The sequence below is a fragment of the Streptomyces sp. NPDC034037 genome, from assembly GCF_055575715.1.
Genome location: NZ_JBVISC010000004.1, coordinates 553,777 through 669,119 on the forward strand (window position 1 = coordinate 553,777; position 115,343 = coordinate 669,119).

Consider the following 115,343-nt stretch of genomic DNA (forward strand, 5'->3'; position numbering starts at 1 on the left):
GCGCGGGTGGGGCGCAGGGGCCCGCCGGGCCGTCCGTCCCGCCTCCGCCCGGGGTGCCGGATGCTTCCGCGTACGGGTATCCGCAGGGGCCGGTCGCGGGTGGGCCGGGTTCGTCGGCGGCGCAGGGTGCGGGTGGGTCCGCCGGGCCGTCTCTTCCGCCTCCGCCGCCGCGGGTGCCGGATGCTTCCGCGTACGGCTACCCGCAGGGGCCGGTCGCGGGTGGGGGCAAGGGGCCGCAGGCGTCGTCGGGTTCGCCCGTGCCGCCCGCGCCGGATGCTTCCGCGTACGGGTATCCGCAGGGGGGCGACGGTGCCGGTCCCGGCGCGGCGCAGGAGGAGCCCCGGCCCGCTGGAGCGACGCCGCCGCCTTCGGGGCCCGGCGCTCCCGGTACGCCCGCCGGCGGTTACGTCCCGACGCAGCTCGTCTCCTCGCTCGGCCCCGAGGGGCCCAAGCCGCCCGCCGCCCCACAGCCCCCCGGGGCCCCCGGTACGCCTCCGGGCGGGGTGCACCATGCCGCGACGATGTTCGCTGACCCGAGCCTCGGCGGCCCCGGCGGAATCAAGCCGCCCGGCGCCCCGCAGCCGCCCGGGCCCCCCGGACCGCCCGGCGCTCCCGGCGCACCCCAGCCTCCGGGACCGCCCGGGCCGCCCGGTACGCCTCCGGGCGGGGTGCATCACGCCGCGACCATGTTCGCGGACCCGAGCCTCGGCGGGCCCGGCGGGATCAAGCCGCCCGGTGCCCCGCAGCCGCCCGGGCCCCCAGGGGTTCCTGGCGCGCCCCAGCCCCCCGGGCCCCCCGGCGCTCCTGGCGCCCCCGGCACTCCGCCGCCCCCCGGCGGCGGTGGCGTCCACCACGCGGCGACGATGCTCGCCGGGCCCGCCGTCGGCGGCCCGGGCGGCCCCGGGATGCCGCCTCCGTCGGCGCCGGTACCGCCCGGGCCGCCCGGACAGCCGTACGGCTATCCGCAGCCGCCCGTCGGCCGGCCCACCGTGGGCCCCGGCTACCAGGCCGTACTGCGCTACCGCGCGGGCGACGGCTCCGAGCAGCAGCTCATCCGCCGCTCGGCGCCCGGCACCCCGCACCCGGAGTGGCAGATCCTGCACGAGCTGCGCGGCATGAACGTGCCGCCGCAGCAGGTGCTGGAACTCCACACCGAACTGGAGTCCTGCGAGCTGCCGGGCGCGTACTGCGCCCGCATGATCCGGGAGACGTGGCCGCAGGCGCGGATCACCTCCATCGCCCCGTACGGCAGGGACCACGCGTCCCGCCAGCAGGGCATGCGGGAACTCCTCGCGCACCAGGGCGAGTTGCACCAGGTGGCGGACGGCCCGGCCCGCCCGGCGCCGGTGCGCGCGCAGGTGCGGCAGCTGCCGCCCGTCCCGGCGATCCCGCCGGAGGGCGTCGCGCAGGAGCTGGCCGCGGCCTTCGGCCCGGGCATCTTCCGCTTCGACCAGCGGGCGGTGTCCCGGCAGGGCGTGCCGGACCTCGTGGCGCACACCCTCGTGGTGGCGGGGCTGCCCGTCGACTTCGGGCCGTTCTTCTGGGCGCAGGCCCAGCCCGGCCGGCCGGTGCCGACGCTGGCGGAGCTGGCGCAGGAGCGGGGCGTGCGGCCGGCGTCGGACGCGGGCTCGTACCTGGTGATGGGCAGCGACTTCGGGCGCGCGCTCTGCGTCCAGTACGGCACGGCGAACATCGTGGCCGTGCCGGTGGAGGCCGGTCCCGGCGGCGCCCCCGTGCCGCCGCAGTTCGTGAACACGGGGCTGCCCGAGTTCGCGCGCTGCATGGCGCTGCTCGGCCGGATGTGGCGGCTGCGCTTCGGTCTCAACCAGGAGCAGGCGGGCCGCTGGACCGTCGACTTCCAGGACCAGCTGGCCGCCCTGGACCCGGCGGCGCTCGCGTCACCGGAGAGCTGGTGGTCGGTGCTCCTGGAACAGATGTGGGACGGGCTGCTCTAGACCGGCGGCGCACGAAGACCGCGGAAGGCGCTCGGCCCGTACGACGGGCCGGGCGCCTTCGCGTGCCGGGGGCTTTCGGGTTTCCGGGGCGATTACCGCATCCTTGACCGGGTGGAGCGGGCGGAGTGTCGCGTTATGAGCGCTTCCGCTTGATCCATCAAGATGTGCGCCAATCGCGCTGTACGCGTGAGGTACGTCGGAGAGGGGTTCCCAGGATGAGCAGCAGCGGTGCATCGCCGTCGCCGCACGGCTTCACCACCGTGCGTGGGCGCGGCTACCGGCCCCGGCAGGTGGAGGCGTACGCGGCCGGTCTTTCCCGGGAGCGGGACGAGGCGTGGGAGCGCGCCGCCCGGCTGACCGTACTGGCCAAGGACATGGAGGCCCGGGCCGAGCAGCTGCGGGACGCGGTCTCACGGCTCGCCCCGCAGACGTACGAGACGCTCGGCGAACGGGCCCGGCAGATCCTGGCGCTCGCGGAGGCGGAGGCGGCCGCGGTGGGGGAGGCGGCGCGGGCGCAGGCGCGGGCCGAGACGGAGGAGGCGGACGCCGAGGGGCGCGAGGTGCGGGAGGCGGCCCGCGCGTACGCCGACGAGGTGACCGCCGAAGCCGACGAATGGGTCAGGCGGCGGCTCCTGGAGGACCGGGCCACGGCCGACGACGCCCGCATTTCCGCCCGGCGGGACGTCAAGGAGTGGCGCGGCGAGGCGCTGGCCGCGCTGCGGGAGACGCGGCAGCGGTGCGAGGGGCTGCTCGCCGAGCGGGAGAAGGAGCAGGCCGAGCGGTGGGAGGCGGCCGAGCGGGAGATCGCCGAGCGGGAGACGGCGGCGGACGCGCGCGACACGGAGCGGATCGCCGCCGCCGAGGCGCGGCTGGCCGCGGCCAAGCGGGCCTTCGCCGAGACGGAGGAGGCCGCGCGGCACGGGGAGGAGGACGCGCAGGCGCGGGGCGCGGAGATCGTCGCCCAGGCGCGGCTGCGGGAGGAGCGGATCATCCGGGAGACGGAGCGGGTGCTGCGGGAGCACGGGGAGCGCTGGGACGAGGTGCGGGCGCACATGGATCACGTACGGAGCAGCCTCGCGGCCCTCACGGGCCGGGCCCCGGCGGAGGAGACGCCGTAGCCCCTCCGGCGCGGGGCCGCCCCGGCGCCACACGGCGGATCTCTCCGCCGCCCGGCCCGTTCCCCGTGCCCGGCCCCTCCACCCCGTCCACACCATGCGGGCCAGTCCACCCCGTGGCGGCCCGTCACCCATGCCCGCCCGTCAACCCCCCCGCACGCCCGTCACCCCGTGCTGCTTCGGTGCTGGAGGTCCTTTTGTGGGCGCGGGTCCTTGAGGACCGGGAAGCGGCGCGGGGCGACGAGGAGCAGGGCGAGCAGGGCGAGGGCGGCCGCGCAGGCCGCGCCGATGTAGACGGCGTCGACCGCCGCGTCCACCGCCCGGCGCAGCCGCTCCGGGTCGGCGACGGAGCCGGGGTCCTTAAGGGCGCGGGCCACGGAGTCGAGTGAGCCGGAGCCGCCCAGCCGTGCGCTCAGTACGCCGTTGGCCACCGCGCCGAAGAGGGCGGCGCCGAGGGTCTGGCCGATCTGGCGGCAGAACAGGACGGACGCGGTGGCGGTGCCGCGCTCGGCCCAGCCGACGGTGGACTGCACGCCGACGATCAGCGGCAGCTGGACGAGGCCGAGCGCCGCGCCGAGGAGCAGCATGACCAGCGCGGGCTGCCAGGCGCTGCCGGGGTAGGGGAGCAGGGGGAAGGCGCACAGGATCAGGGCGGCCGCGAGGATGCCGGCGACCGCGGTGTCCCGGAAGCCGATCCTGCGGTACACGTGCTGGCTGAACGCGGCGGAGACCGGCCAGCTCAGGGTCATCACGGAGAGCACGAACCCGGCGGCGACCGGGGCGAGTCCGAGTACGGACTGGGCGTAGGCGGGCAGGAAGACCGTGGGGGCGACCATCAGCAGGCCGAGCGCGCCGAGCGCGAGGTTCACCGCGGCGATGGTGCGCCGCCGCCACACCCAGCCGGGGATGATCGGCTCCGCGGCCCGCCGTTCGACGAGGACGACGACGGCCACCAGCGCGAGCCCGGCGGCGAACAGCGCGAGCGAGGGCGCCGAGAGCCACGGCCAGGCGACGCCGCCCTGCACGAGCGCGGTCAGCAGTACGCCGCCGCAGGCGAAGACGGCGAGCGCGCCGGGCCAGTCGACGCGGCCCCGCGCCACCGCCTCCCGGGCCGGCTCGTGCAGGTGACGCGCGATCAGCCAGAGGGCGAGCGCCCCGATCGGCAGATTGACGAGGAAGATCCAGCGCCAGTGGGCCGAGGAGGCGATGAGGCCGCCGAGGGCCGGGCCCGCGACCGACGAGGCGGCCCACACGGTCGACAACCGCGCCTGGATCCTGGGGCGTTCCTTCAGCGGGTACAGGTCCGCGGCGAGCGTCTGGACGGTGCCCTGGATGGCGCCGCCGCCGAGGCCCTGCACGACGCGGAAGGCGATGAGCGACTCCATGTTCCAGGCGAGCGCGCACAGGGCCGAGCCGAGCAGGAACAGCACGCAGCCCGTGAGGAGCACGGGCTTGCGGCCGAAGGTGTCGGAGAGCTTGCCGTAGACGGGCAGGGTGACCGTGGCGGCCAGGAGGTATCCGGAGAAGAGCCAGGAGAAGATCGGGAAGCCGCGAGCGAGCCCACGATCTGGGGGACGGCGGTCGACACGATCGTGGCGTCCACCGCGGTCAGCGCCATGGCCAGCATCAGCGCGGCGACGACCGCGCCCCGGTTGCGTATCGCGTGCTGCGCGTCCACGGCGATCCCTTCCCCCTGCACCCAGTTGCTGCGGGCCACTTTCTCACCCGTGGGGGGTGGAGGGCAGGGTGGAGCGAACCCTGAGGCGACCTCCACCAGCGGGTGGAGATCCCCTAGGGGAACCTCCGTACTACGGACCGGGGAGGGCTCGTACTGCCGGAGGATGAGCGGGCCCCGGCCGGTCCTTAGATTGGCTTTATGGCGCACCGCACCCGTGGGGGTGGGGTTTTCCCCCGCAAAAGACTGGGCCGAGCACCAGGGCGCCGGACCACTCGGGGGCACCAGACTTCTTCGTACGGCGAAGACTTCACGACATCCGCTTCACCGCATGACCGACATAGGAGACGTACCGTGACATCGGCTGTGACCACACCCAGGCACGGGGGCACTGGAGGGCGTACGGCCGTGGCGGCACGGGCACGCCAGGTCGTGAAGGCGTACGGCTCGGGGGAGACCCGGGTCGTCGCGCTCGACCACATCGACGTGGACATCGCCCGCGGGCAGTTCACCGCGATCATGGGCCCCTCCGGCTCCGGCAAGTCCACCCTGATGCACTGCCTCGCCGGTCTCGACACCGTCACCTCCGGGCAGATCCACCTGGACGAGACCGAGATCACCGGCCTGAAGGACAAGAAGCTCACGCAGCTGCGCCGGGACCGGATCGGCTTCATCTTCCAGGCGTTCAACCTCCTCCCGACGCTCAACGCGCTGGAGAACATCACGCTCCCCATGGACATAGCCGGCCGCAGGCCCGACCGTGCCTGGCTCGACCAGGTCGTGGAGACCGTGGGCCTCGCCGGGCGCCTCAAGCACCGCCCGACCGAGCTGTCCGGCGGCCAGCAGCAGCGCGTCGCCGTGGCCCGCGCGCTCGCCTCCCAGCCGGAGATCATCTTCGGTGACGAGCCGACCGGGAACCTCGACTCCCGTGCCGGGGCGGAGGTGTTGGGCTTCCTGCGCCGCTCGGTGACCGACCTGGGCCAGACCATCGTGATGGTCACGCACGACCCGGTCGCCGCCTCGTACGCGGACCGGGTGCTGTACCTCGCCGACGGCCGGATCGTGGACGAGATGCACCACCCGACCGCCGACCAGGTCCTGGACCGCATGAAGTCCTTCGACGCCCGGGGGCGCACGTCATGACCGTCCTCAAGACCTCGATGCGCAACTTCTTCGCGCACAAGGGCCGGATGGCGCTCTCCGCGGTGGCCGTGGTCCTGTCGGTGGCGTTCGTGTGCGGCACGCTCGTCTTCTCCGACACGATGGGCACCACCTTCGACAAGCTCTTCGCGGCGACGTCCGCCGATGTCACGGTCTCCCCCAAGTCCGCCGAGGACCCGAACGAGGCACCGCGCAGCGGCAGACCGGAGTCGCTGCCCGCCTCCGTCCTCACCGAGGTGAAGAAGGCCGATGGCGTCCGGGCCGCCGAGGGCGCGGTCGCCAGCCAGAGCGTGACCGTCGTCGACTCCGACAACAAGAACCTGGGCCCGAGCAACGGCGGCCCGACCATCGCCGGCAACTGGACGCGCAACGAACTGCGTTCGATGGACATCACCTCGGGCCACGCCCCGCGCGGACCCACCGAGATGATGGTCGACGCCGACACGGCCGACAAGCACGACCTGAAGATCGGCGACAGGCTGCGCACCATCGCCGCCACCGGCGAGCACACCGCGAAGATCTCCGGCATCGCCACCTTCAAGGTCACCAACCCCGGCGCCGCGATCGTCTACTTCGACACCGCCACCGCCCAGCGCGAACTGCTCGGCGCCACCGGCCGGTTCACCCACCTCAACCTCACCGCCGCCGCGGGCGTCAGCGACACCCGGCTGAAGGCGAACGTGGCGGCCGCCCTGGACAGGAGCGCCTACGACATCAAGACGCAGAAGGAGACCGCCGACGACAACCGCAAGTCCGTCAGCAGCTTCCTGGACGTCATGAAGTACGCGATGCTCGGCTTCGCCGGGATCGCCTTCCTCGTCGGCATCTTCCTGATCATCAACACGTTCTCGATGCTGGTCGCCCAGCGCACCCGCGAGATCGGCCTGATGCGCGCCATCGGCTCCAGCCGCAAGCAGGTCAACCGCTCCGTGCTCGTCGAGGCCCTGCTGCTCGGTGTGTTCGGCTCCGTCCTCGGTGTCGGCGCGGGCATCGGCCTCGCCGTCGGACTGATGAAGCTCATGTCGGGCATCGGCATGGAACTGTCCACCGGCGACCTCACCGTCAACTGGACGACCCCCGTGGTCGGCATGGTCCTCGGCGTCGTCGTCACCGTCCTCGCCGCCTACCTCCCCGCGCGCCGGGCCGGCAAGGTCTCCCCGATGGCCGCCCTGCGCGACGCGGGCACCCCGGCCGACGGCAGGGCGGGCGCGCTGCGCGCCGTCATCGGCCTGGTCCTCACCGGCGTCGGCGTCCTCGGCCTCTACACCGCCGCGCGGGCCGACGAGGCCAAGGAGGGCTCGCTCTTCCTCGGCGGCGGGATCGTCCTGACCCTCATCGGCTTCGTCGTCATCGGCCCGGTGCTCGCCTCCGGTGTCGTCCGGGTCCTCAGCGCGGTCCTGCTGCGGGTCTTCGGCCCGGTCGGCCGGATGGCCGAGCGCAACGCCCTGCGCAACCCGCGCCGCACCGGCGCCACCGGCGCGGCCCTGATGATCGGCCTCGCGCTGGTCGCCTGCCTCTCGGTGGTCGGCTCCTCCATGGTCGCCTCCGCCACGGACGAGCTGGACAAGTCCGTCGGCGCGGACTTCATCGTGCGGCCCACCCAGCCCGGCGGCTTCATCACGGAGAAGGCCGCCGCGGCCCTGGGGAAGGCCGACCACATCGGCCACATCACCCGCTACAAGGAGGTCGAGGCGGACCTGACCACGCCCGGCGGCAGGACGGCGGACGGCATCGGCCTCAGCGCCGCCGACCCGACGTACGCCGAGGACCTGCGCCGCGAGACGGTCGCCGGCGAACTGTCCGCCGCCTACGGCGAGAACGCCATGTCGGTCGGTGACGACTTCGCGAAGAAGTACAAGCTGAAGGTCGGCGACGAGGTGAAGCTCGCCTTCGAGCACGGCAGGACGGCCGAGCTGAGGCTCGCGGCGATCACCTCGGACGAAAGCTCCGTCGACAAGGGCGCGATGTACACGAACATCACGACCGTGGCGAAGTACCTCCCGGCGGACCGGATGCCGCAGAACTCCATCATGTTCGCCACGGCCGACAAGGGCCAACAGGACGCCGCCTACAAGTCCCTGAAGGACTCCCTGGCCACCTACCCCCAGTACAAGGTCATGGACCAGACGGACTTCAAGGAGGACCTGAAGAACCAGGTCGGCCAGATGCTGAACATGGTCTATGGCCTGCTCGGCCTCGCGATCATCGTCGCCATCCTCGGCGTGGTGAACACCCTGGCCCTCTCGGTGGTCGAGCGCACCCGCGAGATAGGCCTGATGCGCGCCATCGGCCTCTCGCGCCGCCAGCTGCGCCGCATGATCCGCCTGGAGTCGGTGGTCATCGCCCTCTTCGGGGCACTGCTGGGCCTCGGGCTCGGCATGGGCTGGGGGGCGACGGCCCAGAAGCTCCTCGCCCTGGAGGGACTGAAGGTCCTGGAGATCCCGTGGCCGACGATCATCGCGGTCTTCATCGGGTCGGCGTTCGTGGGCCTGTTCGCCGCACTGGTCCCGGCCTTCCGGGCCGGCCGGATGAACGTCCTGAACGCGATCGCCACCGAATAGCCTCCGCCACGGGGGTGCGGGGGGAGACCGGCCCCGGCGGACGCGCGACGCGCGTCCGCCGGGGCCGTCTGCCGTCCGCGCCCCCGCCCGTGCCCCGCGCGGGGGCCTTGCCTCAGACCCTGCGCAGCAGGACGTAGCCGTACGCGGCGTCCTCCGCCACGTAATGGGTGCCGGGGTGCAGCTTCTCGGCGTACGCGACCGGGTCCTTCGTCCAGCCCGAGCGGATGTCGAGGGCCACGTACCGGGGGACGACCGGGCGGGCTGCGCCCACCCAGAAGACGCGGGCGCGGGAGGTGAGCCGGCTGATGGGCCCGATGTTCGCCTCCACGGTGGCGTCGTCCGGCACCCGCTCCAGCATCCGCTCCACCGCCACCACCTGCCCGCTCTTGCGGTAGGTGCCGGCCTCGGTGAGACCCGCGAGCGGCAAGGACGTGGTCAGGGCGAGCGCGGCGGCCGCGACACAGGCCGGGAGCCGGTCGGCGTACTGGCGCAGCCACGGCCGCCCGCTGCGGCGGGAGACGTCCACGGCGTCGACGAGGGCGAGCAGCAGCACCGGCATCAGGACGGCGCTGTAGTGCCAGTCGGTGCCCCAGTAGTGGTCGTCGCCGGACAGGAAGCGCCAGCCGAGCGTGGGCAGCGCGACCAGCAGCAGCGGTGAGCGCAGGGCGAGCAGCCCGGTGGTGGGGATCAGCAGCCAGGCGAGGGTGCGCAGCTTCGTGCCGAGCCCGTCGAACGCCCCGGAGGCCGCGCCGCCCTCCCCGACCTTGTCCCAGTAGTCGTACGCGCCGCCCGAGTTGAACGCGGGAATGACCAGGGTGAGCGTGACCAGGGCGGCGACCGCGCCGAAGGCGGCCACGGCGAGGGCCTCGGGCACCGCCTTCGCGTGGCCGCGCCGGTGCGCGCGGAACGCCACGACGAGCGCGATCGCGGCGAGCGTGAGCCCGAGGTCCTCCTTGACGAGGACCAGCGGCAGCGCCCACAGCAGCGCGGCCCGCCACCGCTGCCGCAGCAGGGCCTCCAGGGAGAACGCGATCAGCGGTACGGCGAAGCAGATCTCGTGGAAGTCGAAGTCGACGGCGCGCTGGATGCCCCAGGACAGGCCGTAGGCGACCCCGACGGCGAGCCCAGACACCCGCCCGAGCAGCCGGGTCGCGGCCCGCGTGACGGGGATCGCGGAGAGGGCGAGGAGCAGCGCCTGCGCGACGAGCAGGGTGACGGGCGAGGGGAAGAGCCGGTAGGCGGGCGCGAGGAGCGCGGTGACGGGGCTGAAGTGGTCGCCGAGGATGTTGGCGCCGGGCCCCTTGAGGTCGGCGACCGGCGCCCGGAGGTGCGCGTAGGCCCGCACGGCCTGCTCGAAGATCCCGAGGTCCCAGGAGCGGGTCTCCATGCGCCGGTGGCGCCCGATGGACACGACGGCGTACGCGAGGAACAGCGCGCCGGCGAGGAGATGCGGGACGCGGTCCCAGACGCCGCGGGTCCCTGGGCGGGGGCCGGGACGGGCCTGGTCCCGCGACGGTATGAGCTCGTCGCCGCGCTCCTGCGCGGGGGCGTCGGGCTGTGCTCCGGGCATGGGGGTGACTTCCTGGTCGGATTCGGCTCCTCCGGCGTCCGAGGAGCGGGTCCGGGGCGGAGCCCCCGTGGCGGGGGCCTTCCCATCCCGTTGTCGCAACATTGTGCGCCAGAGAGGGCCCCGCCCCACCGGGCACCCCGGGCCAAGGGCCCGCGCCGGCCGACCCGGAGTCGTAGGCTGGAGGCCCCCCGGCCCGAGAGAAAGCCTTCCATGAGCCTGCACGGTCTGCTCGACGCTGTCGTCAAGGACGCGGCACTCGCCGAGGCGGTCAAGGCCGCCACCGACGGCCACCGCTCGCACGTCGACCTGGTCGGGCCGCCCGCGGCGCGCCCCTTCGCCGTGGCGGCACTGGCCCGCGAGAGCGGCCGCCCCGTCCTCGCCGTGACGGCCACGGGCCGCGAGGCGGAGGACCTGGCCGCCGCGCTGCGCACGATCCTGCCGCCGGACGGCGTCGTGGACTACCCCTCCTGGGAGACGCTGCCGCACGAGCGCCTCTCGCCCCGCTCCGACACGGTCGGCCGCCGCCTCGCGGTCCTGCGGCGCCTGGCCCACCCCCGCCCGGACGACCCCGAGACCGGCCCGGTCTCCGTCATCGTCGCGCCCGTCCGCTCGGTGCTCCAGCCGCAGGTCAAGGGCCTGGGCGACCTGGAGCCCGTGGCTCTGCGCGCCGGGCAGAGCGCTGACCTGGGCGAGGTCGTCGGCGCGCTCGCGGCGGCCGCGTACGCGCGGGTCGAGCTGGTCGAGAAGCGCGGGGAGTTCGCCGTGCGCGGCGGCATCCTCGACGTCTTCCCGCCGACCGAGGAACACCCGCTGCGCGTGGAGTTCTGGGGCGACGACGTCGAGGAGATCCGCTACTTCAAGGTCGCCGACCAGCGCTCCCTGGAGGTCGCCGAGCACGGCCTGTGGGCGCCGCCCTGCCGTGAGCTGCTGCTCACCGACGACGTACGGCAGCGGGCCGCGGCCCTCGCCGAGCGCCACCCGGAGCTGGGCGAGCTGCTCGGCAAGATCGCCGAGGGCATCGCCGTCGAGGGCATGGAGTCCCTCGCCCCGGTCCTGGTGGACGAGATGGAGCTGCTGCTCGACGTCATGCCGAAGAACAGCATGGCGGTGGTCTGCGACCCGGAGCGGGTGCGCACGCGCGCGGCGGACCTGGTGGCGACCTCGCAGGAGTTCCTCCAGGCCAGCTGGGCGGCGACGGCCGGCGGCGGGGAGGCGCCGATCGACGTGGGCGCGGCCTCCCTGTGGGGCATCGCGGACGTCCGGGACCACGCGCGCGACCTCGGCATGATGTGGTGGTCGGTGAGCCCCTTCGCCGCCGACGAGGAGCTGGACGCGGACACCCTCAAGCTCGGCATGCACGCCCCGGAGTCCTACCGCGGCGACACCGCGAAGGCGCTGGCCGACACCAAGGGCTGGCTCGCCGACGGCTGGCGCACCGTCTACGTCACCGAGGGGCACGGCCCCGCCGCCCGCACCGTGGAGGTCCTCGGCGGCGAGGGCATCGCCGCCCGTCTGGACGGCGACCTCACCGAGCTGACGCCGTCGCTGGTGCACGTCTCCTGCGGCTCGATCGACTTCGGCTTCGTCGACCCCGCGCTGAAGCTCGCCGTCCTCACCGAGACCGACCTGTCGGGCCAGAAGGCGGCCGGCAAGGACGGCCGGCGCATGCCCGCGCGCCGCCGCAAGACGATCGACCCGCTGACCCTGGAGGCCGGCGACTACATCGTCCACGAGCAGCACGGCGTCGGCCGCTACATCGAGATGGTGCAGCGCACCGTCCAGGGCGCGACCCGCGAGTACCTCGTCGTGGAGTACGCCCCCGCCAAGCGCGGCCAGCCCGGCGACCGGCTGTACATCCCCACCGACCAGCTGGAGCAGATCACCAAGTACGTCGGCGGTGAGGCGCCGACCCTGCACCGCCTCGGCGGCGCCGACTGGACCAAGACCAAGGCGCGCGCGAAGAAGGCCGTCAAGGAGATCGCCGCCGACCTCATCAAGCTGTACTCCGCCCGCATGGCCGCGCCCGGCCACGCCTTCGCCCCCGACACGCCCTGGCAGCGCGAGCTGGAGGACGCCTTCCCGTACGCGGAGACGCCCGACCAGCTGACCACGATCGCCGAGGTCAAGGAGGACATGGAGAAGACGGTCCCGATGGACCGCCTGATCTGCGGCGACGTCGGCTACGGCAAGACGGAGATCGCCGTGCGCGCGGCCTTCAAGGCGGTGCAGGACGGCAAGCAGGTCGCCGTCCTCGTGCCCACCACGCTCCTGGTGCAGCAGCACTTCGGCACCTTCTCCGAGCGCTACTCCCAGTTCCCCGTCAACGTGAAGGCGCTCAGCCGCTTCCAGACGGAGACCGAGTCCAAGGCGACCCTGGAGGGGCTGCGCGACGGCTCGGTGGACATCGTCATCGGCACGCACCGCCTGTTCTCCTCCGAGACCAAGTTCAAGGACCTAGGCCTGGTCATCGTCGACGAGGAGCAGCGCTTCGGCGTCGAGCACAAGGAGCAGCTGAAGAAGTTGCGGGCCAACGTCGACGTGCTCACCATGTCGGCCACCCCCATCCCCCGTACGCTCGAAATGGCGGTCACCGGCATCCGGGAGATGTCCACGATCACCACCCCGCCCGAGGAGCGCCACCCGGTCCTGACCTTCGTGGGCCCCTACGAGGAGAGGCAGATCGGCGCGGCCATCCGCCGTGAACTGCTGCGCGAGGGCCAGGTCTTCTACATCCACAACCGCGTCGAGTCCATCGACCGCGCGGCGGCCCGGCTGCGCGACATCGTGCCCGAGGCGCGGATCGCGATCGCCCACGGCCAGATGAGCGAACAGGCCCTGGAGCAGGTCGTCGTGGACTTCTGGGAGAAGAAGTTCGACGTGCTCGTCTCCACGACGATCGTCGAGTCCGGCATCGACATCTCCAACGCCAACACCCTGATCGTGGAGCGCGGCGACAACTTCGGCCTCTCCCAGCTCCACCAGCTGCGCGGCCGCGTCGGCCGGGGCCGCGACCGCGGCTACGCCTACTTCCTCTACCCGCCGGAGAAGCCCCTCACGGAGACCGCCCACGAGCGCCTGGCGACCATCGCCCAGCACACGGAGATGGGCGCGGGCATGTACGTGGCGATGAAGGACCTGGAGATCCGCGGCGCCGGCAACCTCCTCGGCGGCGAGCAGTCCGGGCACATCGCGGGCGTCGGCTTCGACCTGTACGTCCGCATGGTCGGCGAGGCGGTGGCCGACTACCGCGCCTCGCTGGAGGGCGGGGTGGAGGAGGAGCCGCCCCTGGAGGTCAAGATCGAGCTGCCGGTGGACGCGCACGTCCCGCACGACTACGCCCCCGGCGAGCGGCTGCGTCTCCAGGCCTACCGGGCGATCGCCTCCGCCACCACGGAGGAGGACGTCAAGGCGGTGCGCGAGGAGCTGACCGACCGCTACGGCAAGCTGCCGGAGCCGGTGGAGAACCTCCTGCTCGTCGCGGGCCTGCGGATGCTCGCGCGGGCCTGCGAGGTCGGCGAGATCGTCCTGCAGGGCAACAACATCCGCTTCGCGCCGGTGGAGTTGCGCGAGTCGCAGGAGCTGCGGCTCAAGCGCCTCTACCCGGGCACGGTCATCAGGGCGAACGCCCACCAGATCCTGGTGCCGCGCCCCAAGACCGCGAAGGTCGGCGGCAAGCCGCTGGTCGGCCGCGAACTCCTCGGGTGGGTCGGGGAGTTCCTGACGACGATCCTGGGCTCGTAGCGCGGGTCCGGGGGCGGGGGAGGGCCGGGCCGCCGCCACGGTGGCGGCCGCCGCTACGGTGGGGGCCGGTTAGTCAGCCCAGGGGAGGGAGAGCGCCGTGTCGTTCACGGTTGTCGGTCTGGCCCGTTTTCCGGTGAAGTCGATGCTGGGGGAGGACCACGAGCGCCTCGACCTCGACGCGCGCGGCGTCGTCGGCGACCGGCTGTGGGCCCTTCGGTTCGCGGACGGCAAGCTGGGCAGCGGCAAGAACAGCCGGCGCTTCCGCCGCGTCGCGGACCTCATGAAGTACCGCGCGGTGTACGAGGCGGACGGCGCCCCCGTGGTCACGGCCCCGGACGGCACGACGCTGCGCCCCGGCGACCCCCGGGTCCCCGAGCTCTTCGGCGAGGGCGTCGAGCTGGCGCGCGAGGGCGAGGCCGGCCACCAGGACGCCGCCGGGGTCTCCCTCGTCGGCACCGCCTCGCTGCGCGCGATCGGCGACCTGCTCGGGGACGCCGACCCCCTCGACGTACGGCGGCTGCGCAAGAACATCGTGGTCGAGACGGACGAACCCTGGATCGAGGAGAGCTGGGTGGGCGGTGAGATCACCCTCGGCGACGGTTCGGGGGAGCCGCTGCGGCTGCGCGTGGACGCACGCGTCAAGCGCTGCGTCATGGTCACCCAGGCCCAGCACGGACTGCCCGCCGACGAACGCGTCCTGAAGACCCTCGCCGAGGCCCGCGGCATGTGCGCGGGCGTGTACGCCGAGGTCCTCGCCCCCGCCCCGCTCGCCCTCGGCGCGAAGGTGGCCGCCCGGTGAACCGCCGTCTGACCTCCGCGCTGCTCGCGCTGGCCGCCGTCCCCGCGCTGCTCACCGGCTGCGGGTCCGGCGTCGGGGAGGGCGGCGGGGGCGCCGCGGGGCCGGACGCCGGGGCGGGCTCCGCGCTGGCCGCCGTCGACACGCTCACCGTCAAGGGCCGGGCGCCGAAGACCGGGTACGACCGGAGCCGGTTCGGCAGCGCGTGGGCCGACACGGACTCCAACGGCTGCCCGACCCGGGACGACATACTCAAGCGGGACCTGAAGGACGTCGTGTACCGGGGGAAGGACTGCCAGGTCGCCGCCGGCAAGCTCGCGCCGGACCCCTACACCGGCCGGGAGGTGACGTTCCGGCGCGGTCGCAGCCAGGTCGACATCGACCACCTGGTGGCGCTGTCGGACGCCTGGCAGAAGGGCGCGGCCCGCTGGGAGCCGAGCAAGCGCATCGCCTTCGCCAACGACCCGCTGAACCTCCTCGCCGTCGACGCGGGCCCCAACCGCGGCAAGGGCGACGGCGACACGGCGACCTGGCTGCCGCCGAACAAGGCCTACCGCTGCACGTACGTGGCCGGTCAGGTCGGGGTGAAGAAGAAGTACGGGGTGTGGGTGACGGCGGCCGAGCGGGACGCGATGAAGAAGGTGCTGTCCACCTGCCCCGACAAGAAGCTGCCGACCGGTCCGGCCCCGACGACGGCCCCGAACCGCTTCCACGCCCGCTGACGGCAACGCCGCCGGTGACGAGCCCTGGGCTTTACGGCATGGGCCTTACAGCTTGTCGAGGTCGAGGACGTCACCGGTGGGCGGGGTCGCCTTCACCGGCTTGTCGTAGTCGGTGAACTGTAGGGTGTCGACCTTGCCGCCCTTGTGCGTGTCGATCCGCAGCAGGTAGGGCTTGCCCTCGGTGGCGACGTAGAGGGTGTACTTCTCCTTGCCGTCGGTCTCCGTGAGCTTGATGGCGGGGGTGCCGTCGACCTTGGTCGTTCCGCCCCTGCGGGCGTCGGAGCTGACGTCCTTGAAGTCGGCGAGGACGACGTCGAGGTCGCAGAACGCGGCGATCTCCTTCGCGTCGTCGCTGGTCGCCTTCGTCTTCACCCAGTGGTCCGCGAGCATGTCCACCGAGGCCTGCACGTCGGCCTTGGGCTCCCCCTTGCCCTGCGCGCGCAGGAACTTCTCGTCGTACTTCATGTACACGGTCTTGCCCGGGACGATCAGTTCGACCGTGCCCTCCTTGTTCATGCCCATGATGCCCGCGCACTTGCCCTTGGTGTCCATGGCCATGTCCAGCGAGATCAGGCCGGCCGCGCCGTCCGGGACGTCGCCCTTGATGCGCAGGGACGTGGCGCCCGAGGTCGCCTTGACGGCCTTGTCGGCGATCTCGCCGCCGGACAGCCCGGCGAAGGGGCCCTTCGGGGCGTCGGCCTTGTCGTTCTCGCTGCCACAGGCCGTGAGGCCCGCCGTGGCGGCGGTGGCGAGGCAGACGGCGGCGATCGCGGTACGGCGCAGACGCGGGTGGTGACGCATGGGAGTTCCCCCCGGGGAAGTCGGTTGATGGAGACATCACAACAGATTCGTGTGAACCGAGTCAACACGATGCCGTGGAGGTCGGTGGTTAACAACCGTGAAACCGTCCGTGCCGGTGATCGGCTGGGTATGCTCGACGGCGCGCGACTGACCCCGCGCGACGAGGGGAGCTGCTGGATGAAGCCGCGGGACGACGCGACCGAGGTGACCGCCGCCGGGATCGCCCGGCTGGCCGGGGTGGGCCGCGCCGCCGTCAGCAACTGGCGCCGCCGGCACGGGGACTTCCCCAAACCCGTCGGCGGCACGGAGACCAGCCCCTCCTTCGCCCTCGCCGACGTCGAGCGGTGGCTGCGCGCCCAGGGCAAGCTCGTCCAGGTCCCCCTGCGCGAACGCGTCTGGCAGCAACTCGCCGGACACCCCGCCGGGCCCGTCACCGCGCTCCTGCACGCCGGCTGCGCCCTGCTCCTGATCCGCGACAGACCGCCCGCCTGGCTCGCCCTCGCCGCCGTGTCCGACGAACGGCTGGCGCGGCTGCTGCCCGGCGAACTCGAAGACGTCGTCACCGCGCGCCTCGGGACCCGCCGCGAACGGGCGGTCCGCGTCCCCGGCCCCACCGAACTCCTGCCCTCCGCACCGCTGTTGCGCGCCGTCGCCGAACTCGCCGCCGAACTGGGCGCCCAGCAGACCTACGAGTTCCTGCTGGGCCGGCAGACCGACGCCAACCCCCGCCAGTACACCCTCACGCCCCCGGGCCCCGCCGCCCTCATGGCCGAACTCGCCGGCCCCGCCCCCACCGTCCTCGACCCCGCCTGCGGCACCGGCGCCCTGCTGCGCGCCGTGCCCCAGCGCCCCGGCCGGCACCTGTACGGGCAGGACAGCGCGCCCGAACTCGCCGCCCTCACCGCCCTGCGCCTCGCCCTGCACTCCGATGCGAGCGTGCGCACCATGGCCGCCGACACCCTGCGCGCCGACGCCTACGACGACCGCAGGGCCGACGCCGTGCTCTGCCACCCCCCGTTCAACGACCGCAACTGGGGCCACGACGAACTGGCCTACGACGCCCGCTGGGAGTACGGCTTCCCGGCCCGCGCGGAATCCGAACTGGCGTGGGTCCAGCACGCCTTGGCCCGCCTCGTCGACGGCGGCACCGCCGTCCTGCTGATGCCGCCCGCCGCCGCCTCCCGCCGCTCGGGCCGCCGCATCCGCGCCGACCTGCTGCGCCGCGGCGCCCTGCGCGCGGTCATCGCGCTGCCCGCCGGCGCGGCCCCCCCGTACAACCTCCCCCTGCACATCTGGGTGCTGCGCAGACCCGGCCCCGCCACGCGGCCCGCGCCCGAGCTGCTGCTCGTGGAGGCCGCCGGGGTCCTGGCCGCCGATGGCCGCGACAGACAGCCCTGGTCCGCCGTGCGGGACGCCGTGCTCGACGCCTGGCACCACTTCGACCGGCACGGCACCGCCGAGGAGCGGCCCGGCCTCGCCCGCTCGGTGCCGGTGCTCGAACTCCTCGACGACGAGGTCGACCTGGCCCCCGCCCGCCGGTTGCCGCCCGCCACCACCGGCGGCGACGCCCCGGAGCTGGCGAGCGTGCGGGAGAGCCTCGGCGAGGCCCTGCGCCGCGCCGCCGACCTCACCCCGCCGCTCGCCCCGAAGGAGCCCGCGGGCACCCCGCACCCCCCGGTGACCACCGTCGGCGAACTGGCCCGCGCGGGAGCCCTCACCCTGCACACCGGCACCGGCGCGGGAAGCGCCGGCACGCCCGTGCTCACCGACCACGACGTCCTGACCGGCGGCGCGCCCTCCGGGGCCGCCCTCGACGGCACGCCGGACGACACGGTCGTGCGCACCGAGCCCGGCGACGTCGTCGTCCCCGTCTTCGGCGGCGGCGCCGCGGCCCTCGTCGTCGACGAGGCCACCGCCGGCGCCGCGCTCGGCCGCGGCCTCACCCTGCTGCGCCCCGACCCGGCCGCCCTCGACCCGTGGTTCCTCGCGGGCTTCCTGCGCGGCACCGCGGGCCACCGCCGCGCCAGCAGCTACGCCTCCACCGCCGCCCGGCTCGACGTGCGCCGCCTCCAGCTGCCCCGGCTGCCGCTCCCCGGGCAGCGCGCGTACAGCGAACGGTTCCGCGAACTGGCCGCCTTCGAGGACGCGCTGCGCCTGGTGGGCCGGCTCGGGGAGCGGCTGGTGCGCGGCATGCACGACGGCCTGACGGAGGACGCGCTGCCACCGGAGTGAGGCCCCGCCCGCCCCGCCCGCGTGAGCAGTACGGCAACGGTTCGGTACCACCCGGGACCGCTTCCCGGAGTCGGCCTATACGCTCGATCCGCGTTCGTTCGTCCTTCGGTCAGTCACCAGGAGCAGCCATGCACGGCCACGGCTACGCGCCGCAGCAGCCACCGCCCCCGGCGGGGGGTTCGCAGTTGACGCTGCGCGTGATGTTCGTCGTGCTCGCCGTCATGACCTGCGGCCTGCTCGCGTGGGCGCCGCTGCTGCGGCTCGCGATCGTGACCCGCAAGGCGCACGACTGGGGCGTCTTCGCCCTCGCGACGGCACTCGACGTCACCGCGCTCGTGCTGATCGGCGTGGACCCCGGCGAGGACGAGTTCCAGGGTCCGGGCAACGCGGGCATGATCGTTCTGCTCTGCACGCTGATGGCCGCCGTCGCCTACTACCTCTTCGCGGAGATACGCCACTTCGGCCGCCTCCGGCAGCCGGCCTTCACCGGCTACGCGCCGCCCTTGGCCCAGCCCGCGTACGGCTACCCGCAGGCACCGCCCCTCCAGGACACCCCGCCCCCGGCCGCGCCCCCCGCGCCCGTCCGCATCCACCAGGTCCGCGCCGAGCTGGACGAGCTCAGCGACTACCTGCGCAAGCAGCAGGGCGGCCACTGACCGTGACGCAGGGGACAGGGCCCGGCGGCCGCGTGGTCGCGGGACGCTACGAACTCTCCACGCTCATCGGCCAGGGCGGCATGGGCCAGGTCTGGACGGCCTACGACCAGCGCCTGGACCGCCGGGTCGCCGTGAAGCTGCTGCGCCCCGACCGGGTCGCGGGCGCCGAGGCCGAGGAGCTGCGCCGCCGCTTCGTGCGCGAGTGCCGCGTCACCGCGCAGGTCGACCACCCCGGCCTGGTCACCGTGCACGACGCGGGCAGCGAACCCTCCGAGGACGGGGCGCTCTTCCTCGTCATGCAGTACGTCGACGGCGCGGACCTCGGCGACCACCTCGCCGAACACGACCCCTACCCCTGGCAGTGGACGGTCGCCGTCGCCGCGCAGCTGTGCGCCGTGCTCTCCGCCGTGCACGCGGTGCCGATCGTGCACCGGGACCTCAAGCCGCGGAACGTGATGGTCAAGCAGGACGGCACGATCAGCGTCCTGGACCTCGGCATCGCGTCCGTCATGGACACCGACACCACCCGCCTCACCCACACCGGCTCGCCGATCGGCAGCCCCGCGTACATGGCGCCCGAGCAGGCGATGGGCGGCGCCGTCGGCCCGTACACCGACCTCTACGCGCTCGGCGTCCTCATGCACGAACTCCTCAGCGGCGAGGTGCCGTTCGCCGGCTCCACCGCCCTCGGCGTCCTGCACCGCCACCTCTACGAGCCGCCGCTGCCCGTGCGCCGGCTGCGCCCCGAGGTGCCCGAGGCACTGGAGGCCCTGGTCCTGCGGCTGCTCGCCAAGGACCCCCAGCACCGGCCCGGCAGCGCCCAGCAGGTCTACGAGGAACTGGCGCCGCTGCTGCCCGCCCGCGGCACCCCCTCGGGCCGCCCCCTCGACCCCACCCGGCCCTTCCTGCGCCCGCACGCGCCCTGGCCGGACCGCGCCGCGACGCCCGCGCCCACCCCCGGCATACCGCCGCGGCCGCCCGGCGCGCCACCGCGCCAGGACGTCGTCCGGGCCGTCGAGGACGTCAAGCGGCTCCTCGGCCAGGGCCACATCACCCAGGCCGTCGACATCCTCGGCGCGATCCTGCCGGCCGCGGCCGCCGAACACGGCGAGCACTCACCCGTCGTACGCACACTGCGCAAGCAGTACGCCGCCACGCTCATGGACGACGGCCAGTACCGCCGCGCCCTGCCCGAGCTGCGGCGCCTGGCCGACGAGCGGGCCGCCGAGTCGGGCCACGCCGACCCGCACTCGCTCCAGTTCCGCTACGAGGCCGCGCAGTGCCTGGAACAGCTAGGCGAACCGGCCGCGGCCCTCGCCGAGTACCGCGCGCTGCTCCCCTACTACGAGAACCAGTACGCGACGGACGACCGGCGCCAGTCCCTGGAGATCCGCCGCCGCATGGGCCAACTGCTGCTGGCCCTCGGCGACCGGGCCGCCGCCCACGACACGCTGGCCCGGCTGCTGCACGACGCGGAGCTGCTGCACGGCCCGGCCCACCCCTTCCCGGCGGAGATCCGCCGCACCCTCCAGTGGCTCGGACAGGTGCGCGGCTAGGGCGTGACGCGAACCGAGCCGTGGCGTCGTCAGTCCGTCGCGGTGCGGCGGGCGTAGGCGCGGGCGGCGCGGGCGCGGTCGCCGCAGCGGGTGGAGCACCACTGGCGGCGGCCGTGCTTGAGCAGGAAGCGGTTGCAGGGCGGGGAGGCGCAGGCGGTCAGCCGGGCGGCCTCGGGGCCGGTGAGCAGGTCGGCCGCGTCGGTGGCGAGGGCGGCCAGGGCGTGTTCGACGATCGCGGTGGTGGGGTGGGGGGCGGCCCGGCGGGGGCCGGTCCTCTCGTCCCACAGCAGCAAGGACGCGGTGGGGACGCGGGTCATCGCGTCGTTGATCGCCGTGACGGCGGCGGGCAGGGCGGGCAGGCCGGCGACGCGGGCGGCCAGGAGTGACCTGACCTGTTCGCGCAGGGAGCGCAGCTGCGACGCGCACATTTCCGCCAGGCCGGCGTCGGCCGGGGCGAGGTCGCGCCGCGCCAGCCACTGCTCGGCCCGCGCCGGGCTGCCCAGGAGGTCGGCCGTGTGCCCGCCGGGCAGGGCGACGGCGCTGTTGGCCAGGGCCAGGGCGGGGTGTTCCGCCTCGCCCGGTGCCGCCGGGAGGGCGGCTTCTTCCCGCACGCTTTCTTCCACGCTTCTCATGGTACGGGTTGCGTTCATCCGTGAGGCGTGCCTACAGTCATCTCACGGTTAACACGCCATCTATCCGTGAGGAATCCTCTCGTGTCTTCCCCGACCCCGCAGCGCGCCCCGTTCCCCGTCCGCGTCTTCGGCGGCCCGACCGCCCTCTTCGACTACGGCGGCCTGCGCTTTCTCACCGACCCGACCTTCGACGGCCCCGGCGAGCACCCGGCACCGGCCGTCACGCTGACCAAGACGGCGGGGCCCGACGGCAGCCCGGCCGACCTCGGCCGTGTCGACGTGGTCCTGCTCTCGCACGACGAGCACGCCGACAACCTCGACACCTCCGGCCGGGCCCTGCTCGCCGACGTCCCGCTGACCCTCACCACCCCCGGCGGCGGGGAGCGTCTCGGCGCGCGGGCCACCGGCCTCGCCGACTGGCAGTCGATCGAGCTGGAGCGCCGGGACGGCGGACCCGGCACGGTCACCGTCACCGGCGTGCCCGCCATCCACGGCCCCGGCGCACGCGAGGACGTCGAGCCGATCGCCGGCGAGGTCGTCGGCTTCGTCCTGACCGGCGAGGGCCTGCCCACCGTCTACGTCAGCGGCGACAACGCCTCCCTCGGCGCGGTCGAGGACATCGCCGAGCGCTTCGCCCCGGTGGACACGGCCCTGCTCTTCGCCGGCGCGCCCCGCTTCCCCGGCCTCTTCGGCGGCGAGGTGATCGTCCTGGACAGCGCCCAGGCCGCCCGGGCCGCGAAGATCCTCGACGCCGGCCGCGTGGTCCCCGTCCACTACGACAGCTGGGCCCACTTCACCGAGGGCCGCGACGAACTGGCCACCGCCTTCGCCGCCGCCGGTCTCGCCGACCGCGTCGACTTCGGCGTCCGCGGCTGACCCCACCCGCGCGGGGCCCGTACCGCCGGAGGCCCGCACCACCACGGCCGACCCGGACCGCGGCCTCGTCGGGCGCGGTGTGGACCCTCCCGGCGCGCCAAGTGGACCGCGAACCGACGGAGCAGGGCGCCGCGCGATGACAATTGCGGCCGAAGGGTGCCTCGGAGCCCGGGAAATCGTTGGGCGAATAGCTGTCGAATAGCTGGCCGAGAAGACGGTCACTGCCTACCATCGATCACCGCAAGACTTTGTGCACCGCCGCACAATCTCCACCGGGAGGCCCACCTTGCACCGCCGCACCGCGCTCGTCCTCGCCACCGCCGCGCTCGCCGCGACCCCTCTCCTCACCGCCTGCGGCAGCGAGGCGCACCCCGGCGCCGCGGCCGTCGTCGGCGGTCACCGCATCACGGTCGCGCAGCTGGAGAGCCGGGTGAACGAGGTACGCGACGCGCAGCGGGCCGCCACCCCGGACGACGCGCAGTACGCGCAGACCATCGCCAAGTCCGGCGGCTTCACCCGCGCCACGCTGAACACGATGGTCCTCGACAAGGTCCTGCACCGCGCGGCCACCGACGCCGGGGTCCGTGTCACGCGCCGCGACATCCAGACCATGCGGGCGGACCTGGAGAAGCAGGCGGGCGGCAGGAAGGCCCTGGAGCAGGGGTGGCTCCAGCAGTACGGCGTAGCCCCCGCCCGCCTCGACGACAACCTCCGCACGGAGATCGAGGCCCAGAAGCTCGCCAAGAGCCTCGGCGCCGACATGAACTCCCCGAAGGGCCAGGCCCTCTTCTGGAAGGCCCTGACCCAGGCCTCCAAGAAGCTCGACATCGACCTCAACCCCCGGTACGGCACGTGGGACGTCGACAAGAACAGGCGCGCGGACGCCAGGACACCGTGGGTGCGCCAGGTCACCGGGTCCGGGGCGCCCGCCGGGGACCGCGAGGCGTAGCCGCCGGCCGGCCGTGGACCGGGTTGTGCCCGCCGGACGCCCGAGGGTTACGTTCGTCCGGTGAACGACACCACCGCCGCGGCCGCCGGCCGAGTCATCCTGCTGACCACCAGCCACCGCGTCGCCCCCGGCCTCCTGTCGTGGCCCGCCTGGCAGGCGCTGCACGGGGCCGACGAAGTGCTCTGCGCCGACGCCGGGCACCCCCAGCTGCCGTACCTGCGGGAGGCGGGCGTGGCCGTGACGCAGGCCTCGCCCACCGCCGAGGACCTGGTGGCCGCCTGCGCGGGCGGCCGCACGATCCTGGTCGTCGCCACCGCCGAGGGCGAGCGGCCCCTCACCGACGGCCTGGCCCGCCTCGCCGGCTCCGGCCGCGTCGCGATGCCCGAGCTGGAACTGCTCCCCGCCTCCTACGACCTGCCCGGCGCGCGCCTGCTCGACCTGGTCCAGGTCATGGACCAGATCCGCGACGAGTGCCCGTGGTCCTCGCGGCAGACGCACGAGGGCCTGGCGAAGTACGCGATCGAGGAGGCGTACGAACTGGTCGAGGCGATCGAGGACGGCGACCGCGAGGAGCTGCGCGAGGAACTCGGCGACGTACTGCTCCAGGTGGTCTTCCACGCCCGTATCGCCGAGGACGACGCGCAGGAGCCGTTCTCCGTGGACGACGTGGCGGCGGGCATCGTGGAGAAGCTGATCCACCGCCACCCGCACGTCTTCGGCGACGACTCGGCGGACACCCCCGAGGACGTCAAGGCGCACTGGCTGCGCACCAAGGCCGAGGAGAAGCAGCGCACCTCCCTCACCGAGGGCATCCCCCTGGCCCAGCCCTCCCTGGCCCTGGCCGCGAAACTGGCCTCACGCGTACGAACGGCGGGCCTGAACGTCCCACTCCCCCCGGCCGAGGACATGGGCCACCAACTCCTGACCCTGGCCCTGACCGCCGAAGCACAAGGAATCGACCCGGAGGAGGCCCTCCGCAAGACGACCCGAGCTTACCGAGACGCAGTAAGAGCAGCAGAAACCGCAACCCCGTAACCCCCTGGGGGGCCGGGCAAAGCCCGCCCCCCAGGGGCGCGGGGAACGGCGCGAGCAACCAAGACGCACCCGCACATACGAAGAGGGCCCGCCGCAGGCGAGGAAGGCGGGCGCAGCCCCGCCCAGGGGCGCGGGGAACGGCGCGAGCAACCAAAAGCACACCCGCACGCACGGAAAGGCCCGCCGCAGGCGAAATGGGGCGGCGAAGCCCGCCCGCCGGGGGGCGCGGGGAACGGCGCGACCAGCCCCAGCGGCCCCGCACCCAAGAGTTCCGCCCAAGGCCCAGGGGCCAGTACTCGCCAGGTACGGTCACCGCATGCAAGACCCCCACCCCCGCCCCCCCGCCGCCGGAGCACAAAAGAACCCGCCCAAGGCCCAGGGGCCAGAACTCTTCAGCTGGGAGTTCGCCACCGACCCCTACCCCGCCTACGCCTGGCTGCGGGAGAACTCCCCGGTGCACAGGACCACGCTGCCCAGCGGCGTCGAGGCCTGGCTGGTCACCCGCTACGCGGACGCCCGGCAGGCGCTCGCCGACCAGCGGCTCAGCAAGAACCCGGCGCACCACGCCGAGCCCGCGCACGCCAAGGGCAAGACCGGCATCCCGGGCGAGCGCAAGGCGGAGCTGATGACGCATCTGCTCAACATCGACCCGCCGGACCACACCCGCCTGCGCCGCCTCGTGTCGAAGGCGTTCACCCCGCGCCGCGTCGCCGGGTTCGCCCCCCGGGTCCAGGAGCTGACGGACGACCTCATCGACGCCTTCGCCGACAAAGGCGGCGCCGACCTCATCCACGAGTTCGCCTTCCCGCTCCCCATCTACGCCATCTGCGACCTCCTCGGCGTCCCCCGCGAGGACCAGGACGACTTCCGGGACTGGGCGGGCATGATGATCCGCCACGGCGGCGGCCCCCGGGGCGGGGTGGCGCGGTCGGTGAAGAAGATGCGCGGCTACCTGGCCGAGCTGATCCACCGCAAGCGACTCGACCCCGGCGACGACCTCATCTCGGACCTGATCCGCGCCTCCGACCACGGCGAGCACCTCACGGAGAACGAGGCCGCCGCCATGGCCTTCATCCTTCTCTTCGCCGGCTTCGAGACCACCGTGAACCTCATCGGCAACGGCGTGTACGCCCTGCTGACCCACCCCGAGCAGCGGGCACGGCTCCAGGCGGCCCTGGCGCGGGGCGAGAGCGCCCTGCTGGAGACGGGCGTGGAGGAACTGCTGCGCTTCGACGGCCCCGTGGAGCTGGCCACCTGGCGGTTCGCGACCGAGGCGCTGACCGTCGGCGGGCAGGACATCGCCGCCGGCGACCCCGTCCTGGTCGTCCTCGCCGCCGCCGACCGCGACCCCGCGCGCTTCGAGCGGCCCGACACGCTGGACCTGTCCCGGCGCGACAACCAGCACCTGGGGTACGGGCACGGCATCCACTACTGCCTGGGCGCGCCACTCGCCCGCCTGGAGGGCCAGACCGCCCTCGCGACGCTGCTGCGGCGTCTTCCCGATCTGCAACTCGCGGGCGACCCGGCCGATTTGCGCTGGCGTGGCGGCCTGATCATGCGGGGACTGCGCACCCTGCCGGTGGAGTTCACACCCGCACAGGAAACGGCCGCCGGATGAGCCGGGGCTGACGACACGTCACGACTGTGATCTTCGCGTGATCTCCGCTGCATCGACTTGTGACAAGTGTTCGAGTGCGGCTACGTTCACGTCGACTCGGGCACCTCGGTGCCCGAGTCGTCGTCACAGTCTCCCGAAAGGCAACCGCATGCTCTCCGGCAATGGTCGTCACCGACGCCCCCGCCAGGCCCCGGCCCTCATCGTCGCGGCCGGAGTCACCGGATCAGCCATCGCCATCCCGCTCCTCGGGGCCACGAGCGCGAGCGCCGCCGAGACGGTGACGTGGGACAAGCTCGCCGAGTGCGAGAGCGGCGGCGAGTGGAGCGCCGACCCCGGGAACGGTTACTACGGAGGGCTCCAGCTCTCCCAGGAGACGTGGGAGCAGCACGGCGGCCTGAACTACGCGCCGAGCGCCGACGAGGCCTCCAAGTCGCAGCAGATCGCCGTGGCGGAGGACATCCTGGACGCCAAGGGCCCGAAGGCCTGGCCGAGCTGCGGGCCGATCGCCGGGCTCACCGACGGCGGCGCCGCGGCCGACGTGGACCCGGGCGACCCGATCCTCCCCGAGCCCTCGGACGCGTCGGGCGCCGGCGGCACAGGTGGCAAGGGTTCGGACGAGAAGGCCCGCGACAAGGCCCGGGAGAAGACCGGCGAGAAGGCCGGTGAGGGCGAGTCCGCGGCCGGGAAGGCCGCCGGTTCCGTCGACGCCTCCGACGGCACGTCAGGCAAGCGGAAGCCCTCCGACCGCGCGGGCGACACGCCCGGAGCGGACCGCGCCTCCCGAGACAAGAATCACGACGGTACGGACGCCGCGGACACATCGGACGGCAAGGGCGGGGCGTCCGAGGCGGACAAGTCCGGCGCCGAGGCAGGCACTTCCCGCGGCCCGAAGAACCCCTCCGACCCTGCCGACGCCTCCGAGGGCTCCGCCACCGGCCGCCACCGCGCCGGCGACGCGGACGAGACCTCCGCAGCCGACGCGCGGAACGGCGACGGCGGTCCCACCGGCCGGCACGCCTCGCGCGGCGGTGAACGCACCCAGAAGGTCGCCGACGGGACGTACGAGGTCCGCTCCGGGGACAACCTCTCGGTCATCGCGGACGACCTGGACGTCAAGGGCGGCTGGCACGAGCTGTACTCCGAGAACAAGGAGACCGTCGGAGCCGACCCGGATCTCATTCTCCCCGGTCAGAGCCTCGATTTGGGCGAAAAGTAGCGGTAGTTGACGAAGCGTCCGCCGGGCGCTTCGCAACTGTATGTCCGCATTGGCGCAAGTGAGAGATGGGTCTCAGAAGACCTGATCGTCTTTGAAATTGTGGCGATCGCGTGACTACGGTCGTCATCGCCCGCCACTCGTGGGCCCCGCCGGTCGGTACGCCGAATCCTGCCAACGGCCGGACGGGAACAGTCGTCGCTTCGAGCGCCGTGGGCAGGAGCGGGGGACCCAAGGTAAGTGCCGGGTCCGGACGTTGGGGCTTCCGCGAGGGAGCGCCGCGAACGGGACCGGCTTGGGGTGAAGTCGCATCGAAGTCGGTGCGACCGGGCAACTTCACTGGCCCGAACCCGACAGCTCACCTCGCAGGCGTCGGTGAGGGGATGAACTCATGCTGTTTTCCAGCAAGGGCAAGCACCGCCGTCCGTCCAAGGCCACCCGTGTCGTCACGCTCGCCGGTGTCACCGGTGCCGCCGTGGCCGCCCCGCTGATGGCCACCGGTTCGGCCAGCGCCGCCACCGGCCAGGAGTGGGACGCCGTCGCCCAGTGCGAGTCCGGCGGCAACTGGTCGATCAACACCGGCAACGGCTACCAGGGCGGTCTGCAGTTCTCGCCCTCCACCTGGGCCGCGTACGGCGGCACGAAGTACGCGCCCACCGCCGACAAGGCCTCCAAGGCCCAGCAGATCGAGATCGGCGAGAAGGTCCTCGCCGGCCAGGGCAAGGGTGCCTGGCCGAGCTGCGGCGTCGGCCTCTCGGGCGCCGCGTACAACGGCGGCGGCGCGCAGCAGGCCCCGCAGCAGCAGGCCCCCCAGCAGCAGACCAAGCCGCAGCCGCAGCAGACGCAGCAGCAGGCCGCCCCCCAGCAGCGGGCGCAGCAGGCCCCGAAGCCGCAGCCCGCGCCGCAGACCGAGTCGCGCAAGACCGTCGAGACCCCGACCGGCCAGCGGGTCGAGAAGGGCGACGGCGAGTACAAGGTCAAGACCGGCGACACGCTGTCCAAGATCGCCGCGGCGCACGGCGTCAAGGGCGGCTGGCAGAAGATCTACAAGCTGAACGGCGACATCATCGACAACGCCGACTTCATCTTCCCGGGCCAGCAGCTCCACCTCAGCTGACCCGCCCGCGGCCGTGCCCGCCGCGGACGCACGGCCGCCCGCCCCGTCCCCACGGGCTCCCCGCCCCGGTGCGCGTACCCCCGTACGCACCGGGGCGGGGGCATGTCCGCGGCACACCCGCCCCGCCTGTTCGCTACCAGCGAGTAGAAAACGTGGGCTTACGCCCCGTTTCCCGGCTGTTTGCGCGACTGTCCGTCCCAGGGGACGGGCGGTCGGCTGGCCGAAGGCTCCGGGCCGGTTAGGCTCAGGAGACGCAGGGCCGAAGCGGCTCTCGTAAACGCGTCACATCCCAGAAGGAGATGCTCGTGCCGTCCATCGACGTCGTCGTAGCCCGGGAAATCCTGGACTCCCGAGGCAACCCCACGGTCGAGGTCGAGGTCGGCCTCGACGACGGCAGCACCGGTCGTGCCGCCGTCCCGTCCGGTGCCTCCACCGGTGCTTTCGAGGCCATCGAACTCCGTGACGGTGACCCCAACCGTTACCACGGCAAGGGCGTGGAGAAGGCCGTCCTCGCCGTCATCGAGCAGATCGGCCCGGAGCTGGTGGGCTACGACGCCACCGAGCAGCGGCTGATCGACCAGGCCATGTTCGACCTGGACGCCACCGACAACAAGGGCTCCCTCGGCGCCAACGCCATCCTCGGCGTCTCGCTCGCCGTCGCGCACGCCGCCTCCGAGGCCAGCGACCTGCCGCTGTTCCGCTACCTCGGCGGCCCGAACGCGCACCTGCTGCCCGTGCCGATGATGAACATCCTCAACGGCGGGTCGCACGCCGACTCCAACGTCGACATCCAGGAGTTCATGATCGCGCCGATCGGCGCCGAGTCGTTCTCCGAGGCGCTGCGCTGGGGCACCGAGGTCTACCACACGCTGAAGAAGGTCCTGAAGAGCAAGGGCCTGGCCACCGGCCTCGGCGACGAGGGCGGCTTCGCCCCGAACCTCGACTCCAACCGCGCCGCCCTCGACCTCATCCTGGAGGCCATCAAGGAGGCCGGCTACGTCCCCGGCGAGCAGATCGCGCTCGCGCTCGACGTCGCCGCCTCCGAGTTCTACAAGGACGGCTCCTACGAGTTCGAGGGCAAGTCCCGCTCGGCCGCCGAGATGACCGAGTACTACGAGGAGCTCGTCGCCTCGTACCCGCTCGTCTCCATCGAGGACCCGCTGTTCGAGGACGACTGGGCCGGCTGGAACGCCATCACCGAGAAGCTCGGCGACAAGGTGCAGCTCGTCGGCGACGACCTGTTCGTCACCAACCCCGAGCGCCTGGCCCGCGGCATCGAGGAGAACTCGGCCAACGCCCTGCTCGTCAAGGTCAACCAGATCGGCTCGCTGACCGAGACCCTGGACGCCGTCGAGATGGCCCAGCGCAACGGCTTCAAGTGCATGATGTCCCACCGCTCCGGCGAGACCGAGGACGTCACCATCGCCGACCTGGCCGTCGCCACCAACTGCGGCCAGATCAAGACCGGTGCCCCGGCCCGCTCCGAGCGCGTCGCCAAGTACAACCAGCTCCTGCGCATCGAGGAGATCCTCGACGACGCCGCGGTCTACGCCGGCCGCAGCGCGTTCCCGCGGTTCCGCGCCGCTCAGTAGCACGCCGCCGGGCCTCCCGCGCGCCCAGCCGCGTGAGCCCGTGGTTACCTACGTCCCCGCACCCGGTCCCGTACCGTGTGCGGGGACGTACGTACGTTTGCGCGCCGCGCTGCTCTGGGGAGGCGGAACATGGCCAAGGCCGGGACCAAGGACCGGTTCTCCACCGCTACCCGCCTGCGGCTGCTCGGCGAGCAGACCGCCGAGCGCGTCTACCGGTCCCAGACCAAGCGCCAGGCCCGGCGCTCCCGGCTCACCGGCCGCGCGGCCCTGCTCGCGCTGGTGCTCTGCTCCCTGGTCGTGGCGCTCGCCTACCCGATGCGGCAGTACGTCTCGCAGCGCGCCGAGATCGACGACCTGCGCCGGCAGAAGGCCGAGCAGCGCGAGGACGTCGAGAAGCTGCGCGACGAGAAGGCCCGCTGGCAGGACGACGCGTACGCCGAGCAGCGCATCCGGGACCGCCTGCACTACGTGCGGCCGGGCGAGACCGGGTTCACGGTGATCGACCCGGCGGCGTCCAAGAGCCGGCGCGCGGACCAGGGGGCGGCCTCGCGCCCCTGGTACTCGAACGTCTGGGACGGCGTCGACAAGGCCGACCGCCCCGACTGACCCCAGCACGGCCCCCGTAGAGAACCGATCGAAAGACAGGCATGCACACGCCCCCGCCCTCCACCGACCGCACCGAGCCCACCGACGCCGACGTCGAGGCGTTCAAGCAGCAGCTCGGCCGCCCGCCCCGCGGCCTGCGGGCCATTGCCCACCGCTGCCCCTGCGGTCAGCCCGACGTCGTCGAGACGGCGCCGCGCCTGCCGGACGGGACGCCGTTCCCGACCACGTACTACCTCACGTGTCCGCGGGCCGCGTCCGCGATCGGCACCCTTGAGGCCAACGGCGTGATGAAGGAGATGTCGGAGCGGCTCCAGAGCGACCCGGAGCTGGCCGCCGCCTACCGCGCGGCCCACGAGGACTACCTCGCCCGCCGGGACGCCATCGAGGTCCTGGAGGGCTTCCCGAGCGCGGGCGGCATGCCGGACCGCGTGAAGTGCCTGCACGTCCTGGTCGGCCACTCCCTGGCGGCGGGGCCCGGCGTGAACCCGCTGGGCGACGAGGCCATCGCGATGCTGCCCGAGTGGTGGGCCAAGGGCCCCTGCGTCACGCCCTGCGCGCCCGAGGACGAGGCGTGACCCGCGTCGCCGCCGTCGACTGCGGCACGAACTCCATCCGCCTCCTGGTCGCGGACGCCGACCCGGTCACCGGCGAACTGCGCGACCTGGACCGGCGCATGACGATCGTGCGCCTCGGCCAGGACGTGGACCGCACCGGGCGGCTGGCCCCCGAGGCCCTTGAGCGCACCTTCGCGGCCTGCCGCGAGTACGCCGAGGCGATCGAGGCGCACGGCGGCGTGGAGCGGGTCCGCTTCGTCGCCACCTCCGCCTCCCGCGACGCGGACAACCGCGAGGAGTTCGTCCGGGGCGTCCTGGACATCCTCGGCGTCGAGCCGGAGGTCATCACCGGCGCGCAGGAGGCGGAGTTCTCCTTCACCGGCGCCACCCGGGAACTGGCCGGCCGCGACGACCTGGCCGGGCCCTACCTGGTCGTGGACATCGGCGGCGGCTCCACCGAGTTCGTCGTCGGCACGGACTCGGTCGAGGCGGCCCGCTCGGTGGACGTCGGCTGTGTCCGCATGACCGAGCGTCATCTCGTGCGCGACGGCGCGGTCGCCGACCCGCCCTCGCCGGAGCGGTTCGCCGCGGTCAGGGCGGACGTCGAGGCCGCCCTGGACCTCGCCGAGCAGGCGGTCCCGCTCAAGCGGGCCCGCACGCTGGTCGGCCTCGCGGGCTCGGTGACCACCGTCGCCGCGATCGCGCTGGGCCTGGACACCTACGACTCGCGGGCGATCCACCACTCCCGGATCTCCTACGAGCAGGTGGCCGCCATCGCGGAGCGCCTGATGGGCGCCACGCACGCCGAGCGCGCCGCGATCCCGGTGATGCACCCGGGCCGCGTCGACGTCATCGCGGCGGGCGCCCTCGTCCTGCTGACGATCATGGACCGGACCGGCGCCCGCGAGGTCGTCGTGAGCGAACACGACATCCTCGACGGGATCGCCCACAAGGTGGCGGCGGAGGTCGAGGCGGAGCGCCTGCGGGGCTGACGCGCGCGGGCGAAGACCACCAGGCGCAGCACGGCGAACCGCGCGACACCGGCGAGGGCCGAGGCCCCGAGGTACACGCCCTGTTCGAGCAGCGCACCGGGCGCGGCGACCAGCTCCCGAAGGGCGAGCATCGCCGCGCACGTGAGCGCGTACGCGGCCGCCGCGGAGCCGGCCGACTGCGCGTGCTGACGCCAGGTCGCCCGGCGGTCCGCGCCGAAGGTGAACCGGGCGTGCAGCTCGGTGGCCAGCGGCGTGGCGGCCGCGGTGACCACCGCATTGGCCAGCGCCCAGGGGAGCCAGGACGCGAGGCCCGCCACGGCGAAGCCGGCCGCGAGCCCCACCCCGCCGCCGCAGAGCACGAAGCGGGCGAAGGCGGTGACAGCACCGGAGGCGGCCTGCCCGCGGCTCCCTGTTCTCTCCATGCCCGACCCCTTTGCCGACTCGTTCGCCGACGCGTTCGCCGGCGCACTTCGCGAAAGGCACGCCTCTGACCTGGGAGGACAGCGAGGTGCGCCGTAGTGGTGCCATCATGGCACACGGGTGGCGCCATGGGTATCGATTTATGGCGCCACGCTGGGGGCCCAGCGGCGCTGAAGGGGGGTGTGCAGCCCTCGCCGTGACAGTCCGTCGGGAAAGTTCGTGAAGTTCTTCACAAGGATTTCGGCCCTGGCGGGCGAGGTTCGGGGGCATCAGGGCCCCGAAAAGGTCATTCAGGGGTTCCGGCGGGAGGCGGCGCGGCGCTTTCGGCGCGGGGCCCGTGGGACGGGCGGGGCGGTGGTCCACCGCCGCTGCCGACTCAGAGCGGCAGCTCACAAGGGGTGGACAACGACTCGCGTGGCACTGTGGTTCCCCTGATCCGGCATGACCTCGGTCACGTGGGCGGCGAAGTGTAGCAGAGCCCCTCCCCATGCTTGTGAAGGGGCGCACGAGCGACCCCCGCCCGGCAGGTGGATACTCGATGGCATGAGCACCACGGAGCGTCCCAGGATCCTCGTAGTAGGCGGTGGGTACGTAGGCCTGTACGCAGCTCGGCGCATCCTCAAGAAGATGCGCTACGGAGAGGCGACCGTCACGGTCGTCGACCCCCGGTCGTACATGACCTACCAGCCCTTCCTCCCCGAAGCCGCCGCCGGCAGCATCTCGCCGCGGCACGTCGTCGTCCCGCTGCGACGCGTGCTGCCCAAGGCCGAGGTTCTCACCGGCCGGGTCACCACCATCGACCAGGACCGCAAGGTCGCCACGATCGCCCCCCTCGTGGGCGAGGCGTACGAGCTGCCCTTCGACTACCTCGTCATCGCGATGGGCGCGGTCTCCCGCACCTTCCCGATCCCCGGCCTCGCCGAGCAGGGCATCGGCATGAAGGGCATCGAGGAGGCCATCGGCCTGCGCAACCACGTCCTCGAGCAGCTCGACAAGGCCGACTCCACGACCGACGAGGACGTCCGCCGCAAGGCGCTGACCTTCGTCTTCGTGGGCGGTGGCTTCGCGGGTGCGGAGACCATCGGCGAGGTCGAGGACATGGCCCGCGACGCGGCCAAGTACTACAAGAGCGTCAAGCGCGAGGACATGCGCTTCGTGCTCGTCGACGTCGCGGACAAGATCCTCCCCGAGGTCGGTCCCAAGCTCGGCCAGTACGGCAAGGAGCACCTCGAAGGCCGCGGCGTCGAGGTCTACCTCAAGACCGGCATGGACTCCTGCGTGGACGGCCACGTGGTCCTGAACAACGGCCTCGAGGTCGACTCCAACACCATCGTGTGGACCGCCGGCGTCAAGCCGAACCCGGCGCTGGCCCGCTTCGGCCTGCCCCTCGGCCCGCGCGGCCACGTGGACACCCAGACGACGCTCCAGGTGCAGGGCACGGACTACATCTGGGCCGCGGGCGACAACGCCCAGGTGCCGGACATGGCCGCCCGCAAGGCCGGCAACGAGAACGCCTGGTGCCCGCCGAACGCCCAGCACGCGCTGCGCCAGGCGAAGGTCCTCGGCGACAACGTGATCTCCGGCATGCGGGGCTTCCCGCAGAAGGAGTACAGCCACGCCAACAAGGGTGCGGTCGCCGGTCTCGGCCTGCACAAGGGCGTCGCGATGATCGTCATGGGCAAGATGAAGATCAAGCTCAAGGGCCGTCTCGCCTGGTACATGCACCGCGGCTACCACGGCCTGGCCATGCCGACGTTCAACCGCAAGATCCGCGTCTTCGCGGACTGGACGCTCGCCATGTTCCTCAAGCGCGAGGTCGTCTCCCTCGGTGCTCTGGAAGCGCCTCGCGAGGAGTTCTACGAGGCCGCCAAGCCGGCCCCGAAGCCGCAGGTCGCGGCCGAGCCCGCCCCGGCGGTCAAGGGCGAGGAGAAGGCCAAGGCCTCCTGACCTCGCGTCACCGGGTGACCACGCGTCACTGATCCACCCCGAAGGGGGCCGTCCGCCATCCGTGGTGCGGGCGGCCCCTTTCGGCGTCCGGTGGGACTGCGCGGGGCGCCCGTGGTGTTTACGTGGTGTCGGACCGTCCAGCGGTCTTCCTCACGGAGGTGTGCGCCATGCGAAACGCCGCACTGCGGCTGAAGAGACTCGCCGAGCAGCTCATGGGAGCCGAGCTGCCGGTGCGCGTCAGGGCCTGGGACGGCTCGGAGGCCGGGCCGCCGGGCGCCCCCACCCTCGTCGTACGCGACCGGCGCGCCCTGCGCCACCTCCTGTGGAAGCCCGGTGAACTGGGCCTGGCCCGCGCCTGGGTGACCGGTGACCTGGACGTCGACGGGGACCTCTACGAGGCGCTGGACCGGATGGCCGCCTTCGTGTGGGAGCGGGACGAGGACGCGCCGAACCTGCGCCAGGCGCTGCGCGAACCCCGGTTCCGGGCCGCCGTCCGCTCGCTGATCGCCCTGAGCGCGCCCTTCCTGCCGCCCGCCCCACCGCCGGAGGAGATGCGCCGGCACGGCCGCCTCCACCTGCACACCAAGGGCAGCGACCGGCGGGCCATCAGCCACCACTACGACGTGGGCAACGACTTCTACGAGCTGGTGCTCGGCCCCTCGATGGTCTACTCCTGCGCCTACTGGGCCTCGCCCGGAGCCACCCTGGAGGAGGCCCAGCGCGACAAGCTGGAGCTGGTCTGCCAAAAGCTCGCCCTCGCGCCCGGCACGCGCCTGCTCGACGTCGGCTGCGGCTGGGGCTCCCTGGCGATCCACGCCGCCCGCGAGCACGGCGTGGACGTGGTCGGCGTCACCCTCTCCCAGGAGCAGGCCGCCTACGCCAGGAAGCGCATCGCCGAGGAGGGCCTGACCGACCGGATCGAGATCCGCGTCCAGGACTACCGGGACGTGCGCGACGGCCCGTACGACGCGATCTCCTCCATCGGCATGGCCGAACACGTCGGCTCCGCGCGCTACCTGGAGTACGCCCGCACCCTGCACGCCCTGCTGGCACCCGGCGGACGGCTGCTCAACCACCAGATCGCGCGCCGCCCGCAGGGCGACGAATCGGCGTACTCCGTGGACGAGTTCATCGACGCCTACGTCTTCCCCGACGGGGAGCTGGCGCCGGTCGGGCAGACCGTCGCGCTCCTGGAGCGGGCCGGGTTCGAGGTGCGTGACGTGGAGGCCATCCGCGAGCACTACGCGCTGACCCTGCGCCGCTGGGTCGCCAACCTGGAGGCGCACTGGTCGCGGGCCCAGCGCCTCACCTCGCCCGGCCGCGCCCGCGTCTGGCGGCTCTACATGGCCGCCTCCGCGCTCGCCTTCGAGCACAACCGCATCGGCGTCAACCAGGTCCTCGCGGTGAAGACCCCCGAGGGCGGCGCCTCGGGGCTGCCGCTGCGGACCCGGGAGTGGCGCGCGTAGCCGCCCGGTACGCGAAGGGGCCCCGGACGGCGATCGTGATGCCGTCCGGGCCCCTTCTCTCGTACCGCTACCGGCTCACTCGGCCTTGATGGCCATCAGCGGGTTCAGCTTCGCCGCGCTGCGGGCCGGCCACATCGCCGCGAGGACACCGACCAGGGCCGCGATCCCGAGGAAGACCACGATCCGGCCGAGCGGGATCTCCATGGTGTACGTGGAGACGCTGCGGGAGATGGTGCCGCCCGCGACCCAGCCCATGAACAGGCCGAGCCCGATGCCGAGCACCGCGCCGAACAGGGAGATGATGACCGCCTCCAGGCGCACCATCTGCTTGACCTTCGCGCGGTCGAGGCCGATCGCCCGCAGCATGCCGATCTCGTGCTTGCGCTCGAAGACCGACATCGCGAGGGTGTTGATGACGCCGAGCACCGCGATGAGGACGGCCATGGCCAGCAGGCCGTAGAGCATGTTCAGCAACATGTTGATGGCGCCCGCCACGGCGTTGCTGATCGCGGCCTTGTCCTGGACGGTGATCGCGGGGTTCTCGCCGAGGGCCTTGACGATGGCGTCCTCGGCCTTGTCGGAGGCGCCGCCCTTCATCTTCACGAGCACCTGCTTGTCGACGACCTTGGTCAGGTGCGGGTCGACCACGGAGGTGGGGGCGAAGACGCCGCTGAGCATCTCGTTGTGCTCGTACACCCCGGCGACCTTGATCTTCACGGTCTTGCCGTCGTCGTCGAACTTCAGCGGGAAGGTGTCGCCCGCCTTCAGGCCCCGGTCCTTGGCCAGTTCGTCGTCGATGAGGGCTTCACCGGACTTCAGGCCGTCCATCGAACCGCCGGTGACGTCCAGGCCGACCAGGCCCGCGAAGGTCTTGGGGTCGACGCCGTAGACGGAGGTGTAGCTCTCGTCGGCCTCGCCGTACGCCTCGCGCAGCGGGGTCGTCGCCTCGACCTCCGGGATCTTGTCGAGCTTCTCGCGGACCTCGGGGGTCAGCGGCCGGAAGTTCGCCATGGAGACGCTGTAGTCGGCCTTCATGGAGCCGGCGGCCATCTTGTTGATGGCGCTGCCCATGGAGGTGGCGACCACGGTCATCGCCGTGATGAGGGTCAGGCCGATCATCAGGGCCGCGGCCGTGGACGCCGTACGGCGCGGATTGCGCACGGAGTTGAGGCGCGCGAGCTTGCCGGGGACGCCGAACGGCTTCAGGAGCGGCGCCGAGGCGGCGATGAACGGGCGGGACAGCAGCGGCGTGAGGACGATGACGCCGACGAGCATGACGCCCGCGCCGCCCGACTTCACGTAGTTGTCCTTCACGAACAGCATCACCGCGCCCAGGGCGACGATGAGCGCGCCGATGGTGTTGCGGACCACCAGGCCGCGCACGGTCGGGGTGGCGTGGACGCTGTTCATCGCGGCGACCGGGGGGATGCGGGCGGCGCGGCGGCCCGGCAGCCAGGCGGCCAGCATCGTCACGACCACGCCGATCAGCAGGGCCGCGAGGATCGTGGTCGGGCCGATGACGAGCGGTCCGTCGGGCAGCGAGGCGCCGGCGGAGTTCATCAGGGACTCCAGGCCCACGGCCACGCCGATGCCGAGCGCGAAGCCGGTCACCGCGGCGACGAGACCGACGAGGAAGGCCTCGATCAGCACGGAGCGCGTCACCTGGCGGCGCGAGGCGCCGACGGCCCGCATCAGGGCCAGCTCCTTGGTGCGCTGGGCGACCAGCATGGTGAAGGTGTTCGCGATGATGAAGATGCCGACGAAGAGCGCGATGCCCGCGAAGATGAGCAGGACCTGGCTCATCGACTTGGTCTGCGTCTCGATCATCTCGTCCTGCTGGGACTTGAGTTCGCCGCCCGTCCTCGTCGACGAGTCCTTGGGGGTGATCTTCTCGACCGCGCTCTGCAGCGCGCTCTCGGAGGTGCCGGCGGCGGCCTTGACGTCGATCTCGTCGTACTGGTTCTTGTTCAGCGCCTTCAGGGCGGTCCGGTTGTCGAAGACGACCAGGCTGCCGCCCGCGACGACGTTGCCGTCGTCGGTGTCGAAGACGCCGCTGACCTTCGCGGTGCGCACCGGGCCGTCGGTGGAGTAGCGGACGGTGTCGCCCACCCGGTAGCCGGTGCGGCTCGCGGTGCGCGAGTCGAGGGCGAGCTGGCCCGCGGACTTCGGGGCGGCGCCCTCGGTGAAGTCGTAGCGCGGGTCCTTGCCGCCCTTGCCCGGGTAGTAGTTGGAGCCGGTGGTGCCCCACTCGCCGCCGACCAGCTTGCCGTCCTTGTCGGCGAGGGCGGTGAAACCGGAGACGGTGCCGATCGCCGAGTCGGCGCCGGGCAGAGTGCCGGCCTTCTTCAGGAGGGCGTCGGTCAGCTCGGGCTTCTGCTTGGCGCCCCGGCCCTCCTCGTCGCCGGGGTAGCCGCTCGCGGAGGTGATGGCGACGGAGACGTGGTCGAAGCTCTTGGCCGACTTGTTCTTGTAGGCGGAGCCGAAGGTGTCGGTGAAGACGAGGGTGCCGGAGACGAAGGCGACGCCGAGCATGACGGCGAGCACGGTCATCAGCAACCGGGCCTTGTGCGCGAGCACATTGCGCAGGGCGGTACGGAACATGGGTGTGAGTCCAGGTGAGGGGTGGGGGGCGCGGGGAACTGCGCGGCCAGCCGCATGCGGCCCGCAGTGCGAAGAACGAGGCGACCGGGCGCCTAGCTGGTGCGGCCCTTGGCGTCGAAGTGCTTCATCCGGTCCAGCACGCCCTCCGCGGTGGGCTCGAGCATCTCGTCCACGATGCGCCCGTCGGCGAGGAAGATCACGCGGTCCGCGTACGAGGCGGCCACCGGGTCGTGCGTGACCATCACGACGGTCTGGCCGAGGTCGCGCACCGAGTTGCGCAGGAAACCGAGGACCTCCGCGCCCGAGCGCGAGTCGAGGTTTCCGGTCGGCTCGTCACCGAAGATGATCTCCGGCTGGGAGGCGAGCGCGCGGGCCACGGCCACGCGCTGCTGCTGGCCGCCGGACAGCTCCGTCGGCCGGTGGCTGAGCCGGCCGGAGAGCCCGACCATGTCGATGACCTGCTCCAGCCACTGCTTGTCGGGCTTGCGGCCCGCGATGTCCATGGGGAGCGTGATGTTCTCCAGGGCCGTCAGGGTCGGCAGCAGGTTGAACGCCTGGAAAATGAAGCCGATCTTGTCCCGGCGGAGCTTGGTGAGCTGCTTGTCCTTGAGCGTGGACAGCTCCGTCTCACCGAGGCGGACCGACCCCGAGCTGAAGCTGTCCAGGCCCGCGACGCAGTGCATCAGCGTCGACTTGCCGGAGCCGGAGGGGCCCATGATCGCGGTGAACTCGCCCCGCCCGAAGTCGACGGAGACGCGGTCCAGGGCGACCACCTGGGTCTCACCCTGTCCGTACACCTTGGAGAGATCCGTGGCACGCGCGGCCACGGTGGTGGCACGGGCGGCGAAGGGGGTGGTGGTCACGGGACGATGCTCCTGTCGGTACGACGAGTGGGGACGTACTCCATCGTCCCGGCCGCACGCCGTCCTGGAGTCAGCCGCTGTTCCGGTTCCTGGGGCCCTCTCCGGTCGGACCCCGGGAGGCGATGTCATACCTCAGGATGAGGGCCGCCCCTGAGAGGAGCCGGACGCCGGCGCGGATCCGGGAGGCGGGCCGGGAACTGCCGGGAGGCTAAATTCCGTCATTCCGCGCAGAGGGCCATGAGACCGCCCGGAGCCGTGGAAAGGCCTCCGGCATGTACCAATGGACCGTACCGGGGGCTGATGCTCCCTCAGACGTCAATAAAATAAGACAACATCGTGCCGACCTTCCGCTGTACGGGGGACGCCTCCCGATAGGGTCGAATCCTTGTTGCGGGGCCCATGGCCTGCCCGGATGGTGGAATGCAGACACGGCGAGCTTAAACCTCGCTGCCCCTCGGGGGCGTGCCGGTTCGAGTCCGGCTCCGGGCACCTCCACCCTCAGCCCCGACCGGCTCCCGGGACCGCCCGTGCGGCGCTCAGGGAGTGGCCGCCGTGGGGCGGGCCCCACGGGAGCGGGCGTGCCACCCGGGTGGGGGAAGGGTTCCGATCCGGGAACAGTAGGGGTCGTGTCGCGCGTTCTCGGTCACAGGGAGGGAAAGATCCTCCCCAAGCACTAGGACCATCCTTTTGCCTACGCATTACTCTTGAGGGCAAAGCCACGCACGGTGGCCATGGAGGAGTGAGATGAGGAGCAGCAACCCGGTCTTCTCGCGACGGGGGTTCAGCCGCGACAGCGGCTACGCCGGCTTCGGCGGGCAGCCGCAGGCCGGGGGACCCGCAGCAGCGACCCAGACCCAGGGCAATCCGTACGCGCAGGGCAACCCCTACGCCACCAATCCGTACGCCCAGCAGGACGTGCAGCACGGCGCGCCCCAGGCGCCCGTAAGCACCGGCCGCATGACGATGGACGACGTCGTCATGCGCACCGCCACCACCCTCGGCACGCTGCTGGTCACGGCGGCGCTCGCCTGGGCGCTGCTGCCGGTCGACGACGCCAGCATCGGCAAGTCGTACGGCATCGCGATCGGCGCCGGCCTGGTGGCGATGGTGCTCGGCCTGGTGCAGTCCTTCAAGCGCAAGGCCTCGCCCGCGCTGATCATGACGTATGCCGCGCTGGAGGGCGTCTTCCTCGGCGTCGTCTCCAGCGTCGTCGACAACCGCATCGCGGACGGCGCGGCCATGCAGGCCGTGCTGGGCACGATGGCGGTCTTCGTCGGCGTCCTGGTGGCGTACAAGGCGGGCTGGATCCGCGTCAACCGTCGCTTCTACGGCTTCGTGATGGCCGCGGCGATGGGCTTCCTGCTGCTGACGGCCGTGAACCTCCTGTTCATGGTCTTCGGCGGCGGTGACGGCCTCGGCTTCCGCAGCGGCGGCCTCGGCATCGTCTTCGGCATCGTCGGCATTCTGCTCGGCGCCTGCTTCCTCGCCCTGGACTTCAAGCAGGTCGAGGACGGCATCGCCTACGGCGCGCCGAAGGAAGAGGCCTGGCTCGCGGCGTTCGGCCTGACGATGACGCTCGTGTGGATCTACCTCGAGTTCCTGCGTCTGATCGCGATCCTTCAGGGGAACGACTGACGCGAGCCGCTCAGCGGCTGAACCGACAGCCGAAGGGCCCGCGGACCGATTCCGGTCCGCGGGCCCTTCGCGTGCGTGTCGGGAGGGAGGTAGGGGGTCAGAGGAACTTGCGGGCGGCCCGCCTCAGGTCGTACTCGTGGATGATCGCCTTCGCGTGGCCGTACGCGAGGTTGTGCTCGGCGCGCAGCCAGCTGACTTTCTCCTCGAAGCGGAAGAGGGAGGGTCCTTCGTCCACGGCGCGCAGCCAGTCGGCGACTTCACGACCGGTGCACTGGGGGATTCGGGCGAGCAGGTTGCGGTGGGTCTCCTCGGAGAAGACTTGGGACATCGGCGCCTCCGGACGCGTCGCGATGTGGTCCGTCCTTCCCGTCACCGTGCCTGAGCGTCCGGGCGTTGGCAACAGTGCCGGAAAGCCGCATAAGGTCGCGGGGTGCTCGATACGACGCCTTTGACGGCCGCAGTGGACCATTTCGCCGACCGCCTGCGGGCCGCGCCGCAGAGCCGCCTGCAGCGCGGCGCCGCGACCGAAGCGCTGGCGCTGGCCAGGGAGTTGGCGGCGCGCGCGCAAGCCATCGAGGAGCCGGACGCGCCACCGCGCGAGATGCCGGACGCGGGGATGTTCGCCGCCGCCGACCAGATCACCGTCGCGGGGCGGGATCTGGCCCTTGTGCTGACGGACCCTGAGGAGCTGGCGCGCGCCCTCGAACTGGTGGCCCAGGCGCAGAAGCGGGCCGCGGTGTAGCCGCCGGGCCCGCCCGGGCGGGTCAGACGGAGGCGATGACGCGGTCGGCGAGGATGTAGACGTTCTCGGTGCCGCACTCGAAGGTCAGGGCGTACGCGCCCGAGATCCCGGAGCCGCCGAGCAGCACCGGGGCGTGCCCGGCGCGCAGGGCCTCGGCGAGCAGCTCCGCGGTCTCGCGGTGGCCCGGCGTCATGCACAGGGTCGTGCCGTCGGTGAAGACGTACACGTCCAGGGTGCCCAGCGGGCCGGGGCGGACGTCGGCCAGCGCGGTGCGGGCGCCGGCCAGCTCCTCGAGGCAGGCCACCGTGCGCTCGTGGTCGCCGTAGATCTCGGAGGCGGGCGTCTGCACCGGCACGAAGTCCGGGTGCGAGGGGTGGCGGCGGCGGGCCGCGGCCAGCTCCGGGGAATCCGACGCGAAATCGTCGGCGAACGGATCGGCGAAGGGCTCGGTCACCGGCTCCAGGCTGTCCGCCTCCAGGCCCGCGAAGTCGGCCTGGCGCGGCAGGAACAGCTCGTCGGCGATTCCGTCCGGGATGCCGGGCAGGCCGTGCAGCAGGGAGGGCGCGTCCGAGCCCTCACGGGCCTCCTGGGCGGCCCAGAAGGCACGGGCCTCGGCCAGCTCCCGCTCCCGCTCCTCGGCGAGCGCCTCGGCCACCGCCGCGCGTATCTCGTCGGCGTCCACGGCGGTGCGGGCGCCCGGCACCGTGGGGTGCGGGCGGCCCGCGGCGGCCCGGCTGTCGGCCAGCTCGGTGCGCAGGGCGGTGATCTCGGCGAGTTGCTTGCGCAGGCCGCGCACCGCGTGCAGGGCGGCTGCGCCCACGGCCGTGGCAGCGGCCGTGGAGAGCAGCAAGGCAAGAGGCATGGCGCTCACTGACGTACTCCCGGTTTCAAGTCGACCCCCGACTTCCTACATCAGCTTGAAGCCTGCACGATCCAGCTGTCAGTGCATAACGTCACGAAACGGGCAGGTCTTTGGGCCCTGTGTACCCCTATGGACCGCTGTGAGCTGCGCATATGTGTCTCCCCCAGGAGATAGGTCACATCCTGGGGGAGATTGGGTCACGGAACGGTGCAGGAGCGGAGCGTCAGGAACGCCAACTCTGCGTCAGCGAATCGGGGGTTTTCGCGGTCAGCTGAGGCGCTCGATGACCATCGCCATGCCCTGGCCGCCGCCGACGCACATCGTCTCCAGACCGAACTGCTTGTCATGGAACTGGAGGGAGTTGATCAGCGTGCCGGTGATGCGGGCGCCCGTCATGCCGAAGGGGTGGCCGACCGCGATGGCGCCGCCGTTGACGTTCAGCTTGTCGATGTCGATGCCGAGGTCCCGGTAGCTCGGGATCACCTGGGCGGCGAAGGCCTCGTTGATCTCGACCAGGTCGATGTCGTCGATGGTGAGCCCGGCCCGGCGCAGTGCCTGCTTGGACGCCTCGACCGGGCCGAGGCCCATGATCTCGGGGGAGAGGCCGGTGACGCCGGTGGAGACGATGCGGGCGAGCGGGGTCAGGCCGAGCTCGCGGGCCTTGGTGTCGCTCATGATCACGAGGGCGGCGGCGCCGTCGTTCAGCGGGCAGCAGTTGCCGGCGGTGACCATGCCGTCGGGACGGAAGACGGGCTTCAGGCCCTGGACGCCCTCCAGGGTGACCCCGGCGCGCGGGCCGTCGTCCTTGCTGACCACCGTGCCGTCGGGGGTGGTGACCGGGGTGATCTCGCGCTCCCAGAAGCCGTTCTTGATGGCTTCCTCGGCGAGGTTCTGCGAGCGCACGCCGAACTCGTCCATGTCCTGGCGGGTGACGCCCTTGGCGCGGGCGAGGTTCTCCGCGGTCTGGCCCATCGCGATGTAGGCGTCCGGGAGCAGGCCGTCCTCGCGCGGGTCGTGCCAGGTGGAGCCCTCGCTCTCGGCGACGGCCGCGGTGCGGGCCTCGGCGTCGGCGAAGAGCGGGTTGTGGGTGTCGGGCAGGCCGTCGCTGGTCCCCTTCACGCTGCGCGAGACCATCTCGACACCCGCCGAGATGAAGACGTCGCCCTCGCCCGCCTTGATGGCGTGCAGGGCCATGCGGCTCGTCTGGAGGGACGAGGAGCAGTAGCGGGTGATCGTGCAGCCGGGGAGGTGGTCCATGCCCAGCTGTACGGCGACGATGCGGCCGAGGTTGTGGCCCTGCTCGCCACCGGGCAGGCCGCAGCCGAGCATCAGGTCGTCGATGTCCCTGGGGTCCAGCTCCGGGACCTTGGCGAGGGCGGCCTCGATGATCGTGGCGGTCAGGTCGTCCGGGCGCAGGTCCTTCAGCGAGCCCTTGAAGGCGCGGCCGATCGGGGTGCGGGCGGTGGAGACGATCACGGCTTCGGGCATCAGGCGCTCCGGTGACGAGGGGGCAGGACTCCCTGGGAAGTTACCCCCGCGTAATGCTGTCGGTCATCGGGTGGGGTGTGTGACGCGGGACGCATTTCTAAGCGGGTGCTCAGGTCGGGGGGCCCTGGGCGTACGGGGGGTTCTTGGTGCGGGTCGGTTTTGGCGGCTCGGGTGTTCTGGCTGGGGGGCTTGCGTTCGTTGTGGCGTGCGGGTGTGTTGTGGCTTGTCGTGCCGTTCCGCGCGTGTTCTGGCCGGGGGCCTTGCTTTTGTTGTGGCGTGCGGGTGGGTTGTGGCTTGTCGCGCAGTTCCCCGCGTGTTCTGGCCGGGGGCCTTGCCTTCGTTGGGGCGTGCGGGTGCGTCGTGGCTTGTCGCGCCGTTCCCCGCGCCCCTGGGGGGCTTGCCTTTGTTGTGACGTGCGGGTGGGTTGTGGCTTGTCGCGCCGTTCCCCGCGCCCCTGGGGGGGGCCTTGCTTTCGTTGTGGGGTGCGGGTGCTTTGGGGCTTGGCGCGCCGTTCCTCGCGCCCCTTAGGGGGTCGTTCTGGGGGCGTGGGGAGCGTGTCGGCAGGCAGTGTGGGGGTGGGGTCAGTGGGGGAGGGGGGTGGGTTCTGGGGTGTGGATGCGGCGTCGGCGGCGGCGTTTGATGAGGGCCCAGGGGCCCCGGGGGCCGGCCGGCATCACCGGGGTGACCTCCGTGCCGCCCTCCGCCGCGGCCTGCGCGGCCGCCCGCGCCACCGGCAGGAAACCCTCGCGCCGCGAGAGGTCGGGCCGCTCCTCCTCGGGCCACAGGCCCAGCGCCGCGCACAGCGTGGGGAGCACCGCCATGGCCGCCGTCGCGTACCCCTCCGCCGAGGGATGGTAGTTGTCGGGACCGAACAGCTCCCGCGGGTTCGCCGCGAACTCGGGGCCCAGCAGATCGCCCAGCGACACCGTCCGCCCGCCCTGCTCGACCACGCCGATCGTCTGCGCCGCGGCCAGCTGCCGCGAGACCCGGCGGGCCAGCCACCGCAGCGGCTGGTAGACGTTCTCCACGGTGCCGAGGTCGGGACACGTGCCGACGACCACCTCCGCCCCGGCGGTCCGCAGCCGCCGCACCGCCCCGGAGAGGTGCCGCACCGAGCGGGTCGGCGGCATCCGGTGCGTCACGTCGTTCGCGCCGATCATGATGACGCACACGTCCGGCACCCAGGAGGGGTCCGACAGGATCAGCGTGACCTGCCGGTCCAGGTCGTCCGACTGGGCGCCCGGCAGCGCCACGTTCCGCAGGTCGACGGGGCGCTCCGCGACCGCCGCGAGCCCCGAGGCGAGCAGCGCCCCCGGGGTCTGCCCCGACCGGTGCACGCCCTGCCCCGCGGCCGTGGAGTCCCCGAGCATCGCGAACCGCACCGGTTCGGAGCACAACCGCACCGGTTCGGAGCAGTCGGGGGGGCCGGAGATCTCGCCGTACGCCCTGCCGTAGCGCCCGTCGGCCCGCGGCGGATCCGCGTGCGACCCGCCCACGGAGCGCTTCGCCAGCTGGACCTCGGCGAGCACCACGCCGACCGCCGCGGCCCCGATCAGCCCGATCCCGCCGCCGCCGTACGCCGCGCCCGCCGCGATCCGCCGTGCCACCCTCGCCCTCGACATGCCCCGCAGCCACCTCCTCGTAGCCGAACCGCCGTACAGCCGTACATCCACTCATTGCCCCGAAAGCACGGTCGGCCAATCGTGGGCGGAGGTGAACGGATGAGAGGGCCCCTTAGGCTGACCGCACCAATTCGTCGCACTACATCGCAGCCCGGAGACAACGGTGCAATTCCACGACTCGATGATCAGCCTCGTCGGCAATACCCCGCTCGTGAGGCTCAACCATGTGACCGCGGGCATCCAGGCGACCGTCCTGGCCAAGGTCGAGTACTTCAACCCCGGCGGCTCCGTGAAGGACCGCATCGCGCTGCGCATGATCGAGGCGGCCGAGCAGAGCGGGGAGCTGAAGCCCGGCGGGACGATCGTCGAGCCGACGTCCGGCAACACCGGCGTCGGGCTCGCCATCGTGGCCCAGCAAAAGGGTTACAAGTGCATCTTCGTCTGCCCGGACAAGGTGTCCCTCGACAAGATCAACGTGCTGCGCGCGTACGGCGCCGATGTGGTCGTCTGCCCGACCGCCGTCGACCCCGAGCACCCGGATTCGTACTACAACGTCTCCGACCGTCTCGTGCGCGAGACGCCCGGCGCCTGGAAGCCCGACCAGTACAGCAACCCGAACAACCCGCTCTCGCACTACCACTCCACCGGCCCCGAGCTGTGGGAGCAGACGGAGGGGAAGATCACCCACTTCGTCACCGGCATCGGGACCGGCGGCACCATCTCCGGCACCGGCGGGTACCTGAAGGAGGTCTCCGGGGGCAAGGTCACCGTAGTCGGCGCCGACCCCGAGGGGTCCGTGTACTCCGGCGGCTCCGGGCGGCCCTACCTCGTGGAGGGCGTCGGCGAGGACTTCTGGCCGAGCGCGTACGACCGGAACGTGACCGACGAGATCATCGCGGTGTCCGACAAGGACTCCTTCCAGATGACGCGGCGCCTCGCCAAGGAGGAGGGGCTGCTCGTCGGCGGCTCCTGCGGCATGGCGGTCGTGGCGGCGCTGCGGGTCGCGGAGCGGCTCGGCCCCGACGACGTCGTCGTGGTGCTGCTGCCCGACTCCGGGCGCGGCTACATGAGCAAGATCTTCAGCGACGAGTGGATGAACGACTACGGCTTCCTGGAGGAGCCCGGTGACCAGCCGCGCGTCGCCGACGTGCTGCGCCGCAAGGAGGGCGGCGCGCTGCCCTCCCTGGTGCACATGCACCCCGAGGAGACGGTCGGTCAGGCCATCGAGGTGCTGCGCGAGTACGGCGTCTCGCAGATGCCCATCGTGAAGCCGGGCGCGGGACACCCCGACGTGATGGCCGCCGAGGTCATCGGCTCCGTGGTCGAACGCGAGCTGCTCGACGCCCTGTTCGCCCAGCGCGCCTCGCTCGGCGACCCGCTGGAGAAGCACATGTCGGACCCGCTGCCGCAGGTCGGCTCCGGTGAGCCGGTGGCCGACCTGATGTCGGTGCTCGGCGGCGCCGACGCGGCCATCGTCCTGGTCGAGGGCAAGCCGACCGGCGTCGTGAGCCGCCAGGACCTGCTCGCCTTCCTCGCGGAGCAGCAGGGTCACTAGAGCAGCGGGCCCGGCCCGGCCCGGGGGCTTCGCGCAAGTGGTACGAGCGCGACACGTGCGCGCAGCACCCGCTTAACACTGGTCCGGCACAGTGATGGGTGTCGGCGTCAGGAACTCCGGAGCGGCTCCCGGACCTCTGGACGCCGGGACGTGGCCCGGTCCTGACCCGGCACACGTCCCTCGCGGGGACCGCCGTCGTCCCGCCCCCCGGGCAACCGGGGGTGCGGCGGTCCCCGCGCCACTCACCGCCTTCGACCGCCCGGTACGTCACCCCCGGTCAGCAGTCCCACTCCGAGGTGGAGCGGTCCTTGCGGCGGCGGCCGAAGTCCGCGCCGCGGAGCGCCTGCGCCGCGTTCACACCGACGATGCCCACCCAGGTGGTGACGAGCCCGGGCAGGCCGGCGGTGGCCGCGCCGATGCCGGACAGCGGGACCGCGAGGATCAGGGATATCAGGCCGAAGCCGAACCGCTCGCTCCAGGCGTCAACGGCGCCGCCGGACGGGGAGCGGGAGCCGCGGGCGACGGTCATCTGCTGCTCGGCCAGGTGACGGCGCAGGCGCCGGTCGACCGTGCCGTCCAGGCGCTGCTCGATCTTCCCGAGGAAGGATTCGACCAGGGCGGAGTCGTACTCTTCGCCGAGCTCTCTGCGGGCGTGCAGAGTGGCGTCGAGTTCCTTCTTCAGTTCGGCGTCACGGGCTTCCATAGCCGTCCACGCTACGGGGCCGAGGCCTCGTCGGCGCTGGGGATAACCCCCGTATCCGCCCGGGGACCAGCCCCCGGTGCGACGCTGCCGCGCCGGGCCAGGGCCCAGTAGAGCACCGCGGGCACCACCAGGCCCACGACCCACGAGATGTCCGCGCCGCCCAGCGGTTCGACGAGCGGGCCCGTGTAGAAGTGCGTGACGAGGAACGGCAGTTGGGCCAGCAGTCCGATCCCGTAGACGGCGAGGGCGTCGAGGCGCCAGGCGCCGTAGCGGCCGTGCGGATCGCTGAGCGCCGGGATGTCGTACCGCTCGCGCGAGATCAGGTAGTAGTCGACGAGGTTGATGGCCGACCAGGGCGTGAAGAAGGTCAGCAGGAACAGCAGGAAGTCCTTGAAGGACGTCAGGAAGCTGTCCTTGCCGAGCAGCGCGACCACCGTGCCCGCCACCATGATCACGGCGATGTACGCGGTCCGGCCGCGCGGTCCGAGCACCCTCTGGCCGCGGAAGCCGCTGACGCCGGTCACCATCGACATGAAGCCGCCGTAGGTGTTGAGGACGTTGATGGTCAGCTTGCCGAGCGCGATCACGAAGTACAGGAAGGAGGCGATCAGGCCGCTCCCGCCGAGGCCGACGACGTAGCCGACCTGGTCGGCGAGGAAGGCGTCCCCCGCGCTCGCCGCGACCAGCACCCCGAACGTCATGGACCACTGCGACCCGATGGCCGAGCCCGACAGCGTCCACCAGAACGTGGCCTTCGCCGACGTCGTACGCGGCAGATAGCGCGAGTAGTCGGCGACGTACGGCCCGAAGGCCAGCTGCCAGGACGCCGAGAGGGAGACGGCGAGCAGGAACATCGGCAGGTCGAAGTGGGCGTCGCCCAGCAGGGCGGACAGGTCCACGCGGTCCAGGAGCCGCACGCCGAGGTAGACGAACGCGAGCGCGCAGATCACGCTGGCCACCCGGCCGAGCGCGTGGATGACGCGGTAGCCGACCGCCGCCATGACCGCCGTGACGGCGGCGAAGAGGACGATGCCCGTGGTGTCGTCCGTGTGCGTCAGCTCGGCCGTGGCCTGCCCGGCGAGGACGCTGCCGCTCGCGAAGAAGCCGACGTACATGAGGATGACGAGCAGCAGCGGGACGGCCGCGCCCTTCACGCCGAACTGCGCCCGGGACTGGATCATTTGGGGCAGGCCGAGCCGGGGGCCCTGCGCCGAGTGCAGCGCCATCACCGCGCCGCCGAGGAGGTTGCCGGCGACGAGGCCGACGATCGACCACACCACGTCGCCGCCGAAGACGACGGCGAGCGCGCCCGTGACGACCGCGGTGATCTGGAGGTTGGCACCGAGCCAGAGCGTGAACTGACTGAACGCGGTGCCGTGCCGTTCGTCGTCGGGGACGACGTCGATGGAGCGCCGCTCCACCAGGTCTTCAGCTGCCATGACGACTGCCCTCCGCTGCTCGCGCGTCTTGCTCGGCTGCATATCGTCATGCAGAGTTCTCGCTGACTGAATAGGTTGTCAATGGTCCGGCGTGCGTCACCGGTGACAAGGAACGGTATGAGTGACAGTCCTGCGGCACGGCTGCACGTGCTCTTCGAGGGGCACCGGCTGACGCCCACGCAGCGCCGCATCGCGCACTGCATGGTGCGGCGGGCGGCGGACGTCCCCTTCCTCTCCAGCGTCGAGCTGGCGGAACTGGCCGGCGTGAGCCAGCCCTCCGTCACCCGCTTCGCGGTGGCGCTCGGCTTCGACGGCTATCCCGCCCTGCGCAAGCACCTGCGGGACGTGGCGCCCGCCGAGACGGCCGCCGGGGACGCGCTCAACGAGTACCAGCAGGCGGTGCAGGCGGAGATCGACAACCTCCGCCACCTCGCCGAGGCCCTCGCCGACCCGGCGCCGGTGGAGCGGGCGGGCCGCCTCCTCGCCGCCTCCCGCCCGCTGCCGGTCCTCGGCCTGCGGGCCGCCGCCTCCCAGGCGTACGGCTTCTCGTACTTCGCCGCGAAGGTCCACCCCGACGTACGCCTCCTCGACGAGGGCGGCACGATGCTCACCGACCGCGTCGACGCGGCGGTACGGGCGGGCGCCACGGCGCTCCTGTGCTTCGCGCTGCCGCGCCACCCCCGGGAGGTCGTGGACGCGCTGGCCCACGCGAGGGAGGCGGGCCTCACGGTGATCACCGTGGCGGACTCGCCGTTCGCCCCCGTGGCCGCGTACTCCCACCTCCTGCTCCCGGCGGCCGTCGGCACCGGCCTGGCCTTCGACACGGCGTGCGCCCCCATGCTCCTCGGCCGCGTCCTCCTGGAGGCCATGTGCGACGGCCTGCCGGACGCGCAGGCCCGCCTGGAGGAGTTCGACGCGGGGGCGGCGGCGCGGGGCCTGTTCGTGGAGTGAGCCCTCCAGGGGCCGACGGGCCACCGGACTCTCACCCTCTCCTCAGATTCCGCCGCTAACCTGCTGCGCCGAAGCGGTGCCGAAGCGGTGCCGGAGCAGCGCGGCAGGAGGCGTGGGAGGCGACGTGGGACGCGGTGGACATGGGCTGGCGAGGGTGCCGGTGGTCGTGCGGGCCGGGGCGGCGCCCCTGTGGTGGCTCGGGGCGGTCGCCGCCGGGGCCGGGGCGCTGCCGGAGGGGCTCACCGGGCGGCGCGTCGGCGCGCTCGCCGGTGCCGCGCTGTTCCTCGTGACGGCCGCCGTCGTCGCGTACGTCCGGGGCAAGCGGTACGACGCTCTGGCCCGCGAGGCCGTCCGCGCCGGAAAGCACGACGTGCTCCAGAGCCGTGCCGTGACCGTGCGGAACTGGCGGCGCGGGCACCGGTGGTGGCTGCTGGCCGCCTTCGTCGCCGCGCTCGGCAGCGCCTTCCTGCTGCCCGTGGCCGGCGGCGCCGTCCTCGCGGGCGCGGGCGCCGGGCTCTGGGCGAAGGCGGCCCGGCTCGGCCGCCGCGAGCAGGACGGCGACGTCCTCCTGTGGGTGCGCGTCGACCGGCTCGGGCGCGGCGCGGGCGCCCCCGCGGGCAAGGCGGTGCGGGCCTACCGGATGACGGGCCCGGCGGCGGGCGACGCGGCGCCCGGCGGGGCCCGGCGCCGCACCGCCGCGGGTGCGCGGCGCTGAGCCTCACTCCTCGCCGCGGGCCTTCAGGACCACCTTGTTGACGGCCCACAGGGCGATGCCGATGACCAGCAGGACGCCCGCGCGGATGTAGACCTCCGCCGGGCGGTCGGCGAGCGGGCTCGCGAGGATCAGCGCCGTGAGGGCGCCGAGGACCGGCAGGGCGGTCGGGGTGCGGAAGTGGTGGTGGTCGACGCGGTCCCGGCGCAGGACCAGCACCGCCACGTTGACCACCGCGAACACGCACAGCAGCAGGAACGCGGTGGTGTCGCCGAGCCCCTCGATCTCGCCCGTCGACACCAGGCCGATCGCGAGCAGCGAGACGAAGACGATGCCGACGACCGGGGTGCGGCGTCGGGACAGGACGCGGCCCATGGCGCGCGGCAGGATGCGTTCGTTGGCCATGCCGTAGCAGAGCCGCGAGGCCATCATGATGTTGATCAGTGCCGAGTTGGTGACCGCGAACAGGGCGATCAGCGCGAAGAGTTTGTGCGGGAAGTCGACGCCGCCGGCCTTCACCACTTCCAGCAGCGGGCCGCTCGACCCCTCCAGCGTCTTGTAGTCGACCAGGAGGGAGGAGACCAGTGCCACCAGGACGTAGATCGTGCCCGTGACCGCCACGCCGATGAAGATCGCGCGCGGGAAGGTGCGCTCCGGGTCCTTGGTCTCCTCGGCCATGTTCACCGAGTCCTCGAAGCCGACGAAGGCGAAGAAGCCGAGCGCGGTCGCGCCGAGCACCCCCGTCATCACGGCGTACCCGGTGCCGCCCCCGGCCTCGAAGTCGGTCAGCCGGGAGGGCTCGCCGTCGCCGGTGAGCACGGCGTACGCGCCGATCCCCAGGATGATCACGAGGCCGGTCAGTTCGACGAGGGTCAGGACCACGTTGGTCTTCACCGACTCCGAGACGCCCCGCATGTTCAGCGCGGCGAGCAGCACGATGAAGGTGATCGCGATCAGCGTCGGGGGCAGCGCGTCGCCGGTCAGCTCGGCGAGGTAGTCGCCGCTGAAGGCGCGGGCGGCGGCGCTCGCCGAGGAGAGGCCCGAGCACATCACCATGAAGGCGATGATGAAGGTGAGGAACGGCGTCTTGAACGCCTTCTGCGTGTAGAGCGCGGCACCGGCCGCCTTCGGGTACTTGCCGACCAGTTCGACGTACGAGGCGGCCGTCAGGATCGCCACGACGAACCCGATCGCGAACGGCAGCCACAGCGCGCCGCCGACCTTCCCCGCGACCTTGCCGGTGGTGGCGTAGATGCCCGTGCCGAGGATGTCGCCGATCACGAAGAGGATCAGCAGCTTGGGGCCGATGGCGCGGTGCAGCGCGCCGTCCTCGGCGGGCGGTGGCGCGGTGGTGGGTGTGCCGGATGCCGTCATGGGAGCCTCCCCCGAGACCGGGAACACGTCTGACCGAAACGCGTTCTGGAGTCAGGGTCTGCCCGTGAGCCACGTCACCATGCGCGAGTTGAGCAACCTCTGAGCCTGGCACGGGACTTCGGTGCCTACGGAGGAACCTGATGGAGCCCGAGGGGAGCCCGAAGGGCCCGGGAACCCGAAGGCCCCGGGAACCCGAAGGCCCGGGAACCCGAAGGCCCCGGGAACCCGAAGGCCCCGGAGCCCGAAGGGCCCGGGAACCCGAAGGAAGTTCAGAGGTACCGCAGCGCGTCCCGTTCCGCGCCGCCGCCCGCCTCCGCGACGATCTCGTCGAGCGTCTGCGGCTCGCGGGCGGCGGCGAACCGCACGTCGTCGCCGTGCACCGAGTAACCGTAAATGCCGGGCCTGGCAAGGCTGTTGTAGCCGTAATGCGCCGTGAAGTAGTAGGCGCCCGTGTCCAGCACGGCCACATGGTCGCCCGCTTCGAGCGGCGGCAGCGGGCGGTTCTCGGCGAGCAGGTCGCCCGCGAAGCACGCCGGGCCCGCGATGTCCTGGCCCACGGCCGGTCCGCTCCTCGGCCGGCCCTGCGCGTCGTAGGCGGCGATCCGCAGCGGCCACGCCTGCGGCGCGTACACCGTCCGGGTCGCCACCTGTACGCCCGCGTGCGTCACCGCGATGCGCCTGCCGCCCGCCCGCTTCGTGTACTCGACGCGGGCGAGGATCGTCCCGTGCTTGGCGAGCAGCGAGCGGCCGAACTCGGTGACCAGGCCGTACCGCCCGTCGAGCAGCCCCGGCACCCTCGCCTTGAGGCGGCGCGCGTACTGCGCGTACGTGGGGCTCTCCTCGTCCGAGCCGAAGTCGACCGGCAGGCCGCCGCCGATGTCGATCGTGTCGATCTGCCGCCGCCCGGCGCGTTCGTTGATCTCCTCGGCCAGGTCGTACGTGGCTTCGACGCCGCGCGCCATCATCTCCAGGGGCAGGCCCTGCGAACCGGAGTGCGCGTGCAGGCGGGTCAGCCACGGCCGCTCCAGGAAGGCCCGGACGACCCACTCCCGGGCGTCCTGGTCGCGCAGCGGGACGCCGAACTTGGCGGTGGGCGTCGCCGTCGACAGGGCGCCGATCGAGCCGCCGCCGATCTGCGGGTTGACCCGCAGCCCGAGGGGGGAGGCGGTGGGCGCCGAGCGGACGAGGGCGTCGAGGCGGGCCAGCTCCTGCGGGTTGTCGGCGTTGACGGCGATGCCGAGGGCGAGGGCCTGGCGCAGTTCGGCGGGGGTCTTGGCGGGGGAGTCCAGGACCGTGTCGGCGGGCGCGACGCCGGCGGCCCGCGCCAGGGCCAGCTCGCCGGGGCTCGCCACCTCGGCGCCGATCCCCGCCGAGCGCAGCAGCCGCAGGACCGGCACGAGCGGGGTGGCCTTCACGGCGAAGGCGTGCAGGACGGGGGTGCCGGGCGGAGTGACGGCGGCGAAGGCGGCCCGCAGGGCGGCGGCGCTCGCACGGACCCCGGCGATGTCGAGCAGCCCCGCGAGGGGGGCGCCCGGGCCGACGACCCCGTGCGCCACAGCGGCCCGGACGGCCCGCTCCCGACGCCGGGCGGCCCCGACAGCGGCGTCCCCGACACCGGCGTCCCCACCCACATCCACGTGAAGAACCCGGGTCGGCTCCTCATCCGCAGGGAGGGCCTGGGCCCGTTGCTCGCCCGCAGGGAGGGCCTGGGCCTGCTGCTCGTCCGCCCGGAGCACTCGGCTCTGCTGCTCGTCCGCCCGAAGGGCCTTGCGCTGGTCGTCCGCGTCGTGGGCCATGCGATCCAGCCAACCACCCAAGCGGCGCCCCCAGGGCGCGTACTCGCGCATTCGTTCGCTATTGACTAGTTCTATTCAGAACTCCAGGATGTGAATAACAGACTCACGGTACCGAGGAGGCCCCGCCATGTCAGGACCCCGCCCCGTACGGGCACCGCGCGGCACGGAACTGAGCGCCCTGGGATGGCAGCAGGAAGCCGCCCTGCGGATGCTCCAGAACAACCTGGACCCCGAGGTCGCCGAGCACCCGGACAAGCTCGTCGTCTACGGCGGCACCGGCAAGGCGGCCCGCGACTGGCGCTCCTTCGACGCGATGGTCCGCACGCTGAAGACCCTGAAGCAGGACGAGACGATGCTCGTCCAGTCCGGGCGCCCCGTCGGCGTCATGCAGACCCACGAGTGGGCCCCGCGCGTCCTGATCGCCAACTCCAACCTGGTCGGCGACTGGGCGAACTGGGAGGAGTTCCGCCGCCTGGAGCAGCTGGGCCTGACCATGTACGGCCAGATGACGGCCGGCTCCTGGATCTACATCGGCACGCAGGGCATCCTCCAGGGCACCTACGAGACCTTCGCGGCGGTCGCGGCGAAGAAGTTCAACGGCACCCTCGCCGGCACGATCACCCTCACCGCCGGCCTCGGCGGCATGGGCGGCGCCCAGCCCCTCGCCGTGACCATGAACGACGGCGTCGCCATCTGCGTCGACTGCGACCCGCGCGCGATCGAGCGCCGCATCGAGCACAAGTACCTCGACGTGAAGGCCGACTCCCTGGAGCACGCCCTCCAGCTCGCCGTCGAGGCCCGCGACGCCCGCCGCCCGCTCTCCATCGGCCTGCTCGGCAACGCCGCCGACCTGCTGCCGCGCATGCTCGCCGAGTCCGCCCCCATCGACATCGTCACCGACCAGACGTCCGCCCACGACCCGCTCGCGTACCTGCCGACCGGCGTCGACTTCGACGAGATGCAGACGTACGCGGCGAAGGACCCGGCCGGCTTCACGGCGCGGGCCCGCGAGTCGATGGCGCGGCACGTCGAGGCCATGGTCGGCTTCATGGACGCGGGCGCCGAGGTCTTCGACTACGGCAACTCCATCCGCGGCGAGGCCCAACTGGCCGGGTACGAGCGGGCCTTCGCCTTCCCCGGCTTCGTCCCCGCCTACATCCGCCCCCTCTTCTGCGAGGGCAGGGGCCCCTTCCGCTGGGCGGCCCTGTCGGGCGAGGCCTCCGACATCCACAAGACCGACAAGGCGATCCTCGACCTCTTCCCGGAGAACGAGTCCCTGCAGAACGCGTCACTGCACCGCTGGATCAAGATGGCCGGCGAGCGCGTCCACTTCCAGGGCCTGCCCGCCCGCATCTGCTGGCTCGGCTACGGCGAGCGCGACAAGGCCGGCGAGCGCTTCAACGACATGGTCGCCTCCGGCGAACTCCAGGCCCCCCTCGCCATCGGCCGCGACCACCTGGACTGCGGCTCCGTCGCCTCCCCGTACCGCGAGACGGAGGCCATGCTCGACGGCTCCGACGCGATCGCCGACTGGCCGCTCCTGAACGCCATGGTGAACGTCGCCTCGGGCGCCAGCTGGGTCTCCCTCCACCACGGCGGCGGCGTCGGCATGGGCCGCTCCATCCACGCGGGCCAGGTCTCGGTCGCCGACGGCACGAAGCTCGCCGGCGAGAAGATCCGCCGCGTCCTCACCAACGACCCCGGCATGGGCGTCATCCGGCACGTGGACGCCGGGTACGACATCGCGGAGTCCGTGGCCGACGACAAGGGCGTGCGAGTGCCCATGCGGGAGGGGGAGTGAGTAATCCGGCCTCTCCGGCGATGGAGGAGCGGGGTCCGGGGCGGAGCCCCGTGTCCTTCCAGGAAATGTGGCGGGACCTGAGTTCCATCGGCCGCGACGCCGGCTCGGGTGGCTACCGCCGCTACGCGTGGAGCGCGGCGGACGCCGACTGCCGCGCCTGGTTCAAGGCCCAGACGGACACCCGCGGGCTGACGTACGAGCTGGACCGCAACGGCAACCAGTGGGCCTGGCTGGGCGACCCCCGCCAGGGGGACGCCGTCGTCACCGGCTCCCACCTGGACTCCGTCCCCGACGGCGGCGCCTTCGACGGCCCCCTCGGCGTCGTCTCCGCCTTCGCGGCCCTGGACGAACTGCGGGCCCGCGGCACCCGGTTCACCAAGCCCCTCGCCATCGTCAACTTCGGCGACGAGGAAGGCGCCCGCTTCGGCCTGGCCTGCGTGGGTTCGCGGCTCACCGCGGGAAAGCTCACCGTCGAGGCGGCGCACAAGCTCCGGGACGGCGACGGCATCACGCTGCCCCAGGCGATGGAGGCGGCGGGCTACGACCCGTACGGGATCGGCCCCGACCCCGAACGCCTCGCCCGGATCGGCGCGTTCGTGGAGCTGCACGTCGAACAGGGCCGCGCCCTGGACCTGTCCGGCGACCCCGTCGGCATTGCGTCCGCCATCTGGCCGCACGGCCGCTGGCGCTTCGACTTCCGGGGCGAGGCCAACCACGCGGGCACCACCCGCCTGGTGGACCGCAGGGACCCGATGCTCACATACGCCGAGACGGTCCTCGCCGCCCGCCGCGAGGCCGAACTGGCGGGCGCGGTGGCCACCTTCGGGAAGATCTCCGTCGAGCCGAACGGCGTCAACGCCATCCCCTCCCTCGTACGCGGCTGGCTGGACTCGCGCGCCGCCGACCAGGCGACCCTCGACACGGTCGTCACCGCCATCGAGAAGGCCGCCCGGGAGTACGCCGACCGGCACGGCATCGACCTCGACGTCGTCCGCGAGTCCTTCACCCCGGTGGTGGAGTTCGAGCACGCCCTGCGCGACGAGCTGGGCAGGATCCTGCGCGGCGGGGCCGACCGGCCGGTCCCCGTCCTCGGCACCGGCGCGGGACACGACGCCGGCATCCTGTCCGGTGCCATCCCGACCGCCATGCTGTTCGTACGCAACCCCACGGGCGTCTCGCACTCCCCGGCCGAGCACGCCGCCGAGGACGACTGCCTGGCCGGGGTGAGCGCACTCGCCGACGTACTGGAAGGGCTGGTCCGCACGTGACGACCGAGCGCACGGACACCTACTGGCTGGAGCACGCCTGGCTCGGCACCCATGTGGAGCCGGGCGTGGCGGTGGAGGTGACGGGCGAGCGGATCACGGCCGTCCGCCAGGGCGTGGACCGGCCCGAGCCCGGCGCGACGGTCCTGCGCGGCCTGACGCTGCCCGGCCTCGCCAACGCGCACTCCCACGCCTTCCACCGCGCGCTGCGCGGCACCGTCCAGGTCGGCTCCGGCACGTTCTGGACGTGGCGCGAGGTCATGTACGGGGTGGCGGACCGCCTGACGCCGGAGACCTACCACGCGCTGGCCCGCGCGGTGTACGCGGAGATGGCGCTGGCCGGCATCACGACGGTGGGGGAGTTCCACTACCTCCACCACGCGCCCGGCGGCACGCCGTACGCCGACCCCAACGCCATGGGCGAGGCCCTGATCCAGGCGGCGGCCGACGCGGGCGTGCGGATCACGCTCCTGGACACGGCGTACGTGGCCTCGGGACTGCTCTCCGAGACCCGCGGCAAGGAACCCGACCGCCATCAGCTCCGCTTCTCCGACGGCACGACGGAGGCCTGGGCCGAGCGGGCCTCGGCCCTGAAGGACCGCGCCCACGCCCGGATCGGCGCGGCGATCCACTCCGTACGGGCCGTCCCGGCGCGCCAGCTCGGCACGGTCGCGCGGTGGGCGGCCGAGCGGGACGCCCCGCTGCACGTCCACCTCTCCGAGCAGACGGCGGAGAACGACGCCTGCCAGGCCGTGCACGGCTGTACGCCGACGCGGCTCCTCGCCGACCACGGCGTCCTCGGCGCGCGCACCACCGGCGTCCACAACACGCACCTCACGGACGAGGACATCGGCCTGCTGGGCCGCACCACGACCGGCACGTGCATGTGCCCGACGACCGAGCGGGACCTGGCCGACGGCATCGGCCCCGCCCTGCGCCTCCAGCAGGAGGGCAGCCCCCTGTCCCTGGGCAGCGACAGCCACGCCGTCATCGACATTTTCGAAGAGGCGCGGGCCATGGAGCTGAACGAACGGCTCCGCTCGCACACACGGGGCCACTGGACGGCGGCGGCCCTGCTGCGGGCGGCCACGGCCGAGGGGCACGCGGCACTGGGCTGGCCGCAGGCGGGCACCATCGAGCGGGGCGCCCTCGCGGACCTCACGACCATCGCCCTGGACTCGGTCCGCACGGCGGGCCCCGTACCCCGTCTGGCCGCCGAGACGGCGGTCTTCGCGGCGACGGCGGCGGACGTCCGCCATGTCGTGGCCGGGGGCCGGGTGGTCGTACGGGACGGCGCGCACGCCTTGGTCCCCGACGTCCCGTCTGCGCTGGCCGAGGCGATCGGGGCACTACGGGACTGACGTCGTCCCCGAGCCTGCCCTCTGCCCGGCTCCGCCCCGGACCCCGCTCCGCAAACGCCGCAGGGGCTGCATCCCCCCAACCCCGGAGACCCCATGACCACCACCCTCATCACCAACATCGCGAGCCTCGTCACCAACGACCCCGCGCAGGGCGACGGCGGCCCCCTCGGTCTGCTGACGGACGCCGCCGTCGTCCTGGACGGCGAGAAGATCGCCTGGGTGGGCCCGGCGGCCAAGGCCCCGGCGGCCGACGAGACGTACGACGCGAACGGCCGCGCCGCCCTCCCCGGCTTCGTCGACTCCCACTCCCACCTCGTCTTCGCGGGCGACCGCACCCAGGAGTTCAACGCCCGCATGTCGGGCCGCGCCTACTCCGCCGGCGGCATCCGCACCACGGTCGCCGCGACCCGCGCCGCCACCGACGAGGAGCTGGAGGCGAACGTCACCCACTACCTCGCCGAGGCCCTCCGGCAGGGCACCACCACCTTCGAGACCAAGTCGGGCTACGGCCTCACCACGCACGACGAGGCCCGCGCCCTGCGTGTCGCGGCCCGGCACACGGACGAGGTGACGTTCCTCGGCGCGCACATCGTCCCGCCCGACCACGCCGAGGACCCGGCGGCGTACGTGGAGCTGGTCACCGGCGAGATGCTGGACGCCTGCGCCCCGCACGCCCGCTGGATCGACGTCTTCTGCGAGAAGGGCGCCTTCGACGGCGACCAGGCCCGCGCCATCCTGACGGCGGGCAAGGCGAAGGGCCTGCACCCCCGCGTCCACGCCAACCAGCTCTCCTACGGCCCCGGCGTCCAGCTCGCCGTGGAACTGGACGCGGCGAGCGCCGACCACTGCACGCACCTGACGGACGCGGACGTGGACGCCCTGGCCCAGGGTGACACGGTGGCGACGCTGCTCCCGGGCGCGGAGTTCTCCACGCGCGCGAAGTGGCCGGACGCTCGCCGCCTGCTGGACGCGGGCGTGACGGTGGCGCTCTCCACGGACTGCAACCCGGGCTCGTCCTTCACATCCTCCGTGCCGTTCTGCGTGGCGCTGGCGGTACGGGACATGGGCATGACCCCCGACGAGGCGGTCTGGTCGGCCACGGCGGGCGGCGCGCGGGCCCTGCGCCGCACGGACGTCGGCACCGTCCGCGAGGGCGCCCGCGCCGACCTGGCCCTCCTGGACGCCCCGAGCCACGTCCACCTGGCCTACCGGCCGGGCGTTCCGCTGGTCGCCGAGGTGTGGCAGCGGGGCGTCCTGCGCACGCGGCCGGGAGGCCTGCTCTAGGCGTTCCGGTTCAGGGCGTTCCGGTTCGGGGCGTTCCGGTTCGGGGCGTGCCGGTCTTGCGGGCGAGCAGGTGGACCTCCTGGAACTGCCGGCGGTCGGTGGGTTCGGGCTCGCGCGTGATGCGGGCCACCTCGGCGAGGCCGGCCTCGCGCAGCAGCGCGGCGAGGTGGTCGGGCGACCACCGGTAGGCCGGTGCGACGGTGTGGTCGAAGGCCTGCGTCGGGTGGGAGGGGCCCTCGCTCGCCGAGAACCCCACCAGGGCGTGACCGCCGGGGGCCAGTACGCGGTGGAACTCGGCGAGGACGACGGGGAGTTCCACCGGCGGCGTGTGGATGACGGACCACCGCGCGAGGACGCCGTCCAGCGTGCCGTCGGCGAGGTCCAGCGCGGCCATCGACCCCACCTCGAACCGCAGGTGCGGACAGGCCTGCCGGGCCAGCCTGATCATCTCCGGGGAGGCGTCGACGCCGGTCACGCGCAGTCCGAGCCCGGCCAGATGGGCGGTGATGTCGCCCGGCCCGCACCCCAGGTCCGCGACCCGGCCCCGCCCGCCCGCGCGGACGATCTCGGCGAAGACGCCCAGGGCGGCACGGTCCAGGGGCCGCTCCCGCAGCGCGTCGGCGAACAGCCGCGCGTACGTGGGGGCGATGGCGTCGTAGGCGTCGCGGGTGGCACTGAGCGCATCGTGTTCGACCATGCCCGCGACAGTAGTTCGCGACGCGGCGGGGCGGGTTACGCAGGTGGGGCCCGCCCCCGTCAAGGAGCGGGCCCCACCGGGCCGTTGGGGCGCGAGGCGCCGGGCCGGCTCACTCCTCGACGGTCAGTCCCTTGCGGAGCTTGACGAGCGTGCGGGAGAGCAGGCGCGACACGTGCATCTGCGAGATGCCCAGTTCCTCGCCGATCTCCGACTGCGTCATGTTGGCGACGAAGCGGAGGGAGAGGATCTTGCGGTCGCGCGGCGGCAGCTCGGCGATCAGCGGCTTCAGCGATTCGACGTACTCGATGCCTTCGAGGCCGTGGTCCTCGTAACCGATGCGGTCCGCGAGCGCGCCCTCGGAGTCGTCCTCCTCGGGCTGGGCGTCCAGGGAGCTCGCCGTGTAGGCGTTGGACGCGGCCATGCCCTCGACGACCTCGTCGTCGGAGATGCCGAGGCGCTCGGCCAGCTCGCTCACCGTGGGGGCGCGATCGAGCTGCTGGGCCAGCTCGTCACCCGCCTTGGCGAGGTCCAGCCGCAGCTCCTGGAGACGGCGCGGGACGCGCACCGACCAGCTCGTGTCGCGGAAGAAGCGCTTGATCTCGCCGACGATCGTCGGCATGGCGAAGGTGGGGAACTCCACGCCGCGGCTGAGTTCGAAGCGGTCGATCGCCTTGATGAGGCCGATCGTGCCCACCTGGATGATGTCCTCCATCGGCTCACTGCGGGAGCGGAACCGGGAGGCGGCGAATTTCACCAGGGCGAGATTGAGTTCGACCAGGGTGTTGCGTACATACGCGTGTTCGTGGGTACCTTCCTCAAGCGCTTCCAGGCGCTCGAAGAGGGTCTTGGACAGGGCCCGCGCGTCCAGCGCCCCCACCTCGGCGAACGGCGGGATCTCGGGAAGGCCGTGGAGCCCTTCCAGGGTCTGCGGAGCCGGCTGCGGCTCACGGGCGGGACCCGGGACCACGGCGGCGGAGTGGGACGGCGGGGGTGTCGACGTCGCTTGGTCAGTATGCGATGCGTCGAGCCGGGGTGACATGGTGTCCTCCATCATTCTCGGCATATGGCTGCCGATGCCCATACGTGCACTGCGGTGTGCGGCGCCTCCAAAGCCGTCCGTGTCGATTGCTGTCTCTTCTACCCCTACCCGGTTCCGCTTGCCGGTCGCAAGTGCCGTTGTGGGCGAAATGTCCGAATTCGGGGGGATGTTCGGCTACCGGGAACTCCGGAGAGGGCGTAATGTTCAGGGGCGTCATCAACAGCCACGACGGGTCGGAAGAGAGAGACGGCATGGACCGCGGCACGGTCGGCAGTGCGCATAGGGGCCGGCTTCTGGTCGAAGTGCGAAAGGCGGGCACGAGCGCCGTCGTCACCCCGGCGGGGGAACTCGATCACCACACCGCCGATCTCCTGCGGGAGCCCTTGGAAAGTTGCCTCGACGACGGGTTCTCGCGGCTCGTCGTGGACTGCTCGCGCCTTGAGTTCTGCGACTCCACGGGGCTGAACGTGCTGCTCGGGGCCCGGCTCAAGGCCGAGGCTGCGGGGGGCGGCGTCCACCTGGCCGGAATGCTGCCGGTGGTGGCGCGTGTCTTCGAGATCACCGGTGCGGAGGCCGTCTTCACTGTCCACGACACGCTCGAAGCGGCCCTGGCCGACTGAGCCGATGGCGGTCGACGCGAAAGTTACGCGTCAGTTCTCTCTCTGTTATCAAGGCGTTACCAGCGTCACACGGACCGGCCCGAAGAAGTGGGTGTTCTCACGGTTCGACCGGGCAGGAGAGACCTGGATCCGTCATCTGTCAGAACGGCGAGCAGCCGATGCCCCCTACTCCTCCAGAGTCCCCCACTTGTCCAGAGTCCTCTGCGCGTCCAGAGTGCTCAGCCATCTTGTCGGTGAGGTGAAGCGCTGATGAGCACCACCCGGCCTTATTCGCCGGGCGACCGTGGCCCGGAGTCCGAGGCCGCCGTCGCGGACGCCTCCGCGGACCGGGCTTCCGGGGCGCCCTCGGCTCGCCAGGTCCGGGAACTGAGTCTCGACGGCGCCAGCGGCGTCGTCCCCCTCGCCCGCGACTACACCCGCGAGGCGCTCCACGCGTGGGGCTGGCTGCCCGCGGAGGGCGCCGACCGGCGGGCCGCCGCGGAGGACGTCCTGCTCGTCGTCTCCGAGCTGGTCACGAACGCCTGCCTGCACGCGGAGGGCCCGGACGCGCTCCGGCTCTTCTGCGACGGCAAGGTGCTGCGCATCGAGGTCTCCGACCGGGGCGCGGGCCAGCCCGCCCCGCGTACCCCGCACCGGGCCGGGCGGCCCGGCGGCCACGGCATGTTCATCGTCCAGCGGCTCTGCCTCGACTGGGGCGTCGTGCGCGGCCCGGGCGGCACCGGCAAGACGGTCTGGGCGGAGCTGGGCGCTCCCGCCTAGGCGGCGAGGGCCTGGGCGACAGGGCCTGGGCCAAGGGTGTTACCCACGGTTCGCATGCGCGCCGGATCACCGCGATCCGGCGCGTCTTCTGTCTTCCCTCGGCACGGTCCCGGGCGTACCTTGACGCCCAATCTGATGTGCCGTCAGCAATGCGGCGTCACTCCGCACCGCGGCACGCCACGAGGACCGGCATGAGGGGATCACGAGGTGTCGTACAAGAAAGCGGCCGCGCTCGCGTGTGCCACCGCCCTGGCCGGCGGCTCCGCGGTGCTGATGGCCGCCCCTGCCGCGCAGGCCGCGGTCCAGGACGTCAACTACCAGTGCAAGACGCCCATCGGCGACAAGAGCGCCGTCTCGCCGATCGACATCAAGAGCGTCAGGAGTGGCGGCGGCTACCGGCTCACGATGTCCTTCCAGAAGGGCGTGTCCTCCAGCCCCGTGGAACTGGGCAAGGGCGCGATGAAGCCGAGCGCGGTGATCCAGCTGGGCGGCGCCGAGCGCGGCACCGTGCCCGTCTCCGGCCCGGCCAACTCCGAGGCGATCCCCGCCAACACCCCGATCAGGATCAGTGACCTGTCGGGCACCTATACGCCGAAGAAGAGCGGCAAGGTCACGTTCACCGCCGGGGTCCTCACGATCAAGGCGCTCGGTACGACGACCACGTGCACGCCGTCCAACGACCCGAAGCCGTCGCTCGAACTGGACGTCAAGGGCTCGGGCGGCTCGGGGTCCGACACCGGGTCCGGGTCCGGCACCGGGGCCGACGCCGGCACGGGCGCTGGTTCCAGCTCCGGTTCCAGCTCCGGCTCCGGCTCCGGTTCCGGCTCTGGTGGCGGGGAGCTGCCGCAGACCGGCCCCGCGGACTCCACGATCGCGCTCGGCACCCTCGGCGGCACCGTGCTGCTCACGGGCGCGGCCGGCACGCTCTGGCTGACCCGCAGGAACCAGGCCGCGCGCTCCCGGTAACCCCACCGGGCGGTCCTGTACGTACGCCGCCGCGGACGCACAAGTGCGGGACGGCGCACGGGAGTTGGCGGTGAGCGGGAGGGGAGGGCCGCGGTGAACGGCAGGCGGGTCGAGCGGGTGCCCGGTGTGCGGGGCGGGTGGCGGCCCGGCGGCCGGGCGGCGCGCGCCGTGATGGCCCTCGGCACGGTCCTGGCCGCGCTCGCCCTCGCACTGCTGCCGGGGGCGCCCGCGCCGGCGTCCGACAAACCGAGCGTGCGGCTGTCCGTGCCCGGGGCGGGCCCCGGCGATCACGTCACCGTCAAGGGCGCGGGGTGGCGGCCCGGCGCCCTGCTCATGCTGCTCATCTGCGGTCGGTCCGAGCCCGGCCGGGGCACCACCGACGCGTGCGCCAATTCCGAGGGGCGCGCCGTCACCACGGACGAGGACGGAGCCTTCCGCAGGAAGCTGCCCGTGACCGAGCCGCCCGAGCCGTGCCCCTGTGTCGTGCGTGTCGCCACGGTGACGGGTGAGAAGGCGCGGACGGACACCGCGTTCAGGGTCGCGGGCCACCCCGTGAAGCCGTTGTCCCCGCCGGGCGGCGACGGCAGGCTCACCGTCCTCACCGGCGCCCGCCTCGACGGTTCGGACGGGCTGCTGACCTGGTTCGGGGCACCGCCGCGGCGCACGCTGGCCTTCACGGTCGGCAACGTCGGCGCGGAGCCCGTCAAGGACCCCGTCTTCCAACTCGGCTCCTCGCACGGTGTGTTCGCGCCGGGGTGGGAGGAGCAGCAGTGGCGCGGCACCGTCGCGCCCGGTGGGAGGGCGCGGATCGAGCTGCCGGTGGAGCTGGCGGCGGGCGCGCACGGCGACTACCTCGTCTCGGTGAAGCTCGACGGGCGGCTCCTCGCCGAGGAGCCGTGGGACGTGGGGCGCCCGTGGGGGGTGACCGTCTTCTGGCTGATGCTCATGGTCGTGGTGCCCGCCGCCGTCTTCCGCTCCGCCCTGACCGCGCTGACCCACCTCCGCCCCCACAACCCCCCGGGCCGCCACCGCACCCCTCGACACCCCTGACGACCCCCGTCGGACCGACCCCGCCAGGAACAACCCCCTCAGGGGCGCGGGGAACTGCGCGCCCAGCCCCGACCGACCCGCGGCGACCCGACAACCGCACCCTCGGTGCCTTGACCGCCCCCGTCAGGGACAACCCCCCCAGGGGCGCGGGGAACTGCGCGCCCAGCCCCGACCGACCCGCGGCGACCCGACAACCGCACCCTCGGTGCCTCGACCGACCCCGTCAGGATCGCCCCCCCCCAGGGGCGCGGGGAACTGCGCGACCGCCCCGACCGGCCCGCGGTGGCCCGACGACCGCAACCCCGCAGACGCGTCTGCCGACGGCAGTCTCCCCGCGGGTGCGGGTCGACCTCGGTTGCTCGCGCGGTTCCCCGCGCCCCTGGCGGGGTCGGGCGTGGACCGGGGTCAATAGCGGGGCGGGGGGCGTCAGGCGTGGGCGCGGAGCCAGCGGAGTACCGAACGGGCCGTGCCCGGGGTTTTGAGGAGGGCGCCCCCGTGCGCGGAACCCCGCAGCGTGCGGACCGTCACGTCGGCAAGCCCCGCCCGCCGCTGCGCGGAGGCAAGCTCGACCGAGTGGGCCGGAGCCACGAAGTCACCGGCGGAGTGGAGCAGGAACAACGGCGCGTCCTCCGCGCCCGACGCATGCGTCCGGGCCGCCAGATCGTCCCACCGAGCCCAGCAGCGGATCCCGCCGAGATCCGGCGAGCACCCGGCGAGCCGCACGGCGGCCCGGCGCAGCGCCCTGCGGTCCGCGTCGGCCCCCCGCGCCCCGCCGTCCGCCCACGCGCGGTACGGCGAGGCGACGGGTGACAGGGCCACGACCGCCCGCGCCCGCGAGGCCCCCGCCCCGTAGGAGGCGGCCTGCACGGCCAGGTGCCCGCCCGCGGACGAGCCGAGCACGAGCGGCCGCTCCCCGTGCTCCCGGTGCCGCACCCAGCGCAACGCGGCCAGCACGTCGTCGCGCTGCGCGGGCCACGCGGCGTCCGACGTCAGCCGGTAGTCGGTGTCGTACACGGTGAAGCCCCGGGCGGCGAACCACCGCGCCCGCCCGCTCCAGTCGGTGTCCCTGGCCCAGGAGCCGCCGTGCACGATCACCAGGGCGGGCCGCCGCGCGGACGGGGTCCCGTACACGGTGATGTTCTGGCGGGCGTGGCCCCCGTACGAGAAGACCTGTCCGACCGGCGGCCGGGGCGCGGCCTCGGCGGCGGCACCGGGCGACAGCAGGGCTCCGCACAGGGCCAGGGGCAGCAGCAAGGTTCGGCGCATGGGGCAGATGTTCCATCGGCGCGGGCCGCCAGGCGCGCAGAAACGCGAAGGGCCACCGCACCGGGTGGTGCGGCGGCCCTTCGTTCGGTTCGGGCGGGGCCCGGACCGGGGTGCGTCAGTTGACGGAGCCCATCAGCTGTTTGACCTTCTTGCGGGAGGTCCAGATGCCGAAGCCGGCGATGACCGCGATGATCGCCTCGATGGCGACGGCGCCCGAGTTGTTCAGGTCGATGCCGAGCTGCGGCGACGTCAGCAGGCCCGTCACGGAGTCACCGGCGGTGACCGCGAGGAACCAGACGCCCATCATCTGGGCGCTGTACTTCTCCGGGGCCATCTTCGTGGTGAGGGAGAGGCCGACCGGGGACAGGCACAGCTCGCCGACGGTCTGGATGAAGTAGATCGCGACCAGCCACATCGGGCTGACCCGGCCGCCGTTGGCGGCGGTGTCGATCAGCGGGATGAGGAAGACGGCGAAGGAGATGCCGATCAGCGTCAGGCTGGAGGCGAACTTGACGGCCGTGCTCGGCTCCTTGCCCCGCTTGTTCAGCCACAGCCAGGCGGAGGCGACCACGGGGGCGAGCGCCATGATGAAGATCGGGTTCAGCGACTGGTACCAGGAGGTCGGGAAGTCGAACCCGAGGAGGTGGTTCGTCGTCGACGTCTCGCCGAAGATCGACAGGGTCGAGCCGTTCTGGTCGTAGATCATCCAGAAGACGGCGGCGACCACGAAGAACCAGATGTAGCCGGACAGCTTGGAGTGCTCCAGCTGCGACAGGTCCTTGTCGCGCTTCATGCGGGCGAGGACGGCGACGGGGATGACCAGACCGGCGATGATCAGCGGCATCAGCGCCCAGTCGGCGAAGTTCCCGGTGACGCCCATCAGCGTGTAGAGCGCGGCGGCGACGATCAGCCAGATCAGGCCGGTGCGCAGGGCGGAGGCGCGCTGCTCCGGCGTGGCGGGCTGCGAGATCACGCTGCTCTGGGCGCTCAGGTGGCGCGAGCCGAGCATGAACTGGGCGAGGCCGAGGCCCATGCCGGCCGCGGCGAGCGCGAAGCCGAGGTGCCAGTTGACGTTCTCGCCGACCGTGCCGATGGTCAGCGGGGCGAGGAAGGCGCCGAGGTTGATGCCGATGTAGAAGAGCGTGAAGCCACCGTCGCGGCGCGGGTCCTTCGGGCCGTCGTAGAGGTGGCCGACCATCACGGAGATGTTCGCCTTCAGCAGGCCGGAGCCGAGCGCGACGAGCGCGAGGCCGGCGAAGAAGGACCCCGAGTTGGGCAGCGCGAGGGTGATGTGGCCGAGGATGACGACGCAGGCGCCGATGACGACCGTCTTGCGCGGACCCCAGAAGCGGTCGGCCATCCAGCCGCCGGGCAGGGCGAGCAGGTAGACCATCGACATGTAGACGGAGTAGATCGCCGTCGCCGTCGTGGCGCTCATGTCCATGCCGCCGGGGGCGATCAGGTACAGCGGGAGCAGTGCCTTCATGCCGTAGAAGCTGTACCGCTCCCACATCTCGGTCATGAAGAGTGTGGCCAGTCCGCGGGGGTGGCCGAAGAAGGTCTTCTGGGAGCCAGGGGTACTGGCGGAGTCCTTCGTCAGGCTGGACGCCATGGGTCGATCCTCGTGGGTTCGGGACGCGCGACGACGCGTGAGCGCGCCCGGTGGGGGGCGGTCGGCACCGGTTCCGCGCCGCCCCCGCCCCACGCCCGGGGGAGGTTCACCCCCGGTCACGGGGGTGAGGGAACGCGGACTCCGGGATCCACACCCTGGGCGCATCCTCGCGCGCAGGGCCCGACCACAGGTCATTCCTTTCAAGGCTGGCCGAAGCCGGCCCGCACATAAAAGAGACCTAAGGCGCGCACAGTGGGCCAAAGGTCCTTCAATAGTGCATCAGGCGTTGGGTCACCATACGACACGGCAGGGATGCATATGGAAGGACTTGAGAGATGGATCACAGGTTTCACTGCAACCAACAGCACACATTCAAAGGTGTTCCTCAGGATCGCATCCCATAGCCGCAGGCGTTCCCCCGCACTGTGCGATCACCGCACAGCCCCCGTCCGGTCCGGACTACCATCACCCCATGACCCGTGTACTGCTCGCCGAGGATGACGCGTCCATCTCGGAGCCGCTGGCCCGCGCCCTGCGCAGGGAGGGTTACGAGGTGGAGGTGCGTGAGGACGGCCCGACCGCTCTCGACGCCGGACTCCAGGGCGGCGTGGACCTGGTCGTACTCGATCTGGGGCTGCCCGGCATGGACGGCCTGGAGGTCGCGCGCCGGCTGCGCGCCGACGGGCTCACGGTGCCGATCCTCATCCTGACCGCGCGCGCCGACGAGGTGGACACCGTCGTCGGCCTGGACGCGGGCGCCGACGACTACGTGACCAAGCCCTTCCGCCTCGCCGAGCTGCTGGCCCGGGTCCGGGCCCTGCTGCGGCGCGGCGCCACGGAGCACAAGGAGGCGCCGTCCACGCACGGCGTGCGGATCGACGTCGAGTCGCACCGCGCCTGGATGGGCGACGACGAACTCCAGCTCACCGCCAAGGAGTTCGACCTGCTCCGGGTCCTGGTGCGGGACGCGGGCCGGGTCGTCACGCGCGACCAGCTGATGCGCGAGGTCTGGGACACGACGTGGTGGTCGTCCACCAAGACGCTGGACATGCACATCTCCTGGCTGCGCAAGAAGCTGGGTGACGACGCGGCGAATCCCCGGTACATCGCCACCGTGCGGGGCGTCGGTTTCCGCTTCGAGAAGAGCTGAGTCTCGCCGGGGGCGGTTTTCTTTGGGCGGTCCCTGGAGTGCCCCTCAAGGGGCGCGGGGAACTGCGCGCGCAACCGGGGCGCCGGGCCGCACCCGCCGAGACACCGCCGTGGGGCAGTCGCGTCTGCGGGCTTTCCGTCGAGGGGCCGCCGCGGGCCCGCTGTGGCTGGTCGCGCAGTTCCCCGCGCCCCTGGGGGGTCGCACCTAGGGCGTTGTGCACGGGCGCCGTCCTTGGGGGGTGACCCTAGGGTGTCAGGCGCGGGGAGTTTTTGGGCGTCGGGCGTCGCCCATGACATGGGTGGGATCCGCGACACTGAGTAGATGCGTCGCCGACTGATCAACTCCACCCTCGCCGTCGTCCTCGTCGTGATCGCCGTCTTCGGCGTGAGCCTCGTCATCGTGGAGACGAGGACCATCAGCAGCAGCGCCCAGGAACGCGTGGACTCCGAGGCCATGCGCCTCGCCAGCATCGTCGACAGCCGGCTCATCAGCCAGGAGCGGATCACCTCGGCCATCCTGCGCGACCAGGTCGCCACCGCGCGCTACGCCCGCATCGAGATCCCCGGCCGCTCCTCCATCGAGATCGGCAAGCGGCCCGACGGCGACGTGATCAGCGCCACCCGCCCCGGCGAGCAGGGCGAGAGGGTCACCGTCCAGGAGCCGCGCGCCGCCGTCACCCGGGAGGTCGGCCGCACCCTGCTGATCATCGCCGCCGTGGCGCTGCTCGCCATCGTCGCCGCCGTACTGCTCGCCGTGCGCCAGGCCAACCGCCTCGCCTCGCCGCTCACCGACCTCGCGGAGACCGCGGAGCGCCTCGGCTCCGGTGACTCCCGGCCCCGCCACAAGCGGTACGGCGTGCCGGAGCTGGACCGGGTCGCCGACGTCCTGGACGCCTCCGCCGACCGCATCGGCCGCATGCTCACCGCCGAGCGGCGCCTGGCCGCCGACGCCTCGCACCAGCTGCGCACCCCGCTGACCGCGCTGTCCATGCGGCTGGAGGAGATCACCGTCACCGACGACCTGACCACGGTGAAGGAGGAGGCGACGATCGCGCTGGCCCAGGTGGAGCGGCTCACCGACGTCGTGGAGCGGCTGCTCACCAACTCCCGCGACCCGCGCACCGGCTCCGCCGTCGCCTTCGACCTGGACGAGGTCATCAAGCAGCAGCTGGAGGAGTGGCGGCCCGCCTACCGCAGCGCGGGCCGCGCCATCGTCAGCTCCGGCAAGCGGCATCTGGAGGCGGTGGGCACGCCGGGCGCGGTGGCGCAGGTCCTCGCGGCGCTGATCGAGAACTCCCTGATGCACGGCGGCGGCACCGTCGCCCTGCGCACCCGCGTCACCGGCAACCAGGCGGTCGTGGAGGTCACCGACGAGGGTCCCGGCGTACCGCCCGACCTCGGCGCGCGGATCTTCGAGCGGACCATCAGCGGCCGCAACTCCACCGGCATCGGCCTCGCCGTGGCCCGCGACCTGGCCGAGGCGGACGGGGGCCGCCTGGAGATGCTCCAGACGAAGCCGCCGGTCTTCGGGCTCTTCCTGTCGCGTACGCCGATCTCCGCGGCGGAGACCATGGCCGAGACCGTCAGGTGAGCGCCCGCTCAGCGCGCGTGGCGCGCCACGGACCGCTCGTCCGGGTCCTGCCCTAGGGACGGCTCCTGCCTCAGGGACGGCTCCTGGCTCAGGGACGACTCCTGGCTCAGGGACGACTCCTTGGCCAGGAACGATTCCGCGTGGGCGACCGCCTCACGCGCGGGCAGCGCCTTGAACACCCACGTGCGGTACGACCAGAACCGGAAGAGCGTGGCGATGCCCATGCCGAGGAACTTGAAGAAGTTGGCCTGGAGCCTGCCGTCCCAGCCGAACCAGTACGTCGCCGCGTAGAGCACGCCGTTCTCGATCACCAGACCGACCGCGCTGAACAGCAGGAACAGCGTGAGTTCCTTGGTGCGCCCGCTCTTGTCACGGTCCTTGTACGTGAAGTAGCGGAACCCCACGTAGTTGAAGACGATGGCGACCAGCGTGGCGATCACGCTCGCGCGCACCACGTGCAGATCGGTCACATGCCGTACGAGGTTGAAGACACCGAAGTTGACCAAGGTGCCGACCGCTCCCACGGCCCCGAACTTGGCGACCTCCCGGGCCAGCTGGTCCAGTCGCACGCGCAGTGCGCCCCGTTCCGTCATGGTGGTCGCCCCAGCCCCCGTCGATTCGTACCGGACACCGCGGCCCGGTCGTGTACGCGCCGACGGATAGGTGATTCGGTCATGTCGACCCAGCCATGCTAACCAGCGTGCTCCACGGCCGCGCGCGGGCCCGCGACGACGGCGGCGCCGCTGTACCGGGAGGGGGCCCGCGCGGCCCGGGGGGAACGCCGTTCCCGGGTGGCCGGGAACGGCCGATACCCTGGGGGTGTGACGTTCCCGGTAGTCGGCATGGTCGGCGGCGGTCAGCTCGCCCGCATGACCCACGAGGCGGGCATCCCCCTCGGCCTGAAATTCAAGCTCCTCAGTGACACCCCGCAGGATTCCGCGGCCCAGGTCGTCGGCGATGTCGTGATCGGCGACTATCGCGACCTGGACACGCTGCGTGACTTCGCGCGGGGCTGCGATGTGATCACCTTCGATCACGAACACGTACCCACCGAGCACCTCAGGGCCCTGGAGGCGGACGGCATCCCCGTGCGTCCGGGGCCCGACGCGTTGGTGCACGCCCAGGACAAGGGCGTGATGCGCGTGAAGCTCACGGAGATCGGCGTGCCGTGCCCGCGCCACCGGATCGTGAGGGACCCGGCCGACGTGGCCGCCTTCGCGGCCGAGGGCGACGGCTTCCCGGTCATCCTGAAGACGGTGCGGGGCGGCTACGACGGGAAGGGGGTGTGGTTCGTGCGTTCCGTCGAGGACGCCGAGGACCCCTTCCGGGCCGGCGTCCCGGTGCTCGCCGAGGAGAAGGTCGACTTCGTGCGCGAACTGGCGGCGAACGTCGTCCGCTCGCCGCACGGCCAGGCCGTCGCCTACCCCGTCGTGGAGTCCCGGCAGGTCGACGGCGTGTGCGACACCGTCATCGCCCCGGCGCCCGGCCTGAGCGAGTCCCTGGCCGGCGAGGCGCAGGAGCTGGCGCTGCGCGTCGCCGACGAGCTGGGCGTGGTCGGCCACCTCGCCGTGGAGCTGTTCGAGACGCGCGACGGCCGCATCCTCGTCAACGAACTGGCGATGCGCCCCCACAACTCCGGCCACTGGACCCAGGACGGCGCGATCACCTCGCAGTTCGCCAACCACGTACGGGCCGTCCTCGACCTGCCCCTCGGCGACCCGCGCCCGCGCGCCAAGTGGACCGTGATGGCCAATGTGCTGGGCGGCGACTACCCCGACATGTACGCGGCGTACCTGCACTGCATGGCCCGGGACCCGCAGCTCAAGATCCACATGTACGGCAAGGACGTGAAGCCCGGCCGCAAGGTCGGCCACGTCAACACCTACGGCGACGACCTCGACGACGTGCTGGAGCGCGCCCGTCACGCAGCCGGCTACCTCAGAGGAACGATCACCGAATGACCTCCCCCGTTGTTGGCATCGTCATGGGCTCCGACTCCGACTGGACCGTCATGGAGGGTGCCGCCAAGGTCCTGGACGAGTTCGAGATCCCCTTCGAGGTCGACGTCGTGTCCGCGCACCGCATGCCGCACGAGATGATCGCGTACGGCGAGCAGGCGGCGGACCGCGGCCTCAAGACGATCATCGCGGGTGCGGGCGGCGCCGCCCACCTGCCCGGCATGCTGGCCTCGGTGACGCCGCTGCCGGTGATCGGCGTCCCCGTCCCGCTGAAGTACCTGGACGGCATGGACAGCCTGCTCTCCATCGTGCAGATGCCCGCGGGCGTCCCGGTGGCGACGGTCTCGGTGGGCGGCGCGCGCAACGCGGGCCTGCTCGCGGCCCGCATCCTCGCCGCGCACGACGGCGAACTCCTCGCCCGTATGCGGGAGTTCCAGCAGGAACTGAACGACCAGGCGACGGAGAAGGGCAAGCGGCTGCGCGCCAAGGTCGAGGGAGCGGGTGCCGGATTCGGCTTCGGTCCGGGAAAGTGAGCGCATGACTTCCGCCGGTGACCCCGCGATCTCCCTCGGCGCCCCGCTCGACGCGGCGCGCGCTCTCCTCGCCGACTTCCCCGTCGTCGACGGGCACAACGACCTGCCCTGGGCCCTGCGTGAGAAGGCGGGGTACGACCTCGACCGCCTCGACATCGCCTCGGACCAGACGGGCAGCCTGCACACCGACCTGGCCCGGCTGCGCGCCGGCGGCGTCGGCGCGCAGTTCTGGTCGGTGTACGTCCGCACCGATCTGACGGGTGACGCGGCGGTCAGCGCCACGCTCGAACAGATCGACTGCGTCGAGCAGTTGCTGGCCCGCCACCCGGCGGACCTGGCCCGCGCGCTGACGGCGGCGGACATGGAGCAGGCCCGGAGCGAGGGCCGCATCGCCTCCCTGATGGGAGCCGAGGGCGGCCACTCCATCAACAACTCCCTCGCCACGCTGCGGGCGTTGCACACGCTCGGCGTGCGCTACATGACGCTCACGCACAACGACAACATCGCGTGGGCGGACTCCGCCACGGACGAGCCCGGGGTCGGAGGCCTGTCCGCCTTCGGCCACGAGGTCGTGCGCGAGATGAACCGCGTCGGCATGCTGCTCGACCTCTCGCACGTGGCGGCGACGACGATGCGGGCGGCGCTGGACACCTCGGTGGCGCCGGTGATCTTCTCGCACTCGTCCTCGCGGGCGGTGTGCGACCACCCGCGCAACATCCCCGACGACGTCCTGGAGCGGCTGCCCGCCAACGGCGGCGTGGCGATGGCGACCTTCGTGCCGAAGTTCGTGCTCCAGGCGGCGGTCGACTGGACGGTGGCGGCCGACGAGAACATGCGCGCGCACGGCTTCCACCACCTCGACACCACGCCCGAGGCGATGAGGGTCCACGCGGCCTTCGAGGAGTCGACGCCGCGCCCGATCGCGACGGCGGCCACGGTCGCCGACCACCTGGACCACATGCGCGAGGTGGCGGGCATCGACCACATCGGCATCGGCGGCGACTACGACGGCACGGCGTTCACGCCCGCCGGCCTGGACGACGTCGCGGGCTACCCGAACCTGATCGCGGAACTGCTCACCCGAGGCTGGTCGAGGCCGGACCTCGCCAAGCTGACGTGGCAGAACGCGGTACGGGTCCTGGGCGCGGCGGAAGACGTGGCCAGGGACGAACAGTCCCGCAGGGGCCCGTCCGTGGCCACCTTGCAGCAACTGGACGGCTGACCCACCCGGGGATGGCGGCTGCGGTGCTGGTCACCGCAGCAATGCCACCGCGTCCGCGATGAGGCAGCGGGCTGCCGCTCCCCGCGCGGCCTGCTGCGAGAGGCCTTCAAAGGCTCGGGCGTACAGCTCGACCTGGCTCGGCCGAGAACGGGGCGATGCCCACGGCAACGTTCTGACGGTCCATGACCCCAAGAAGGTGGCCGAGCTGCGCCGCCATGGTTTCGGCGCTGCACAGCCGGTATCGCAACACTGACTCTTCCAGCACGAAGGAGAACCGGCGCCCGCCCTTGCTCAGCACCTCCTTACGCCGTATCCGAGCTGCCATGGCTTCGCTCACGTCGTCCGGTGTCCCTCGGAAGTCCGCGAAAGAGGACAGCAGGCCGAGCGGATCGTGATGGAAGCGCTCAAGTTCATGGACGCCGCCACGCAGTTCCCCACCGCCAGGATCACGCCCTCCAGCGTGGTGGACGAGGGGTGGCACGCGCTGATCCTGCACACGAATCTGTACGAGAGGCTGTGCGCGCGCCTGGGGCGGTTCGTGCACCACTGGCCCGAGCGCCCCGACGCGGAACGGCACGACGAGCACGCGCTCACCCGCACGGTGGCCGTCATCGAGCAGGCCGGACACACCGTCGACAGCGCACTGTGGAACGGCAGGATCAAGGCCCTGGTCCCGGTGGCGGCCAACTGCTCCCACACTCCCAAGCCGGGTGGTTGTGGTCCGATCAACCCGGGCGAGTGCGCTTCGCACTGCTCGGGCGACGACGGCGACGGCGATGGCTAGGGTGGCCGCAGGCAGACGGAAGGCGGAAGTGTGGACGCTGAGCAGGCCCGGGACGTCGACGCCCTGCTGCACCGGTTGGGGATCCCCGGCGTGGTCGCCCCCGAGGACCCGGAGAAGGCGGCGGGACCCTGGCGCGTGTACGACACGGCCGACCCGGCCACGCGCCGGGACGTGACCGCTGATGTGCTGGCCTCTGTGGCCGCCAGGTTTCCGGAGGGGCGACCGGGGTCGGGGCCGATGCGGGGATTCGTGATCCCGTCCGAGGACGAATGACCGCACTGCGAAGCAGGCCCGACACACGAACGCCCCTGCCGCGCAGGGCAAGGGCGTTCCGGGTGTCGAAGGGCAGGCGGTCCGGCTGCACCACCGTGACTGGGTTCCGCTCGGCGGCGTCAGCTCAAGCCGCCGCCCGGCCAGAACCCGCTACGGCAGGTTCCTCGCCATCACGATGCGCTGGACCTGGTTCGTGCCCTCGTAGATCTGGGTGATCTTCGCGTCCCGCATCATGCGCTCCACGGGGTAGTCCCGCGTGTAGCCGTAGCCGCCGAGGAGCTGGACGGCGTCCGTGGTGACCTCCATCGCGACGTCCGAGGCGAAGCACTTGGCGGCCGCGCCCTGGAAGGTGAGGTCCTTGTCGCCGCGCTCCGACTTGGCCGCCGCCGCGTACGTCAGCTGACGTGCCGCCTCGATCTTCATCGCCATGTCGGCGAGCATGAACTGGATGCCCTGGAAGTCGGCGATCGGCTTGCCGAACTGCTTGCGCTCCTGGACGTAGCCCTTGGCGTAGTCGAGGGCGCCCTGCGCGATGCCGAGGGCCTGCGCCGCGATGGTGATGCGGGTGTGGTCCAGGGTCTTCATGGCGGTCGCGAAGCCCGTGCCCTCCTCGCCGATCATGCGGTCGGCGGGGATGCGGACGTTGTCGAGGTAGACCTCGCGGGTGGGGGAGCCCTTGATGCCGAGCTTGCGCTCCGGAGCGCCGAAGGAGACGCCCTCGTCGGACTTCTCCACGACGAAGGCGCTGATGCCCTTGGAGCGCTTGGTCGGGTCGGTGACGGCCATGACCGTGTAGTACTCGGAGACGCCCGCGTTGGTGATCCAGCGCTTCACGCCGTTGAGGACGTAGGTGTCGCCGTCGCGGACCGCCCTCGTCTTCATGCCGGCGGCGTCCGAACCCGCGTCCGGCTCGCTCAGGCAGTACGAGAACATGCCCTCGCCCTTGGCGAGCGGCGCCATGTACTTCTTCTTCAGCTCCTCGGAGCCGGAGAGGATGACCGGCAGCGAGCCGAGCTTGTTCACGGCCGGGATGAGGGAGGAGCTGGCGCAGACGCGGGCCACTTCCTCGATCACGATGACGGTCGCCAGGGCGTCCGCGCCCGCGCCGCCGTAGCTCTCCGGCACGTGCACGGCGTGCAGGTCGTTCGCCACCAGCGCGTCGTGGGCCTCCTGCGGGAAGCGGGCCTCCTCGTCGACCGCGGCGGCGAACGGCGCGATCTTCGCCTCGGCCAGCGAGCGGATCGCGTCCCGGAGCATGTCGTGCTCCTCGGACGGGCGGTACAGGTCGAAATCAGCCGATCCGGCCAAGGTCTCTCACGCTCCAAGGATGCTAATTACCGTTAAGTAACCCAAATTTTAGTGGTGTCACCCCTGCGACGGATACGTGAGCTTGGCGACAGCGGGAATCGTGCCCGGTGAGAGGCCCGGATACGCCCGACTATGCTCGGTCAGCGCACGCAGCCGTCAGCCCCGCAGACCCTCTGGAGCACCGCATGGCCCTCAAGATCACCGTGATCGGCACCGGCTATCTCGGCGCCACGCACGCCGCGGCCATGGCCGAACTCGGCTTCGAGGTCCTCGGTCTTGACGTCGTGCCGGAGAAGGTCGACATGCTCCAGCGGGGCGAAGTGCCCATGTACGAGCCCGGCCTCGCGGAACTGCTCCGCAAGCACGTCGCCGGCATCGAGGGCTCCAGCGGCCGGCTGCGCTTCACCATGGACCCGGCGGAGGTCGCCGAGTTCGGCGACGTCCACTTCATCTGCGTGAACACCCCGCAGAAGCACGGGGAGTACGCGTGCGACATGTCGTACGTCGACGCGGCGGTGGAGTCACTGGCCAAGCACCTGAACAGGGCCGCCCTGGTCGTCGGCAAGTCCACCGTGCCCGTCGGCAGCGCGGACCGGCTCGCGGCCCGCATCCTGGAGCTGGCCCCCGCGGGCGACGCGGTCGAGCTGGCGTGGAACCCCGAGTTCCTGCGCGAGGGCTTCGCCGTGCAGGACACGCTGCGCCCCGACCGGATCGTGGTCGGCGTGCGCAGCGAGCGCGCCGAGAAGCTGCTGCGCGAGGTGTACGCGACGCCGGTCGCCGAGGGCTCGCCCTTCGTCGTCACCGACTTCCCGACGGCGGAGCTGGTGAAGACCTCCGCGAACTCCTTCCTCGCCACGAAGATCTCCTTCATCAACGCCATGGCGGAGGTGTGCGAGGCCGCGGGCGGCGATGTCGTGAAGCTCGCCGAGGCGCTCGGCCACGACGACCGGATCGGCAAGAAGTTCCTGCGCGCCGGGATCGGCTTCGGTGGCGGCTGCCTGCCCAAGGACATCCGCGCCTTCATGGCCCGGGCCGGCGAGCTGGGCGCCGACCAGGCCCTGACCTTCCTGCGCGAGATCGACTCCATCAACATGCGCCGGCGCGGCCAGATGGTCGAGATGGCCCGCGAGGCGCTCGGCGGCGGCTCCTTCCTCGGCAAGCGGGTCGCGGTGCTCGGCGCCACCTTCAAGCCGGACTCCGACGACGTCCGCGACTCCCCGGCGCTCAACGTCGCCGGGCAGATCCACCTCCAGGGCGGCCAGGTCACCGTCTACGACCCCAAGGGCATGGCCAACGCCCGCCGGCTCTTCCCCACTCTCGGCTACGCGGACACGGCGGTGGACGCCGTGCGCGGCGCCGACGTCGTGCTGCACCTCACGGAGTGGCGCGAGTTCCGCGAGCTGGACCCGGCGGCGCTCGCCTCCGTGGCGGCCGCCCCCGTCATCCTGGACGGCCGCAACGCGCTGGACCCCGAGACCTGGCGGGCGGCCGGCTGGACCTACCGCGCGATGGGCAGGCCGGCGGCCTAGCGAGGCCCACCGCAGTGCCCCCTCGGCCCACCTGGCAGGCGTCACCGGCCCAGCGAGGGGATCACCGCAGGGCCGGCGGCCCAGCAGGTGTCACGGCCCCGCAGGCGTCACCGGCCCAGCGAGGTGATCACCGCAGGGCCAGCGGTGTCTCCGCCTCGACGCGGGACAGCTTCTCCGGGTTGCGCACGAAGTAGAGGCCGGTGATCCGCTCGCCGTCCTCCGCGACGCGGACCGCCATGACGCCGTCCAGCTCCCCGTCCAGGCGTACGAGGAGCGCGGGGCTGCCGTTGACCACGGTGGGCTCGGTGGTGATCGTGGCGCCGGTCTTGGCGGAACCGCCGAGGTAGAGGCGGGCCACCTTCAGGGCGCCGATGATCGGCCGCAGCGCGGCCTGCTTGATGCCGCCGCCGTCGCTCACCAGGACGACCTCCGGGGCGAGCACGTCGAGCAGGTTCTGCAGGTCCCTGGTCTCCAGGGCCCGCTGGAAGGCGTCCAGGGCCGCCCGCGCCCGGCGCGGGGAGACACTCTGGCGCGGGCGGCGGGCCTCGACGTGCCGGCGGGCCCGGTGGGCGATCTGGCGCACGGCGGCGGGACTCTTGTCGACGGCGGCCGCGATCTCGTCGTAGCCGATGTCGAAGGCCTCGCGCAGCACGAAGACGGCGCGCTCGGTCGGGGAGAGCGTCTCGAGGACGAGCATCATCGCCATCGACACGCTCTCCGCCAGCTCGACGTCCTCGGCCACGTCCGGCGCGGTGAGCAGCGGCTCGGGCAGCCACTGGCCGACGTAGGCCTCCTTGCGGCGCTTGAGGGTGCGCAGCCGGTTGAGCGCCTGCCGGGTGGTGATCCGGACGAGGTAGGCGCGTTGGTCGTCCACCTGCTCCAGGTCGACCCCGGCCCACCGCAGCCAGGTCTCCTGGAGGACGTCCTCGGCGTCGGCCGCCGAGCCGAGCATCTCGTAGGCGACGGTGAACAGGAGGTTGCGGTGGGCGACGAACGTCTCGGTCGCGGGATCGACGGGGTGCTCGCTCATGGCTCGACGTCCTCATCGTGGGCGGGTCGTTGGCAGGTCGTAGGGAGGTCACCGGCAGCCGAATGATCTTGCCCTACCCGCCGGTGTCCGGTCAGGCGCTTTGCTCGACGGGCGCGGACGTCCCGCCCTGCCCGGCACCGGCCTGGAGCACCCGGCGGCGCCTGGTGTCACCGGGGATGCGGTGCAGCCGGTAGGCGCCCGGCTTGCTCCCCTCGTCGGCCAGGTGCTTGAGGACGCCCGAGCAGATGGCCTCCTTGACCTTCGCGCCCAGGCCGCCGTCGATGTGGAAGCCCACCGCCACGTCGGACCTGTTGGCGAACTGGAAGATGCCCTCGCCCCGGCCGAGGCTGACGCACTGCGCCCCGAACGGCTGCTTGAGGTCGGCGGGCCGTTCGCCGGCGAGCCGGCTGAGCACGGTGTCGGCGGCCCGCGCGCCCATCGGCATCGCGGCCTGGCAGCTCATCCGCAGCGCGAGCCCCGACGGCACCGCCGCGTCCCCGGCCGCGACGATGCGCTCGTCGTCCACGCTGGTCAGCGTCTCGTCCGTGAGCAGGCGGCCCAGGGCGTCGGTGCGCAGCCCGCTCCGGGCGGCCAGGTCCGGCACGCCGAAGCCGACGGTCCACACGGTGACCTGGCTCGGCAGCTCGCGGCCGTCGGCGAGCCGTACGGCGTCGGGGGTCACCTCCGTCGCCTTCGTGCCGGCGCCGTCCAGCACGACGACCCCGAGCCGGGCCAGGCGCGCGGCCACCGACCGGCGGCCCTTGGGGTGCAGGTAGGGGCCGAGCAGGCCGCCGCAGACCAAGGTCACGGCCCGCCCCGCCTCGGCCAGTTCGGCGGCGGTCTCGATGCCGGTCGGACCGGCTCCGACGACCGTCACCGGGGCGGTCGCGGGCGTGGCGTCGAGGACCGGCCGCAGCCGCCGCGCGTCCTCCAGGGAGGCGAGGGGGTGGGCGAACTCGGCCGCTCCGGGCACGCCGGGGTCGGCGCTCGCGCTGCCGACCGCGTAGACGAGGTAGTCGTAGGCGAGCGTGCCGCCCGAGGCCAGGGCCAGGGTCCGGCCCGGCGCGTCGATCCGCTCCACGGAGTCGACGACCAGCCGCACGCGCCCGGCCAGGACCTCGCGGTACTCGACGACCGCCTCGCCGGTCCCGCCCACCAGCTGGTGCAGGCGGATCCGGTGCACGAAGGACGGGCGGGGGTTGACCAGCGTCACGTTCACATCGCCGCGCAGGGTCAGGCGGTTGGCCGCCATCACGCCGGCGTAACCGCCGCCGATCACGACCACATCGGTGTTCTCAGCCATGGTGTCTCTCCTCCGCTTCAGGGGTTCGACCTCAAGACACCGGACCCCGCACGGCTGTGACCAAATGTGACGGGCGTCACTTTCATGGCTGTGCTGTGCGGTATCGGAGCCCGCGTGTTTACGCCGATCCGCGTGGGCACCCGTTCTGCCTCTGTGCCTGTTGAGCCTGCCGAGAAGGAGGAGGAGTCATGAGCGACCAGCACGACGGCGCCCCCATCGCCCGCCTGCACAACATCGTCTTCGACAGCCCGCGCCCCCGCGAACTCGCCGAGTTCTACGCCGCGATCCTGGGCGGCACCGTCGAGGGCGACGACGACTGGGTCGACGTGGTGGCCGCCGGTCGCGTCAAGGTGTCGTTCCAGCGGGTGCCGGACCTGCGCCCGCCCGAGTGGCCGCGCGCCGACCTCAACGCCCAGCAGATCCACCTGGACCTCGACATCGGCAGCACCGACGAGGAGCTGGCGGCCGCCCAGGAGAAGGTGCTCGCCCTCGGCGCGCGCCCCCTCGACCTGGACGACGACGGGGGCAAGCGCGACTTCCGCGTGTACGCCGACCCGGCGGGGCACCCGTTCTGCCTCTGCAAGTTCCCCTGACGGGGAAGCCCCTGCGGGCCCTGACGGGGATGCCCCGTGGGGATCCTGACGGGGAAGCCCCCGTGGGGCCCTGACAGGGAGATCCCGGAGCGCCGCTAGCCGTCCAGCCGCTCCATCTTCGCCGTGGAGGCCGTCCTGCGCTCCCGCGCCGCCCGGGCCGTGAAGTCCGTGCTGCGCAGGACGCGTTGGAGGTTCCCCCAGGTGAGCCCGGCCACCTCGGCCTCGGTCCAGTCGCGTTCGAACAGTTCGGTGATCAGCCGCGGATAGCCCGACGTGTCGTCCAGCCCCTCCGGGTGCTCCTCCGGGGTGTCGTACGTCCCCGACAGGCCGACGCACTCCGGTCCCGCGACCCGGCGCACATGGTCGAGGTGGTCCGCCACCTCGCGCACGGAGGCGCCCGTCCGCCTGGCGGCCAGCGGCACCATGCACAGCCCCTTCGCGGCGCCCACCTCGGCGAGCAGCTCGTCCGGGAGGTTGTCCGGATGGTCGCGCAGGGCGAGCGCCCCGGAGCGGGTGAAGATCGACGGCGCCTTGGAGATGGCCAGCACCCGCCGCACCGTCGCCTCCGACGCGCCGGACAGGTCCGCGAGGATCCCGAGCCGGTTCATCTCCCGTACGACCTCCTCGCCGAAGGCCGAAAGGCCGCCCGGCCCCGCCCACGCCGTGCCGCGCAGGGTGAGCGCGCACAGGCCCAGGCTGTGCAGCGAGCGCAACGTGCCCAGCGAGTCGCCGATCGCCACCCCGCGCGCGGGGCCGATCAACGTGGCGATGCGGCCGCAGTTGCGGGCGTCGGTGACCTCCGAGGCGTCCCGGGCGAGCCGCAGCCCCTCGGGGTGCGCCCCGACGACGTGCTTCACGAGGTCGATCTGTTCGAGGGTGGCCCGCACGACGCGGTCGGCGTCCAGCCGCTCCGGCACGTACACGGACCAGAGCTGGGCCCCGACCCGCCCGGCGCGCAGCCGCGGCAGGTCGCTCTCCAGGCCGCTGTCGCCCGTCTCGAAGTCGTACCAGGGGAGGTCGCGCAGCGCCCCCGGCAGGCCGCAGTACCCGTCGGCGACGGGATGCTCGCCGAGCACGGCGCGGGCTCGCGCGTAGGGGTCCTTCGCCCACGCGGGCCCCGCGTCGTCCGCCCGTACGGGCCCCGGGCCGACGGAATCGGCATCGCTCGGCGCCCCGGCGGGCGGGTCGGGCCGGGGGCCCGGCCGGGAGTCGTCCGGGCCGGGGGCCTCGTCGAGCTTCCCGGCCTCGGCGGTGGAGTTGATCTCGTCCTGCAGGTCTGCCATGGCAGGGCTCCGGACGTCGGGGGTAGCAGGTGTGCACCACCGTGACATGCCGGAGCCCGAGGGTCGCGACGGAGGGGCCGTTCGGAGTACGGCGAAGGGCCCCTTCCGGGCTCAGTTGCCCGCGACCGTCACCTTGTCGTCGTTGTTCAGCTGGTTGACCAGCTGCTTGACCTTGGCCTTGTCCCACAGGAGGTTGCCGCCCGCCGAACCGGCGATCGGCATGTTCATGGACTTGCCGTCCCCGCCGGTGACGCCCTTCATGGCCCAGAACATGGACGCCACGTCCATCAGACCCATGTCCTTGTCGACGATCAGCGTGTCCAGGCCCGCGCTCATCGTGGGGTAGAGCTTGAAGGGGTTCATGACGGTGCCGGGCGTCGCCGCCTGGTTCGCGAGGGCCGCGAGGAACTTCTGCTGGTTCTTCGTGCGGTCCAGGTCGCTGCCCGGCAGCGCGTAACGGGTGCGGACGAAGGCGAGGGCCTGCTCGCCGTCGAGGGTCTGCTTGCCCGCCTCGAAGTCGGCGCCGGACTTCTTGTCCTTGAAGCCCTTGGGGATGTCCAGCTCCACGCCGCCGACCGCGTCCACGATCTCCGCGAAGCCGCCGAAGCCGATCTCGGCGTAGTGGTCGATGCGCAGGCCGGTGTTGTACTCGACGGTCCGCACGAGCAGCTCGGGGCCGTCCTCCGCGTAGGCGGCGTTCAGCTTCGTCTGGCGGCCCTGGTTCGGGTAGAGCTTGCCGGACTCGGCGCCCTTGAAGGAGGGGATCGTCACGTTCGAGTCGCGGGGCAGCGAGATCATCGTGTTCCCGCCGTCGTCCGCGACGTGCAGGATCATCATCGAGTCCGTGCGCTTGCCGTCGGCCGAACCGGTGTGGAGCCGCTTCTTGTCCTCGTCGGACATGCCCTCGCGGCTGTCGGAGCCCACGATCAGGTAGTTCGTGCCCGCGCCGCCCTCGGGCCGCTCGATGACCTTGGAGAGGTCGACCTCGCGCTTGAGCTTGCCGTCGGCCCAGAAGTACGTCGCCACGGACGTCACGAGCAGCACGGACACGAGGGTGATCGAGCCGATCTTGATGCGGCGCCGCCAGTCAGGCGCGGGGCGCGGGCCACGCGACCGCCCCTCGGTTCCACCGCCCCGGCCTGCGCCACCGCCCCGGCCGGAACCCGAGGCCGGCTGGCCGTACACCTGGCCGGTGTTGTAGCCGCTGTCGTGGCTCTGGCCGTACGCGTCCCGGCGCGGGGCACGGGGCTCGAAGACCTCGTCGCGGGCGTCGCCGTACGGCTGCCCGTCGCCGTAGCGCTCGCCGTGTCCGTCGTCGTACGCGGGCTGCTGCGGGACGCCACCGGGCGGCGGCCCGGCGGGGCGGGCGGGGCCGCCGCGCTGGATGTGGCGCATCACGCGGGCGCCGTCGGGCTGGGAGTCCCCGCTGCCGCGGCCGTAGCCACGGCCGCCCGCCTGATTGTCTGGCCAATCGCTCATGTGGCCCAGTGTGCAGTGCCGGACCGCGCCACATACAGGGAGGTCGACAATTCGGGCCCGGCCTGTTGCAGAGCTGATGCAAAGCGACCGGGGACGGCACGTCCGTCCGCCCGGCATAGGGTGGAGGGCATGACTGATCAGGCCTCCCGCCCGGCGGCGTCCGGCGCCGCGGAACGCGACCGGGCCCCCGAGGCGGTTCCGGGCAAGCCGACCTCGGCGTCCCGCACCACACTCAGCCACATCATGACCCACAACGACACCAACCTCCTCGGCACGGTGCACGGCGGTGTGATCATGAAACTGGTGGACGACGCGGCCGGCGCCGTCGCCGGGCGCCACTCGGGCGGGCCCGCGGTCACCGCGTCGATGGACGAGATGGTCTTCCTGGAACCGGTCCGCGTAGGGGACCTCGTCCATGTGAAGGCCCAGGTCAACTGGACCGGACGCAGCTCCATGGAGGTCGGCGTCCGGGTTCTGGCCGAGCGGTGGAACGAGTCGACGCCCGCCCAACAGGTCGGCTCCGCCTATCTCGTCTTCGCCGCCGTCGACGCGGACGGCAGGCCCCGGACGGTTCCGCCGGTGCTGCCGGAGACGGATCGCGACCGCCGCCGCTACCAGGAGGCCCAGATCCGCCGCACCCACCGCCTCGCCCGCCGCCGGGCGATCAAGGAGCTGCGGGAGGCGCGTGCCGCGGAGGGCTTCGACGACTGACGCCGGCGCCGGAGTGGTTACGGGCAGATGACCTCGTCGCCGGTGACCGCTCCGAACTCCCCCTGGAGTTCGTCCTCCGCGCGCACCGGGCGTACCGCCTTGAAGTCCTTGCCCGCGATCACCTTGAGCACCGCGCCCTGCCGCTCGACCTGGCGCATCTCGCAGCCCGGCAGAGCCGTCGCGAGGGTCTTCGCCGAGCGGTCCCAGCGCGGGTCGTAGGCGACGACGGTCCGCGGGAACGGTGCCGTCGCCGCGTTCGGCGCGTCCGTGGGCAGGCCCGTCGTGCGGAACCCGGTGGCCCGCAGCTCCGCGTCGACGCGCTTGCCGAGCCCCGGCGCCCCCGAGCCGTTCTCCACCTGCACCTGGATCTGCTGCGGTGAGACGTCCACCAGCGCGGCCTTGGAGCGGCCGCGGTGCGCGGCCAGCGGGCGGTCCTCGCGCAGCGCCTCGAACAGCTTCGCGGACTTCACGGGATGCCACTTCAGCGTCGAGCCGATGCCCGGCAGCACCTGCGCCTGGATGCTCAGCGGCACGGTCGTGAACTCGGAGGACGACGGCGAGAAGCCCCGCATCGCCTGCCCGAGGGCCAGCATGTCGCTCGTCCCGAAGCCCTGGTCGGCCCGCACCGAGCCGAGGAGCGTGCGCGTCACGTCCCGGAACTTGACGGGGTTCAGCAGCACACCGCTGCTGGTCGCCTTGGCGATGAGCGCCGCCAGGAACCGCTGCTGGCGCTGCATCCGACCGAGGTCGGAGGCCCCGTCGACGTACCGCGAACGCACGTACTGAAGGGCCTCGCCGCCGTTCATGGCGTGCGAGCCGATCCCCATGTTGAGGCCGGTCTTGGGGTCGACCAGGTTCTTGGCGGTGCAGATCTCCACGCCGCCGACCACGTCCACGGTCTTGATGAAGCTGGTGAAATCGACCTCCAGATAGTGGTCGATCTTGACCTTGGTCATGTGCTCCACGGTGCGCACCGTGAGGTTCGGCCCGCCCTCCGCGTACGCGGCGTTGATCTTGTTGGGGTGCGGGCGGTGCTTCTTGCCGGTGATCCGGTCGGTGTGCGCGGGCAGCTCGGCGTAGGAGTCCCGGGGCAGGCTGACGACGCTGGCGCGGTCCTTGTCCTCCGAGATGTGCACGATCATGATCGTGTCGGTGCAGTGGCAGGGCGCGCCGCCAAGACGGTACTTCCGCTTGTCCGCGGGGGAGATCTTGTCGCGGCCGTCGGTGCCGACGAGCAGGACGTTCATGCCGTGGCCCGAGGCGGGCCTGTTCTTCATGTCCTTGAAGGCGTCGACCCGCTTGATCCCCGTGTCGAGACCGGTGACCACGGTGTGCCCGATCCCGGCCGCCGCGAGCACCGCCACCGAGCAGGCGGTCGTGACCCGCATGGCCCAGCGCGGCCGCCGTTTGCCCCGCGCGGCCGGCCTGCGTGCGGGCGGCCTGTGGCCCTGCGGCTGCGGGCGGCGCGGCGGGGGAGCGGGGTGGCGGGGCGGTGTGGGCACGTGGGGGACACCTCCGCGGAGACGGGCGATGGCAGCGGGCGGACGGCGGGAGCGGCGGGAGCGGCACAATCGGGGACGGGGGCGGGGCCGGCCCGGGACGGGAGCGGGGGAACCCGAGAAACGTAAGCCCATACGAAATGCGGCCCGGGGCAGCGACCCCTGCGGCGCGCGACCGTGTCCCCCATTCGCGGTAACGTGACGCGTGATGAACGCGAAGTCTGGGGCGCAGCCGCCCGCCGTATCCGTGATCATGCCCGTCCTCAACGAGGAGCGGCATCTGCGCGAGGCCGTCCACGCGATCCTGCGGCAGGAGTACGCGGGTGAGATGGAGGTCGTGCTCGCCCTCGGCCCCTCCGCCGACCGCACCGACGAGATCGCCGCGGAGCTGGTCAAGGCAGATCCGCGGGTGCACACGGTGCCGAATCCGACGGGGCGTACGCCGGCGGCGCTCAACGCCGCGATCAAGGCTTCACGTCACCCGATCGTGGTGCGCGTCGACGGCCACGCCGCGCTCTCGCCGGGTTACATCACGACCGCCGTGCGCCTCCTGGAGGAGACCGGCGCAATGAACGTCGGCGGCATCATGCACGCCGAGGGCCAGAACGACTGGGAGCGCGCGGTCGCCGCCGCCATGACGTCGAAGATCGGCGTGGGCAACGCCGCCTTCCACACCGGCGGCGAGCCCCAGCAGGCCGAGACGGTCTACCTCGGCGTCTTCCGCCGCGAGGCGCTGGAGCAGCAGGGCGGCTACAACGAGGAGTTCATCCGCGCCCAGGACTGGGAGCTGAACTTCCGCATCCGCGAGGCCGGCGGCCTGATCTGGTTCTCGCCCGACCTGCTGGTCTCCTACCGCCCGCGCCCGAGCGTGAAGGCGCTGGCCAAGCAGTACAAGGACTACGGCCGCTGGCGGCACGTCGTCGCCCGCTACCACGAGGGCTCCATCAACCTGCGCTACCTCGCGCCGCCGACCGCGCTCTGCGCGATAGCCGCCGGCCTGGTGGTCGGCGCGGCGCTGACGCCGTGGGGCCTGGTGATCCCCGGCGGCTACCTCGCGGCGATCGTCGCGGGCTCCGTCCCGGCGGGCAAGGGGCTGCCCCTGAAGGCGCGGCTCCAGATCCCGGTGGCGCTCGCGACGATGCACATGTCGTGGGGCTGGGGCTTCTTGACCAGCCCGCGCTCGCTCGCCAAGAAGGTCATCGCCTCGCGCCGTCCGGCCGTCCTGGGGGAGACCCAGGAGGCCTGACGGCTCGTTGGGGCGGCTACCAGGAGAAGTCCGGGTCCACCTTCATGCACGCCTTCTTGTCGGACCCGCTGAGCGCGTCCGCCGAATCCGGCGTCCTGTCGTCCTTCTTCGAGGGCTTGGGCGGCTTGTCGCCCTGGCGCCAGTCGGCGCCGACGATCAGCGTGACCCCGGAGACGTCCGTGGACTTCTTCACCGAACTCAGCGGCAGTTTCAGCGCCTTGGCGATCCGCTGGGCGTCGCCCTCCAGCTCGGCCGACGGGTAGCGGATGACGGTCTTGCCCTCGGTCAGGACCGTCGTCGTGTCCGGCGTGGCCTTCTTGAAGCCCTTGCCGGTCAGGAGCTGCGCCACGGTGTTCGCCCGGCCGGAGGTCGGCGGCTCCGTGGCGGTCCGGGTGCCGTTCTGGACCTGGATCGCGATCTGGTCGTCGGCGGCCGCCGGGTCGTCCGAGAGCTTCTCCTCGGCCTTCTTCTTCTTGCCCTTGCCGTCCAGCGGGATGTCGTCGCGCACCAGCCGGAAGAGCTGTTCGGCGTCGCCGGGCTTGGGGACGACGCGGGCGCCGACGTACTCGAAGGGCATGGTCGTCATCGTCGTACGGGAGGGGGAGACCTTCTTCAGCTCGTTGCCGAGGTCGTACAGCTCCTTGATGGTGCCGAGGCCGTCGTCCACCTTCAGCGCCTTCGTGGCCTCCTCGGCGAGCTTGCGCAGCTGGTTGGGGCTGGTCAGGCCGGTGTTCTCGCGGAGCTTGCGGACCAGCGCGTTCATGTACATGTGCTGGGCCTTGGCGCGGCTGATGTCGGTGCCGCCCTCGAAGCCGTAGCGGGTGCGCAGCCACTGCAGGGCCTGCTCGCCCTTGACCTCCGTGGTGCCCTTCTTCAGCTTCAGACCCGAGCCGTGGCCCTGGCTGTCGCGCGAGTGGATGTTCCGGTCCACGCAGACCGGTACGCCGCCGATGGCGTCGGCCATGGAGACCACACCGGAGAAGTCGACCATCATGAAGTGGTCGATGTGGATGTTGGTGAGCTTCTCCCAGGTGGCGACCGTGCAGCCGGGGCCGCCGCGGCCCAGGGACTCGTTGGTCATGAACCGCGGCCCGGTCTGCGGGTAGACCTTGCCGTCGTCGGGGTCCGTGCACTTGGGGATCTGGAGGAGGGTGTCGCGCGGCATGCTGACCACGGACATGTTGCTGCGGTCGGCCGAGAGGTGCAGCAGCATCTGTACGTCCGCGAGCGGCGGGGAGCCGAAGGTGTTCTTGGCGCCGCCGAGCTTCTGGTTCGCCTTGGAGTCCCGTGCGTCCGAGCCGATGAGCAGGATGTTCAGCGGCGTCTGCCCGGCGGCGTTGGGCGTGGGCTCGGGGGCCCGGTGCTCGCCGAGGTTCAGGTCGTCGGTCTCCAGGTTGCCGTTGAGGTGCTGGTAGTACAGGTATCCGGCGCCGGCCGTGCCGAGTATCAGGACGGACAGGATCGTCGCCGACCAGCGCAGGACGCGGCGCTTGCGGCGCGGCGGGCGACCCCCACCGCCCGCGCCGCGCCGCCGCCGGTGACCGGGCGGCCGGCCATCGCCCCGGGCGGCCGCGCCGGCACCCGCCGAGGGCATCTCCGAACGCGCGCCGGAATCCGACCGCCCGGCGGAACCGGAGCGCCGGGCGGAACCGGAGCGCCCGGCGCCGTCCGACCGTCCGGCGGAACCGGAGCGCCCGCCGCCGTCCGAGCGTGCGGCGGCGTCGGACGAGGGCTCGTCGGAGCGCTCCCCGTCCTGCTGGCCTCCGTCCCAGCCGTGATCACTTGCGTGCGGGGCTCGTGGTCGAGCCCCCTCCTTACGCACGCTGTTCTGCCTCATCCCCAGCCCCTCCCCGCCCTGTCCCTGCACCGCGGCCGCTCCGCTTCGCCTTGGCCCATGTGCCCTCGGCGCGTTGTTAGACGCAGAACGACCGCTTCAGGTCACTTCGCGCACACAGTCTTGTCGGCTTCGACCTTCTGGACCCCGTCCGGCGCCTTCGACGGCGGGGCGATGGGCACCCCCGCACCCTCGAAGTCGCCGCCGAGCGTCAGCTTCAGGGCAGGGAGCCCCTGTGCGTTCTTCTCGCTCTTGCCCGGCTTCATGGCGGAGGCGGGCAGCCCCATGATGGCGGCGAGCCGACGGGCCTGGTCCGCCTGGGCCGACCCGTACTCCAGCGTCGTCTTCTCGATGACCGACGGCGCGTTCCCCTGCTGGCTGGACTTGAGCACGCCCGCATTGTTCTGCAGCCAGGTGAGAGTCGTCTGAGCGGCGCCGGTCTTGCCGCTGCCGTTGAAGATGTCGACGCGCACGTCGGCGGCGTCGGCCTTGGGGCCCTTGAGCCGGGCGGCCACCGCGGCCTTCTCCTTCTTCTGCTTCTTCTTGACCTCGGTCAGCGACTGGTCGGCCCGCAACATCGCGAACAGCGGCTCCGCCTTGGGCGGGTCGGGGACGACCGTGATGGGGGTCTTCTCGGCGGGGTTGTCCTTGACCGGCAGCGTGGCGAAGGTCAGGTTCTTCATGTCGAGCCTGCCCAACTCCATGCCGAGGTCACGGAGCTTCATGATGTCCGCGATCTTGGAGTCGACGGCGAGGGCCTCGGTGCCGGCCTCCGCGAGGGAGAACATCTTCTTCGGGCTGGTGAGGGTGTCGCTCGACTTCAGCTTGCGCATCAGCGCGCTGAGGAACTGCTGTTGCAGCGCGATGCGGCTCAAGTCGCCGCCGTTGCCCACCGCGTGCCGGGTGCGCACGAACGCCAGCGCCTGCTCGCCCTCGACCGTGTGCTTGCCCTTGGACAGCTTCAGATGCGACTTGGGGTCGTCGATGTCCTTGGCGAGGCAGACCTCCACCCCGCCGACCGCGCTGGAGAGCGTCTTGACCGCGTTGAAGTCGGCCACCATGAAGTGGTCGAGCTTTATCCCGGTGATCTTCGTGACCGTGCGCATCGTGCAGCTCGGCGTGCGCTCGCTCTGGCCGAGGCTCTGGTTGAAGCGGACGTTCTGCGAGCCCTGGATCGTCTTCTGGCTGCCGTCCTCCATGGTGGTGGGGCAGTCCGGGATGTCCGTGATCATGTCGCGCGGGATGCTCAGCGCCGTCGCGTTCGTACGGTCCTTCGAGACGTGCAGCAGGATCGTGGTGTCCGCGTGGCCGAGGCTGCCCTCGTCGCCGTAGCCCTTGTTGCCGCTGCCGCTGCGCTTGTCGGTGCCGATCACCAGGATGTTGATGGGCCGGTCCTTGCTGAAGCCGCCGGTGCCCGCGCCGTCGTCGTTGATCGACGTGATGTTGTCGTTCAGGTGCTGGTAGTAGAGGTACCCGCCGACACACCCCGAGACCAGCAGGAACGCCAGCGTGCCGCCGGTCCAGACCATGACCTTCTTGCCCGCGGACTTCTTCGGCTTCTGCTTACGCCGGCCGCCGGCCGCCTCCGGCTCCTTGCCCCGGCGCCTGCGCTGTCCGGGCACCTCGCGGCGCGCGTCGCGCTCGCCCGGGCGCGGGCGCTCACGGTCGCGGCCCGTCGGGGTGCGGCCGCGGCCGCCCTGCCGGGAGGGGGCCTTACGGGGCCCCGGGACCGTCGAAGGTCCTTGCTCTGTGGAAGGACTCAGTCGCAGCTCGTAATCACCCGTGTCCGGATTGAGCACCCACTGGTCTGCGGGGTCGATGTTCTCTGCCCGCCCACGGCCTTGCGCGTCCACGGTTTTCTGCGTCCTCCGTCGGGGCCACGCGGCGCCTTACCCCCCTCAAGAAGGCGCTCGGTCAGTCGGTCCGGCGGTGCGCGGCCCCAAGGGCCCGATGCACCGGATCGCTCACACTATCCGCCCAGTTCAGCGCCGGACGACGCCGGTGACAAATTCCACTCCCCTACAACTGGGCAATCCGCCCCATTTCTTGGTCACGGGCGGCCTTCCTTTGGGGATCGCTTTACTCGCAGGCGGTCTCCGCGGCGGTGTTGCCCCGGAATGTCGGCGCCGGTGAGGGCGTATGCGTGGGCTCGTCCGGCTTCCCGTCACCGCGCACCTGTTCCTGGCTCGGCGCCGGCTTCACCGGCTTCTCCGGGATCACGGCGACCGGGGTGTCGGCGCGCAGCCGCGTGAACAGCTGCTCCGCCGCCGGCTCCACCAGCTCGTCGCGGTTCGCGTCGTACGTGTACGACTTCCGGGGGACGGTGAGGAACTGCACCCGCTCCGTGGGGATGTCGCGCATGCCGCGCACCAGTTCGTACAGCCCGCGCAGGCTCGCGATCCCGGGGTCGGTCGTCAGCGAGGAGGTCGCCGCGTCGAGGACCGGGTAGAGCTTCGTCGGATTCAGCAGCACGTCGTTGCTCTGCACCTTGTTGACGAGCGCGCCGAGGAACTCCTGCTGGCGGTCCATCCGCTCGGTGTCGCTGCCGTTGCCGAGGCTCTTGCGGGCGCGGACGTATCCGAGGGCCTGTTCGCCGTCCAGGGTCCGCGGCCCGGGGGCGAGCCGTACCTGCGCGTCCTCGTCGTCGATGGGCGTCTTGACGCACACCTGTACGCCGTCGACCGCGTCGACCATGTCCTTGAACCCGGCGAAGTCCACGACCATGTGATGGTCCACGCGGATGCGGGTCAGCTTCTCGACGGTACGGATCGTGCAGGCCGTCCCGCCGAGTTCGAACGCCCAGTTGAACTGCGCGAATTGGGCGCGGGTGCGCGAGCCGTCCGGCCTGAGGCAGCCGGGGATGTCCACCATCAGGTCGCGCGGGATCGACACGGCGGTGGCGCTCTGCCGGTCGGCGGCCAGGTGCAGCAGGATGGTGGTGTCCGAGCGCTGGGTGCCCGCGTCCCTGCCGTACTTGCGGTTCTCCTCGCCCGCGCGCGTGTCGGAGCCGATGAGCAGGATGTTCTGCGCGTCGTGCACCAGCGGTGTCGGCCGCTCCTTCTCGTAGCGCTCCAGCTCGGCGGCGGCGTCGGTGTCCCGCGTGATGTTGCCGTCCAGCTTCCGGTACGCCACCCAGCCCGCGCCCCCGGCGGCGAGCACCAGCACGGACACCCCGAGCGCGAGAGCGCCCAGCCAGCGGTTCCTGCGACGCGCCGCACCCGCCCCGGAGGGGCTCGCACCCGCCCCGGGGCCGTACGTGCCCTGCGGCCCGGGCGCACCGGACCGGGGGGCCGGCGGCTCGTCCGGTCCCTCGGGCGGGCCCGCGGTGTCGGTCACGTCTGCGTCCACCCCTCCTGGCTGCCTCGGCGCATGGTGCGTCCCTACGACCATGGCCCGAGGCGGGGCGGGGGGCCTCTGGGCCCGGTCCCGCTGTACGCCGAACGGGCGACGCGCCGCCAAGGGGCACGGGGAACCGGGCGCCCCCGAGGGGCAGGCGCGGCCGCCCGTGCGGAGCGCGCCCGGGCCCCGCGAGACTCACCGCACGGTGACCGTCACCCGCTCGTCCGCGATCCGCTTCTCCAGACCGCCCTCGGCGAGCCGGTCGAGGTGCCGGCACAGCACCACGGAGCCGCCCCCGGCCAGCGCCGCGTACAGGCCGTGGCTCAGGCCCTCCCAGGTCGCGTACGACTGGCCCGACAGGATCCGCGTGCCCGGCCCGACGCCCAGGCGCGCCGCGTCGGCGCGGGCCCGCTCCACCAGCTGCGCGCCGGTCAGCTCCAGGCCGCCGACGGCGAGCGCGGGCCCGTCCGGGTCCACGGGCGCGTAGGGGGCGAACCGGTCGCCCTGGCCCGGCACCTCCACCGCGTAGTCGGTGAAGCCCTCGGGCGGCTGCGGGAAGCGCCCGCCGAGCGGCCGCAGGGCGAGCGCGATCCGCTCCCCGGAACAGGCGCGGGCGGCCTCCAGCGCGTCGGGGCCGCTGACGACGAGATCGGCCGCGGCCGGGTCGCCGCCGACATCCGCGACGACGCCCACCGACGCGCAGGCGAGCAGCCACACGGCCGTCTGCCAGTGCGCGGGCAGCAGCAGCACGGCCCGGTCGCCGGGCTCGGCGGCGAGGTCGCCCTGGAGCAGATTGGCGGTCTTGGCCACCCAATTGGCGAAGGTGGCGACGGACAATTCCACGCGCTCGCCCGTGGCGTCGTCGTAGAAGGTGACCAGGGGGCGGCCGGGATCCGCGGCGAGCGCGGATCGCAGCAGGTCGGCGGGGGTGCGGTCGTTGGCGTTCACGGGCGCAAGGGTACGCGGGCGACGGCGCGCCGCCGGGGGTGGCGCAGGAGCGCGGACCGCCGGTACGGCCGCTCCCGGCCGACGGACCGTCAATTCCCCGATGGACAGATATGTTCCGGTATGCCGACGATCAGACGTATGCGTGGATTCCTTGCTTCCTCGATCGGTGTCACCTGCGCGGCCGCACTGGCCCTGCCCCTCACCCTGCCCTCGTCCGGCGCCTGGGCCGCGACCCCCGGCGCGCCGCCCGCCGGACCACCCGCCGAGGCGATCCCCGGCAGCACCCAGTCGCTGCCGCTCGCCCCGCTCGGCACTGACCGCTCGCTCGGCCCCGCCGACCGCGAACAGGGCCTCGCCCGGCGCGATGTCCGCCCCTTCTCGCTGGTGGGCGTCGTCTGGGACGACCCGGCCGACGAACTGAACGGCACCGTCCAGGTCCGCACCCGGGCGAGCGGCACCCGCACCTGGTCCGGCTGGCAGGGCGTCGAGACGCACAACCACGAACACGCGGCCGACCCGGGAACCCTGGAGGGCGGCACCGGCAAGGCCCGCGGTTCGACGGCGCCCCTGTGGGTCGGCCACTCCGACGGCGTGGAGATCCGCGTACGGGCACAGTCCGACCGGCGTACGAGCCGTGGCCCCGCCGAGTCCCTGCTGCCCGAGGGGCTGCGCCTGGAGCTGATCGACCCGGGTGACGAGCCCCCGCCGCGCGGCAGCCAGGCCCAGGCGGCGCAGGCCACCGTCATGACCGTCGACTCGGCGGCCGCCTCCGCCGTCAACGCCGACCTCGCCCCGCTCGGCGCCGACGTCATCCCCGAGTTGACCAAGCGGCAGACGGAGGACGACCTGACCGCCGCCCGGGGCGCCCCCGAGGACGCGGCCAAGGCGCGGCCCTACATCGGCCCGCGCCCGCGCATCATCACGCGCAAGGGCTGGGGCGCGGACGAGCGGATCCGCGAGAAGAACTTCGCGTACACCAAGACGGTGAAGGCCGCCTTCGTGCACCACAGCGCGTCCGGCAACAACTACAGCTGCTCACAGGCGGGATCCGTGCTGCGCAGCATCTACCGCTACCACGTCAAGAGCAGCGGCTGGCGCGACTTCGGCTACAACTTCGCCGTCGACAAGTGCGGAAACATCTACGAAGGACGTGCCGGAGGTGTGGCCAAGCCGGTCCTCGGGGCCCACACTCGCGGTTTCAACGCGAACAGCACGGGCATCGCCGTCCTCGGCACGTACAGCAGGTCCAATCCGCCGAAGGCGGCCGTGAACGCCATCGCCCGGCTGACCGCGTGGAAGCTCGGCCTGTACGGCGCCGACCCGAGCGGCACCACCGTCCTGACGTCCGGCGGCGGCAATCTCTACAAGAAGGGAACAGAGGTACGACTCCGGGTGATCTCGGGTCACCGGGACGGATTCGCCACCGACTGCCCCGGCAGCCGCCTGTACGGCAAGCTCGGAACCGCTCGGTCCGCTTCGGCCCGCATGCAGGGCCGCTGACGCCGGGCCGCACCGCGTGAACGGCACCATCTGCACATCCGTCTGCATACACTGGCCGGCCGAAACCCACGTTCGGCCGGCCCCAGCAGGAAGCAGAGACGACAGGTGACAGAAGCGATCCTCCTGGTCGGCGGCAAGGGGACCCGGCTGCGGCCGCTCACGGTCCACACCCCCAAACCGATGGTCCCGGCGGCCGGCGTCCCGTTCCTCACCCATCAGCTGGCACGGGCCCGCGCGGCGGGCGTGGAGCACATCGTCCTCGCCACCTCCTACCTCGCCGAGGTCTTCGAGCCGTACTTCGGCGACGGCTCCGCGCTCGGCCTGCACATCGAGTACGTCACCGAGACCGAGCCCCTCGGCACGGGCGGCGCCATCCGCAACGTGGCGTCGCGGCTGCGCTCGGGGCCCGGTGAACCCGTCCTGATCTTCAACGGCGACATCCTCACCGGCCTGGACATCCGCGCCCTGGTCGCCACGCACGAGACGTCCGGCGCCGACGTCTCCCTGCACCTGACCCGGGTCGCGGACCCGAGGGCGTACGGCCTGGTCCCCACGGACGCCACCGGCCGGGTCACGGCCTTCCTGGAGAAGCCGCAGACCCCCGAGGAGATCGTCACCGACCAGATCAACGCGGGCGCCTACGTCTTCCGCCGCTCGGTCATCGACACGATCCCCGAGGGCCGGCCCGTCTCCGTCGAACGCGAGACGTTCCCCGACCTCCTCTCCCGCGGCGCCCACCTCCAGGGCATGGTCGACTCCACGTACTGGCTGGACCTCGGCACGCCCCAGGCGTTCGTACGCGGCTCCGCCGACCTCGTCCTCGGTCGCGCCCCCTCCCCGGCGGTCCCCGGGCGGCGCGGCGAGAGCCTCGTCCTGCCCACCGCCTCCGTCGCCCCGGACGCCAAGCTCACCGGCGGCACGGTCATCGGTGAGAACGCCCGCGTCGGCGAGGGCGCGCGGATCCGCGGCAGCGCGGTCCTGGCCGGCGCCGTCGTCGAACCGGGCGCGGTGATCACGGACTGTCTCGTCGGCGTGAACGCCCGCGTCGGCGCCCGCGCGGTGCTCACCGGCGCGGTGATCGGCGACGGAGCGAGCGTCGGTGCCGACAACGAACTGCGCGAGGGCGTTCGCGTCTGGTGCGGTGCGACCCTCCCCGCGGGGGCGGTCCGCTTCTCCTCGGACCAGTGAGCCGCGCCGCTCCCGACCCGGCCGGCGACCCCGCTCGCCGGCTCGGTCGCCGGCTCTGACGGCGGCTCGGCCCGATCGGTGGCCGCCGCCTCGGCGCAGGGTGATGGCTCACCGGCGCGGCCCCGCGTCGCCTACCCTCGTAAGAATGTCCTCCCGTTTCGCCCCGCGCCCCTCCCGCACCTCTGTGCGCGGCGGCGAGACGGCCGTACCGGCGGGCGTCCCCCGGCAGGCCGCGGCGCCGCGCACGCGCGCGTGGCGGCCGCCCTTCCCGCTGGACCTGGGCGTGACCCTCGGTCCGCTGCGACGCGGCCCCGCCGACCCCACCTTCCGCATGACCCCCGACGGCTCGGTCTGGCGCACCGCCCGCACGCCCGAGGGCCCCGGCACCCTCCGCGTGGCGCAGCGCGCCGGCACCGTGGAGGCGGAGGCATGGGGGCCGGGCGCCGACTGGTTCCTCGACCGCCTGCCCACCCTCCTGGGCGAGTCGGACGACCCCTCGGCGTTCGTGCCCCGCCACCGCCTGGTCGCCGCGACGGCCCGCCGCCGGCCGGGGCTGCGCCTGGTCCGTACGGGCCTGGTCCTGGAGTCCCTGATCCCCTCGATCCTGGAACAGAAGGTCACGGCGGACGAGGCCTACCGCGCCTGGCGCCTCCTCGTCAGCGGCCACGGCGAGCCCGCCCCGGGCCCCGCCCCCCGGATGTACGTGATGCCGGACCCCCGCACTTGGTCCCTGATCCCCTCCTGGGAGTGGCACAAGGCGGGCGTGGACAACAAGCGGGCCTCGACGATCCTGCGCGCCGTGAAGGTGGCGGGCCGCCTGGAGGAAGCGGCGGCGATGGAACCGCCCGAGGCCCGGACCCGCCTGGAGGCCGTCCCCGGCATCGGCCCCTGGACCTCGGCGGAGACCGTCCAGCGCAGCAACGGCGCCCCCGACGCGGTGACGGTCGGCGACCTGCACCTGCCGGGCATCATCGGCCACGCTCTGGCGAACGACCGCGACGCGGACGACGAGGCGATGCTGGCCCTCCTGTCCCCCTACCCGGGCCAACGCCACCGAGCCACCCGCCTGATCCTCCTGAGCGGCCACACCCCACCCCGCAGAGCCCCCCGAATGCGCAAAACAAACATCGCCCTGCTCTAACACGCCGAGACCCCCCTCGGGGGCGCGGGGAACTGCGCAAACAACCCCCACGCACCCGCACAATGACACGGCGAGAAGGCCCCTCCAGGGGCGCGGGGAACTGCGCGAACAACCCCCACGCACCCGCACAATCACACGGCGGGAAGGCACCTCAGGGGCGCGGGGAACTGCGCAAAACCCCCCACGCACCCGCACGATCACACGGCGAGAAGGCCCCTCCAGGGGCGCGGGGAACTGCGCAAAACCCCAAAAACGGCAAACGCCTACCGCACGACAACAAACCCCCCCACATCCCGCTCCCCCCGCGCCGGAGGCACCCCCGCCGGATGCCCCACGGCAACCGCCCCCATGGGATCCCACGACCCCGGCAGCCCAAGAACGTCCCGCACGACCCCCCGGCAGAACATCGTCGACGAAACCCACGCGGAGCCCAACCGCTCCCCGGCCAGCGCGACCAGGAAATTCTGCACCCCGGCCCCCGCCGCGACCACGAACATCTCCCGCTCGGCCGTATCCCGCCGCGCGTCCCCGTACGTGTGGGAGCCGTCCATCACCAGACAGGGCACCACCAGATAGGGCGCGTTGCGCAGGACGTCCCCGCGCCGCACCCGCCTGGCGATGGCCTCCGGCGACTTCCCGTCCCGCCGCAGATCCGCGATCCACGCGTCGCGCATCGCGTCCAGCAGCTCCAGGCGCGCGGCGGCGGACTCCACGAGCACGAACCGCCACGGAGTGGTGTGGTGCGGCGCCGGCGCGGTGACCGCCGCGGCGACGGCGCGCCGCACGGCCCCGGGGTCGACCTCCTCGTCGGTGAACTCCCGCACGGTGCGCCGCAGCGCCACCGCCTCCCGCACCGCCTCGGACGTGCCGAGCCGGAACATGTCGTCCCGCGAGTCCCGCACGAGCGCCCGCGCCCCGGAATCACCCCCGGCCCCATCAGCGTCGACCCCAGAGCCAGACCCAGACCCGGCCCCAGAATCAGCGTCAGCGCCCGGGTGGCCCCCCACCACATGCCCGAGCCCCCGCACCACCGCGACCGGCAGCCCCGCCGCCTTCCCCTTGACGAGATCCCCCGCGGCGGCCAGCTCGTCGGCGGTGGCGACGACGGTCGCGCTCAGCGGATTGCCGTACGCGTCGACCCCGCCCCGCAGGTCGTCCAGGACCCGCACCCCCGAGGCACCGATGGCGACATCGGTGAGCCCGGCCCGCCAGGGCCGCCCGAAGGTGTCGGTGACGAGCACACCGACGTCCACGCCCAGCGCCTCCCGCAGCCCCTGACGCACGGCGCGCGCCGAGGCGTCGGGGTCCACCGGCAGCAACAGGACCGTCCCCGCGGGAGTGTTCGAGGCGTCGACGCCGGCCGCGGCCATCACGAGCCCCTGCCGGTTCTCGACGATCCGCAGCGTCCCGCGCCGCGCGACGACCCGCACGGTCTCCGCGTCGATGGCCGCCTCACGGTCGTCGGCCGCGACGAGTCGCCCCTCCGCCTTGCTGACGATCTTGGATGTGACGAGGACGACGTCCCCGTCGGCGAGCCCCGGTTCGGCGGCCGCGATCAGCTTGGCGAGGTCGTCGCCCTCACGCACCTCGGGCAGCCCGGGCACCGCCCACACCCGGAAGGACGGCCCCGCCCCGCCCCGCGTGGTCACGCCCGTACCTCCGAGGCGAGCGCGAGCGCCTGGCGGGCCATCTCCGCCGCCGCGTCGACGTCGGTCATCATCAGCGGCACGGCCCGGCACCGGATCCCGGCGCTCTCCACCCGCTCCACGACACCCGCGTCGACGCTGTCGACCAGCCATCCGTCGAGCAGCCCGCTGCCGTAGTGCTCGGCGACGGCGGCGGCGGTGGTCTCCACGCCGACGGCCGCGAGCACCTTGTCGGCCATGCCGCGCACGGGCGCGTCCCCGACGATGGGGGAGAGGCCGATCACGGGCACGCCCGCCTCGGCGATGGCCTCGCGGATGCCGGGCACCGCGAGGATGGTGCCGACGCTGACCACGGGGTTCGACGGCGGGAAGAGGATGATGTCGGCCTCGGCGATCGCTTCGAGGACGCCGGGCGCCGGCTTGGCCTGTTCGGCGCCGACGGGCACGATGGCGTGCGCGTCCACGGAGGCGCGCAGCCGTACCCAGTACTCCTGGAAGTGCACGGCCTTCCGCTCGCCGTCGACCGTGACGGCGACATGCGTCTCGACGCGGTCGTCGGACATGGGGATGAGCCGCACGCCGGGCTGCCACCGCTCGCACAGCGCCTGCGTGACGGCGCTGAGCGGATAGCCGGCGCCCAGCATCTGCGTCCGCACGATGTGCGTGGCGAAGTCCCGGTCGCCGAGCCCGAACCACTCCGGCCCGACCCCGTAGGCCGCCAGCTCTTCCTTGACCTTGAACGTCTCGTCCGTACGCCCCCAGCCCTGCTCCTCGTTGATGCCGCCGCCGAGCGTGTACATCACGGTGTCCAGGTCGGGGCAGACCTTCAGCCCGAACAGGTGAATGTCGTCACCGGTGTTGCCGATGACCGTGATGTCCGCGTCGGGCGCGGCCTTCTTCAGCCCGCGGAGGAAACGGGCGCCGCCGATGCCGCCGGCCAGAACCACAATGCGCATGGTGCCCAGCATGTCAGGCGGGTACGACAGTGCGTCAGGCGGTCACGACATCCTCCGCGACACCTTCGGCGGTGACCGCGGCGCACTGGGCCGCGTGCATCGGCATCTCGGTCAGGCCGGGGTAGTAGACGTGCAGGCTGACGGCCGGTTCGAGGCGGTCGTTGACGACCTCGTGGACATACCCCGGCGCGAAGACGCGCTGCGCGCCCGCCCCGAGCGACCGCGCGCCGTTGCGGGTGCGCTCGGACAACTCGCCCCGCAGGACCGTCAGTACACCCGAGGAGCGCCCGTGGTCGTGGCGGCCGCTGCCCTGGCCGGGCACCCAGGAGAGCAGCCACACCTCGTAGCCGGGCCCGGTGCGCAGGCGGTGGTACCAGCGGCTGGTGGCGTCGTAGCGGACGAGGTGCTCCCACTGGGAGCGGTCGGCGGCGATGGTGCGGGCGAGGCCGACGAACTCGGCCACGGTCGCGGGGTGCTCGCGGGTGGGCTGGAGCAGGTGCGGGACTTCGAGGATGTCGCCGGCGATCTGGAGGTCGCTGTCGCTGTTCATCGTGCGGTGGTTCCTCAACGTAAGAGTGTCGGGGTGTCGCGAAGGATGGGTGGAGCGCGGGGGAGAAGCGGGCAAGCACGGGGCAGGGCCCGGCAGGGTGAGGCGGGGAAAGCGGCTCGACGGCTGGAGGGACTCAACAGCTGGAGCAGGAACAGCGACAGCGCGCGTGGGCAGCACCGATGGACCCGCTGGTGCGGGTCATCGAAAGAGCCAGGTTCGCGAGCATGCCCACCAGGACACCCGCTCACACCTCCACTGTCAACTCGATGTCCGATATGTGGGATAGCTTTCACCTCATCCGGTTGTTCGGATAGGTGAAAGGTTTGTGCACCGGGTGCACGGGACACATGGCGCAGCAACCGGCACTCAAACATCGACGTCCTCCTGGGTGCGGCCCCCTGTGGGGCTCCTCGGGAGGGCGGTGCCGGCGGGTCCGTCGATGGGTGTCATGGTTTATGCCGATTTGAACACTTTCCGCATAGCCTTGGTTCCGCAGAGTGAATAAGAGGCCCAATAGCAGATCTCGGCTTGACTGGCCCGGATCAGCGCACTTGTAATTTCACTCGTGTCGTTCAGCCGGAACCGGTAACGGCAGCACCACGGGGACGCACAGACAGACGAGGGGCGCACATGACCGAGCTGGTTCAGGAACTGCTGGTCGAGGACGCGGACGAGGAACTCGGCTGGCAGGAGCGCGCACTGTGCGCCCAGACCGACCCCGAGTCCTTCTTCCCCGAGAAAGGCGGCTCCACGCGCGAGGCCAAGAAGGTCTGCCTCGCCTGTGAGGTCCGCTCAGAATGTCTTGAATACGCACTCGCGAACGACGAACGCTTCGGGATCTGGGGCGGCCTGTCGGAGCGTGAGCGCCGCAGACTGAAGAAGGCGGCGATGTGAGCGGAGCGCGCGCGAGCGCGTCCGCGCGGGTGTCGCCCCGTCCATCGGGCACCCACCTCCCCCGACCGCGTCTCCCCCGAACAGTGTGCGACGAACGGCCCGTCGCCCGTGGGTCATCCACAGGCGGCGGGCCGTTGTGGTGCCAGCCGTTAGTGTGGGGCCCCGTCCAAGACGCCCCGGCGCCCCCGCAGGGCGCAGGCGTCCCCCACAGTCCAGCGAACCGGGGCCCGTACCTCGATGTCCGTGCACAGCCATCCGGCAGCCCACCACGACGCTGCCGCCCCTGAGTTCCCGCGGCACGTCGTGACCGCGGTCCTCGTCTCCCACGACGGCGCCCGCTGGCTGCCCGACGCCCTGGCCGGGCTGCTCGGCCAGGAGCGGCCCGTGCAGCGGGCCGTGGCCGCGGACACCGGCAGCGCGGACGACTCCGCCCGCCTGCTCACCGAGGCCCTCGGACCCGACCGCGTACTGCACCTGGCCCGCCGCGCCGGCTTCGGCACCGCCGTCGAGGAGGCCGTCCGCACCGCCGCGGCGCCGACCCCCGAAGAGCTGCCGTACCTGCGGCGGCCGAGCGGCTGGGACCCGGTGAGCCGGACCTGGCGCGACGACGCGTACGACCTGCCGGACCTGCCGCACGGCGAACCGGTGCAGTGGCTCTGGCTCCTGCACGACGACTGCGCCCCCGAACCCCACGCCCTCGCCGAACTGCTGCGGGCCGTCGAGAACGAACACGCGCTCGGCAAGGACGTCGCCGTCGTCGGCCCCAAGCTCCGCGGCTGGTACGACCGCAGGCAGCTCCTGGAGGTCGGCGTCTCCATCGCCAACAGCGGCCGCCGCTGGACCGGCCTGGACCGCCGCGAACAGGACCAGGGCCAGCACGACCACGTACGCCCCGTGCTCTCCGTGTCCACCGCCGGCATGCTCATCCGCCGCGACGTGTACGAACAGCTCGGCGGCTTCGACCGCTACCTGCCGCTGATGCGCGACGACGTCGACCTGTGCTGGCGCGCGCACGCCGCGGGACACCGCGTCCTGGTCGCCCCCGACGCCGTCGTGCGGCACGCCGAGGCGTCCTCGCGCGAGCGCCGCACCGTCGACTGCGTCGGGCGCACGGCGACCTCGCCGCACCGCGTGGACAAGGCGGGCGCCGCCTACACCCTGCTGGCCAACGCCCGCTCCGCCGTGCTGCCGTGGGTCCTCTTCCGGCTCGTGTTCGGCACGCTCCTGCGCACGGTCACCTACCTCGTCGGCAAGGCGCCCGGCCAGGCCCTCGACGAGATCGCCGGACTGCTGGTGACGCTGCTGCGGCCGGGGCGCATCCTCGCCGCCCGCAGACAGCGCGGCAGGTCCGTGCTCGACGCGGGGGAGACGCGGGCCCTGTTCCCGCCCCCCGGCGCCACCGTGCGGGCCACCGTCGAACAGGCCGCCGGCGGTCTGCTCGGCCGCTCCGACACCGACGCCCCCACGGGAGCGGGACGGCACGGCGCCGTCGAGTCCGGGCCCGGCGGCGACGACGCCGACTTCCTGGAGATCGAGCAGTTCGCCCGCCTCAAGCGCGTCGCCCGCAAGCCGGGACCGATGCTCTTCGTCGTGCTCCTGTTCGTCTCCCTCGTCGCCTGCCGGGCCCTGCTCGGCGGCGGGGCGCTCGCGGGCGGCGCGCTGCTGCCCGCCCCCGCCGACTCCGCGGGCCTGTGGGCGCGCTACCTCGACGCCTGGCACCCCGTCGGCACGGGCGGCACCCAGGCCGCGCCGCCCTACCTCGCGCTCCTCGCGGGCCTGTCCAGCCTGCTGTTCGGCTCCACCGGCCTCGCGGTCACCGTGCTGCTCGTCGGCTCCGTGCCGCTGGCCGGCTTCGCCGCGTACTTCGCCTCGCGCCCCCTGGTCACCTCGCGCCTGCTGCGCGCCTGGGCGTCCGTCGCGTACGCCTTCCTGCCCGCCGCGACCGGCGCCCTCGCGGGCGGCCGCATCGGCACCGCCGTCCTCGCCGTCCTGCTGCCCCTCATCGCCCGCGCGGGCGCCGCGGCCGCCGGTCTCACGGCCTCCGGGGGCGCCCGCGGGACCTGGCGCGCCACCTGGGCGTACGCGCTGCTGCTGACCCTCGCCACGGCCTTCACGCCGATCGTCTGGCCGATCGCCCTGGTGCTCGGCCTCGCCCTGCTCGCGCTGCGCCGCCGCGACCTCGTCGGGTACGGGCCGCGCTTCCTCGCCGCGCTCGGCACCCCGCTGCTCCTGCTCGCCCCGTGGTCGCTGACGCTGCTGCCGTTCGGTTTCTTCAAGGAGGCGGGCCTGGAGTTCGGCGCCGGCTCCGCGAGCGCGCTCGACCTGCTCGGCACCAGCCCCGGCGGCCCCGGCACCGTGCACGGGCTGCTGCTCGCCGGCGTCGTCCTCGCCGCCCTCGGCGCCCTGCTGCGCGCCGAGCGGCAGCCGGCCATCCGCACCGCCTGGACGGCCGCCCTCGTCTCGCTGGTCTTCGCCGTCCTGTCGAACGACTCGGCGTGGGCGGGCCCCGCCACCCTCGGCTACGGCCTCGCGCTCCTCGCCGCCGCCGCCCTCGGCGCCGACGGGGCACGCGCGCGTGTCGCCGAACAGAGCTTCGGCTGGCGCCAGCCGACCGCCGCGCTCATCGCGTTCGCCGCCGCGGCCGGTCCGCTGCTCGGCGCCGCCGGATGGATGATCCGCGGCGCCGACGGGCCCCTGGAGCGGCGCGACCCGGTGCAGGTCCCCGCGTTCGTGGCGGAGGAGAGCGGCACGCAGGACCAGGCCCGCACCCTCGTGCTCGACAGCGGGTCGCCGGCCGAGGTCTCCTACACGCTCGTACGCGGCTCGGGCGCCCGGCTCGGCGACGCGGAACTGGCCGCGGCGGCCGGCACCGACGACCGGCTCGACGGCATCGTCGCCCGCCTCGTCGCCGGCTCCGGAGCCGACCAGGCCGACCACCTGGGCGGCTACGCCGTCCGCTACGTCCTCGTACGCCAGGGCGCGCCCCGCCAGATGAGCCGCACCCTCGACGCCACCCCCGGCCTGACCCGGCTCAGCCAGGAGGACGGCAGCGCCCTGTGGCGCGTGGACCGGCAGGTATCCCGGGCCGCCATCATCCCCAAGGGCGGCGACCCGGAGCCCGTCGCCGCGGGCCCCGTCGAACTGCACACGAAGATCCCCTCGGGCCGGGCGGGCCGCGTGCTGCGCCTGGCCGACTCCGCCGCCCCGGGCTGGACGGCGACCCTCGACGGCCGCCCGCTGCCGCGCACCACGCTGGACGGCTGGGCGCAGGGCTTCGAGCTGCCCGCCGCGGGCGGCCGCCTCGACGTCACCTACGACGCCCCGCTGGGCCACACCGCCTGGCTGTGGGCGCAGGGCGCGCTCGCCGTCGTCCTGGTGGTGCTCGCGCTGCCGGGCCGCCGCCGTCACGTCGACGACGACCTGCCCGAGGAGCCCGTCGTCCCGGCCCAGGCGGTCGAGGGCGAGGGCCGCAGGGCGCGCAGGCTGCGGGCCCAGAGCGAGCAGGCCGGCCCGGAGGCGGGCCAGGACGTGCCGCCGCCCCCGTCGTCCCCGGACCCGCACGCCGTCGTCCCGCGGCAGCAGTCGTACGACGCCTGGGAGGCGCCCGCCCCCGCCGACGCCGAGTACGGCACGTACGGCGCCGACCAGCCGTACCAGGACGGCGCCTACCCCGCCGAGACCTACGAGCCGGCCCCTCAGGAGCCGTACCGGGCGCAGCCCCACCAGGGCGGCCAGTACGACCCGTACGCCTCCTACCCCTCGTACGACCAGCCGCAGCCCCCGATGCCGCCGCACGGCACCGACAGCGAGCGCCCCGACGGGAGCCGACAGTGAACCGCGCCACCCAGTCCCTGATCGCCGTGGTCGTCGTGCTCGGCGCCGTCACCGGGTACGCCGCGTCGAGCGGCACCGACGGCGCGGGCGAGGACCGGGTGACGGCCGCCACGCGGCTGCCCGTGGAGCGCACCAGCCTGCTCTGCCCGGCGCCCAGCGCCTCCGACCTGGCCGAGACCTCGTACACCGCCTTCAGCCCGCGCACGAGCGGCGCCGGGAAAACCGGCAAGGCGGAGCTGGTCCCCGTCACCAAGCAGCTCACGGACGCCCCGCAGGAGGGCGCCAAGGGCAAGCACGCCAAGCCCTTCCTGACCCAGGAGACGGCGGGCGAGGCGGTCGGCGGCGAGGAGTCGGGGGGCGAGGCGCCCGTCCTCATCGGCACCGCCGAGGGCGCGCTCGCCCCCGGCTGGACCGTGCAGCAGACCACGACCTACTCGGCGGGCAGCGGCCGCGGCGCCCAGGGCACCAACTGCACCGCGCCCGACACGGACTTCTGGTTCCCGGGCACGAGCACCGCCAAGGGGCGCAGCGACTACATCCACCTGACGAACCCCGACGACTCCGCGGCCGTCGTCGACGTGGAGCTGTTCGGCTCGGACGGCGAGGTCACCTCCCCGGTGGGCGAGGCGATCCAGGTCCAGCCGCACTCCAGCGTCCCGGTGCTGCTGTCCACGCTCGCCGACAAGGCGTACACCAACCTCACGATGCACGTGAGCGCCCGCAGCGGCCGGGTCGCCGCCGCCGTGCAGTCCTCCGACGACAAGCTCGGCGGCGACTGGCTGCCGGCCGCCGCCGACCCCTCGCCGGTCGCCGTCCTGCCGGGCATCCCGAAGGACGCCACCTCGGTGCGGCTGATCGCCTTCGCGCCCGGCTCCGCGGACGCGGACCTGAAGGTGCAGCTCGCCTCGCCGACCGGCACGATCACCCCGGCCGGACACGAGGACCTCCATGTGAAGGCCGGGATGACGGCCGCCGTGGATCTCGGCGACGTCACCAAGGGCGAGGCTGGTTCGCTGCTGCTGTCCCCGGCCGACGAGCCGGTGCCCGTGGTGGCGGCGCTGCGCGTCACCCGGGGCAAGGGCGGTGCCCAGGAGACGGCGTTCATCCCGGCGACGGACCCGGTCGGCGCGCGCGCGACGGTCGCCGACAATCGCGCCAAGGGCTCCACGCTCTCCCTGGTGGCCCCGGACGCGACGGCGAAGGTGAAGGTCACGGCCTCGTCCGGCACCGAGGGCGGCTCACCGGTCGCCAAGACGTACACCGTCAAGGGCGGCACGACCCTGGAGATCGCGCACCCGCCGGTGCCCAGCGGCCTCAAGGGCGCGTACGCCCTCACCGTGGAGCCGGTGTCCGGCGGCGAGGTCCACGGCTCGCGGATGCTGGCGCTGCCCGAGGACGGCATCCCGATGTTCACCGTGCAGACGCTGCCGGACGACCGGGGGACGGTCGCGGTGCCGCGCGCGAAGCGGGACCTGAGGGTGCTGGAGAAGTAGCCGGGCCGGGCCCCGCCCGGCTCGGGGCCGCCGGTCAGTCGTCGTCGCCGTAGCGCGGGTCGACCGACTCGGGGGACAGGCCGAGCAGGTCGGCGACCTGCTCCACGACCACCTCGTGCACCAGGGCGGCGCGCTCGTCGCGCCCCTTGGTGCGGATCTCCACCGGCCGGCGGTAGATGATGACGCGGGCGGGGCGCCCCTCGGACGCCGAGAGGGAGCCGCCCAGCGGCACCACCTCGTCGCGCCACTCCCCGTCGGCCCCGCCGAGCGGCGGCACCTCCAGCACCAGGAAGTCGACGTCGGCCAGCTGTGGCCAGCGCCGTTCGAGACGCTCCACGGAGTCCTGCACGAGGTCCGTGAAGACCTCGGCACGGCTCGCCGACAGCGGCACCTGGGGAGGCGCCACGGGCCCGCGCATGCCTCTGCCGTGGCGGTCGCGGCGGCGGGGCCTCGGGTCTGCGGAACGGGGCTGCACGGAGTCGTCCATCACTGACGAAGCGTAGTCACGAGATCGCCCTTTCCGCACGGAACGCGGCATGTCGCTTCCTGACCGTTCCGGCCGAACTTGGACTCAATTCCGTATCTCTCCAAGACCGTCGATCTCACGCCAAATGACGTGATTCGCGCCATGTGGTGACCGGATTCAACACCACGCGCCCCACCGGCAACTGGCGTCCGCGCAGGTCAACACCGTGCTCGCGGGACGGGCCGGTTCGCGGGACGCGGCACGACACGGTGGAGTGACCTGAGGGAGAGTCGTCGCGGCCCGCTCAAGAGTGCGGTACCGTCCAACGTCGTGAGCCCTGTACGTCGCTGTTCGCGCACCGCTTGCGGCCGTCCCGCCGTCGCGACGCTGACGTACGTCTACGCCGACTCGACCGCGGTCCTCGGCCCCCTCGCCACCTACGCCGAACCCCACTGCTACGACCTGTGCGCCGAGCACTCCGAGCGCCTCACCGCGCCCCGTGGCTGGGAGGTCGTCCGGCTCGCCGACGCCTCCGGCCCGGCCCGTCCCTCCGGCGACGACCTCGAAGCGCTGGCCAACGCCGTGCGCGAGGCGGCCCGCCCCCAGGAGCGCGCGGCCGAGGCGGGCGGCGGAGCCCGCAGGGCGGACCCCATGGAGGTCGCCCGGCGCGGCCACCTCCGCGTGCTGCGCTCGCCCGACTCCTGAACGCGTCCCCGCGCCCGTACGTCCCCCACAGCTGACCCCACCGCGGTTTGACGCCGCTCACACTTCGCCGCCCCCCGTTCGTCGCCGTCCGGTGCGGGTAGGTTTGGGACGACCGGCGTGGGGTGACCGACGTACCGACGTAACTCGCGGAACTTGCAGAGAGGGTTGGCCGTGACTGCTGATCTGTCCCAGATCGTGAAGGCGTACGACGTTCGCGGGGTGGTCCCGGACCAGTGGGACGAGACCCTGGCCGAGTTGTTCGGAGCGGCCTTCGCGCAGGTCACATCGGCGGACGCGATCGTGGTGGGCCACGACATGCGCCCCTCCTCGCCCGGCCTCTCGCGGGCCTTCGCGCGCGGCGCGGCGGCCCGCGGCGTCGACGTCACCGAGATCGGCCTGTGCTCCACGGACCAGCTGTACTACGCCTCGGGCGCGCTGAACCTGCCGGGCGCGATGTTCACGGCCTCCCACAACCCCGCCCAGTACAACGGCATCAAGATGTGCCGCGCGGGCGCGGCCCCGGTCGGCCAGGACACCGGCCTCGCGGAGATCCGCGCCCTGGTGGAGGGCTGGTCCGAGACCGGCGCCCCCGAGCCCGCGGCGACCCCCGGCACCCTCACCCGGCGCGACACCCTCACCGACTACGCGGCGCACCTGCGCGGCCTGGTCGACCTCACCGCCAGCCGCTCGCTGAAGGTCGTGGTCGACGCGGGCAACGGCATGGGCGGCCACACCGTCCCCACCGTCTTCGAGGGCCTGCCCCTGGAGCTGGTGCCGATGTACTTCGAGCTGGACGGCACCTTCCCCAACCACGAGGCGAACCCCCTGGACCCGGCCAACATCGTGGACCTCCAGGAGCGGGTGCGCGCCGAGGGCGCCGACCTCGGCATCGCCTTCGACGGCGACGCGGACCGCTGCTTCGTGGTGGACGAGAACGGCGCCCCCGTCTCCCCGTCGGCCATCACCGCCCTGGTCGCCTCCCGCGAGCTGGCCAAGCACGGCGGCGGCACGGTCATCCACAACCTGATCACCTCCTGGTCCGTCCCGGAGGTCGTCAAGGAGAACGGCGGCACGCCCGTGCGCACGCGCGTGGGCCACTCCTTCATCAAGGCGGAGATGGCCAGGACCGGCGCGATCTTCGGCGGCGAGCACTCCGCGCACTACTACTTCAAGGACTTCTGGAACGCGGACACGGGCATGCTCGCCGCCCTCCACGTCCTCGCGGCCCTCAGCGAGCAGGACGGCCCGCTGTCCGCGCTCGTCGCCCAGTACGACCGCTACGCCGGCTCCGGCGAGATCAACTCCACGGTGGACGACCAGACCGCCCGCCTGGCCGCGATCAAGAGCGCGTACGCCGCCCAGGACGGCGTCACCCTGGACGAGCTGGACGGCCTGACGGTGACCGCCGCCGACTGGTGGTTCAACGTCCGCGCCTCCAACACCGAGCCCCTGCTGCGGTTGAACGTCGAGGCCCGCGACGAGCCCACCATGGCCAAGGTGCGCGACGAGGCCCTCGCGATCATCCGCGGCTGACGGCCCCCGGGCCGCCTCGCGCGGAGGTAGGCTGACCAGGCCGCATCCTGTGAGGCGGCCCCGCGAACCCCGCACCCGGGGAGCGCGGCGCGGCGCCTCGCAGGGGCCAGCGGCACACCGCCTCGCGCCCGCCGCGAGAACCTCACCGCATCAGCTCGAAGGGACCCACCCATGGCGCTCGAAGCCGGCCTCCTGGAGATCCTCGCCTGCCCGGCCTGTCACGCCCCCCTCAAGGAGACGGACACCGAGCTGATCTGCACGGCGGACGCCAAGGAGTGCGGCCTGGCCTACCCCGTCCGCGACGGCATCCCCGTCCTGCTGGTCGACGAGGCCCGCCGCCCCGCGTAACGGCACCCCGCGCAGGGCATACGCCCCGGCACGACCCAGCAGCGTGCGCGGAGAGCCGCGCACGGCGATCGGAGGCCGCAACCCATGCTCGACGAGTCGTTGCTCGACACCCCCGAGGCCCTGACCCGGGCCGACCGCCGCGGCCTGCTGCGCGGCGCGGCCGAGGCCGGCGCCCGGGTCCGCACCGCGGTCCGGCACGCCACCGAATCGGGTCTGACCGAGCTGAAGCCGGACGGCCGCCCCCGCGCCATCCTCATCGCGGGACCGGGCACCGCGGCCGTCTGCGTCGCCGACCTGCTCGACGGCCTCGCGGGCGCCGGCTGCCCCGTCGTACGCCTGGCCCCCACCGGCGTCGCCCCCGCCGCGGGCGCCCTGCGCTGGGCGCTGCCCGGCTGGGCGGGCCCCGTCGACCTGCTGCTCATCGCCACCCCGGACGGCTCCGAACCGGGCCTGACGCTCCTCGCCGAGCAGGCCTACCGCCGCGGCTGCACGGTCGTGGCCGTCGCCCCCGCGCGCACCCCGCTGGCCGAGGGCGTCGCGGGCAGCCACGGCCTGACCGTCCCCCTGGCCACCTCGCCCTACGGCGCCTACGAGGGCGCGCACGGCGACACCGACCGCGACTCCCTCTCGTACGAGGCACGCCGCGTCGAGGACGAGGCCGCGCCCGGCGCCCCCGGCACCCTGTGGGCCCTCCTCGTCCCGCTCCTCGTGCTCCTGGACCGCACCGGCCTGATCGAGGCCCCGGTCGACGCGCTGCACAAGGTCGCCGACCGCCTCGACCGCGTCGCCGAACGCTGCGGCCCGGCCATCGCCACCTACAGCAACCCCGCCAAGACGCTCGCCGCCGAGCTGGCCGACGCGCTCCCGCTCATCTGGACCGAGGGCCGCGCCGCGGCCGCCGCGGGCCGCCGCTTCGCCGCCACCCTGGCCGAACTGTCCGGGCGCGCCGCGCTCGCCGCCGAACTGCCCGAGGCCCTGCCTGCCCACGGCTGCCTGCTCGCGGGCAACCCCGCGGGCGGCGACGACACCGACGACACCGACGACTTCTTCCGCGACCGCGTCGACGACCCGGCCGCCCTTCGCGCGCGCGTGGTGCTGCTCCGCGACCGGCCGGTGGACGCCGGAGGCCTCTCCGCGGCCCCCGCCGCCCGCGAACTGGCGCACGGCCACGACGTCGCGCTCAGCGAGCTGGAGCCGGAGGCCGGCGACGAACTGGAAGCCCTCGCGGAACTGATCGCCGTCACGGATTTCGCCGCCGTTTACCTGGCGCTCGCCGCCGGGGACCGATCATGACCGGACACCGGGCCATGACCGCGGCGACACCGGCCGTACCGACTCCGGCAACGAGGCCGGCCGCGGTGATGCCGCCCGCCCGCCAGCAGCCGCGTACGCGGCACCAGTAAGGGAGATCCCCTCCGTGGACCGCCTCACCAACACCATCCGCCCCTACGCCTGGGGTTCGACCACCGCCATCGCGGAGCTCCTGGGGGTGGCGCCGAGCGGGGAACCGCAGGCCGAGATGTGGATGGGCGCCCACCCGGGCGCGCCCTCGCGCACCGGGCGCGGCGCGCTGCACGACCTCATCGACGCGGACCCGGAGCGCGAGCTGGGCGCGGCCGCCGTCGCCAGGTTCGGCCCGCGCCTGCCCTTCCTCCTCAAGGTCCTCGCGGCCGGCGCCCCGCTCTCCCTCCAGGTCCACCCGGATCTCGCCCAGGCGAAGGAGGGCTACGAGGACGAGGAGCGCCGGGGCGTCCCGATCGACGCCCCGCACCGCAACTACAAGGACGCCAACCACAAGCCCGAACTGATCTGCGCCCTCACGCCGTTCGACGGCCTGTGCGGCTTCCGCGCCCCCGCGCGGACCGCCGACCTGCTGGAGGCCCTCGGCGTCGACTCCCTCAAGCCGTACGTCGATCTGCTGCGCGCCCACCCCGAGGAGGGCGCCCTGCGCGAGGTCCTGACGGCCGTGCTGAGCGCCGACCCCGAGGAGATGGCCGCGACGGTCGCGGAGTTCACGGCCGCCGCCCAGCGCCTCGGCGGGGTCTACGAGCCCTACGCGGCCATCGCCCACCACTACCCCGGCGACCCCGGCGTCATCGCCGCGACGCTGCTCAACCACGTACGGCTCCTGCCCGGCGAAGCCCTGTTCCTCGGCGCCGGCGTCCCGCACGCCTATCTCGAAGGCCTCGGCGTCGAGATCATGGCCAACTCCGACAACGTCCTGCGCTGCGGCCTGACCCCCAAGCACGTGGACGTGCCGGAGCTGCTGCGCGTCGTCCGTTTCGAGGCGACCGAGCCCGGCGTCCTGCGCCCCGAGGCGACGGCGGCCGGGGAAGAGGTCTACGACACCCCGACCGACGAGTTCCGGCTCTCCCGCTTCGTCCTGTCCGAGGGCGCGGCCCCGCACGACCTGACCGCCCCCACCCCGCAGATCCTGCTCTGCGCCGCAGGCGAGGTCCACGCGGGCGAACTGTCCCTGACGCCCGGACAGTCCGCCTTCGTCCCCGCGGGAGAAAAGGCGGAAGTGTCCGGGTCGGGCACGGTTTTCCGGGCCACTGTGGTGGCCTGACGCGGCAGCGCCCTGCCGTGCTGCAACAATGACCCACCGCAAAGGGCGGGCAAAGCACTGCCCGTCGGCGACGGCCGAGCACACACGAAGGCGAAGGGACCCCCGGCACTTATGAGCGCGTCAGGCGGAACAAAGGCGATCGTCGCGGCACTCGGCGCGAATCTGGCGATCGCGGTGGCGAAATTCGTCGCGTTCATCTTCAGCGGCTCGTCCTCGATGCTCGCCGAGAGCGTCCACTCGCTCGCCGACTCGGGCAACCAGGGGCTCCTGCTCCTCGGCGGCAAGAAGGCCCAGCGCGAGGCGACCCCGCAACACCCCTTCGGCTACGGCCGCGAGCGCTACATCTACGCCTTCCTCGTCTCGATCGTCCTCTTCTCGGTCGGCGGCATGTTCGCGATCTACGAGGGCTACGAGAAGATCAAGCACCCGCACGAGATCGAGCACTGGTACTGGCCCGTCGGCGTCCTGGTGTTCGCGATCCTCGCGGAGGGCTTCTCCTTCCGGACCGCCATCAAGGAGTCCAACCACACGCGCGGCAACCTCTCCTGGCGGGAGTTCGTCCGCCGCGCCAAGGCCCCCGAGCTGCCGGTCGTCCTCCTGGAGGACCTCGGCGCGCTCGTCGGCCTGATCCTCGCCCTCGGCGGTGTCGGCCTGGCCATCGCCACCGGCGAAGGCGTCTGGGACGGCATCGGCACGCTCTGCATCGGCGTCCTGCTCATCACCATCGCGATCATCCTGGCCGCGGAGACCAAGTCGCTGCTGCTCGGCGAGGCCGCGGGCGTCGAGGAGGTCAGGAAGATCGAGCAGGCCGTGGTCGACGGCGACACCGTCACCAGGCTCATCCACATGCGCACGCTGCACCTCGGCCCCGAGGAGCTGCTCGTCGCCGCCAAGATCGCCGTCCGGCACGACGAGACCGCGGGGAAGGTCGCCGCGGCCATCAACGCCGCCGAGGACCGCATCCGCACGGCGGTCCCGATCGCCCGCGTGATCTACCTCGAACCGGACATCTACAGCGAGGCCGCGGCGGCCGAGGGCAGCGATCCGGCCAAGACCCCCGGCGGCCACTGACCGCCCGCCGTCCGCACGCCGGACCCCGATCCCTGAGCCGATGGGCCCCGCAGCGCGCCGGTGCGGGGCCCATCGGCGTACGGGGAGCCCGTCGGCGTACGAGAAGCCCTCCGCGCAAGGCGGAGCCCGGCTGCTTCGGGCCGCGGGCGCGGAGGCGGGCTGTGGTTCGCCGGGTCCCCCGGTGTAGCTTGGGTGACTGAGCCAGACGTCGCTGCTGATGGCGGTCGGGCGGTCCGCGCACGGACCGGCCGAGGGAGAGAGGGCCTCCGACGGACTGCGCTGCGCGCGCCGGTGCGTCCTCGTACCCGACGCCGCAGGTCAGCCATGCCCACCCTCGACCCACCACACGAGGAGCAGCTCAACTCATGACGACTGCCACCAACGGCCAGGACTTCAAGGTCGCCGACCTCTCCCTCGCCGAGTTCGGCCGCAAGGAGATCACGCTCGCCGAGCACGAGATGCCCGGCCTGATGTCGATCCGCAAGGAGTACGCCGCCGCGCAGCCGCTCGCCGGCGCCCGCGTCACCGGCTCCCTGCACATGACCGTGCAGACCGCCGTGCTCATCGAGACCCTGGTCGCCCTCGGCGCCGAGGTCCGCTGGGCCTCCTGCAACATCTTCTCCACCCAGGACCACGCCGCCGCGGCCATCGCCGTCGGCCCGAACGGCACTCCGGACAACCCCCAGGGCGTCCCGGTCTTCGCCTGGAAGGGCGAGACCCTCGAAGAGTACTGGTGGTGCACGGAGCAGGCGCTGACCTGGCCGAACACCCCCACCGGCGGCCCGAACATGATCCTGGACGACGGCGGCGACGCCACGCTCCTGGTCCACAAGGGCGTCGAGTACGAGAAGGACGGCAAGGTCCCCTCGCCCGACACCGCCGACTCCGACGAGCACCGCGTCGTGTTGGAGCTCCTCAACCGCACCATCACCGAGGGCTCGCAGAAGTGGACCCAGCTCGCCTCGGAGATCCGCGGCGTGACCGAGGAGACCACGACCGGTGTCCACCGCCTGTACGAGATGCACCGTGACGGCACCCTGCTGTTCCCGGCGATCAACGTGAACGACGCCGTGACCAAGTCGAAGTTCGACAACAAGTACGGCTGCCGCCACTCGCTCATCGACGGCATCAACCGCGCCACCGACGTCCTCATCGGCGGCAAGACCGCCGTCGTCTGCGGCTACGGCGACGTGGGCAAGGGCTGCGCGGAGTCCCTGCGCGGCCAGGGCGCCCGCGTGATCATCACGGAGATCGACCCGATCTGCGCGCTCCAGGCCGCCATGGACGGCTACCAGGTCACGACACTCGACGAGGTCGTCGACAAGGCCGACATCTTCGTCACGACCACGGGCAACAAGGACATCATCATGGCCTCCGACATGGCCAAGATGAAGCACCAGGCGATCGTGGGCAACATCGGCCACTTCGACAACGAGATCGACATGGCCGGCCTGGCCGCCATCCCCGGCATCGTCAAGGACGAGGTCAAGCCGCAGGTCCACACCTGGACGTTCCCCGACGGCAAGGTCCTGATCGTGCTGTCCGAGGGCCGCCTGCTCAACCTGGGCAACGCGACCGGCCACCCGTCCTTCGTGATGTCCAACTCGTTCGCGGACCAGACCCTGGCCCAGATCGAGCTGTTCACCAAGCAGGAGGAGTACCCGACCGACGTCTACGTGCTCCCCAAGCACCTGGACGAGAAGGTCGCCCGCCTGCACCTGGACGCGCTCGGCGTGAAGCTCACGACGCTCCGTCCCGAGCAGGCCGCGTACATCGGTGTCGAGGTCGAGGGCCCGTACAAGTCGGACCACTACCGCTACTGACGGCTGCGCCCGCAGTTCGGCCCCACTTCAGCAGGCCCTCGCCCCCGTGGCGGGGGCCTGCCCCCGTTGCCCCGACCGAGGACCAGGACCCAAGCCCATGCCCCGCGGCCGCTATTCGCTCCACGATCCGCACGATCGCACCCCCCTCGGCGAAGAACACTTCCACTGCGCGCCCGGCCCCTCCGGCTGGCGCTACGTCTCCCAGCGGACCACCCCCGCCGGCACCCCCGCGGGCTCCGTCGACCTCGCGCTCGACGACCGGGGCCGCCCCATCCGCCTCGAACTGCACGCGGGCGACTGGCAGGTCCGCGCCGCCGCCCTCAACGGCGTCACCTGGGTCCGCACCGACCCCACCGGCGCCCACGCCACCGAGGACAACGCGCCCGCCCACGC

At 72.6% G+C, this 115,343-nt stretch carries 92 protein-coding genes, 1 tRNA gene, 3 pseudogenes and 1 riboswitch (1 of these 97 running past the window's edge); of the genes and pseudogenes, 61 read left to right on the forward strand and 35 right to left on the reverse strand.

The features are described 5' to 3' along the window. Together ACZ516_RS17710 and ACZ516_RS17715 are read left to right on the forward strand one after the other, a co-directional pair. On the forward strand, positions 1-1,955 hold a 1,955-nt coding region (locus ACZ516_RS17710; protein WP_469010945.1), incomplete at its 5' end, for an SUKH-4 family immunity protein. 215 nt (positions 1,956-2,170) lie between these two features. Further along, the gene (locus ACZ516_RS17715; RefSeq protein ID WP_358586854.1) at positions 2,171-3,073 is read left to right on the forward strand and encodes a coiled-coil domain-containing protein; all 903 of its coding nucleotides are present in this window, start codon (positions 2,171-2,173) and stop codon (positions 3,071-3,073) included. 161 nt (positions 3,074-3,234) lie between these two features. Here the strand turns inward: ACZ516_RS17715 and ACZ516_RS17720 are convergent. Next, positions 3,235-4,769, reverse strand: a pseudogene (locus tag ACZ516_RS17720) (MDR family MFS transporter). A 330-nt stretch (positions 4,770-5,099) separates the two neighbouring features. On the opposite strand from ACZ516_RS17720, the gene ACZ516_RS17725 reads away from it, so the two are divergent. Together ACZ516_RS17725 and ACZ516_RS17730 are read left to right on the forward strand one after the other, a co-directional pair. Then, positions 5,100-5,888, forward strand: a complete 789-nt coding sequence (locus ACZ516_RS17725; RefSeq protein WP_358586852.1) for an ABC transporter ATP-binding protein — start codon at positions 5,100-5,102, stop codon at positions 5,886-5,888. Continuing rightward, positions 5,885-8,467, forward strand: coding sequence for an ABC transporter permease (locus ACZ516_RS17730; RefSeq protein WP_469010946.1), 2,583 nt, complete (start codon positions 5,885-5,887; stop codon positions 8,465-8,467). Before ACZ516_RS17725 ends, ACZ516_RS17730 begins: the two co-directional genes overlap by 4 nt. Positions 8,468-8,579: 112 nt before the next feature. Here the strand turns inward: ACZ516_RS17730 and ACZ516_RS17735 are convergent, their stop codons facing one another. Next, complete coding sequence (locus ACZ516_RS17735) at positions 8,580-10,037, reverse strand: DUF2079 domain-containing protein (RefSeq protein ID WP_361077707.1); 1,458 nt, start codon at positions 10,035-10,037, stop codon at positions 8,580-8,582. A 210-nt stretch (positions 10,038-10,247) separates the two neighbouring features. Here ACZ516_RS17735 and mfd point away from each other — a divergent pair, with 210 nt between their 5' ends. From mfd to ACZ516_RS17750, 3 genes are all read left to right on the forward strand, one after another. Continuing rightward, positions 10,248-13,778 (forward strand): transcription-repair coupling factor, encoded by a 3,531-nt coding sequence (gene mfd, locus ACZ516_RS17740; RefSeq protein WP_361077704.1) that lies wholly within the window; start codon positions 10,248-10,250, stop codon positions 13,776-13,778. Positions 13,779-13,875: 97 nt separating this feature from the next. Then, on the forward strand, positions 13,876-14,577 hold the full coding sequence (locus tag ACZ516_RS17745) for an MOSC domain-containing protein (RefSeq protein ID WP_361077701.1): 702 nt from the start codon (positions 13,876-13,878) through the stop codon (positions 14,575-14,577). Further along, positions 14,574-15,296, forward strand: coding sequence for an HNH endonuclease family protein (locus tag ACZ516_RS17750; protein ID WP_467464384.1), 723 nt, complete (start codon positions 14,574-14,576; stop codon positions 15,294-15,296). Before ACZ516_RS17745 ends, ACZ516_RS17750 begins: the two co-directional genes overlap by 4 nt. Positions 15,297-15,341: 45 nt before the next feature. Here ACZ516_RS17750 and ACZ516_RS17755 read toward each other — a convergent pair whose 3' ends face one another. Beyond that, positions 15,342-16,079, reverse strand: a complete 738-nt coding sequence (locus ACZ516_RS17755) for a hypothetical protein (protein ID WP_469011038.1) — start codon at positions 16,077-16,079, stop codon at positions 15,342-15,344. A gap of 195 nt (positions 16,080-16,274) precedes the next feature. On the opposite strand from ACZ516_RS17755, the gene ACZ516_RS17760 reads away from it, so the two are divergent. The 3 genes from ACZ516_RS17760 (at position 16,275) to ACZ516_RS17770 (ending at position 20,541) form a co-directional block, all read left to right on the forward strand. Then, positions 16,275-18,329: an N-6 DNA methylase gene (locus tag ACZ516_RS17760; protein ID WP_361077698.1), complete on the forward strand. Its 2,055-nt coding sequence runs from the start codon at positions 16,275-16,277 to the stop codon at positions 18,327-18,329. A 128-nt stretch (positions 18,330-18,457) separates the two neighbouring features. Further along, positions 18,458-18,985 carry a hypothetical protein gene (locus ACZ516_RS17765; protein ID WP_361077695.1) on the forward strand — a complete coding sequence of 176 codons (528 nt, stop codon included), beginning with the start codon at positions 18,458-18,460 and terminating at the stop codon, positions 18,983-18,985. 32 nt (positions 18,986-19,017) lie between these two features. Next, positions 19,018-20,541 carry a protein kinase domain-containing protein gene (locus ACZ516_RS17770; RefSeq protein WP_469011040.1) on the forward strand — a complete coding sequence of 508 codons (1,524 nt, stop codon included), beginning with the start codon at positions 19,018-19,020 and terminating at the stop codon, positions 20,539-20,541. Between the two features lie 29 nt (positions 20,542-20,570). On the opposite strand, the gene ACZ516_RS17775 is transcribed toward ACZ516_RS17770, so the two are convergent. Beyond that, positions 20,571-21,173 carry an ABATE domain-containing protein gene (locus ACZ516_RS17775; protein ID WP_361077692.1) on the reverse strand — a complete coding sequence of 201 codons (603 nt, stop codon included), beginning with the start codon at positions 21,171-21,173 and terminating at the stop codon, positions 20,571-20,573. 81 nt (positions 21,174-21,254) lie between these two features. Between ACZ516_RS17775 and ACZ516_RS17780 the strand changes: the two genes are divergently transcribed. The 10 genes from ACZ516_RS17780 to ACZ516_RS17825 all read left to right on the forward strand — a co-directional run bounded on the left by ACZ516_RS17780 (position 21,255) and on the right by ACZ516_RS17825 (position 31,725). Beyond that, positions 21,255-22,049, forward strand: a complete 795-nt coding sequence (locus ACZ516_RS17780; RefSeq protein WP_469010949.1) for an MBL fold metallo-hydrolase — start codon at positions 21,255-21,257, stop codon at positions 22,047-22,049. 286 nt (positions 22,050-22,335) lie between these two features. Next, complete coding sequence (locus tag ACZ516_RS17785; protein WP_469010951.1) at positions 22,336-22,998, forward strand: SurA N-terminal domain-containing protein; 663 nt, start codon at positions 22,336-22,338, stop codon at positions 22,996-22,998. Between the two features lie 60 nt (positions 22,999-23,058). Then, positions 23,059-24,033 carry a nucleoside triphosphate pyrophosphohydrolase gene (locus tag ACZ516_RS17790; protein WP_361077687.1) on the forward strand — a complete coding sequence of 325 codons (975 nt, stop codon included), beginning with the start codon at positions 23,059-23,061 and terminating at the stop codon, positions 24,031-24,033. Between the two features lie 316 nt (positions 24,034-24,349). After that, a complete protein-coding gene (locus ACZ516_RS17795; protein ID WP_469010953.1) occupies positions 24,350-25,651 on the forward strand; it encodes a cytochrome P450 family protein in 1,302 nt (433 codons plus the stop codon). Positions 25,652-25,799: 148 nt separating this feature from the next. Beyond that, positions 25,800-26,867 carry a LysM peptidoglycan-binding domain-containing protein gene (locus tag ACZ516_RS17800; protein WP_469010955.1) on the forward strand — a complete coding sequence of 356 codons (1,068 nt, stop codon included), beginning with the start codon at positions 25,800-25,802 and terminating at the stop codon, positions 26,865-26,867. Between the two features lie 195 nt (positions 26,868-27,062). Continuing rightward, positions 27,063-27,251: riboswitch (cyclic di-AMP (ydaO/yuaA leader) on the forward strand. A gap of 4 nt (positions 27,252-27,255) precedes the next feature. Further along, positions 27,256-27,981 carry a transglycosylase family protein gene (locus ACZ516_RS17805; protein WP_469010957.1) on the forward strand — a complete coding sequence of 242 codons (726 nt, stop codon included), beginning with the start codon at positions 27,256-27,258 and terminating at the stop codon, positions 27,979-27,981. A gap of 305 nt (positions 27,982-28,286) precedes the next feature. Further along, on the forward strand, positions 28,287-29,573 hold the full coding sequence (eno, locus tag ACZ516_RS17810) for a phosphopyruvate hydratase (protein ID WP_358586627.1): 1,287 nt from the start codon (positions 28,287-28,289) through the stop codon (positions 29,571-29,573). 129 nt (positions 29,574-29,702) lie between these two features. Beyond that, positions 29,703-30,179 (forward strand): FtsB family cell division protein, encoded by a 477-nt coding sequence (locus ACZ516_RS17815; RefSeq protein WP_469010959.1) that lies wholly within the window; start codon positions 29,703-29,705, stop codon positions 30,177-30,179. A gap of 41 nt (positions 30,180-30,220) precedes the next feature. Next, a complete protein-coding gene (locus ACZ516_RS17820) occupies positions 30,221-30,754 on the forward strand; it encodes a DUF501 domain-containing protein (protein ID WP_358586623.1) in 534 nt (177 codons plus the stop codon). Then, positions 30,751-31,725: a Ppx/GppA phosphatase family protein gene (locus ACZ516_RS17825; RefSeq protein ID WP_358586622.1), complete on the forward strand. Its 975-nt coding sequence runs from the start codon at positions 30,751-30,753 to the stop codon at positions 31,723-31,725. Before ACZ516_RS17820 ends, ACZ516_RS17825 begins: the two co-directional genes overlap by 4 nt. Here ACZ516_RS17825 and ACZ516_RS17830 read toward each other — a convergent pair. After that, positions 31,695-32,147, reverse strand: a pseudogene (locus ACZ516_RS17830) (hypothetical protein); the annotation flags it as partial. The gene ACZ516_RS17825 and the pseudogene ACZ516_RS17830 sit on opposite strands and share 31 nt — an antisense overlap. A 541-nt stretch (positions 32,148-32,688) precedes the next feature. Between ACZ516_RS17830 and ACZ516_RS17835 the strand changes: the two are divergent. Continuing rightward, positions 32,689-34,092, forward strand: a complete 1,404-nt coding sequence (locus ACZ516_RS17835) for an NAD(P)/FAD-dependent oxidoreductase (protein ID WP_469010961.1) — start codon at positions 32,689-32,691, stop codon at positions 34,090-34,092. 167 nt (positions 34,093-34,259) lie between these two features. Further along, positions 34,260-35,558: a class I SAM-dependent methyltransferase gene (locus ACZ516_RS17840; RefSeq protein ID WP_469010962.1), complete on the forward strand. Its 1,299-nt coding sequence runs from the start codon at positions 34,260-34,262 to the stop codon at positions 35,556-35,558. A 75-nt stretch (positions 35,559-35,633) separates the two neighbouring features. On the opposite strand, the gene ACZ516_RS17845 is transcribed toward ACZ516_RS17840, so the two are convergent. Both ACZ516_RS17845 and ACZ516_RS17850 read right to left on the reverse strand, forming a co-directional pair. Further along, positions 35,634-38,159 carry an ABC transporter permease gene (locus ACZ516_RS17845; protein ID WP_361077669.1) on the reverse strand — a complete coding sequence of 842 codons (2,526 nt, stop codon included), beginning with the start codon at positions 38,157-38,159 and terminating at the stop codon, positions 35,634-35,636. 92 nt (positions 38,160-38,251) lie between these two features. Then, entirely contained in the window at positions 38,252-39,022 is a 771-nt protein-coding gene (locus ACZ516_RS17850) for an ABC transporter ATP-binding protein (RefSeq protein WP_358586614.1), read from the reverse strand. A 406-nt stretch (positions 39,023-39,428) separates the two neighbouring features. On the opposite strand from ACZ516_RS17850, the gene ACZ516_RS17855 reads away from it, so the two are divergent. Both ACZ516_RS17855 and ACZ516_RS17860 read left to right on the forward strand, forming a co-directional pair. After that, positions 39,429-39,511 (forward strand) — tRNA-Leu (locus ACZ516_RS17855). A 255-nt stretch (positions 39,512-39,766) separates the two neighbouring features. Then, the gene (locus ACZ516_RS17860; RefSeq protein ID WP_358586613.1) at positions 39,767-40,657 is read left to right on the forward strand and encodes a Bax inhibitor-1/YccA family protein; all 891 of its coding nucleotides are present in this window, start codon (positions 39,767-39,769) and stop codon (positions 40,655-40,657) included. 97 nt (positions 40,658-40,754) lie between these two features. On the opposite strand, the gene ACZ516_RS17865 is transcribed toward ACZ516_RS17860, so the two are convergent. Further along, positions 40,755-40,985 carry a DUF4287 domain-containing protein gene (locus ACZ516_RS17865; RefSeq protein ID WP_358586611.1) on the reverse strand — a complete coding sequence of 77 codons (231 nt, stop codon included), beginning with the start codon at positions 40,983-40,985 and terminating at the stop codon, positions 40,755-40,757. 102 nt (positions 40,986-41,087) lie between these two features. Here ACZ516_RS17865 and ACZ516_RS17870 point away from each other — a divergent pair, with 102 nt between their 5' ends. Beyond that, a complete protein-coding gene (locus tag ACZ516_RS17870; RefSeq protein WP_358586610.1) occupies positions 41,088-41,399 on the forward strand; it encodes a hypothetical protein in 312 nt (103 codons plus the stop codon). Between the two features lie 22 nt (positions 41,400-41,421). On the opposite strand, the gene ACZ516_RS17875 is transcribed toward ACZ516_RS17870, so the two are convergent. The 3 genes from ACZ516_RS17875 to ACZ516_RS17885 all read right to left on the reverse strand — a co-directional run bounded on the left by ACZ516_RS17875 (position 41,422) and on the right by ACZ516_RS17885 (position 45,371). After that, on the reverse strand, positions 41,422-42,261 hold the full coding sequence (locus ACZ516_RS17875) for a hypothetical protein (RefSeq protein ID WP_469010964.1): 840 nt from the start codon (positions 42,259-42,261) through the stop codon (positions 41,422-41,424). Between the two features lie 267 nt (positions 42,262-42,528). After that, complete coding sequence (locus ACZ516_RS17880) at positions 42,529-43,749, reverse strand: acetyl-CoA C-acetyltransferase (RefSeq protein WP_361077660.1); 1,221 nt, start codon at positions 43,747-43,749, stop codon at positions 42,529-42,531. A 581-nt stretch (positions 43,750-44,330) separates the two neighbouring features. Continuing rightward, positions 44,331-45,371 carry an SGNH/GDSL hydrolase family protein gene (locus ACZ516_RS17885; RefSeq protein ID WP_358912080.1) on the reverse strand — a complete coding sequence of 347 codons (1,041 nt, stop codon included), beginning with the start codon at positions 45,369-45,371 and terminating at the stop codon, positions 44,331-44,333. A 163-nt stretch (positions 45,372-45,534) separates the two neighbouring features. Between ACZ516_RS17885 and ACZ516_RS17890 the strand changes: the two genes are divergently transcribed. Next, positions 45,535-46,926 (forward strand): cystathionine beta-synthase, encoded by a 1,392-nt coding sequence (locus ACZ516_RS17890; RefSeq protein WP_358586602.1) that lies wholly within the window; start codon positions 45,535-45,537, stop codon positions 46,924-46,926. 277 nt (positions 46,927-47,203) lie between these two features. Here the strand turns inward: ACZ516_RS17890 and ACZ516_RS17895 are convergent, their stop codons facing one another. Together ACZ516_RS17895 and ACZ516_RS17900 are read right to left on the reverse strand one after the other, a co-directional pair. After that, positions 47,204-47,629 (reverse strand): hypothetical protein, encoded by a 426-nt coding sequence (locus ACZ516_RS17895; protein WP_361077656.1) that lies wholly within the window; start codon positions 47,627-47,629, stop codon positions 47,204-47,206. A gap of 11 nt (positions 47,630-47,640) precedes the next feature. Beyond that, a complete protein-coding gene (locus ACZ516_RS17900) occupies positions 47,641-49,068 on the reverse strand; it encodes a purine-cytosine permease family protein (protein ID WP_469010966.1) in 1,428 nt (475 codons plus the stop codon). Between the two features lie 117 nt (positions 49,069-49,185). Here ACZ516_RS17900 and ACZ516_RS17905 point away from each other — a divergent pair, with 117 nt between their 5' ends. Next, a complete protein-coding gene (locus ACZ516_RS17905) occupies positions 49,186-50,019 on the forward strand; it encodes a MurR/RpiR family transcriptional regulator (protein ID WP_361077650.1) in 834 nt (277 codons plus the stop codon). Between the two features lie 124 nt (positions 50,020-50,143). Further along, positions 50,144-50,734, forward strand: coding sequence for a hypothetical protein (locus ACZ516_RS17910; RefSeq protein ID WP_361085781.1), 591 nt, complete (start codon positions 50,144-50,146; stop codon positions 50,732-50,734). A gap of 3 nt (positions 50,735-50,737) precedes the next feature. Here ACZ516_RS17910 and ACZ516_RS17915 read toward each other — a convergent pair whose 3' ends face one another. Together ACZ516_RS17915 and ACZ516_RS17920 are read right to left on the reverse strand one after the other, a co-directional pair. Beyond that, the gene (locus ACZ516_RS17915; protein WP_469010968.1) at positions 50,738-52,105 is read right to left on the reverse strand and encodes an APC family permease; all 1,368 of its coding nucleotides are present in this window, start codon (positions 52,103-52,105) and stop codon (positions 50,738-50,740) included. Positions 52,106-52,374: 269 nt separating this feature from the next. Next, on the reverse strand, positions 52,375-53,901 hold the full coding sequence (locus tag ACZ516_RS17920; protein WP_469010970.1) for a type III PLP-dependent enzyme domain-containing protein: 1,527 nt from the start codon (positions 53,899-53,901) through the stop codon (positions 52,375-52,377). A gap of 127 nt (positions 53,902-54,028) precedes the next feature. On the opposite strand from ACZ516_RS17920, the gene hutU reads away from it, so the two are divergent. The 4 genes from hutU to hutI all read left to right on the forward strand — a co-directional run bounded on the left by hutU (position 54,029) and on the right by hutI (position 59,612). Continuing rightward, complete coding sequence (gene hutU / locus ACZ516_RS17925) at positions 54,029-55,702, forward strand: urocanate hydratase (RefSeq protein WP_358588423.1); 1,674 nt, start codon at positions 54,029-54,031, stop codon at positions 55,700-55,702. Between the two features lie 20 nt (positions 55,703-55,722). Then, complete coding sequence (locus ACZ516_RS17930; RefSeq protein WP_469011041.1) at positions 55,723-56,970, forward strand: allantoate amidohydrolase; 1,248 nt, start codon at positions 55,723-55,725, stop codon at positions 56,968-56,970. Next, positions 56,967-58,328, forward strand: coding sequence for a formimidoylglutamate deiminase (locus ACZ516_RS17935; protein WP_469010972.1), 1,362 nt, complete (start codon positions 56,967-56,969; stop codon positions 58,326-58,328). The genes ACZ516_RS17930 and ACZ516_RS17935 overlap by 4 nt, the downstream gene beginning before the upstream one ends. Positions 58,329-58,421: 93 nt before the next feature. Next, complete coding sequence (gene hutI, locus ACZ516_RS17940; RefSeq protein ID WP_469010973.1) at positions 58,422-59,612, forward strand: imidazolonepropionase; 1,191 nt, start codon at positions 58,422-58,424, stop codon at positions 59,610-59,612. 10 nt (positions 59,613-59,622) lie between these two features. On the opposite strand, the gene ACZ516_RS17945 is transcribed toward hutI, so the two are convergent. Together ACZ516_RS17945 and ACZ516_RS17950 are read right to left on the reverse strand one after the other, a co-directional pair. Then, positions 59,623-60,309, reverse strand: coding sequence for a class I SAM-dependent methyltransferase (locus tag ACZ516_RS17945; protein WP_469010974.1), 687 nt, complete (start codon positions 60,307-60,309; stop codon positions 59,623-59,625). A 109-nt stretch (positions 60,310-60,418) separates the two neighbouring features. Next, positions 60,419-61,348: an RNA polymerase sigma factor SigF gene (locus ACZ516_RS17950; RefSeq protein WP_467466541.1), complete on the reverse strand. Its 930-nt coding sequence runs from the start codon at positions 61,346-61,348 to the stop codon at positions 60,419-60,421. A gap of 251 nt (positions 61,349-61,599) precedes the next feature. On the opposite strand from ACZ516_RS17950, the gene ACZ516_RS17955 reads away from it, so the two are divergent. The 4 genes from ACZ516_RS17955 (at position 61,600) to ACZ516_RS17970 (ending at position 64,743) form a co-directional block, all read left to right on the forward strand. Next, positions 61,600-61,968 carry an STAS domain-containing protein gene (locus ACZ516_RS17955; RefSeq protein WP_358588430.1) on the forward strand — a complete coding sequence of 123 codons (369 nt, stop codon included), beginning with the start codon at positions 61,600-61,602 and terminating at the stop codon, positions 61,966-61,968. Between the two features lie 249 nt (positions 61,969-62,217). Beyond that, positions 62,218-62,727, forward strand: a complete 510-nt coding sequence (locus ACZ516_RS17960) for an ATP-binding protein (RefSeq protein ID WP_361085805.1) — start codon at positions 62,218-62,220, stop codon at positions 62,725-62,727. Between the two features lie 207 nt (positions 62,728-62,934). After that, complete coding sequence (locus tag ACZ516_RS17965; RefSeq protein WP_469010976.1) at positions 62,935-63,693, forward strand: LPXTG cell wall anchor domain-containing protein; 759 nt, start codon at positions 62,935-62,937, stop codon at positions 63,691-63,693. A gap of 93 nt (positions 63,694-63,786) precedes the next feature. Continuing rightward, positions 63,787-64,743, forward strand: a complete 957-nt coding sequence (locus ACZ516_RS17970) for a hypothetical protein (RefSeq protein ID WP_469010978.1) — start codon at positions 63,787-63,789, stop codon at positions 64,741-64,743. A 426-nt stretch (positions 64,744-65,169) separates the two neighbouring features. On the opposite strand, the gene ACZ516_RS17975 is transcribed toward ACZ516_RS17970, so the two are convergent. Next, positions 65,170-66,009 (reverse strand): alpha/beta hydrolase family protein, encoded by an 840-nt coding sequence (locus ACZ516_RS17975; protein ID WP_361085811.1) that lies wholly within the window; start codon positions 66,007-66,009, stop codon positions 65,170-65,172. A 115-nt stretch (positions 66,010-66,124) separates the two neighbouring features. Beyond that, positions 66,125-67,621, reverse strand: coding sequence for a peptide MFS transporter (locus ACZ516_RS17980; RefSeq protein WP_358587420.1), 1,497 nt, complete (start codon positions 67,619-67,621; stop codon positions 66,125-66,127). Between the two features lie 472 nt (positions 67,622-68,093). On the opposite strand from ACZ516_RS17980, the gene ACZ516_RS17985 reads away from it, so the two are divergent. Together ACZ516_RS17985 and ACZ516_RS17990 are read left to right on the forward strand one after the other, a co-directional pair. Further along, positions 68,094-68,771: a response regulator transcription factor gene (locus ACZ516_RS17985; RefSeq protein ID WP_055534262.1), complete on the forward strand. Its 678-nt coding sequence runs from the start codon at positions 68,094-68,096 to the stop codon at positions 68,769-68,771. 321 nt (positions 68,772-69,092) lie between these two features. Beyond that, the gene (locus ACZ516_RS17990) at positions 69,093-70,361 is read left to right on the forward strand and encodes an ATP-binding protein (RefSeq protein ID WP_469010980.1); all 1,269 of its coding nucleotides are present in this window, start codon (positions 69,093-69,095) and stop codon (positions 70,359-70,361) included. Between the two features lie 8 nt (positions 70,362-70,369). On the opposite strand, the gene ACZ516_RS17995 is transcribed toward ACZ516_RS17990, so the two are convergent. After that, complete coding sequence (locus ACZ516_RS17995) at positions 70,370-70,954, reverse strand: GtrA family protein (RefSeq protein ID WP_469010982.1); 585 nt, start codon at positions 70,952-70,954, stop codon at positions 70,370-70,372. A gap of 249 nt (positions 70,955-71,203) precedes the next feature. Here ACZ516_RS17995 and ACZ516_RS18000 point away from each other — a divergent pair, with 249 nt between their 5' ends. Genes ACZ516_RS18000 through ACZ516_RS18010 form a run of 3 tightly spaced genes read left to right on the forward strand, consistent with a single transcriptional unit; the run spans position 71,204 to position 74,074 of the window. Beyond that, positions 71,204-72,322, forward strand: coding sequence for a 5-(carboxyamino)imidazole ribonucleotide synthase (locus ACZ516_RS18000; RefSeq protein WP_358696917.1), 1,119 nt, complete (start codon positions 71,204-71,206; stop codon positions 72,320-72,322). Beyond that, positions 72,319-72,852: a 5-(carboxyamino)imidazole ribonucleotide mutase gene (gene purE / locus ACZ516_RS18005; protein WP_361085820.1), complete on the forward strand. Its 534-nt coding sequence runs from the start codon at positions 72,319-72,321 to the stop codon at positions 72,850-72,852. Before ACZ516_RS18000 ends, purE begins: the two co-directional genes overlap by 4 nt. 4 nt (positions 72,853-72,856) lie before the next feature. After that, on the forward strand, positions 72,857-74,074 hold the full coding sequence (locus tag ACZ516_RS18010; RefSeq protein WP_469010983.1) for a dipeptidase: 1,218 nt from the start codon (positions 72,857-72,859) through the stop codon (positions 74,072-74,074). A 30-nt stretch (positions 74,075-74,104) separates the two neighbouring features. On the opposite strand, the pseudogene ACZ516_RS18015 reads toward ACZ516_RS18010, so the two are convergent. Further along, positions 74,105-74,453 (reverse strand): annotated as a pseudogene (locus ACZ516_RS18015) (Scr1 family TA system antitoxin-like transcriptional regulator); the annotation flags it as partial. A gap of 15 nt (positions 74,454-74,468) precedes the next feature. On the opposite strand from ACZ516_RS18015, the gene ACZ516_RS18020 reads away from it, so the two are divergent. Both ACZ516_RS18020 and ACZ516_RS18025 read left to right on the forward strand, forming a co-directional pair. Beyond that, positions 74,469-74,858 carry a glycine-rich domain-containing protein gene (locus ACZ516_RS18020; protein WP_469010985.1) on the forward strand — a complete coding sequence of 130 codons (390 nt, stop codon included), beginning with the start codon at positions 74,469-74,471 and terminating at the stop codon, positions 74,856-74,858. Between the two features lie 30 nt (positions 74,859-74,888). Then, the gene (locus tag ACZ516_RS18025) at positions 74,889-75,131 is read left to right on the forward strand and encodes a hypothetical protein (protein ID WP_361085826.1); all 243 of its coding nucleotides are present in this window, start codon (positions 74,889-74,891) and stop codon (positions 75,129-75,131) included. 150 nt (positions 75,132-75,281) lie between these two features. Here ACZ516_RS18025 and ACZ516_RS18030 read toward each other — a convergent pair whose 3' ends face one another. After that, complete coding sequence (locus tag ACZ516_RS18030; protein ID WP_469010987.1) at positions 75,282-76,439, reverse strand: acyl-CoA dehydrogenase; 1,158 nt, start codon at positions 76,437-76,439, stop codon at positions 75,282-75,284. A gap of 185 nt (positions 76,440-76,624) precedes the next feature. Between ACZ516_RS18030 and ACZ516_RS18035 the strand changes: the two genes are divergently transcribed. Continuing rightward, positions 76,625-77,968: a UDP-glucose dehydrogenase family protein gene (locus tag ACZ516_RS18035; protein WP_358587401.1), complete on the forward strand. Its 1,344-nt coding sequence runs from the start codon at positions 76,625-76,627 to the stop codon at positions 77,966-77,968. Positions 77,969-78,095: 127 nt separating this feature from the next. Here ACZ516_RS18035 and ACZ516_RS18040 read toward each other — a convergent pair whose 3' ends face one another. Together ACZ516_RS18040 and ACZ516_RS18045 are read right to left on the reverse strand one after the other, a co-directional pair. Beyond that, positions 78,096-78,998, reverse strand: coding sequence for an RNA polymerase sigma-70 factor (locus tag ACZ516_RS18040; RefSeq protein ID WP_361085835.1), 903 nt, complete (start codon positions 78,996-78,998; stop codon positions 78,096-78,098). A gap of 91 nt (positions 78,999-79,089) precedes the next feature. Further along, positions 79,090-80,301, reverse strand: a complete 1,212-nt coding sequence (locus ACZ516_RS18045) for an NAD(P)/FAD-dependent oxidoreductase (RefSeq protein WP_469010988.1) — start codon at positions 80,299-80,301, stop codon at positions 79,090-79,092. Between the two features lie 188 nt (positions 80,302-80,489). Between ACZ516_RS18045 and ACZ516_RS18050 the strand changes: the two genes are divergently transcribed. Beyond that, positions 80,490-80,894 carry a VOC family protein gene (locus ACZ516_RS18050; protein WP_361085841.1) on the forward strand — a complete coding sequence of 135 codons (405 nt, stop codon included), beginning with the start codon at positions 80,490-80,492 and terminating at the stop codon, positions 80,892-80,894. Between the two features lie 95 nt (positions 80,895-80,989). On the opposite strand, the gene ACZ516_RS18055 is transcribed toward ACZ516_RS18050, so the two are convergent. Continuing rightward, positions 80,990-82,177 carry a dipeptidase gene (locus ACZ516_RS18055; RefSeq protein ID WP_469010991.1) on the reverse strand — a complete coding sequence of 396 codons (1,188 nt, stop codon included), beginning with the start codon at positions 82,175-82,177 and terminating at the stop codon, positions 80,990-80,992. Positions 82,178-82,288: 111 nt separating this feature from the next. Continuing rightward, positions 82,289-83,656 (reverse strand): LCP family protein, encoded by a 1,368-nt coding sequence (locus ACZ516_RS18060; RefSeq protein WP_361085847.1) that lies wholly within the window; start codon positions 83,654-83,656, stop codon positions 82,289-82,291. A gap of 129 nt (positions 83,657-83,785) precedes the next feature. On the opposite strand from ACZ516_RS18060, the gene ACZ516_RS18065 reads away from it, so the two are divergent. Next, a complete protein-coding gene (locus tag ACZ516_RS18065; RefSeq protein ID WP_358913603.1) occupies positions 83,786-84,367 on the forward strand; it encodes an acyl-CoA thioesterase in 582 nt (193 codons plus the stop codon). Between the two features lie 17 nt (positions 84,368-84,384). Here ACZ516_RS18065 and ACZ516_RS18070 read toward each other — a convergent pair whose 3' ends face one another. Continuing rightward, positions 84,385-85,869: an LCP family protein gene (locus ACZ516_RS18070; protein ID WP_358913602.1), complete on the reverse strand. Its 1,485-nt coding sequence runs from the start codon at positions 85,867-85,869 to the stop codon at positions 84,385-84,387. 205 nt (positions 85,870-86,074) lie between these two features. Between ACZ516_RS18070 and ACZ516_RS18075 the strand changes: the two genes are divergently transcribed. Then, entirely contained in the window at positions 86,075-87,112 is a 1,038-nt protein-coding gene (locus ACZ516_RS18075) for a glycosyltransferase family 2 protein (protein WP_469010992.1), read from the forward strand. A 16-nt stretch (positions 87,113-87,128) separates the two neighbouring features. Here ACZ516_RS18075 and ACZ516_RS18080 read toward each other — a convergent pair whose 3' ends face one another. The 4 genes from ACZ516_RS18080 to ACZ516_RS18095 all read right to left on the reverse strand — a co-directional run bounded on the left by ACZ516_RS18080 (position 87,129) and on the right by ACZ516_RS18095 (position 93,233). Continuing rightward, a complete protein-coding gene (locus tag ACZ516_RS18080) occupies positions 87,129-88,949 on the reverse strand; it encodes an LCP family protein (RefSeq protein ID WP_469010993.1) in 1,821 nt (606 codons plus the stop codon). 101 nt (positions 88,950-89,050) lie between these two features. After that, positions 89,051-90,799: an LCP family protein gene (locus ACZ516_RS18085; protein ID WP_361085856.1), complete on the reverse strand. Its 1,749-nt coding sequence runs from the start codon at positions 90,797-90,799 to the stop codon at positions 89,051-89,053. Between the two features lie 226 nt (positions 90,800-91,025). Further along, complete coding sequence (locus ACZ516_RS18090; RefSeq protein WP_469011042.1) at positions 91,026-92,282, reverse strand: LCP family protein; 1,257 nt, start codon at positions 92,280-92,282, stop codon at positions 91,026-91,028. Between the two features lie 198 nt (positions 92,283-92,480). Next, positions 92,481-93,233, reverse strand: coding sequence for a TIGR03089 family protein (locus ACZ516_RS18095; RefSeq protein WP_469010995.1), 753 nt, complete (start codon positions 93,231-93,233; stop codon positions 92,481-92,483). 138 nt (positions 93,234-93,371) lie between these two features. Between ACZ516_RS18095 and ACZ516_RS18100 the strand changes: the two genes are divergently transcribed. From ACZ516_RS18100 to ACZ516_RS18110, 3 genes are all read left to right on the forward strand, one after another. Next, entirely contained in the window at positions 93,372-94,733 is a 1,362-nt protein-coding gene (locus ACZ516_RS18100) for a peptidoglycan recognition protein family protein (RefSeq protein ID WP_361085865.1), read from the forward strand. Between the two features lie 105 nt (positions 94,734-94,838). Further along, the gene (manB, locus tag ACZ516_RS18105; protein ID WP_469010996.1) at positions 94,839-95,921 is read left to right on the forward strand and encodes a mannose-1-phosphate guanylyltransferase; all 1,083 of its coding nucleotides are present in this window, start codon (positions 94,839-94,841) and stop codon (positions 95,919-95,921) included. Between the two features lie 145 nt (positions 95,922-96,066). Next, positions 96,067-97,062, forward strand: coding sequence for a DNA-3-methyladenine glycosylase family protein (locus tag ACZ516_RS18110; RefSeq protein WP_361085871.1), 996 nt, complete (start codon positions 96,067-96,069; stop codon positions 97,060-97,062). A 263-nt stretch (positions 97,063-97,325) separates the two neighbouring features. Here the strand turns inward: ACZ516_RS18110 and ACZ516_RS18115 are convergent, their stop codons facing one another. The 3 genes from ACZ516_RS18115 to ACZ516_RS18125 are packed head-to-tail and all read right to left on the reverse strand — an operon-like array spanning position 97,326 to position 100,214. Beyond that, entirely contained in the window at positions 97,326-98,711 is a 1,386-nt protein-coding gene (locus ACZ516_RS18115) for a coenzyme F420-0:L-glutamate ligase (protein ID WP_469010998.1), read from the reverse strand. Further along, complete coding sequence (gene cofD, locus ACZ516_RS18120) at positions 98,708-99,664, reverse strand: 2-phospho-L-lactate transferase (RefSeq protein ID WP_358589076.1); 957 nt, start codon at positions 99,662-99,664, stop codon at positions 98,708-98,710. The genes ACZ516_RS18115 and cofD overlap by 4 nt, the downstream gene beginning before the upstream one ends. A 34-nt stretch (positions 99,665-99,698) precedes the next feature. Further along, on the reverse strand, positions 99,699-100,214 hold the full coding sequence (locus ACZ516_RS18125) for a cysteine dioxygenase (protein ID WP_469011000.1): 516 nt from the start codon (positions 100,212-100,214) through the stop codon (positions 99,699-99,701). Positions 100,215-100,844: 630 nt separating this feature from the next. Between ACZ516_RS18125 and ACZ516_RS18130 the strand changes: the two genes are divergently transcribed. The 3 genes from ACZ516_RS18130 to ACZ516_RS18140 all read left to right on the forward strand — a co-directional run bounded on the left by ACZ516_RS18130 (position 100,845) and on the right by ACZ516_RS18140 (position 106,435). Beyond that, positions 100,845-101,108 carry a WhiB family transcriptional regulator gene (locus tag ACZ516_RS18130; RefSeq protein WP_358589073.1) on the forward strand — a complete coding sequence of 88 codons (264 nt, stop codon included), beginning with the start codon at positions 100,845-100,847 and terminating at the stop codon, positions 101,106-101,108. 237 nt (positions 101,109-101,345) lie between these two features. Continuing rightward, entirely contained in the window at positions 101,346-104,942 is a 3,597-nt protein-coding gene (locus ACZ516_RS18135; RefSeq protein WP_469011002.1) for a glycosyltransferase family 2 protein, read from the forward strand. Then, on the forward strand, positions 104,939-106,435 hold the full coding sequence (locus ACZ516_RS18140; RefSeq protein WP_469011004.1) for a DUF5719 family protein: 1,497 nt from the start codon (positions 104,939-104,941) through the stop codon (positions 106,433-106,435). The genes ACZ516_RS18135 and ACZ516_RS18140 overlap by 4 nt, the downstream gene beginning before the upstream one ends. Positions 106,436-106,469: 34 nt before the next feature. On the opposite strand, the gene ACZ516_RS18145 is transcribed toward ACZ516_RS18140, so the two are convergent. Next, positions 106,470-106,922, reverse strand: a complete 453-nt coding sequence (locus tag ACZ516_RS18145) for a metallopeptidase family protein (RefSeq protein WP_358588574.1) — start codon at positions 106,920-106,922, stop codon at positions 106,470-106,472. 258 nt (positions 106,923-107,180) lie between these two features. Here ACZ516_RS18145 and ACZ516_RS18150 point away from each other — a divergent pair, with 258 nt between their 5' ends. The 8 genes from ACZ516_RS18150 to ACZ516_RS18185 all read left to right on the forward strand — a co-directional run. Beyond that, positions 107,181-107,606: a DUF3499 domain-containing protein gene (locus ACZ516_RS18150; RefSeq protein ID WP_358588573.1), complete on the forward strand. Its 426-nt coding sequence runs from the start codon at positions 107,181-107,183 to the stop codon at positions 107,604-107,606. A 171-nt stretch (positions 107,607-107,777) separates the two neighbouring features. After that, positions 107,778-109,139, forward strand: a complete 1,362-nt coding sequence (locus ACZ516_RS18155; RefSeq protein ID WP_469011005.1) for a phosphomannomutase/phosphoglucomutase — start codon at positions 107,778-107,780, stop codon at positions 109,137-109,139. 171 nt (positions 109,140-109,310) lie between these two features. Then, a complete protein-coding gene (locus tag ACZ516_RS18160; RefSeq protein ID WP_358588566.1) occupies positions 109,311-109,487 on the forward strand; it encodes a Trm112 family protein in 177 nt (58 codons plus the stop codon). Positions 109,488-109,571: 84 nt separating this feature from the next. Continuing rightward, the gene (locus ACZ516_RS18165) at positions 109,572-110,780 is read left to right on the forward strand and encodes an SIS domain-containing protein (RefSeq protein ID WP_469011008.1); all 1,209 of its coding nucleotides are present in this window, start codon (positions 109,572-109,574) and stop codon (positions 110,778-110,780) included. A gap of 124 nt (positions 110,781-110,904) precedes the next feature. Further along, positions 110,905-112,056, forward strand: coding sequence for a mannose-6-phosphate isomerase, class I (gene manA, locus ACZ516_RS18170; protein WP_469011010.1), 1,152 nt, complete (start codon positions 110,905-110,907; stop codon positions 112,054-112,056). A 111-nt stretch (positions 112,057-112,167) separates the two neighbouring features. Then, complete coding sequence (locus ACZ516_RS18175) at positions 112,168-113,127, forward strand: cation diffusion facilitator family transporter (protein WP_469011011.1); 960 nt, start codon at positions 112,168-112,170, stop codon at positions 113,125-113,127. A gap of 365 nt (positions 113,128-113,492) precedes the next feature. Beyond that, positions 113,493-114,950 carry an adenosylhomocysteinase gene (gene ahcY / locus ACZ516_RS18180; protein ID WP_361085899.1) on the forward strand — a complete coding sequence of 486 codons (1,458 nt, stop codon included), beginning with the start codon at positions 113,493-113,495 and terminating at the stop codon, positions 114,948-114,950. Between the two features lie 97 nt (positions 114,951-115,047). Continuing rightward, positions 115,048-115,343 carry the 5' end (the start) of a hypothetical protein gene (locus ACZ516_RS18185; RefSeq protein ID WP_469011012.1) on the forward strand. The gene runs 319 nt beyond the window's last position, so the window shows 296 of its 615 coding nt (coding positions 1-296); its start codon is at positions 115,048-115,050; the stop codon falls past the right edge of the window.

Excerpts from the sequence above, each read along its gene's own strand:
- ACZ516_RS17715 (WP_358586854.1), top strand. The coding sequence starts at position 2,171 with ATGAGCAGCAGCGGTGCATCGCCGTCGCCGCACGGCTTCACCACCGTG.
- ACZ516_RS17730 (WP_469010946.1), top strand. The coding sequence starts at position 5,885 with ATGACCGTCCTCAAGACCTCGATGCGCAACTTCTTCGCGCACAAGGGC.
- ACZ516_RS17735 (WP_361077707.1), bottom strand. The coding sequence starts at position 10,037 with ATGCCCGGAGCACAGCCCGACGCCCCCGCGCAGGAGCGCGGCGACGAG.
- mfd (WP_361077704.1), top strand. The coding sequence starts at position 10,248 with ATGAGCCTGCACGGTCTGCTCGACGCTGTCGTCAAGGACGCGGCACTC.
- ACZ516_RS17760 (WP_361077698.1), top strand. The coding sequence starts at position 16,275 with ATGAAGCCGCGGGACGACGCGACCGAGGTGACCGCCGCCGGGATCGCC.
- ACZ516_RS17765 (WP_361077695.1), top strand. The coding sequence starts at position 18,458 with ATGCACGGCCACGGCTACGCGCCGCAGCAGCCACCGCCCCCGGCGGGG.
- ACZ516_RS17775 (WP_361077692.1), bottom strand. The coding sequence starts at position 21,173 with ATGAGAAGCGTGGAAGAAAGCGTGCGGGAAGAAGCCGCCCTCCCGGCG.
- ACZ516_RS17795 (WP_469010953.1), top strand. The coding sequence starts at position 24,350 with ATGCAAGACCCCCACCCCCGCCCCCCCGCCGCCGGAGCACAAAAGAAC.
- ACZ516_RS17800 (WP_469010955.1), top strand. The coding sequence starts at position 25,800 with ATGCTCTCCGGCAATGGTCGTCACCGACGCCCCCGCCAGGCCCCGGCC.
- ACZ516_RS17805 (WP_469010957.1), top strand. The coding sequence starts at position 27,256 with ATGCTGTTTTCCAGCAAGGGCAAGCACCGCCGTCCGTCCAAGGCCACC.
- ACZ516_RS17815 (WP_469010959.1), top strand. The coding sequence starts at position 29,703 with ATGGCCAAGGCCGGGACCAAGGACCGGTTCTCCACCGCTACCCGCCTG.
- ACZ516_RS17820 (WP_358586623.1), top strand. The coding sequence starts at position 30,221 with ATGCACACGCCCCCGCCCTCCACCGACCGCACCGAGCCCACCGACGCC.
- ACZ516_RS17835 (WP_469010961.1), top strand. The coding sequence starts at position 32,689 with ATGAGCACCACGGAGCGTCCCAGGATCCTCGTAGTAGGCGGTGGGTAC.
- ACZ516_RS17840 (WP_469010962.1), top strand. The coding sequence starts at position 34,260 with ATGCGAAACGCCGCACTGCGGCTGAAGAGACTCGCCGAGCAGCTCATG.
- ACZ516_RS17845 (WP_361077669.1), bottom strand. The coding sequence starts at position 38,159 with ATGTTCCGTACCGCCCTGCGCAATGTGCTCGCGCACAAGGCCCGGTTG.
- ACZ516_RS17860 (WP_358586613.1), top strand. The coding sequence starts at position 39,767 with ATGAGGAGCAGCAACCCGGTCTTCTCGCGACGGGGGTTCAGCCGCGAC.
- ACZ516_RS17865 (WP_358586611.1), bottom strand. The coding sequence starts at position 40,985 with ATGTCCCAAGTCTTCTCCGAGGAGACCCACCGCAACCTGCTCGCCCGA.
- ACZ516_RS17875 (WP_469010964.1), bottom strand. The coding sequence starts at position 42,261 with ATGCCTCTTGCCTTGCTGCTCTCCACGGCCGCTGCCACGGCCGTGGGC.
- ACZ516_RS17880 (WP_361077660.1), bottom strand. The coding sequence starts at position 43,749 with ATGCCCGAAGCCGTGATCGTCTCCACCGCCCGCACCCCGATCGGCCGC.
- ACZ516_RS17885 (WP_358912080.1), bottom strand. The coding sequence starts at position 45,371 with ATGTCGAGGGCGAGGGTGGCACGGCGGATCGCGGCGGGCGCGGCGTAC.
- ACZ516_RS17895 (WP_361077656.1), bottom strand. The coding sequence starts at position 47,629 with ATGGAAGCCCGTGACGCCGAACTGAAGAAGGAACTCGACGCCACTCTG.
- ACZ516_RS17900 (WP_469010966.1), bottom strand. The coding sequence starts at position 49,068 with ATGGCAGCTGAAGACCTGGTGGAGCGGCGCTCCATCGACGTCGTCCCC.
- ACZ516_RS17905 (WP_361077650.1), top strand. The coding sequence starts at position 49,186 with ATGAGTGACAGTCCTGCGGCACGGCTGCACGTGCTCTTCGAGGGGCAC.
- ACZ516_RS17915 (WP_469010968.1), bottom strand. The coding sequence starts at position 52,105 with ATGACGGCATCCGGCACACCCACCACCGCGCCACCGCCCGCCGAGGAC.
- ACZ516_RS17920 (WP_469010970.1), bottom strand. The coding sequence starts at position 53,901 with ATGGCCCACGACGCGGACGACCAGCGCAAGGCCCTTCGGGCGGACGAG.
- hutU (WP_358588423.1), top strand. The coding sequence starts at position 54,029 with ATGTCAGGACCCCGCCCCGTACGGGCACCGCGCGGCACGGAACTGAGC.
- ACZ516_RS17930 (WP_469011041.1), top strand. The coding sequence starts at position 55,723 with ATGGAGGAGCGGGGTCCGGGGCGGAGCCCCGTGTCCTTCCAGGAAATG.
- hutI (WP_469010973.1), top strand. The coding sequence starts at position 58,422 with ATGACCACCACCCTCATCACCAACATCGCGAGCCTCGTCACCAACGAC.
- ACZ516_RS17945 (WP_469010974.1), bottom strand. The coding sequence starts at position 60,309 with ATGGTCGAACACGATGCGCTCAGTGCCACCCGCGACGCCTACGACGCC.
- ACZ516_RS17950 (WP_467466541.1), bottom strand. The coding sequence starts at position 61,348 with ATGTCACCCCGGCTCGACGCATCGCATACTGACCAAGCGACGTCGACA.
- ACZ516_RS17955 (WP_358588430.1), top strand. The coding sequence starts at position 61,600 with ATGGACCGCGGCACGGTCGGCAGTGCGCATAGGGGCCGGCTTCTGGTC.
- ACZ516_RS17960 (WP_361085805.1), top strand. The coding sequence starts at position 62,218 with ATGAGCACCACCCGGCCTTATTCGCCGGGCGACCGTGGCCCGGAGTCC.
- ACZ516_RS17975 (WP_361085811.1), bottom strand. The coding sequence starts at position 66,009 with ATGCGCCGAACCTTGCTGCTGCCCCTGGCCCTGTGCGGAGCCCTGCTG.
- ACZ516_RS17980 (WP_358587420.1), bottom strand. The coding sequence starts at position 67,621 with ATGGCGTCCAGCCTGACGAAGGACTCCGCCAGTACCCCTGGCTCCCAG.
- ACZ516_RS17985 (WP_055534262.1), top strand. The coding sequence starts at position 68,094 with ATGACCCGTGTACTGCTCGCCGAGGATGACGCGTCCATCTCGGAGCCG.
- ACZ516_RS17990 (WP_469010980.1), top strand. The coding sequence starts at position 69,093 with ATGCGTCGCCGACTGATCAACTCCACCCTCGCCGTCGTCCTCGTCGTG.
- ACZ516_RS17995 (WP_469010982.1), bottom strand. The coding sequence starts at position 70,954 with ATGACGGAACGGGGCGCACTGCGCGTGCGACTGGACCAGCTGGCCCGG.
- ACZ516_RS18000 (WP_358696917.1), top strand. The coding sequence starts at position 71,204 with ATGGTCGGCGGCGGTCAGCTCGCCCGCATGACCCACGAGGCGGGCATC.
- purE (WP_361085820.1), top strand. The coding sequence starts at position 72,319 with ATGACCTCCCCCGTTGTTGGCATCGTCATGGGCTCCGACTCCGACTGG.
- ACZ516_RS18010 (WP_469010983.1), top strand. The coding sequence starts at position 72,857 with ATGACTTCCGCCGGTGACCCCGCGATCTCCCTCGGCGCCCCGCTCGAC.
- ACZ516_RS18020 (WP_469010985.1), top strand. The coding sequence starts at position 74,469 with ATGGAAGCGCTCAAGTTCATGGACGCCGCCACGCAGTTCCCCACCGCC.
- ACZ516_RS18035 (WP_358587401.1), top strand. The coding sequence starts at position 76,625 with ATGGCCCTCAAGATCACCGTGATCGGCACCGGCTATCTCGGCGCCACG.
- ACZ516_RS18040 (WP_361085835.1), bottom strand. The coding sequence starts at position 78,998 with ATGAGCGAGCACCCCGTCGATCCCGCGACCGAGACGTTCGTCGCCCAC.
- ACZ516_RS18045 (WP_469010988.1), bottom strand. The coding sequence starts at position 80,301 with ATGGCTGAGAACACCGATGTGGTCGTGATCGGCGGCGGTTACGCCGGC.
- ACZ516_RS18050 (WP_361085841.1), top strand. The coding sequence starts at position 80,490 with ATGAGCGACCAGCACGACGGCGCCCCCATCGCCCGCCTGCACAACATC.
- ACZ516_RS18055 (WP_469010991.1), bottom strand. The coding sequence starts at position 82,177 with ATGGCAGACCTGCAGGACGAGATCAACTCCACCGCCGAGGCCGGGAAG.
- ACZ516_RS18060 (WP_361085847.1), bottom strand. The coding sequence starts at position 83,656 with ATGAGCGATTGGCCAGACAATCAGGCGGGCGGCCGTGGCTACGGCCGC.
- ACZ516_RS18065 (WP_358913603.1), top strand. The coding sequence starts at position 83,786 with ATGACTGATCAGGCCTCCCGCCCGGCGGCGTCCGGCGCCGCGGAACGC.
- ACZ516_RS18075 (WP_469010992.1), top strand. The coding sequence starts at position 86,075 with ATGAACGCGAAGTCTGGGGCGCAGCCGCCCGCCGTATCCGTGATCATG.
- ACZ516_RS18080 (WP_469010993.1), bottom strand. The coding sequence starts at position 88,949 with ATGAGGCAGAACAGCGTGCGTAAGGAGGGGGCTCGACCACGAGCCCCG.
- ACZ516_RS18100 (WP_361085865.1), top strand. The coding sequence starts at position 93,372 with ATGCGTGGATTCCTTGCTTCCTCGATCGGTGTCACCTGCGCGGCCGCA.
- ACZ516_RS18110 (WP_361085871.1), top strand. The coding sequence starts at position 96,067 with ATGTCCTCCCGTTTCGCCCCGCGCCCCTCCCGCACCTCTGTGCGCGGC.
- cofD (WP_358589076.1), bottom strand. The coding sequence starts at position 99,664 with ATGCGCATTGTGGTTCTGGCCGGCGGCATCGGCGGCGCCCGTTTCCTC.
- ACZ516_RS18125 (WP_469011000.1), bottom strand. The coding sequence starts at position 100,214 with ATGAACAGCGACAGCGACCTCCAGATCGCCGGCGACATCCTCGAAGTC.
- ACZ516_RS18130 (WP_358589073.1), top strand. The coding sequence starts at position 100,845 with ATGACCGAGCTGGTTCAGGAACTGCTGGTCGAGGACGCGGACGAGGAA.
- ACZ516_RS18135 (WP_469011002.1), top strand. The coding sequence starts at position 101,346 with ATGTCCGTGCACAGCCATCCGGCAGCCCACCACGACGCTGCCGCCCCT.
- ACZ516_RS18145 (WP_358588574.1), bottom strand. The coding sequence starts at position 106,922 with ATGGACGACTCCGTGCAGCCCCGTTCCGCAGACCCGAGGCCCCGCCGC.
- ACZ516_RS18160 (WP_358588566.1), top strand. The coding sequence starts at position 109,311 with ATGGCGCTCGAAGCCGGCCTCCTGGAGATCCTCGCCTGCCCGGCCTGT.
- ACZ516_RS18165 (WP_469011008.1), top strand. The coding sequence starts at position 109,572 with ATGCTCGACGAGTCGTTGCTCGACACCCCCGAGGCCCTGACCCGGGCC.
- ACZ516_RS18175 (WP_469011011.1), top strand. The coding sequence starts at position 112,168 with ATGAGCGCGTCAGGCGGAACAAAGGCGATCGTCGCGGCACTCGGCGCG.
- ahcY (WP_361085899.1), top strand. The coding sequence starts at position 113,493 with ATGACGACTGCCACCAACGGCCAGGACTTCAAGGTCGCCGACCTCTCC.